We start from the raw sequence: 113,205 nt of genomic DNA on the forward strand, positions 1-113,205 counted from the left end.
GTGCTTTTCAGCCTGGTGGCGTTTTCGTCCATGGCGCAGCAGCCTGCCCCGCCGCGCGCCCTGCCAGTGGAAGATGATGTGCCGAAGGCCATTCCTGTGAGCCCGCCGAAGGCACAGCCTGTGCCGGATGCGCCGCCAAAGACCAAGGGGCCAGATGATGACATGTTCGACTTTGCCACCCTGGCCTATGACCGCCAGGAGTGGGCCATGGCTTCGCAGTCCTATGCGAAGTACCTGCAGCAGTACCCCAGCGGCAGGCAGGTGCCCGACGCACTGTACCGAATTGGTGAGTGCTACATGAAGCAGAACCAGCTCAAGCAGGCCGCGGGCTATTACGAGGAAGTCGTGAACCGCTATCCGGACAGCGAGGGTGCCCCCTCCTCCGCCTATCGCCTCGGGGCGATGATGTTCAACGATTCCAAGTTTGCTGACTCGGCCAAGTTTTTCGGTTTTGCCGAAACCAAAACCAAGATCGCCGCCGTTCGGCTGGCCGCCGCCTACAACAAAGGCCGCGCCTATGAAATGCTCGGAGACAAGGCCAAGCAGGCCGCCGCCCTGAGCAGTGTGATCGCGGTGAAAACGGACAATCCCTACCGGGAAACTTCGCTGCTCACGCTCGGCAGCCTCTACCTCGGACAGGACAAAAAAGCCGAGGCGCTGCCCATCTTTGACGAGCTCGTGAAGACCAGCTCCGACCGCTCCATCATCGCCGAGGCCAGCATTCGTGCGGCGGTGCTCTATGCCGAGCTGCAGAAGCCGGAGGAATCCATCGCGATGTTTGAGAAGGCGCTGCGCATGCCGGAAACGAGCGAGCAAAACCGGGGCATTTCCCTCGTGGGCATCATTCAGGCACTCTACGCCAAGGGCGATTACGACGGCGTGATCGACTACTACAACAAGAACTCTGAGGTCCTGCCACAGGGAGCTTCACGTGCGAAGATGCTGCTGCTGGTCGCCCACGCCTACCGCATGCGGAAGAGCTACGCCCGCGCCGTCGAAGTTTACCTGCTCATCGAGCAGTACCATCCCGACACCGAGGAAGCCTTCAGCGCGGGATACTGGAAGCTGTACTGCTTCTACCTGCTCAATGACAAAGATCTGGGCGAGTTCGCCACGGCCTTCATCACACGTCAGGCGCCAAAGCACCCGGATCATGAATACCTTTCCCTGGCACGTCTGATCCGCGCTGACTTTTACTTCAACAAAGGCGACTACCAGCAGGCGGCGCTGAGCTACAATGAGGTCAGGCTCGACAAACTGCCTGAAAAGCTGCGGCCGGGCACGCTTTTCAACATGGGCTGGGCCCAGGGTGAGGCCGGACGCCATCAGGAGGCCGTCGGCACCTTCACCCGTTTCATCAACGAAAATCCCGGGCACGAATTCCTCCCCAAGGCCTATGCCCGTCGTGGCCTCGCGAACCGTGATGCCCGCGATCTGCCGAAGGCCAAGGCTGACTTTGAACACGTCACCAAAGAATTCCCCAAATCTGACGCCTGCGAACTTTCCTGGCTGCAGCTCGGCTTCATCGCGATGGAGCAGAAGGATCCGAAGGCCACCATCACCGCCTTTGAAATGCTGCTGAAAAAATTCCCCACCACCACCGCCGCCGCACAGGCCTACTACGGCATCGGCCGGGGGAACTTTGACCAGAAGATCTACGACAAGGCTGTTCCCGCCCTGCGCCGTTCCATTGAACTCGACAGCAAAGGCTACCTCGAAAAGTCCAGCCAGCTGATCATCCTCTGCGACTACGCACGTCAGAATGCTGACAATCTGGCCAAGACCATCGACAGCTACCTGCAGGCCAAGCCCGAAGGCGTGGTGCCCCCGAACATTTTGAAATGGCTCGGTCTCAAGCTCTACAGCGGGGACGACTACAAGCGGGCCGCCCGCTTCCTGGAACTCGCCGTCACGCCGCAAAATCCGGAAAACACCGAGCCCGTCGTGTGGAACTACCTCGGCATGGCGCAGCTGAACAACCAGAAGTATGACGCCAGCATTCAGGCGACGGACAACTTCCTCAAATCAGAACCCGACAGCGCCACGCGCTCACGTGCATTGTTGACCAAAGGCCGCGCCCAGCTCGGCAAAGGACTCTTTGATGAGGCTGACAAGGTGGCCCAGGATGCACTTCAGGTCGTCAAAGACGGCAGGCTTCAGGCCGAACTCCTCATTCTTGAAGGCGACATCTATGCCGCCCAGGGCGACAAGCTCGCAGCGGAAGGCCAGAAGGATGCCGCCGTGGCCAAATGGAAGGACGCCGCTGCCAAGTATGCCGTGCCCAGCCAGTTCTTTGACGATCCGGATGTCACGCCCAGCGCGCTCTACAAAGCTGCGCAAGTGCTGCAGAAAGCTGGAGACGCCGCCAAAGCCAAGCAGATGCTGCAGCAGCTTCAGCAGCGTTATCCGAAGTATCAGCCGAAGTGAGGAATCGGGGAACTCGTGAGGCGAGCGGTGTTGGTGATCAAGACCGCTTGTTGCGATCCCAGCTTTCACCCTGACCGCGTCTGCCGCCGCCTCCATCGCCAAAATTTCGCGGTGGGCGCTCCTCCTTCGGCCGTGCCTCGATCACCCGTAGCGGGCGTCCGCCGACATCCTTGCCATTCAGCGCATTGATCGCCGTGAGCGCTTCGGTTTCCACCGGCATCTCCACGAACCCAAAGCCGCGTGAGCGACCGGTCTCACGGTCTTTGACGAGACGGGCGCTGGAGACATTGCCGAAGGGGGCAAACTCGCTCTGCAGATCCTCATCCGTCAGGGTGTAGGGAAGATTGCTCACATAGAGGTTCATCGCATCAGGTATTGAAGACGAGCCATGGAGCACGTTTCAGAGAACAGGTCATGGCGTGAACCCGATTTTCCGTGTCTGCATCCATCGAGGGGCGCACACGGGGGTGAAGGTACGCGCTGGGCGGAGGGGTGTCAAACCGTCCCTGCACCGCCCCAGGGGCCGGTGGGGAAAGTTTCAGTTGCGGAGAATCCCTGAATTCGTATCCGAGTTCCTCGTCCCCATATCAACACGCGCACCATGAAATACATTCTCACCCTCGTCGCCTCTCTCAGCCTGCTGGCTGGCGTTTCCTCTGCCGCCGAGCCGCTGAACACCGTCTGCCCCATCTCCGGCAAGCCAGCGAGCCCGGCCATCACCAGCACCTATTCGAAGACTGTGGCCGTCTGCTGCAACCGCTGCAAAGCCCAGTTTACCGCCGCTCCCAAGGGCTACCTCAACAACATCCTCGTTGCCACCGCCGGCCAGTGCCCGCTGAGCAAAAAGAAATCCGATCCTTCCATCACCGTGACCTACACCCGCCAGGTCGCCTTCGCCGATGCCGCCAGCAAGTCCGCCTTCGACGCCGCACCTGACAAACACATCAAGGAAGTGCGTCAGTAATCGACCTTCCATTCCTCAAAGCGGAGCTGCGGCATGCGGCTCCGCTTTTTTTGTGAGATGAGTGTGGCGATAGTCCGCCTGCCCGTGAGCGTATGACAACATCTTGAAAGCCCAAGCCGCCACATCCACCGTCGATGCCCTGCGCGATCTTTTCGACGTGCTGCCGGACGTGCAGGCATGGATCAAGGATGCGAAACGCCGCTACCTTTGGGTGAACCATACTTTCCTGCTGAACTATGGCATGCACCAACTGGACGAAGTGCTCGGCAAAACGGATGATGATCTCTCGCCCGCGCACCTCGCGGCGCATTTCCGCGCAGGTGATGAAGCAGTGCTGGCCGGGCAGACGGTGCAGGGCCGCCTGGAACTTGTCGGTCGCTTTGATCATACGGCGGCCTGGTGCTTCACCACGAAGCGGCCTGTCTGCAATGCCCGGGGGCGCATCGTCGGCACGGCAGGCATCACGCGTGCGCTGGATGCCGCGCAGATTGATCAGCGCAGCGACATCCGACTCGGCGTGGTCATCGCACTCATGACCCGCCGGCTCGGTGAATCGGTGACGAATGCCGACATGGCACGCACTGCGGGCATGTCGGCACGCGCCTTTGAGCGCAGCTTTGTGCGCGAGTATGGCCTGCCACCGCAGCAGTATTTGAAACGCCTGCGCATTCAGACGGCCTGCCGTCTGCTGGTCGACACGCGCGAGTCCATTGCCGCCGTCAGTCTGCGCTGCGGCTTTGCCGACCAGAGTCACCTCACCCGCGCATTTCGCCGCGTGACGGGGCTCACCCCGGGCGCCTACCGTGACAAATACGCCGCCGCGAATATTCCACGCCCTGCCGCTTCTGTTCTATCCACGCGCCAAGCGAAGCGATAGCATGCGAGCACCATGAAGCTCCAACCAGGCACCACCGTCATCAAAAACGGTCAGCTCGTCGATGGCACGGGCAGGCCAGCCGTTCCCAATGCAGCGGTGATCATCACCGAAGGCGTCATCACTTACGCCGGGCCTGCCGCAGATGCCCCGCCTGCTCCTGACGCGCGTGTCATCGACGCCCAAGGCGGCACGATCATGCCGGGGCTCATCGAGGCGCACATCCACCTGACCTACTTCAATGTCTCGGAGCTGCAGGACCTCGACATCAAATTTCCCGTCGAGTACGTCACGCTGCAATCCGCCGTGAATGCCAAGACCGCGCTGGAATGTGGCTACACGGCGGCACGAAGCGGCGGCTGTCTGCACAACATCGATGTGTGGATGAACAAGGCCATCGAAGAGGAAATGATCCCCGGCCCGCGCCTCAGCACCAGCGGTCGCGAGATCTGCGGGGCAGGCGGCTTGATGGACTGGAATCCTGACTACCGCCGCATTGGCATGGAGGGCATTGTCTTCATCGTGAACGGTCCTGAGCAGGCGCGCACTGCCGTGCGCAAACTCGTCAAAGACGGGATCGAGTGGGTCAAAACTTATCCCACGGGTGATGCGGCCTCTCCCGACATCAACGACCATCACACGCTGTGCATGACCTTGGATGAAATGCACGCCGTCGTGGCCACGGCGCACAATCACGGCCTCAAAGTCACCGGCCACTGCCGCGCCACCGAGGGCATCCGCAATGCGCTCAAAGCCGGATACGACGCCATCGAGCACGGCACCTTCATGGATGACGAATGCCTCGACCTGCTGCTCAAGCGCAACGTGCCGATGTGCCCCGGCCTTGGCTTTGAGCTTTTCAGTGTGCAGCGCGGCAAGGAATTCGGCCTGTCTCAGCGGGTGCTGGACGGTCATCAGGAAACGCTGGAGGCCGGTGCTGAAAGCTGCCGCAAAGTCCTCAAGGCTGGTGGCACCATGGGCCTTGGTGGTGACTACGGCTTTGCCTGGACGCCCCACGGCACCTATGCGCAGGAACTGACGTTCTTTGTGAATTACGTCGGCTTCTCCCCGCTCGACACGATCAAGTGCGCCACGCTCGGCGGTGCAAAGATGATGGGGCGCGACAAGGAGATCGGCACTCTCGAAGCAGGCAAGCTGGCCGATGTCCTCGTGGTCAAAGGTGACGTGCTCAAGGACATCTCCATCCTTGAGAACCGCTACAACCTTCTTGCCGTCATGCAGGGTGGCGTGGTGAAAGCGGGAACGCTCGTAAAGCCTGCGAGTTTCTGATGCACCGTTCCGTTCCATCGTCATGAAGCCAACCCTTCTCCTCGCCGCCCTCCTCTCCGTCCCCGCTTTTGCCGCCGAGTTCAAGGTGGAACAGAAAGAAGACTCCGTCCTGCACTTCAGCACCGGTGGCAAAGCCATCTGCGATTACCAGATGGAAGCGGGCGATGTCCCCGAGGGCGTGGCCGCCGTTTTCAAACACGGCGCGCATCTGCACCCGGTCTATTCCCCCAGCGGCAAGCTCGTCACCGGCAATCACCCCGAAGACCACCGCTGGCATCGCGGCATCTGGATGGCCTGGACCAAGACGGAGTTCGGCGATTCTCACCCCGACTTCTGGAACCAGGGCAAAGGCGAAGGCAAAAACAAAAGTGGCGATCAAATCCTCGCCGAAGTGCGCTTCTCGAAACTGGAAAAAAGCTGGGTCGGTCCTGACGGCGGTGGCTTCATCAGCCAGCATCTGTTTCTCGATCACAGCCACGCGCCTGATCAAAAGGTGCTCAATGAAACGTGGGAGGTCGCGGTGGCGCAGAAGGAACTCGACGGCAGACCCGCCAACATCATTGATCTCACCAGCACGCAGACCTGTGCGGGAGCGCTGCCGCTGAAGCTGCCGAAGTACCACTACGGCGGTCTCGGGGTGCGCGGCAATCTCGCCTGGAATCAGGTCGATGCCGTGACGATGCTGACCAGCGAAGGCCATGACCGTGCCAAAGGTGACTCCACCAAGGGCAGATGGGTTCACATCGGCGGTCAGGTGGATGGCGCCCCCACTGGCATGGTGATCCTGATTCATCCCTCGAACTTTCGTTTCCCTCAGCCGCTGCGCCTCAATCCCAAGAACCCGCAGCTTTGCATCGCTCCATCGCAGGACGGCGACTGGTCCATCGAGCCGGGCAAGCCGTATGTCTCCAAATATCGCATCCTCGTCTTTGATGGCGCTCCAGATGCCAAATGGATCGAGACCCAATGGGCCGCCTATTCTTCTAATACCAAATAAACTTTCCCCATGCTCACCCGCCTCCTCGCTTTAGTTTTTTTTGCGTCTGCACTTGGTCAATCTCAGGGAGCCGATGCGCTCTTTGATAAATCCAACCTCGCCGCGTGGTGCATCGTGCCGTTTGATGCGGGGAAACGCGGTCCGGAAGAACGCGCGGCGATGCTGGAGAAAATGGGCGTGAAGAAATTCGTCTATGACTACCGCAAGGAACACATCCCGCAGTGGGATGAGGAGCTGAACGCGCTGAAGAAGCATCACATTGAGCTCATGGGCTGGTGGTTCCCGACGGTGCTGAACGACGAGGCGAAGCAGACGCTGGAACTTTTCAAACGCCATGGCGTGCATCCGCAGCTCTGGGTGAATGGCAACGGTGGCGCGATCCAGGTCAAAGACGAAGCGGATCAGCAGGCCCGCGTGACGAAGGAGGTCGCACGACTGGAGCCGATCTGCGAGGCCGCCGCTCCGCTGGGCTGCCAGGTGACGCTCTACAACCATGGCGCGTGGTATGGCGAGCCGGAGAATGCCATCGCCATCGTGGAGGCGCTGAAGGCCAAGGGCATCAAGAACGTGGGCATCGTGTACAATCTGCATCATGGCCATGGCCATCTGGATCGTCTGGCCAAAGTACTGCCGCGCATGCTGCCGCATCTGCTGTGCTTCAATCTCAACGGCATGGACATCAACGGCGAGGCCAAGGGGCGCAAGATCCTGCCGCTCGGGGTTGGCACTGAAGATGTGAAGGTGCTGCGCATCGTGCGAGCGAGCGGTTACAGCGGGCCCATCGGCATTTTGAACCACACCAACGAAGATGCTGAAGGCCGCCTGCTCGACAACCTTGCTGGTCTCGCCTGGCTGGTGCCACAGCTTGATGACAATCCGCCTGGACCGAAGCCGAAGTATCGCACCTGGAGCGACAAGCCAGCCGCCACCAGCTTCATCCTTAAACCTGCCATGACCGGCGAGGGCGTGCCCTCTCTGAGCAAGGAATTCGGCGAGGCGCTGAAGGGCAGCTACTTTGAGCAGGACAACGAGGCCTTCCGCACGCTGCCGATCACCCTTGAGTGCCGCGCCAAGCTGACTGGCAAAGATCACTACAACATTCTCATCGCCTCAGACGCCAAATCCTCGGCCACGCATTGGGAGCTCTACACGCATGCCAAGCGCGGCACGCTGGCGCTTTTCATGCCAGGACGCGGGGGTGATTTTGACTCAAAAGTCGATGTCTGCGATGGTCAGTGGCACGACTTCCTCGTCAGCATCGATGAAAAGAGCGTCGTGTTTTGGATCGACGGCAAACAGGCTTTCGAAAAACCGGTGCAACCGATCAAGGGCACGCCAGCAGCCGGAGGCATCGCGTTTGGCAGCCTGGTCGACGGCAGCATCGGCTGTGACGGGCTGATTGACGATGTGCGCATCGCGCGCGGCGTGATGAAGCCACGCAAAGGCACTGCGCCGCGCCTGCGCATGGACAACACGATCGGCATCTGGGACTTCGATCATCTCGACGCCCTCATGCCACCCAAGGCTCCGCCGCCTGCCGCCTTCAAGCCCGACCTCAAGCCGCTCCATCCTGAGGACAACGTGCACTGGCAGGAGTTTGTGAATCGCGAGCGCGTCTTCGACTTCTACGGCAAGCAGGCGCTGCAGTTCATGAAGCAGAAACCCCTGCCCGAACTGATCCCGCAATTCCCCGGCCTCGATGGCGGCCAGCAGGGCCACTGGGGCAATCAGAACGACCAGGTGACGTGGAAGGACGGCCGCTTTGCGAAGAGCGACTTTGGCTCGGTGTTCAGCTGTGTTTTCAAAGGCGCAGGACTGACGATTCCGAAGGCGGTGTGTGTGCGCTACGACGAGAAAGCCGCCGTGTTCAACCCGGAGACGCTGTCATTCCCCGTCGTTTGGACAGGCGGCTTCATCAGACTCAATGACAACCGCCACGGTTTCATGGGCGGGGCAATGATGGATGGCAAAAAAATCGGGCAATGGGAAACGCCGAAACTACCTGCTCATCAATATCACGGCTTCTATCGACACGGGGGAAAAGTCATTTTTTCCTATTCCATCAATGGCAAAGAAAGCCTCGATGCGGGCCGTGATCATTCTGACACCGATCTGAAACCGTTCACCAAAGGCGGCCCCGCCCAATGGCCCAAGTGGATCGAAACGAAAGGCAAGCTCGGCACGCAAAAGCCCTTCGCCACCGACACCATCGAGCTGCCCTTCGAGAATCCCTATGGCGCGCTGTTCTTCATCACCGCGCATGACTTCTTCAGCGATGGTACCGCGGCCATCGCCACGATGACAGGTGAAGTCTGGCTGGTGAAAGGTATTGATGAGAAGCTCGAAAAGGTGCGCTGGAAACGTTTCGCCACCGGATTGAATCAGCCGCTGGGCATGAAGATCGTGAAGGACAAGATCTACGTCCTCGGCCGCGATCAGATCACCTGCCTGCAGGATCTCAATGGCGACGATGAAGCGGACTTCTACGAGTGCGTGACGAATGCGATGCAGACCTCGCCGGGTGGGCATGATTTCATCGTCGGCCTCGAAACTGACAAAGAAGGCCGCTGGTATTTTGCCTCCGGCAATCAGGGCGTGTGCCGCATCACCGGTCGCGATCAACTCGAAGTTCTCGGCACCGGTTTCCGCAATCCCGATGGTCTCGGCATCTCGCCGGATGGCCGGTTCCTCACGACCAGCGGACAGGAAGGCGACTGGACCCCCGCTTCCTCCATCTTTCAGATCGAGATGGACCACAATCTGGGTGCGCACTTCGGTGCCGGCGGCCCGAAGAACGGCCAGCCGCCCGAGCCCGTGCTGATGTACATGCCACGTGGCGAGGACAACAGCGCCAGCAGCCAGGCCTTCATCACGGGCGACAAGTGGGCCTCACTCAAAGGCGATGGCAATTTCGTTCACCTCTCCTCCGGCGGCGGCAGCGCGTGGCTCGTGATGCGGCAGAATGTCAAAGGCCGCTGGCAGGCAGCCTCCGTGAAGATCAGCGGCAACTTCGACTCCGGTCCGCAGTGCGCGCGCTTCAATCCCAATGACGGCCACCTCTACGTGAACGGCATGCAGGGCTGGGGCAGCTACACGCCGAAGGACGGCTGCTTCCAGCGCGTGCGCTTCACGGGTGGTGAAAAGCCGGTGCCGATCGGTTTCGAAGCCCGCGACAACGGTGTGCTGCTGCGCTTTAACCAGCCGGTGAAAGACGCGGATGCCGCCACCTGCTTCGCCCAGTGCTGGAACTACCGCTATGGCCCGCAGTACGGCTCGCCCGAGTATTCCGTGAAGTATGCCGACACCCCTGGGCATGATCCGCTGGAAGTCCGCAGCGTGCAGAAGCTCGATGGCGGCAAGACGCTCTTCCTCGAAATCCCGCAGATCGTCACGGCGAGTCAGATTCATCTGCATGTGAGCACCGGGCATGACCTCTTCCTCACCGCCCACGCCTTGGCCGAACCCTTCACCGAATTTCCCGGCTACGCCAAAATCGCGAAGACGAATCACGCCTCGCAGATCGGCCTCGAAGCACCGAAGTCTGCCAAGCCCAACCCATGGGCCAAAGGCGAGGGTGGTCGCGAACTCATCATCGAAGCCGCGCTGGGCCTGCAATACGTGCAGAAGCAGCTCACCGCCAAAGCCGGTGAAAAACTCACCATCGTCTTCAAGAACCCTGACGTGGTGCCGCACAACTGGATGCTCGCCAAGCCGGGGACGCTGCAGAAAATTGGCAACCTTGCCAACCTCATGATCACCGATCCGCAGGGTCTGGCGAAACACTACGTGCCGGATTCCGACGACGTGCTCGCCTACACGGACATGACGAATCCCAAGGAGCAGTTCATCATCCACATCACCGCTCCGAAGGAGAAGGGCGACTACCCCTATCTATGCACCTTCCCCGGCCACTGGATGGTGATGAACGGGGTGCTGAAGGTGGAGTGACCGGCATAAAAAAGGAGGCCGTTCTGACGAACGGCCTCCGGATAAGTTAGAGCTCTGAATGACTTCAGGCAGCCGCCACAGCCGTCTGCCCCTGCACACCAAGGCCTTCGACGCCGAGTTCGATGACATCGCCAGCCTTCATGAAGACAGGATCGGGCTTGAAGCCGAGGCCGACTCCAGGAGGGGTGCCAGTGGTGATGACGTCTCCGGGCAGCAGGCTCATGAACTGGCTCAGGTAGCTCACCAGCTTCTGCACGCCAAAGATCATCTGCGCGGTGCTGCTGTTTTGAATGGTCTTGCCATTCAGCTTGAGCCAGAGTTTCAGATTCTGCGGGTCCGGGATTTCATCGCTCGTGGCGAGGAAGGGTCCGAGGGGCGCGAAGGTGTCGCAGCTCTTGCCCTTCACCCACTGGCCACCGCGCTCGAGCTGCCATTCGCGCTCGCTGTAGTCATTGTGCACGCAGTAGCCGGCCACATGGCTCATCGCATTCTCTTCGGAAACGTAGCTGGCCTTTTTGCCGATGACGAAGGCGAGCTCGACTTCCCAGTCGGTCTTCTTGGAGTTGCGCGGGATGACCACATTGTCATTCGGACCGACAATGGCGCTCGTCGCCTTGAAAAACACAATCGGCTCCGCCGGAATTGGCATGCCGCTTTCCTTGGCGTGGTCCACATAGTTCAGGCCGATGCAGATGATCTTGCTCGGGCGTGCGATGCAGGGACCGAGGCGGGTGTCAGCACTCACCGTCGGTGCAGAGGCCGCGTTGGCCTTGGCCCAGGCGGCGAGACGTTCCAAACCATCGCCTCCGAAGAATTTTTCATCGTAGTCGCTGCCAAAGGCGCTCGCGTCGATACGGCGGCCATCTTCCAGCTGCAGGCCGGGTTTTTCTTCTCCAGGGTTTCCAAAGCGGATCAGTTTCATGGTGGGTTTTTAGTTGGTGTGATCTTGTTGTTTCAGCGGGTCGCCTTCGTGATTCGTGTAACGGCCGATGAGCGGATACTGCTCCAGCTCCGCCACGGTTCCGGTGACGGGGAAGCTTTCGCGGCCGACCCAGTAAACAGCTGCGGCAGCGATGTCTTCCGGCATCAGCAGGCGGCCCATCGGGACAGCGTAGGCAGGCAGTCGGTCCGGCCAGCCTTCGCCGAGTCCGTCGCCGAGTTTCACCTGATATTCGTTCTCCGTGAGCGTCCAGCCCACATTGAGCTGGTTCACACGCACGCGGTCGGTGCCGAGGGCGTCGGCCAGATTGCGGGTCATCGTCATGAGCGCGCCTTTGGACATCGAGTAGGCCAGCAGATTCGCCTGACCGCAGTGGGCCAGCACGGAACCGATGTTCAGCACCACGCCCCGGTTCTTCTTCAATTCAGGCAGCAGCGCGCGGATCAAGAGCATCGGCGCACGCGCATTCACGGCGATGATGCGATCAAACATGGCCGCATCCGTCTCGCCAATTTTGGCGCGGTTGGTCAGCGCCGCGTTGTTCACGAGAGCATCCACCTTGCCGAAAGCGGCAATCGCGTCGGCAGCCAGTTTGGCCGGATACGCGGCATCCGCGAGATCCCCCTGGCAGAAGGCCGCCTTGTCCTTGCCGAGTTCCTGGCACAAGGCCTCGCCGCGCGCCGCATCGCGGCCATGGAGGATGACTTTGGCGCCTTCGGCGACGAAGCGCCGCGCCATGAATTCGCCGATGCCGGTGGTGCTGCCGGTGATGAGGATGACCTGGTCTTGAAGTCGCATGTTCGTCGGGGTGATTTTGGTGAGCTGTTTTCTATGGCGAGCACGAGCTGGTGCTCAAGGCTGCAACTCCAACATTTTAGGATTCGTCGTTGAACGGATGGGCAGGTGAGCTGGAGAAAGATGCCTCACTTCTCCAACGCCCAGGCGATGCCGTTCAGCAAGAAGCGCCGGAAGGCGGGCAGCTTGAAGTCATCCCAATGCCCCAGCGAGGTGTAAAAGATGCGGGCCTTCTTCTCGCCATACCTGTGAGTCCACGCGACGGGCTCCGTTGCCATGCCGGGGAGTGTTCCCATGAGCAGAGGTGTGGTCCCTTTCTGCAGCGGTGTGTTTTTGTACAGACCACCATGGCCGACCAGTTCGGCAACGGTGACTCCCTTGAGAATGGGATGCGACTCCGCACCCGGCACCAAAGTGATGGTGGCGGCGTCTTTGCCATAGTGGCCGGTGTAGTTGCCGCCCAGCACCTGGGGGTCAAAATCCTGCCAAATCGCCAGCCCCGCCTTGGGCGCGGGCTCCTTGGGGCGCAGGGCAAAGCAATGGCTGGCGGTGCGGATGCCCACCAGCGGCTTGCCAGCGGCCAGATGGGCGCGCACGGCATCGATTACTTCCGTCGGGGGAGTGCGGCGCCGTACACTGATGAGGAGAAGATCCGCATCCCGCATGGCCTCCACGAATCCTGGGAACTGGTTCTTGTCCGTCGCGTCCGCCTGAATGAGGGTGACGCGATAAGGTGCGGCCTTCAGTTCTTTGGCCGCAAACTCCGGCAGGGTCTCCCAAGTGTGGTACTCCTCCTCGCCAATCATGATGACGATGTGAGGTGGTTCCGCTGCCTGCAGCTGCCATCCGAGAACGGCTGTGAAGAAAAGCAGCGCGCGAAAGACCAAGGATAAGTTCATAGGATTGGAAGTCTGTTCAGGGTTTCGATGCTGCTTGAAGTGTCGCCTTGGCCACCGCCCAGTTCTGGTTTGGCAGAGCCTCCCACACGCGCAGATGGCGGAAGCTGGCCTCGGTGCCGGCCCCCAGCATGATGCTGTGCTTGGCGACGCTGATGAGCGGATTGCTCAAGGTGGTGCTCTTGCCGTCCAGCGTGCCCACGACTTCGTCGCCTTTGATTTCCAGCACGACCGTATGCCATTCGTTGAGTTTGATAGGGGTCAGCACGCGGCTCACCGGCCCTTTGTCTCGTTGTTTGGTGGCGGGATTGATGCGGTCAGCATCATACGGGGTCAAAAACAGACCGCCCGGGCCGATGCTGAGGGAGATCACATAATCCTTCACATCCGTCGCCTTCACAAACAACGAACGATACTTGCGCCCCTCATCAGGCACGTCGTTCAACCGCACCTCGCATTGAATGATGGCATCGGCGAACTGGAACCCAAACGAGGCTGTTGCCGGATGGTTGGCACCGGGGCTTTCGACGCCGGTAAAGCAGCCATCGGCCAGTTTCCAATACCCCGATTTGCCACCAGCAGTCCCGGCATTGTAGCGCCAGCCGGTAAAGCCGCTGGCGAAGCCCTTGGGTTTGCCAACCACCGGCGCAAGAGGTGGCGTGAAGTCTTCGCTGACCAGCAGTTTGCCACGCGTGGTCATGAGCGTTTTTGGCAGTTCATCAGCGGCCAGGGCAACGCAGGTCCAGGCGCATAACAAAAGAGTGAGGGGGGCTTTCATGGGGATGGTTATCGGCTGAGGTTGGTCAAGACTTCCAGCGCTTTGGTCTCAAAAAGTTTCTGCCACTCAGGTGCGACCAGCGTGTCGCAGTCCTCCTGAGCGTAGCCGGGATTGAGGCGCTGTTCCACGGTGGGGGTGTACCAGATGTAGCCGTTGGTGTAGCCGGAGACATGGGTGTTCGCATCCTTCGCGGCTTTCTTGATGTTCAGGCCCACCTGCACCGTGACCTCACCGGGAAAAGTCACCCATTTGAAATCGCCGACTCGCAGGCCGCAGACCTCAGCATCGAGCGTTTGGTCACCTGCCGCCTGGGTCTGTTTGAGGTGCATTTTCAGCAGCGCCAAGTTCGCGTTCAGCCGTGTGAGCCGCTCCATGATTTCGATGTTGGCGAGGTAGTTTTCCACCAGCAGTCGGTTGTCCGCATCGAGCTGAGAGATGGCCTTCCGATCGAGGGCCTGATCGTGCAGATAGCTCTGTGAGTAGTGCGAGGGCGTGTCCGGCCAGAGTCTGTGCTGGAGCAGCAGCGGCAGGAAGGTTTTGAAGTTGATGTTCGTGGGCTTGAGCGCCGCGACGAGTTTTTTCTGCTCCGCCTCGATGTTGCTGATGCGTGCGGTGTAATCCGCCGCGCGTGGCACGGCGATGGTGGCATTGCTTATTTTGAGAACGCCATCGCCTTTGGTTTCGATCTTTCGTACTGCGGCCAGAACGGTCGCACCGAGCATTGAGCCGAGTGGCTCCGCATCCGGAGTGCGCGTGACTTCCTTGTAGCGCACGGGATTGATGTCTCCACCGCAGCCCTGCACAAAGAAGGCCATCGCGCCGCCGCCGAGTGCTTCTTCGATAACCTTGGAGGCAAAGCCCGGATAATCGGCGGAGCAGCCCTTGCTCGGCGGATTCATGATGGGATGACAGGCGAACTGATAGAGCACGGCCAGCGGTGTGCCATCGGCACGATCAAGCCGCAGCAGCCCGACCTGAGGATCGATCGGTCCCACGCTCGCGACATCCTCATCTCGCGGCATCGAGTAAGCACGGCGCATGTCCACAGTGCTGCCATCCTTCATCTTGAGCCGGCGGTTTTCGCTGATGCGCGTCTCCGAGCCCACGCCACAGCCCGCTTTCACGGGGACGAGATTCTTTGCCGCCTCCTTCACCGCCTGAATGACGAGTGGTTCAAGATCGCCACGCACGATGCCATGGCAGTGGCTGGCATTGACCACGATATTGGCGGGCGGAATGCCCAGCCCCTGCAAGCCATTGCGCACGGTGGCCATGAAACCATTGCCGACGCGCCCAATGCCACCCACCGCCACGGCATCCAGCGTGATCAGCACCGCCGTGGTGCCGCCGCTTTTCAACACGAGCGCCTTGGCGAAGCACGGATCATTCACCAGCGGAACGGTGCGGTCTGTGATGTCAACTTTGGCGATACCGGCGAGCATTTCGGCCCTGGCAGTGGCCACAATGGCAAGAAGGAAAAGGCAGATGGTTCTCATGGTTCGTTATTTCTGCAGGGTCCACACCACCGCATTGAGCAGCAGCCGCCGCACATCCGCGCTGCGCATGTCTTCGGGCGCACCGAGGCTGGTGTAGAAAATGCGGGCCTTGGCAGCACCGTAGCTGCGTGTCCACGCGACCGGCTGCGGAGGTGTGGTGGCTCCGGCCTGCGCAGTGCCGATGAGAATCGGCGTGGCATCTGCGGCCAGCGGCAGCACTTGATACAGCGACTGATATCCGCGGATGTTCGCCACATTCACGCCATCCAGCAGCGGCGTCTTGACTCCATCAGGCACACTGACGCTGTAAGGCAGGCCCTTGGTTTCATAGCCGGTGTTTTCACCACCGAGAACCTCATGCGTGAACTCCGGCCAGGGAGCGAGACTCGCATCCACGACCTCCTTGGGCATGGGAAGAAAGGCGTGGTTCGCCGTGCGGATGCCCAGCAGCGGCTTGCCTGCAGCGAGGTGCGCACGGATGGCGGCCATCTGCTCCTGCGGCGGAAAACGGCGGCGTGAGAAAAGCACCAGCAGATCCGCATCCTTCAGCGCCTCGACGAGTCCGGCAAAGTGATGCATCTGCGGCTTGTCCCCATCAATGACCGTGACGTGATGCCCCAGCGGCCGGAGTTCCTTCTCCGCGAATTCACGCATCGTCCTCGGCGCTTCGTAGTTGTTGGGGTCTTCCACCGTCATGATGACGATGTTCGCGGCGGGCGCGGCGCAGGTGAGCAGAGCGAAACAGAGCAGGATAGATTTCATGGTGATCAATGAGCATCCCAAAAACGCTTTGGCATGATGAGATTCAGCAGAACAATTTGTGTCATGACATGTTCACGGCGTCACCGTGACCGAATAATCCGCCTCACGCGGAGGCACGTCAAAACGCAGCGCGTCAGCACCCTCGAGCTTGCATGGCGTCGCGGGAATGACTGTGCCCTGCGTATTTTTGATGCTCACGTTTGGCAGCTTCCATGCTGGCGGCAGCGCCATTTCAACCGTGAGCGGCTGATCGTAGAGGGAGGCATCGGTGGCGCAGGTGAGTTTGAAACTGAGCTGCTGCGCGTCTGATTTGATCAAGGTGAGCTTCGCGGCATCCCGCTCGGTCAGGTATTTGTAGATGTCTGCCATGCCTGCGATCCAGAGATCAGCATGATGTTGTCTGGCGATGTCCATGGCCGCACGGAAGTTCTCCTCGGTGCTGCTGAGGCCCGCACCAATGTAGTGGTAGTGAATGCGGCACCAGAGGCCGCGCTGGAGGTGCTGCTGCAGAATCCGTCGAAAATTTTCGACACGATTGCCATAGCTGTCGTCCATGCCCGTGCTGTTTTCTGAGGCATCGAAATGGTGATACTTGTCGAGGTAGTAGCGCAGGGAGCGCGTGGTCTCCCAGCGCGTGCCGCCGCCAAGGTTCAAAGCGGTGAGCCTGCTCCTGCCGGGTGTCATCTGCCAAATTGCCTGAGCGGCCTCGCCAATCTCGGCCTCCATGTCCACATCACCCAATCCACCCCGGTGATGCGCCGAGTGGTTGGCGAGTTCGTGCTTGCCTTGCTTTGCCAGCGCTTCCCAAGCCGCACGCTGCTGGTTAAATTCGGAAACGCGACGGCTGCCCGGTTCGGAGGCGCCGGGATTGACCATGAAGGTGCCGCGAAAGCCATAGCTGTCGAGAATGGGCACCGCTTTGCTGAGATGCGTGGGGTGTGAGTCGTCAAAGCGGATGCTCAAGGCCGCATCCCGGCCATCGTGCCATTTCGCGATGTGCATCTTCACGCCGCTGATGGGATCTTGAATGGTCCGGTCTTTCTCCGTTGTGGGCTTCGTCCAGCCGCCAGAAGGCGGGATTGCCTCAACGACGCAGCTCGTCACGCCCGCAGGCAGCGGGACGAGGAGCTTGAACCACTCGATGCCACTGCGACGAACCAGCAAAGCGTTTCCTCCGGGATCGCGCACCACCACATCAGCAGCGGGCCAGGCCTTGGGGCCGCTGTTGGGCAGATCGATGCGGATCGTTTGCGGCGCTGCCTCCGAATTCGGAGCCACGCTGATCTGCAGCTTGAATGGCGCGGCAAGCACAGCGGTGATGGCGGCCTGACTGGCGGGATCAGCGGGCGCGACCTTCACGCCGCCCAGATCTGGCGATTGAGCATGAAGGGCGGCCGCCAGCAGGCTCAAGACAAGAGCAGCGAGTGCTTTCATGAGATGTTCACTTCAGTTTTTCAAACAGCTCCTCCAAGCCCGCGACGATCTTCGTCGAGGCGTCAACTTCGAGGCAGGCTGACCGCGCACGCCACGTTTCGTAACCCCCGAGCTGATGCTGTTCCGGCGTGGGCAGATAGCCGTGGTAGGCGTTGGCGAGCGACACCGTGAAAGTCTGCGGATGACGCTTCTTCATTCCGAGGCCGATCTCCACAAAGACTTCCGCAGGGATGGCCGAGACACGCAGCTCTCCAATTTTGAGGACTTGCAGCGGGGCCGAGACTTCCTTGGGGAAATCCGCCAGCAGAACCGTTTCACGCGCATACACCTGCTCCATCGTCTCCATGCGGGGGAAGAGCTTCGACTGCTTTGTCACCGCCCGCGCTTTCTCCACTTCCTCCTGCGAGGGGATGCGCAGGCCCAGCGTGATCTCCTTCTGCGCGACGCCCAGCGGCACCCAGTCCTGATACTTCAGCGTTTTGCACGCACCTGCCACGGCCTGCGCCACATCATTGGCCACGATCTTGATGCGGCCATACGGCCCCTCTTTGGCCTGACCGCCACGGAAGTCGATGTTGTTAATGTCCCCGCTCGTCCCGTTCGACATGATGCCCACAAAGGGCGGGTCCTGACGATCCGCGCCGATCAGTTCACCGACGCGGTTCGCAAACACACCGTAATAATCCGCCGAGATATGCCCGGGTCCCACCCCGCCCACATAATGCAGCGAGTAGTTGGCATACAGGGCAATGGGTTTCCCCTCTGCTGATTGCACGCTGATGAAACTAACTTGCGGATCGGTGGGACCAGCGGGCTCAAGCAGGTTGGGGTTGTTGATGCCAGGATTCGTCTTCACCTGATCGGTGGTGACCCCGTGCGGCGTAGGAGGAATGCCGCCAGGCTTCATTTTCCAGCGGCGGTTGTACACATGCTGCGGCACATCGACGCCGCCCCATGCGATTTTGGCAGGCGCCAGATTGTTCAGTGCGCAGCGCACGCCATCGGCAATGCGCCTGGCGAGAAAACGCTGATACAGCGGGTTTGGCTCGCTCTGGCCCACGGCCTGCGCGGTGCCGCAGGAGTGCGAATGCGTGGCGGACATGAGCATGTTTTCCAGCGGCAAACCGGTCGCTTCGTTCACCATCTTCTTCGCATCATCAAAAATGCCACGGCCAATGACACAGCTGTCCGCCACCACCAGCACGAGCTTCGTTTGCCCATCATCCAGCGCCAGGCAGCGTGCGTGCAGTTCATCGTGGATGAACACGGCCTTGCCATCTTGAAAGCCTCCATTGATCGAGCTGCCAAGCTCCGGGGTGATGTTGCTCGTGGCGGCTCCGGCTTTGAAAACACGGGCGGGATCAGCCGCGTGGGCAGCCTGTAACATGACGCAAAGGGCGAGGAGCAATGATCTCATTCTCCCAATACGCACGCAAAACCCGGCCTCAATCGCTCAACTCCTGCGTCTTCATGTCCGGCGCCCACCAGATGACGATGATGCCCAGTGCGTAGATGGACGCACAGATCGCACCGACGCGTGCATAGTCACCGCCCAGCGCGGTGAAAAGAAAGCCCGCTGCCAGCACCCCCGCCGCCGTGCCAAAGCGGCCCGAATTGTACGCCAGACCGCTGCCCGTGGCGCGAACACGCGTGGGAAACAGCTCCGGCAAATAGAGGGCCAGCCAGCCAAAGAACAGCGTGGCGACAAAACCCTGGGCGCAGACAATGGGATGAAACGAAGGCTGCAGCGGAGCCGTCAGCTGAAACATCGCGAGGGTGATGCTCACCGTGGCGAGGCTGATCAGGCAGTAGCTCAGCCTTCGCCCCAGCCAGATCGCGCACTGCCCGCCCATCAAGCTACCCAGCGTGGCGCCCAGCGCCCACCAGCCTTGAGTGGCGGCCTTGTAGTCGCCTTGCGCAGCACCGGCGATCTTGTCAGCCCAGGGAATCATCCACTTGCTGGCCGACCATGCGCCGACCATCGGGACGGAGCTCAATACAACGCCCACGAGAGTGAGGCGGAGCAACCCGGGCTGAAACAATTCACGCAAGGGAGTCACTGGGCTCTTGGCCATGCCACGCGATGCGAGCCACTTCGGCGATTCGGGCAAAGACAGGAGAACGAAGACACCCAGCAGCGCAGGCAGGCCCGCAAACTGAAACACCCAGCGCCAGGAATCCGGCGTGATGTGCCACTGTCGCGCCACCTGGGAGAGCGCCAGGACGCCGAAGTTCAGTCCGGCCATCATCGCGCCTGAAACCAGCGGGCGTGAGGCGCTGGACCAGCACTCCGAGACGAGCGCGATGCCATTCGGCCACAAGCCGCCGACTCCCAGCCCCACCAGAAAGCGCAGCGCCAGCATCTGCTCCTGCGTCTGCGCATAGGCACCCAGCGCGGCAAAGAGGGAGTAAAACAAGATGGATACACCCATCGCCCGCGTGCGCCCCACACGATCGCCAAAGCTGCCGAGTGTGATGCCACCGATGGCTGCACCGAGCATCAGTGCCGCGGTGAAGCGTGCGAACCACGCGCCTCCAAGCTCTGCCGTGAACCCAGCCCCCAGCAGGCTTTTAGACACCGAGAGCGATGCCACCGGCATCAGGCCGAGTTCCACTCCGTCAAAGACAAGTGCCAGAAAAACGGCGACCAGTACCAGATAGCGTTGGGCGGGACTCATGGTTCTAGAATGGCCTGGATTACCGCGCTGTTGTCCGCTTCGCCATAACCGAGCGCCTCCGCTTTTTCGAGCAACCGCCGATGAGTTTCGCTCAGCGGCAACGGCAGTTTGCTGGCAGCCTGCATGAGACGCACATCCTTCAGATGCTGCGAGAGTTTGGCCTGCGGCGTGAAGTCCTGCGTGATCATCTTCTCGCCTTTGGTGTCCATGATGCGGGAGTAGGCCATGCTGCGGCGCAGCACATCCAGTGTTTGCGTGAGGTCAAGGTCCAGTTGCTGCGCAAATGCGAGTCCTTCCGCCAACGCGGCGCGATTCAGACCAAGCACGAGATTTGTCACCAGCTTCATCTTCGCGCCGCTCCCGCAAGGCCCCACATGGATCACCTCGCGTGCAAATGATGCGAACCAATCACGACAGCGCTCGAACACGGCCGCATCCCCTCCAACCATGACCAGCACGTCCTGCTGCAACAACTGCGCGCTGCTGCCGGAGACCGTCGCATCGAGATAATGCACGCCACGCGCCAGCAGCTCCGCTCCTATCGCCGCCATTTCACGCGGATCTCCGGTGGTGGTATCCATGATGATCTGCCCCGGCCTCAAAGTGGCTGCTCCGAGCACGGCGCGGACGACGTCGGAGTTTGGCAGGCAAAGGAAAACCCCATCGCAGGATTCAAACACATCGCTGGCAGCCGGGGCATTCACACAGCGGGCAGCATCCGCATCCCAGCCCAGCCCCGCCCCGGTCATCTTCATCACGGCACCGCCCATCAGGCCCATGCCGATGATGCCAAGAGAATTAACCTTCGATTCACTCATGAAAGACCAAAGAGCTGCCTCGCAGTGCCCGAAAGGATTTTTTGCTCATCTGCGACAGGAAGTTTCAGGGAACGCAGGGGCTCGATCATTTTCTTCGGCTCCACCCAGGGATGATCGCTGGAGACAAGCTTCTCTTTAATGATCGAGCCATAGAACTGCACCCCCAGCGCATCGGGGGTGCCGGGAGCCCCTCGCTTCACCACAGGGTTGTCCGGATGCCGTGTGGGCTGGCGCATTTCCAGCCGGAGATTTGAATCGAAACGCTGTCGAAAGCGGATACCGTTGTCGCCTTCGTCTCATCAAAGTAATCCGCCGCATGGGCGGTCAGTGCACCGCCCATCAGCACCAGGCTGACGATGCTGATGGACGTGAACTGATTCATGCGCGTTTAGCCGTCGATGTTCCAGCCGTCGCGATACTCCTTCTTCATGAAGGCGTTCGCTTCGGGCGTGTCCGGGCTGGTGCCGGTTTTGCCATCGTACTGGATCTTCTTGCCAGTGCGGTAGGCTACGAGGCCGAGCAGCATCATCTCGATCATGTTGGCGCTGTAGCCAAAGTTGCAGGCGGTGGGCTTGCTCGGATCGCGGCATGCATCAAACCACTGCTTCTGGAAGTGGCCGAGGTCAGGCAGCATGTCCTCCTTCTTGCGCGGCTTGTAGTAGCTCATGTCGGCGTCGTTGCCGTAGGGCAGGATGAGACGTGAATCGAAGTCGGCGATGAGGAAACCCTTCGTGCCTTTGAACATGGCACCATGGCCGATCTGCGTCAGGTCGATGTGCTTCTTCGGCGAGCTCGGCATCGCGCCACCCTGATACCAGGCGACCGTGATGGGGCCGCGCCAGTCGTTTGCGGGGAGTTCGAAATGCGATTCGCACTTCACCGGCGTCACGTCGGAGTTGTAAGCGTCGCCCTTGGCTTCGGCGGAAGTGGGCAGGCCGCCGTCCACGGCGTTCCAGAGCAGATCCATGGTGTGGCTGCCCATGTCGCCGATTTGCCCGGCGCCGAAGTCCCAGAACATGTTCCAGGAAAGGCAGTTCGCACCGGCTCCCCCGGAGAAGTAAGCGGGATTGTAAGGATGGAACGGCGATGGGCCGAGCCACAGATCGTAATGGAATCCTTTTGGCGGCTCACCTTCCTCAGGGAAGTAGCCGGGCTTGGGGATCTGGCGGTTGCCCCAGGCGTAGGCGGCTTTCAGTTCACCGATGGCCCCGTCGCGGATGAGTTCGCGCACGCGGTTGAAATTTGGGTTCGCATGCCGCTGCATGCCCACCTGCGTGGCCAGCTTGTCCTTCTTGGTCTCCCAGGTCGCGCGCACCGTGCGCGCTTCATTCACTGTGATGGCCAGCGGCTTCTCGCAGTAGCAGTGCAGGTTGCGCTTCAGCGCCCAGTTGGCGATGAAGGCGTGCGTGTGGTCCGGCGTGCAGACGACGACGGCATCGAGCCCCTTGTGATCAAGGCACTTGCGCCAGTCGATGTAGGTCGTGGCATTCGGAAAACGCTTCAGCGCATCGGGAAAACGCGCCTCATTGATGTCACACAGCGCGACGACATTTTCCTCTGCGATGGAGTCGTAATGCGCGAGACCTCGGCCCCAGACACCGATGAGGGCGACATTGAGTTTGTTGCTGGCGGCGTTCTGGCCAAACAGCGGACGGGTGATCATGCTCCCGGCGACGAGACCGGCAGCACCGACGAAACGGCGACGTGAGAGAGGCGTGGGTTGGGTGCTCATGGCACGGCATGAAACGACGTGTGGCGTCGTTCTCAAGCAGCAAGGTTGGTCGATTCCCGCTTTTCCCCGGCCAGACCGGCGGGGAAAAACGATGCTTGCTTATCAGCCGCCAATTTCAGAAAATCAGATAACAACCTAAAAGCCATGGATATTCCTACCGCAGCCAAAACCCTGTTGGAGCACAAGGGCCGGGACATCTGGACCATCCCGCAAACGGCCACGGTCTATCAGGCCATTCAGATGATGTCTGAGAAAAACATCGGCGCCCTGCCAGTGGTGGAAGGCACCAATCTGGTCGGCATCATTTCAGAGCGCGACTACATGAGCAAAGTGGCGCTCCACGGCAAATCCTCCAAGAAAACGCCGGTCAGCGAGATCATGACGCGAGATCCGGTGACCGTGGGGCCTGATCAAACCGTCTCCACCTGCATGGAGATCATCACGGAGCACCGCATCCGCCACCTGCCCGTGCTGGATGGCGAGGAACTGCTCGGCATTGTTTCCATTGGTGATCTCGTGAAATGGATCATCGCCACCCAGCGCATGACGATTGAGCAGTTGAACGCCTACATCTCAGGCGGCTACTCCGCCTGAGCGCATCACACCAAGGTGTTCGGCCTGTTCCAGCGAATCCTGCCCAGCAGCAGATCGCCTTTGAATCCATGCTTGGGCAGCATGCCGCCGTCGGTCACCCACGATTCATGCGGTGAGATGTTGGTGGTCTGGAAATTGCCCATCAGCGGCACTTCATTCGGCGCATTCACCCCGTCGCCTTCCAATGGCAGCACGATGCGCTCCGTGTCGCGGATGAGACGCAGCGTTTTCAGATCCACCTGGGCCATGAAGAGCGGCGCGCGCCAGCGCATCACCTTCACATTGCTGGCGTCTTTGCGGGTATAAACCAGATGCAGCGCCTCGCTGTGTGGCAGCCAGTGCTGCTGCGTGGTGCTCATTTCCAGCGGTGTGCCATCATCCCAGCACCATGGCTGCTTTTCTTCGAAGTCGAGTCCGTCATCACTCGCGGCGACATAACCGCGATTGTCCTCCGCACGCAGCGTCGTGTAAAACTTCCCGCGATACCGCACGAGGGATGGCTCCAGCAGTCCGCGACCTGCGGCGTGTTTGATCTCGCGCCCCACCTTTTGAATGGCCAGCGTCTCGCCATCAAACGAGCAGCGTACCCCGGCGGCGGAGCGGCTGGTCTGCTGTGCGCCAAAAGACATCACGAACGCAATGCTGCCGTCTTCCAGCACCTCACGCTGGCCGCAGTTGTTTGTGTAAATATTCGCGCCGCGCGGGTCATCCCAGAGCAGACGTTTGCGCTCCGACCACCGGCCGTCCTTATAAACCGCATACACTGGGCAGCGTGCCGGCTGATTGCGGTCAAACTTCGGACCTTTGTAAAAGACGTTGTGGCCCATGGCCAAAACGGTGCCGGTTTTCGCATGGTACTGCGGCACCACATCGCACACGCCCTCTTCGCCTCGACCGTCCGTCGTCGGCACACGGCCCAGCGGTGGCACGGGCTGCGGTTCCGACCACGTCTGGCCCAGATCACGCGATTCCATCCAATGCACGGGCAGAAAGAAGTCTGAGCCACGGATCTCCTGCATCGTCATGAACACCACCGGCCCGTCCTTCCCCGGCACCAGGCAGGGCCGTGGATGAAACCACGAAGGACCGCTGCCGTTACGCCCACGCTTGAGCGTGATTTTTTCCACCGAGGCAATCAGCGGAGACGCTGACTGCCCGGAGGCCAGATTGGCGGCCAGCAGGCCCGCCGTGCTTTGTTGAAGGAAACGACGGCGGTTCATGGTGGCGCAGGCGCTGAGTTATTTCGCTTTAGGCTTCGCCGGCAGACCCTGGCCGGGCTTGGGGTCGAGATTGGCCGTCATGTCTTCATCCGTCACGGTCGAGGCCACGCCATCCGCAGGAATCTTGGCCTTCGCCGTCCAAAGGATCGCGTTCAGCACCAGCTTGCGCTGCTCGTTGTTCGCCCATCCCTTGTGGTAGTGGCCGCCGGTAAAGCCAAAGCCACGACCGCCATCGGCACGCTCGCAGGCCCAGGCCACATGCTGCTTCTCCTGCTTCTTCACGGACTCACGCACGGTTGGGTTGCCGCTGTGCGCACCATCCGGGCGGCTCATGGTGGATTCCGGAGCCACATCGCTCAGGATCGGAGTGACACCTTGCATGTTCGGGCGGAAGCGCATGAAGAAGTACCATTCGTCGTTCGTGCCGAAGGGTTTCACGCCGGAGCTGATCGGATGCGCAGGCAGTTCTTTGAAGTTGGCATCCCAGTGCGGGTTCACGCTCCAGTTGATCTCAAAGCAGCCGCCCATCCAGTCGATGAACTCCTTGCCGCCCTTTTCAATCGTCGGCTCCACCGCGTAATGCAGCGTCAGGAAACCGCAGCCGCGCTTCATCTCCTTGTCGAGCTGGGCCAGGCGATCGCCTTGCAGAGCCGGATGTCCGCCGCCGCCGTCGGAGTAGATGACGACCGTGTCAGCCTTGGAAAGCTCCTCCTGGGAGGGCCACTCGCCATTCAGGTGAAACTTGATGTCCACCTGGTCCGCCGCGCCCTGCTCCAGGCACTTCTTCAAAAGCTGGATGCCCGCATTGTGCTCATGCTGGCCTGGGCCGTGGGAGGGCTTGCCCGCGATCATGACGATGTTTTTTTTGTCCGCCGAAAACGCGGAGCCGAGAAGTGAAAAGGCCAGGAAGGCGGTGAGCAGATGCTTCATAGAGTGAGGTTGGACTGTGGAATGCAAACGCCCCGAGCGCACGCAGCATTTCAACCAGCCGCGACGAACTTCGACAGCCGCCCCGAGTTCTGGCACGCCTTCCGCTAATCTTTCTCCTCCGCCCGACCGCATGCCCATCTCCAAGAGCCGCCCGCAGACCAATGTTTTCTATGCCTTTGCCTTCGTGGGCGTGGTCATGGCGGTCTTCACCGTGGGCTACCGGGTGGCGGGGTGGTCGTGGAGTGATGCCTTCTACATGGTCGTCATCACCGCCTTCAGCGTCGGCTATGGCGAGGTGGCGCCTATCACTGACCCGTGGCTTCGCATGTGGACGGTCATGCTGATTCTCTTTGGCTGCACCGGCATCATTTTCGTCACAGGTACGCTGGTGCAGTGGCTGACGGAGGCGCAGATTCAACGAGCTTTGGGAGGCAAACGCATGGAAAACGAAATCGAAAAACTGACCAACCACGCCATCATCTGCGGCTACGGCCGCATCGGCCGCATGATCGCCAGCCAGTTGCAGGCTGGTGGCATCCCCTTTGTCATTGTCGATCAAGCGACGGACCGCGTGGCCGAGGTGCGGGAGGCAGGCTTCCTCACGCTGCAAGGCGAAGCCACCGACGAAGCCGTGCTGAAACACGCCGGCATCAGCCGTGCCCGGGTGCTGGCCACCGTGCTGCCCAATGACGCAGCCAATGTCTTCATCACCCTCAGCGCGCGGAATATGAATCCCACGATTCAGATTATTGCACGCGGTGAGGTGCCCTCCACCGAGCGCAAGCTGCTGCAGGCAGGTGCCAACCGCGTCGTGCTGCCCGCGCACATCGGTGCGGACCGCATCGCCCACCTGATTCTGCACCCAAACACGCGCGACCTGATCGGCGGCCAGACCAAGGCCAGCATCGACTTTGACCACCACCTCACCGAACTCGGCCTCGACATGGAGGAGATCGAGATCCGTGCGGATTCGCCTTGGGTGCATAAGCGCATCTCCGAAGTCGAAACCGGCACCGCCGGGCGCATGCTCCCAGTGGCGATCCTGCGCAAGGAAGGTGCCACCGATCTGAACCCCAGCCCCTCCGCGATGCTCATGCCGGGTGACGCGCTGGTGGTGATGAAACGTGTGCTGCGGCGCTCCATGAGCTAGGACACTGCATTTTCCAGTCAAGCTGGCTCGCTGCCTGCGTCTGCACTGCGGACCATGCCCAAGCAACCCGACCGCATTTTCAAAGTCGCCATCATAGGTGGAGGGTTCGCTGGAGTTTACTGCGCGCGAGAACTTCTTCGACTGACTGAAGATGTGGCCAACATGACCCTGGGCATCATTGCCAGCGAGAACCACATGGTTTTCCAGCCGATGCTGCCAGAAGTCGCGGGCGGGTCACTCTCGCCGCAGCATGTGGTCAATCCCATCCGCATGATCTGCCGTGGTGCGGAGGTGCTGAAAGGCGAGGTCACGCACATTGATCTGGAAAACCGTATCATCACTCTGAACGGCGGCAACTTTACACCGCAGGTCACTGTCGGGTTTGAGCACCTCATGCTTGCCCCCGGCGCCGGGGTGGACCTCAGCCGCATTCCAGGCATGAGCGAGCATGCCTACCTCATGCGCACCGTCGGCGATGCGATGAAGCTGCGCGCCGCCATCATCAGCCGTCTGGAGGAGGCCAATCTCATCACCAACCCCAAGCTGCGCAAAGAACTGCTCTCCTTCGTCATCGTCGGCGGCGGTTACTCCGGGGTGGAAACTGCCGGGCAGATCCAGGATTTGATCCAAGGTGCACGCCGCTTCTATGAAAACATCGAGCCCGATGAACCCAGCGTCACGCTCATCCACAGCGGCGACCGCTTGCTGGGAATGCTGAGCGACAGCCTCGGCACCTACACCGGCAAATGCCTCACTGAGATGGGTGTGAAGATCATCTTCAAAAGCCGCGTGCGCGCCGTCACGGCACGCACTGTGCAGCTGGGGGATGGCGTCTCTCTTTCCGCCACACTCGTGGTCTGCACGGTGGGCAATGCGCCGCATCCACAAATCAAGGCCTTGGGCGCCAGCGGCAGGCTCCCCGTCGAGAAGGGCAAGGTCGTGGTCGAAGCCACGGGACAGGTCAAAGGCCTCGCCAACGTGTGGTCGGCAGGAGATTGCGCCATGTTTCCCAAAGCGGACGGCGGCAACTGCCCCGAGACCGCGCAGTTTGCCATGCGTCAGGGGGTGCTTGTAGCCAAAAACATCGCCGCCAGCATGGTCGGACGCGCCCTGAAACCGTTTCGCTTCACCGGCCTCGGTGAACTTGCCACCATCGGCCATCGCAAGGCAGTCGCTCAGGTCTTTGGCATGCGCTTCTCCGGCATCATCGCCTGGTTCATGTGGCGCAGCATCTACCTCATGAAGCTCCCAGGCTTTGACCGCAAGCTGCGCGTCATGGCGGAGTGGACTTTCGAACTGTTCTTCCCGCGAGACATCAACCTGCTCACCCCCAGCTTCTCCTCACCCCTCGGTGAAATGCACCTCGAACCCGGGGACTCCCTCTTCCATGCCGGCGAGCCTGCCCAGTCCTTGTACGCTGTCAAAAAAGGAAACGTCAACATCACCGATGCCCAGGGCCAGATCGTCAAAGCCGCCGGACCTGGCGAGCACTTCGGCGAACGCGCTTTGCTGAGTGATGGCATCTGGCGTTTCGATGCCACTGCCACCGAATCCAGCGAACTCGTCGCCATTGATGGCCAGACCTTCAAGACCCTCGCCCAAAGCATCGGCTCGCTGGACGCCCTCTTCCGTGGCACGGCGCAGCAGTACCATCTGCCGGAGGAAATTCAGAACACGGTGGACATGATTCCAGAAGCGACACGCAAAGCCTGCGCCGCCGATGTCATGACGCGCAACATCGCCTCCCTCGATGCCAGCGTGACCGTGCAAGATGCCGTGGCGGAGTTTCAGGCCCATCCGCACAGCACCTATCCGGTGACCGCGGATGGCTGTGTCATCGGCCTGCTGCGTCGCTCCGTTGCCTATGAGTGGCTGAAAAACCACGGCCTCACCTGCGTGGACAAGTTGCAGACCCTGCCCCTGACCAAGCCCTTCTGCGTCACTGCGGACACCCCCGTGCCCGTCCTCGTCGGCACCCTGATGCGCAGCGGGGTCAGCAAGGCGGTCGTTGTCGATGAGGAGAAACGCCTCCTGGGTATGATCACCTTGTTTGATCTGCTCAAGGGCGCTGAGAACGTGTGAGGGCACCCCGCCACGCAAGGATCCCGCAAAGTCCAAAGCCAAACGCATTCAGCGTCCCATGGATCGCCCACATCTGGGGCATCGTCAGCGCGTAGTTCGGAATCAAATAGCGGATGCCAAAACTGAGCGCGAGGACCATGGCAACGACGAGCGATGCGCCTGAAATCACAAAGCCCAGGCGCGACCATATCGTGTGCTGTTTCTTCAAGCCTCGTCGGATTTGGGAAGCGGCGACGCCGAGCGCTCCCATCACCAGAATCGCCACGCCCAGCGGCTCCACGAGCTTCAACACCCCAAAGTGGGTGCAAGTGATGCCTGCGGCCACCAGCGGCACTCCAAGCAAGATCGCCACACACGAAAACCTTGTCCAGCATCCCGGATTTACCTTCGCATGCAAACCTGCCATCAACGGTAACGTGAATCCCGCATGATGGAAATGCGCGGCTGTCAGAAGAACGATCAGCGGATCAAAACCCCATGGCGTCCAGCTGGCCCGATGTGCAACGAGCCATGCAGCACCGATGGCGGGGAAGATGCGTGCGCATAAAAGCGGCAGTTCCGCAGGATCCTCCAGCGTCTCTTTTCTGCAATTTCGGATCGCTTCAAACGCCGCCACCGAACGAATCAGCAGCCATGGAATGACATAGACAGCCGAATTTGCGATGAAACTGACAGCCATCAAAAGAGCACATCCGAGTTCCACTTCTGGTCGCCATGCCTGATGGGATTCAGCATCCCAAAAACGTCTCGACAGCGGCATCAGGAACATCGCTGAAAACAACAGCAGGATCACCACCCAGTAGCTGTCTGCGGGAAGGTGCTTGAGCATCCATAGCTGCGCAGCCCATGCCAGCAGTCCGGCCAGCCATTCGTATTTGAGCCTGTTCGGCGCTTTTTTCATAGGCTGGTCATCCTCGCCTGCGAATCCCGCACAAACCGGCACTGCCACCAGCGCGCCAAAGGAAAGCCAAGCCATGCCATCCAATGGCGCGGATGTGAAAAGGCGCGAATCACATACCACACAGTGCCATCGGGTCGGTGCTCGATGATGAACTGCTCCTCGCCGCACTCCGCGTGCTCCGGCAGGGTGCCATAGACAAAGCCATGCGTGTGCGCCGAATCGCAGCGCCGTAATATCCGGCAGGGGTTCACCCACCACAGGCCGCCGATGCGCGCCACCATCGCCACAATCTGCCCGACCTTCTGGCCTTTGGCTTCCAGGCGGCTGACTTCCGCCCAAGTGGGAAACATGACCCACGCATCCAGAGCCTCGCATGCGGTCCTATAAACCTCTTCACCGCTGCCCAGCCGCACCTCATGCTCGTCGGCAATGAATCCGTCCACCAGTGGCGGCGTGTAGCTCAAAGGCTCATCTCTCCAAGAATTCAGAAGTCCTCGCAGTCGTTCGGTGGCTGGTCGTCGTAGGCTGAGCATCGTGGCAGCACGCTGCCATCTCCCTGGGCTCGAACGAAATGGAAAGCATAAAAAAGTGCGCCGCCAGTTTTCACAGCTTTCGAATCTTTTGCATGTTTCGATACTTTCGGCCATCCATCCGCATGCCCCCACCCATCCGCGCCGTGATCTTCGACTTCGACGGCCTCATCGTTGACACTGAAAGCACCGGTTATCACACCTGGAGAGAAATCTTCGACCAGCACGGCCACGAGTTGCCCGTGGAGCGCTACGCCCAGGCCGTCGGCACCGATTTCCTCACCGGCATCTACGATCCCAAGCGCGATCTCGAACAGCTTACCGGCCGTGACTTTGACTGGGATGCGGTTGAGGTGCAGCGCAAGACCCACGAAAATGAACTGCGCAAGCACCTGCAACTGCTCCCCGGTGTCGCCGACCGTCTGCAAGAAGCCGCCTCCCTTGGCCTGCTCATCGCCATCGCCAGCAGCAGCCCCCGCGTGTGGATCAACTCATGGATGGACCAGCTCGGACTGCACGATCATTTCCACCACATCTCCACCGTCGATGACACCGGCAAGGTGAAGCCCGACCCCAGCCTTTTCCTCCATGCCGCCGAAAATCTCGGTGTCGCACCCGAGGAGGCCGTCATTTTCGAAGACTCCCTCAACGGCCTCCGCGCCGCCATCGCTGCCGGCATCCGCTGCATCGTCGCCCCGGGGCCCATGACACGGCACCTGGACTTCACCGGAGCGTGGCGGCGGGTGGAATCGCTGGCGGAAGTTTCGCTGCACGAACTGATATGAGCAGGTGTGAAAGCGATTTGGGGGCGCACAGATAAAACCCAAAGCGAGGAAGAATGCGAGGCGAGGGCCATAAATCTGGTGGCATTCGACGAAGACCCCTCCTTGGTGCTGAACGCCCATGACGCCGCTCCCGCTCGCCGACCGCTATTCACGTTTCCGCGACGCCGTGTTTTCCGGCGTGGCCGAGACGCTGCCCGGTTTTGCCGAGCCCATGACGGAGATGGAACTGCAAAGCCTGTGGTTCTCCGGCTCCTTTGGTTGTGAGTTCACCACCACGGATGGCAAGGCCGTGCGCATCGCTGATTTTGGGGTCTGGAATTCTGGCGCGGGCCCGGACTTCAATGGCTGCGCCATCGTGATCGATGGTCAAACGCTGCGTGGTGACATCGAGCTCGATCCTGATGCCCGCGACTGGGAACGGCACGCGCACGGCGCCAACGAGAACTTCAACCGCGTCATCCTGCACCTCTTTCTGCACGCGCCGGAGGAGCGATTCTACACTCGTAACAGCGCGCACCACGCTGTGCCACAAGTGCTGCTGCAAGCCGGCATGCTGCCGGAAGGCATCAAGCCCAAGAGCAACCTCGCTCAAGCAAGACTGGGCCGTTGCGCCGTGCCCCTGCGCGACATGGGGTCCTCACAGGTGCAGTCCATCATCGAATCCGCCGCCCAGCATCGCCTTGAGCTCAAATCCAAGCGTCTGCACCGCAGCGTGGCCGCTCAAGGCCGCGAGCAGGCGATCTATCAGGCGCTGGCGCAGACTCTGGGCTATCGCAAAAACCAGCAGCCCTTCGCCATTCTTTCCCAGCGGCTGCCCTTGAAGAAAATCACCCAGCTCGATGCCGCCAAGCGCGAGGCCTGGCTTTTCGGCGTCTCCGGTTTCCTCGAAAGCGTGCGCAGCGACGACACCGAGCCCGCCACGCGCAACTACCTGCGCGAGCTCTGGAGCGAATGGTGGAAGCTGCGCAGCGGTGTGGAGCGCTGGCTGGACGACCGCCAGCTCCTGCGCTGGAAGCTCAACGCCATACGCCCCGGCAACCACCCGCAGCGCCGTCTTGGCGCCCTCGCCGCGATGCTGCGTTCCTGGTCGTCCATCGTCACCCCGCTTGCCGATGCCACACGCTGGAGCCAGGCCGCTTGGCGCGAGTCCCTGCTCGCCCTCACGCATGACTTCTGGGCCAGCCACTACACTCTCCTCTCAGAAACGGCGGAGCGACCCGTCGCCCTGATCGGGGAAACTCGCGTGCAGGAGATGCTCGCCAACGTCGCCTACCCGCTGCTGGTGCCGGAGCGCACCCGCCTCTGGGCCGAATACCTCGAACTCCCCGCCCTGCTGGACAATCAAAAGGTGCGCCGCGCCGTGCTGCGGCTCTTTGGTGAGGACCCGCGCAGCCGTGATTTCACCAAGAAACTGCACCAGCAGCAGGGCCTGCTGCAGATTTATGAAGACTTCTGTCTCGAAGACGGCTCCGCCTGCGCCGGCTGCCCCTTTCCGGAAAGATTGAAGGAGTGGAGCTGAAACCGACGTTTTCGCGCCCAGCCATGCGTCCGCTTCTTTTTCTCGCCCTCTCCTCGTCGTTCGCTCTCGCCGCAGATCTGCCTGATCCCGCCGTCATCACGGCGGCCATGAAGAAGGCCGTCACCTACGCCCACACCCATCTCGCACGCGAAGGCGGCTATGCCTCCTCCTATGACAAGGAAGGCAAGATCGGCGAAGTCGAGCACGCCAAATCATCCACGATCATCTCCATCCAGCCGCCGGGCACCACGACGATGGGCCTGGTGATGCTGCGCGCCTATCAGGCCACCGGCGATGACCTTTTCCTCACTGCAGCCAAAGATGCCGCCAAGGCACTGCTCAAATGCCAGCTCGCCTCCGGTGGCTGGGACAGCGACTTCGATTTCGATCCTGAGAAGGCCAAAAAATACCACCTGCGCAGCGACCTCGACGCCGGAGACAAGGAGCCCGGCAAACGCCGCAACAACACCACGCTTGACGATAACAAGACCGAGTCCGCGCTGCTCTTCCTCCTCGAAATGGTCCATGAGCCCGCCTGCAAAGACGATGCCGAATTGAAGCGCTGCACCAAGTTCGCCTTCGACGCCCTGCTCGCCGCCCAGGCCCCCATCGGCGCCTGGCCGCAGCAGTTCTCCGGCCCGGCGGACCCGACCGCTCCGGTGCTCAAAGCCAGCTATCCCGAAACATGGAGCCGCACCTTTCCCGCCATCAAATACACCAGCTTCTACACGCTGAACGATGACAACCTGCAGCAGATCGCCCGGGTGCTGTTCCGTGCCTACGATCTCGAAAAGGACGAGCGCTACCTCACCGCCCTCAAGAAACTTGGCGAGTTCTTCCTGCTGGCCCAAATGCCCGAACCGCAGCCCGTCTGGGCCCAGCAGTATGACCGCGACATGCACCCCGTCTGGGCGCGCAAATTCGAGCCACCATCCGTCACCGGCAACGAAAGCCTCGGTGCCATGGAAGTACTCCATCAGCTCTGGGTCGTCACGGGAGATGACAAATACCTCAAGCCCATCCAGCCCGCCCTCGCCTGGTTTGAACGCTCAAAACTCCCCGACGGCACCCACGCACGCTTTTACGAACTGCACACCAACAAGCCCCTCTTCTTCGTCAAGGACACCTACGTCCTGACCTATGACGACAGCAACATGCCCACGCATTACTCCTTTAAAGTCAGCCAGCAGAGCAATCTCGACAACTTCAAGAAGCAGCTCGCCAAAAGCCGCGAAGAACTTCAAACCAACCGCGCCGGTCCACAAACGCCCAAGGAATGGGCCAGCCGCGCCAAAGCTGCCAGCTCCAAAGCCAAAAAAGCCGCTGAATCTCTCGACAGCGAAGGCAGCTGGATGAAGAACGATGAAATCGATTGCGCTGAATTCGTCAAACACATGAACGCCATGACGAATTACTTGGAGGCGCGAAAGAAGAGCGGGGAGTAGCCAGCCAGATGGTTGTCACCGCCTGGCCACCACAAACGCGCTCATCACCAGTCCGATAATCACACCCGCCGCCGCGATCAGCCAGAAGTTCGTCGGCGTGTCGGCCACATCCGCCCGCACATACATGCTGAACAGGCCCGTCAGCGCGGTGAGCGGCAGAAACAGGGCCGCCATCACATTCAGGCGATGCGAGGTGTTCGCCATGATCTTCGCGCTTTGCGCCTGCGCCTCGGCCTGTTTCGCCACCGTGAAGTTCAGGCCAAACTGCGCGTCCTGCAGCAGCAGCTCCGCCGTGCGCTCCACGCTTGCCCCCTGATCTCGCAGATTGATCACGTCGCGGTCTGCTTTCACAAACTCACGCGCCTGCTGCAGTGCACGATGCAGGCCGCGCGAGCTGCGCAGCACCGGGGCGATGGCTTCCAGCACCTTGTGGTACTCGACGGCGGTCTGTGCAGCGTGCTCCTGCTTGTCCAGTTCATCCAGCCGCGCCACATAGGCTGTCAGATGGTTTTGCAGCGCCAGGCTGCCGCCGCTTTCCGGGCTGGATTTCCAGCTGCCATCCGGCTGCCGCCAGAACAACGCCGGCCGCCGGTCAAGCTCATCGGGTCCGGGCAGTTGATGAAGGATGATGAGCAGGTGCTCCTCCTCATAGATCGCACGCTGCGTCCCGGCCTCACGCCCCACCCGGTTGCGAATGGCCTCCGGGATGGTGGTCCAAAGTTTCGGAATGATTTGAATGTCTGGTTTCATGATTGGGAATATTTTTAATCCCGCCACCATGAGAGCAGACCCCGCTCGTGGAGGCGATGACAAAAAGCGGCCAAGATTTCAGGCTCCGAGAAGTCCCCTTCTTGCCCCCGCGCGAATCACGGCCTAGCTTCCGCGCTCATCCCATCATGACCCACGCCGTCCTCAGCCTCCTCAAAGAAAGCCGTCACCCCATGCGCATCGACCTTATCGGGGTCGCGGGTTCAGGCATGAGCGGGCTGGCGCTCCTGCTGCTGGGTCTCGGACACAAGGTCAGCGGTTCCGACAAGGCGACAACGGTGGAGACGGACCGCCTGCAAAAGCTCGGCCTGCAGTTCTTCCACGGCCACACGGAAAAAGAAGTCGAAGACTGCGACATGGTCATCTACTCCAGCGCCATCAAGCCCGGCAATGTGGCTTATGAAGCGGCCTACAAGCAGGGCATTCCGCTCATCCGCCGCGCCGAGGCGCTGGCCGCCGTGATGGCCAACAAGAAAGGCGTCGTCGTCTGCGGCACGCATGGCAAAACAACCACCTCCGCCCTCACCGCGCATGTGCTGCGCCAGGGCGGTCTGAAACCGAGCCACTACGTCGGTGCGGAAATCCCCATCCTTGGCTCCAACGCGCACTGGGACACCGAGGGCGAGCTCTTTGTGGCCGAAGGGGATGAAAGCGATGGCACGCTGGTCAATTTCCACCCCGAGCACGCCATCGTGCTGAACATCGAGCCTGAGCATCTCGATTTCTATGACGGCATCGAGGCCATCAAGACCGTCTTCCGCCAGGTCCTCAGCCAGACACGCACCCACTGGGTGTACTGCGCCGAAGATCCCGTGGCCAGTGAAGTCTGTGCCGGGCCCCAGGGCGTGAGCTATGGCTGGAGCCGCGACCACGATTTCTCGGCCAACATCCTCTCGATGAAGCCGGATCATTCCGAGTTCGAGGTGTATCAAAAAGATCAGCTGCTCGGCACGGCCACGCTCGGCATTCCCGGTAAGCACAACGTCAGCAACGCGCTCGCGGCCATCGCCCTCGCCACCCGATGCGGCGTCACTTTTGAGGCCATCCAGCGCGCGCTGCGCACCTTCCGGGGTGCCAAGCGCCGTTTCGAAATCCGCCACAGCGGCGAGCGATTCACTGTCGTGGACGACTACGGTCATCACCCCAGCGAGATCGCCGCCACTCTGGCCACCGCCAAAGGCCTGAACGCGAAACGCATCGTGTGCCTCTTCCAACCCCATCGCTACAGCCGCACGCAGCTCTTGAAAAAGGAGTTCGGCGCCAGCTTTGACGATGTGGATGAGCTGTTCGTGACCGACGTCTACCCCGCCAGCGAAAAGCCCCTTCCAGGCGTCAGCGGCGAGACCATTCTCGAAGAGGTGAAGCTGCAAAACGATCACACCAAGACCGGCAGCACACCCACCATGCCCATCGCGCGCGACAAGGTGGGCAACGCCCTCCGCCCAGGTGATCTGCTCATCACCCTCGGCGCAGGCAATGTGCATGAAGTCGGCCGCGGCATCGCCCGCGACCTGCCCGTGCTCGAAAAACTCTGCGCCATCTTGGACGCCAACGGCGGCGGTGTGGCACGTCTGTACGAGCCCATGAACCGCCACACGACCTGGCTCATCGGCGGCCCCGCGCAGTACTGGATCGAGCCCCGCAACGAGGCCTCCTTCGCCGAAGTGGTGCGCTACCTGCGCTCCGCCTCGATCCCCATCCGCGTCATCGGCCGTGGCTCCAACCTGCTCGTCAAAGACGGCGGCATCCGCGGCGCAGTGATTCACACCAAAGGCGACTTTGAAAACGTGACCGTGAATGGCGACCTCATCACCGCCGGAGCCGGAGCACGGCTCAAAAAGATCGCCAGCGCCGCCCGCAATGCCGGCCTGGGCGGCTTTGAATGGATGGAAGGCATCCCAGGCAATCTCGGTGGTGCCATCCGCATGAACGCCGGTGCGATGGGCTCCGAAACCTTCGACCAAATCGTCAGCGTGCGCTTCATCGACACCGACGGCAGCATCAAAGAAAAGCCCCTGGCCGAGATCACCCACCACTACCGCAGCGCGCCCGAATTTGAAGAGCGCTACGTCGTCTCCGCCGTGTTCAAAGGCACCCCTGCCCCGCAGGCCGAGATCGACACCAAGCTCGCCGCCTCCCACCAAAAACGCCGCACCTCCCAGCCCGTCGGTGCCAGCGCCGGCTGCACCTTCAAGAATCCCGAACTCTGCGGCGCAGGCAAACTCATCGACGATCTCGCCCTGAAAGGCCGCAGTGTTGGCAAGGCCGTCGTCAGCGACGTCCACGCCAATTTCATCGTCAACCAAGGCGGCGCCACCGCCCGCGAAGTCCTCGACCTCGTGGCCCAGATCAAAGACACCGCCATGCACGAACGCGGCGTCACTCTGGAGATGGAAGTGAAAGTTATCGGCGAAGACCAGCCCCTGCCTCTCTGACAACAGTCTGACAACTCAGACGCTTTTTTCAGTGTCCAATCCCTGAGAATCGGTGTTCAGTTCCCGCTTGTTCCGTCTGCGGGCGGTCTTTTGACATGCAGAAACTCGCCTTCATTCTCTTTCTCCTCGGCCTGTTCGTGACCGGACTGCTCGGCACGGAAACCCGGCTGCTCTTCTTTTGGCCGGGATGTCTGCTGCTGGGCCTGGCAGGCTTGACCGCCGTCCTGCGCTGGAAGCTGCGCGTGAGTTTTCAGCCGAGTGACTGGTGTTTGCTCACCGTGCTCATGCTCGCAGGCTACGTGGGCTGGCGGGCGTGGGTCTCACCCGTGGAGGTGTATGCGCGGGAGGATGCGGCCGTGCTGCTGGCGGGTTTCGTGGCCTACTTGTTGACGGTGACCGCCGTCAGCGACTCGAAATGGCGTCTTGCCATTGTCTCTGTTCTGCTGGTGCTGGTGGCGGGAAATCTGACCGCCGGCTGGCTGAATTTCAAAGGGCGCTGGGACTTCCATCTGGTGCCGTATTTCTCACGGTCCTTTCCTCCCGGACGCATCGGCGGCTTCTTCAACAACCCCAATCACCTCGCCGCGTTCCTGTCCTTCACGGCCTTCCTTTCGGCAGGGGTGATGCTGTTTGCGCGCATCCATATTGCCTCGCGGTTGCTGCTGGGTTTTGCCATTCTTTCGATGCTCGCAGGAGTGGCCCTCACCGCCAGCCGGGCGGCAATGCTGGGACTCGGCGTCGGCGGTGGAGTGTTTGTGCTGCTCACGCTGTGGATTGTATGGCGGACCAAGCGGTCGCTCTTCAAATGGCTGATCATCGCCCTGCTGCTGGTGGGCGGTGCTGCGGGCGGCGCGCTCTACAAGGTTAATGAGGAATCCATGGTCAGACGGCAGCTGACGAGCCCGCTGGGCGAGGACATGCGCGTGAACATCTGGCGCGCCGCGCTGGCACAAAATGCCGAGTCACCGTTGACTGGCGTGGGATCACGCATGTTTTACGAAGGCAGCATCACGCATCGGGATCCGGATTCTTCGCCGCACATGGGAGATGCGCTCTTTGCCCACAACGAATACCTGCAGACGCTGGCGGATTACGGCTGGGCCGGGCTCGCGCTGGTGCTGCTGGTGGTGCTGGCACACTTGCTGAACGGCCTGCGTTTCCTGCGCTGGTTCACCCTGGAAAAGTTTCCGGCCACCGGCATGCTCGGCAGCAATGCGCTGGCGCTCACCCTCGGCGGCATCACCGCACTGCTGGCCACTCTGGTGCAGGCGGTGTTTGAATTTCAGGGGCATATCCCGATCACGGCCCTGATCGGTGCCATCCTCCTCGGACTGCTCGCCAATCCCGGGATCGAGAGCGAAGTATTCAAAGCCCGCCGCATCCGGGGGCTGCGCTTCCTCATGAAAATCGCCATGCTCGCAGCCTCCGCCGCGCTGCTGGCTGCCGCGGCGATCTTCGGCACGGCAGATGGCTATGCGGCCTATGCCCGAGTCCAAATCCGTCGTGGCGAAACCGGGAACGCCCTGGGTCATTTCGCTCGTGCAGTGCTCCTGGACCCACGCAACGCTGTGCTGGCCTATCAGCACGGGGTGGCCTTGATGGACTCGATCCATTCCAAGATGACCAAGGATGCCTACCTCCGCACGGTGGACGCCTCGCTGAAAGAACTCACCCGGGCGACGACGCTCAATCCCTACAATTACCTCTACCAGCTCGCCCTGGCGGATGCCCTGGATGCCGCAGGCAAAAACGACGCCGCGTTTCAGGCCATCCAGCGGGCGCTGACCCTCGCCCCGCTCTACGAGGAGCCCCGCCTGGCCCTGGGCATGCACTATCACCGCATGAAACGCTATCAGGAGGCTGAATTTGCCTACCTCTGGGCCGGAAAAGCGAAGGCGCTGAACCCCGAAGGCACCACCAACTGGCTGGACAGCTACCGCGAACTCCTGCGCCAGACCGCCCTGGAGGCCGATCAGGCACGGGCCGCCCTGATCCAGCAGCAAGGACGCTGAGATGTGCATTGCCCTCACGCCGAATTCCGTTACTGTCGCACCCCTCATGGCACTCGCAAAAATCACCCAAGTTACCGGCAGCGGCGTTTACGTTCCTGGCTCGGACATCGACACTGACCGCATCATCCCGGCACGCTTCATGAAATGCGTGACCTTTGACGGACTCGGCGAATTCGCCTTTTACGACGTGCGTTTCGACAAAGACGGCAAGCCCACCGGCCACCCCCTTGACGATCCTCGCTTCAAAGGCGCCAACATCCTGCTCTCCGGCACCAATTTCGGCTGCGGCAGCTCCCGTGAGCACGCCCCCCAGGCCCTCTATCGCTTCGGCATCCGTGCCGTGATCGCCGAAAGCTTCGCGGAAATCTTCTTCGGCAACTGCACCACGCTGGGCATCCCCTGCGTGTGCGCGAGCGCTGCAGACATCCGTGTGCTGGCCAATGAGATCGAGCGCAACCCGAAGCTCGAAGTCACCATCGACGTCGCCGCCGGCAAGGTGTTCTTCGAAGACCAGGAATTCGCCATCACCCTGCCAGGGACGGCGCTCGAAGCGCTGACCACCGGCAAGTGGGACCCCATCGCCGAACTTCTTGAGAACAAGGACGCCGTGCATGCCCGCATCACGGCACTGGGTTTTGCCTGAGCTTGTCCCCTCTTCACCGCCTGACGCATGGCCGCTACTCAAACAGCCGCGACGGATCATTCGTCGCTGATCGTCCGCATTTCCTCGGCTTTGCGTCCGGCCACCTCTCCGGACACGATCCACGTGATCGGGCATCGTAATCCCGATACGGACGCCATTTGCTCCGCCATCGGCTACGCAGCCTTTTTGCGGGATGTCCGCGGCATGAAGGCGGAGGCCGCCTGCTGCGGCGAGCTGAGCGTGCGCACCAACTGGGTGCTGCAAACCGCAGGCGTTCCCGGCCCCAAGCTCCTGCTCGATGTCCGGCCCACCGCCGCCTCCATCTGTCGGCGTGATGTCTTCACCGCCAGTCCGAGCCAGACCTTCCTCTCCGTGTATCGGATGATGATGGATCACAACTTCCGCAGCATCCCCATCGTCGATGACGAAGGCCGCCTGCTCGGCATGCCAGCCATTCAGGAGCTCGCGCAGCTCTTTCTGCCGGCGCAGACAAACGACAAAACGGACCAGGCCAATCGTGAAGTCCGCAGCAGCCTGCTGAACATTGTCAATGCTCTCGACGGCATCCTTGGCGGTGCCGCCGCCGATCTGGAAACAATTCAGGATTTCGTTCTCGTCGTCGCAGCATCCAGCCTGGAGACCACGTACAAACGCACCCAGCAGTTCCCGGCAAACCGCCTTGTGATGATCACGGGCGACCGCCCGGAGATTCACGAACTGGCGATCAAGATGAATGCGCGCTGCCTCATCATCACCGGCAAGTTCAAAGCCACCTCCAGCATTCTGACACGGGCCGCACAGCAGGGTGTCGCCATCATTTATTCCCCCTACGACACCGCCAGCACCTCACAGTTGCTGCGTTTCTCGCGCCCCATCGGCGAGGCGCTGACGCATGAGTTTCTTTCCTTTGGCTCACGCACGCCGATCCGTGAAATCGTCCCTGCAGCGCAGCATTCCAGCCAGCCGCTGTTTCCGGTGGTGGATGAAGAAACACAGAAGCTGCTGGGCGTCTTTTCCAAGTCGGATCTCATTGACCTGCCGCGCATGAAGCTCGTGCTGGTGGATCACAATGAATTTGCCCAGGCCGTGGCCGGTGCCGATGAGGCTGAAATCATCGAGGTGATCGACCATCACCGCCTCAGCGGCAATCTGCGCACCAAGGAGCCGATCCGTTTCATCAATGAGCCTGTGGGCAGCAGCTGCACCATCGTGGGCATCATGTACCGCATGCGGGATGCCGCTCCAGACAAGGCCACGGCGATCTGCCTCTGCGCCGGCATCATCTCCGACACACTGCACCTCACCAGCCCGACGACGACGAACACGGACAAGGAGATCCTGGAGTGGCTCAGCGGCATCGGCGGCATCGACAGCGCGCAGTTCGTCAAAGACTTCTTCGCCGCCGGCTCCATGCTGCGCGAGAACACCCCTGACCGCGCGCTGGAAAGCGACCGCAAAGTCTTCGAGGAAAACGGCTGGCACATCAGCATCTCCCAGATCGAAGAGCTCGGCCTCGACGAATTCTGGAAGCGCGAAGCCGACCTCCAAGGCGCGCTGCAGTCCCTGCTCACCAAGCACAATCTCCACTTCGCCTGCCTCATGGTCACCGACATCACCCGCCACCACAGCGTCCTGCTGGTGGCCGGAGACCAGCGCGTCATCGACGCCATCGACTACCCGCAGGCCAAGGAGCACGTCTACGACATGGCCGGCGTCGTGAGCCGCAAAAAACAGCTCTTCCCGTACATGAGCCACGTGGTGACGAAGCTGGCGGCACCGTGAGGTGTGGCTGACGTGATCGGAATGTTACCCCTCACCCAGCCTCTCCCCGAAGTTTGTCTTTAAACAACATCGACGTTCGGGGCGGGGAGAGGAGATACGCGTTAGACCATTATGAAAGCGAGTCGGAGCCACAACGCATCCCCCTCTCCCCGCCCCTGAGTGCGCCGCACCAAGATGAACTTCGGGGAGAGGCCGGGTGAGGGGCCGCCCAAAGCATCCTTGACGCCCTCTTGCACCTTATGATGTAGTCCCCCATGCTCACGCGACTCGAAAAAATTCATTATGAGATCACCGGAGAACGCCTCCACCTCATCGAGTTCGCCCGCAAACTCCGCCAAGACGCAACCGACCCTGAAGCTCTTCTTTGGGCCTGCCTGCGGAACCGCCGCGTGAATAAACGCAAGTTCCGCCGCCAGCACCCGCGGGTGCCTTATGTCCTTGATTTCTACTGCGCGGATTTGAAGCTCGCAATCGAACTGGATGGCGGACAGCACAACACCACCGAAGGAAAGCAGCACGACAAAGCCAGAGAAGCATTTTTGCGATCCCAAGGCATCGAGACATTGCGGTTCACGAATGACGAAATGATGCAGAATACCGACGGCGTCATGAACGTGATCTGGGATCGAACCTCCTTCACTCCTTAAAACTCCCCGTCTTCAAAAACCGGTTCACCGCCCTGAAAACCGCGGGCTGCAGGATGATCGTGGCATGATTCGTCGGCAGCAGCACATGGTCCGCCTCGCCCTCTCCGTGCGAGCTGGCAATCGTCACCACACCATCCGATTCCGCACCCAGCAGGCGTCGGAAAATCGGCAGAGTATCCTTGTTTCCCATGATGACACCCGTCTCAGGCGGCAGCGACCCCAGCGTGTTCGGCGTGCTGGCGGCATCCGTACCCAGCTCCGCTGACACCGGCCCCAGCAGCCAGCGTACCCAGCGCCACTGGCCCAGTTCATCAATGATCTGGCTGCCCTGGTTCGGCGGTGCCAGCAGCACCGCACGACCCAGCGGAAACGCCGGATCACGCTGCGCCGCCCAAGCCCGAAACACAATGCCCCCGAGCGAATGCGTCACAAAATGCACTCTAGAGCCCTCCTCGATCTCCAGCCGCTCCAGCGCCGGATTGATATATTTCTGCACCGCATCCGCAATGGAACTGCGGTGAGAGGGATAGCCGATGCTCTTCACCCGATACCCGCAAAACTTCAACCACAGTCCCACCAGCCACATGCTGCGCCGCGAACGGCCGAGTCCGTGTATGAGGACGACGGTGGGGGTGGGAGTGCTTGATTGACCGTTCTTCATGGCATTCGGCTGCGGAGTTCATTCCACCATTCATCAGGATCACGCCGAATGTCAGCCACTCCGATGATGACAACACCCCGCGATTCTGGGACATAAAACAAGGCGATTTTACGCCGCCTTATCATGAGACGCCGAACTGGAAACCTCCAGCTTGGAGCCATGCGTGGAAATTGAGTCAGCAAAGCTGAGGCTGTTTCGACCTGAGTCAGCAATTCCACACCCTTTCCTTCTTGGAAGTCTTCGGCTTCGTCAAAGAAACGCTGCATGTCGGCCTCGGCAGCCCACGTCCAGACGATCTCTCGTTTCATGCACGAGAAGCCAGGATACGAGCTTTGACATCACTCCAAGGGGACACTTGATCGGGATGCTGCTGATATTCCTGCCAACGCTGTTCTACAAATTCGGCCAACGCAGGATTGTCATCCGGCGCGTCGTCCATGACATCCTTCCAAAGCTCGGCCATGAGAGTCATTTTGTCCTCGTCGGGCAACTGCGCGAGTCCTGGAAAACGTTCGACGATCATGACTGGAAACTATAATGCCGATGCCGTCGAGTCAATCCCCGACGGTGGCGCACAACAAAGCTACGTTGGACTGCCCAGCCTCAGTGATTAAACAAGAACGCCGGTGAATTGATCAGCGCCCAGGCCAGATCCTGCGCAGCCGTCAGCCGCTTGTTGCCGAGCTGACTCTGGCTCAGCCCAGCGTCACGCCGAAGCTGCACCAGCTTGGGATCGAGCACGATCGGCTTCTGGCTGTCGGTGTGCTTGGTTTCCAGCGCCACGAGCTGCGCATCCACCGGCAGCGGCCTGCGGGCATTGGCGAGCACCTTCTTCTGCGTCTGGTAATCCTTGAACTGATTGAGGAAGTGCTGGGTCAGCAGTGTCTTTTGTTCGGGCTTGCGCGCCGCAGCAGGAGTCTTCAACGCGGCGGCGACAGCAGCCGGTGTGCCAAAGCGGACCGTGGGGCTGGTGCTGACCCACAGGCGGAAACGGCCCGGATTGTATTTGCCGTTCTGAAAGTTGGAGGTCATCACGATGCTGAACTGCGAGCCGCCGTCATGGGCGATGGGCTTGGCAAATTCAAAGATGGCCTCATGGCGGAAACCACCCTGAGGGCTCACAGCCCAGCCGCGATCACGATTGCCTTTCTTGAGAGCTTCGGTGACGGCAAAGTTGGTCTGCTCGAAGTCAGCCTTCGGATTTTTCAGCAACTGCTCTTCACCACCGCGCTTGTTGCGCTTGGCGTCCATCGGGTCCGTGCGAACGGTGAATTCGCCGAGCACAAAGTTGCCATCGGGCGCGAGGCCGGGGCCGTTGCTGGGCAGGCGGTCATCAGGCAGCATCTCCAGCTTGATGGCCGTGATGTTGGTCAGCGTCGTTTTGCCGATGAGCATGTAGTTGCCGGCGGTTTCACGGCCTGCGGGCAGCGCGGTGGCAAAGAGGCTGCCATCCGGCTGCACTTCGAGTTTCTCCACGCCTGCGGCACGCTGCACCTTGATGTTGTCAAACGGCTGCCATTCTGTGGTGAGGTCCAGGTAGTTTTCCCACGCAGGCTGATTCGCAGCGGCGGTGTCCTGCACGGTCTTCACCTTGGCTTCAGCAGCGGTGATCGCAGCCTTGCGTGCAGCTTCTTTTTTGGCGATCTCAGGAGCCATCCTGACCTTGTAGGCTTCGAGTTCTTTCTTCGCGGCATCAATGGCGGCAAGACGCTCCTGCTCGGCTTTGGCAATGATTGGCTTCTGCTCTGCCTCCTTGGCCTGCAGCGCAGCGGCGAGCTGCTTGTTCTCTGGATCAAGCTCCTGCATGGAGGCCAGGACGGCGTTGATTTCCTTCTCGCTTGCATGGCTGTTGAGGATGCGCAGGAAGATGGCATCCACGAGCTGGCGGTCGTCTTTGATCTCGCTGGTGAGTTTGGCAATCGCATTGCCCGGGTCGCTGATGGCATCGCCCACCGTCGGGCCGCTCATCAGGGCCATGACCGGTCCGAGATTCACCTCATTGCTGCGTTCGCACTCGCACACGGACTCGCGAGCGGGTTTGCCGAAGTTGGCCAGGAAGCCGTCCTGCAGCTTGACCTGCCCATCCGCCAAAGCGGCAGCGCGAGTGCCTTTCGGCATGCCCGGGATGTTCGGCATGCTGCCGGTCACGGCAAAGACGGAGTCAAACAGCACCTCGGCAGGCAGGCGGCGCGCCTTGGCGTGGCTGTAGTTCGTCTTGTCGTCCTCGTTCCACTTGTTGGTGGCCAGGCTCAGATTGTACGTGCGGCTGTTGGCGATGATCTTCATCAGGTGCCGCACGTTGAAGCCGCTCTGCACAAATTCGTTCGTCAGGTATTGCAGCAGCTCAGGATTGCTTGGCGGATTGCCAGCACGGATGTCGTCCAGCGGTTCGATCACGCCCGTGCCGGTGAGGTAGCCCCAGATACGGTTGGCATAGCTCATGGCAAAGTAGTCGTTCTGCGGGCTGGTCATCCAGGTGGCAAACTGCTCACGGCGTGTGCTTGCAGTCTTGCTGACGAGTTCCGTTTCGAACGGCACCTGCGGCGCGACGGGCTTGTTGGTGCGCAGATGCAACACGTCTCCATCCTTTTTGTCAGAGACGATTTCAAACAGCGGCTTCGCGCCTTCAACAGCCGTACCGCCGATGGTCTGCCCCTTCGCGGCAGGATCGCCCTTGAGGTCGATCTGCGCGAAGTAGGATGCCGTTTCATAGTACTGGTCCATCGTCCAGCGTTCGAAGGGATGGTCGTGGCACTTGTTGCAGTTGAAGCGAGTCGCCAGGAAGAGGTGCGTGGTGTTCTCGCTGATCTCCTCGGCCGTGCGCACCGTCTTGAAGTAAGCCGCAGGCGGGTTGTCCTTGTTCGAACCCGTGGCGGTGATGATACGATACGCGAAGCGGTCATACGGCGTGTTGTCCGCCACCTGCTGTTTGATCCAGGTGCGCAGACCACCGGCACCTTCCGCACCGAGGAATTTCGCGTTCACCTGCAGCATGTCGGCCCACTTGTTGGCCCAATGCTCGACGAAATCAGGATTGCCGATGAGCTTGTCCACCACCTCGCTGCGTTTGGTGCGGGTGTCACGCTTGTCAGCCAGGAAGGCGTTCACCTCCTCAGGCTTCGGCGGCAGGCCCGTGAGATCCAGATGGATGCGGCGCAGGAAGTCCTCGTCACTGCACAGGCCGCTCGGTTCGATCTTCATGCGCTGCCATTTTTGCGCCACGAGTTCGTCGATCTTGTTCCACTTCTCCGGCTCCTTCCAGGCAAAGCCCGTGCGATCGCCCATCACCGTGATGGTGGTGGCCGCGTAGGCACCTTCAAAGCGGGCGAGGATCGGTGCCTCGCCACGGCGCAGGCTCGTCATGAGCCCCTTCTTGTCGGCTTCGATCACATCGCCATTGCCGCTTTCCAGGAAGGCTTCAGCCGTGACATCTTTGACATAGCCATCCGCATAGCGCGCGATGACGCGCAGCTGCTGGCGGCCGCCGATGCGCTCGATGACCGGATTCTTCGGCGAGAGTTCGATGCTGGTCACGCGTGGCGTCTTCAGGTCCAGCTTCGCGCCCTGGCCGATCCACGCTTTCAGAGACTCATAGTAAAGTTCTCCCGGCACGGTGAGCTGGCCCCCTTCATGCGGCACGCTGCCGCTGGCCTTCAGCAGCATCAGCGAATGCTCCGGCGAGGCGACGTTCGCACGGCGGCTGGAAAGGTCATCCGCAAAGGCGAGCACATCATAGACGGGGTCATAACCGCGCAGCGAGAGCTTGAAGCCCGCCTTGCCTTCCTTCGCGCCGTGGCAGGTGCCTTGATTGCAACCCAGCTTCGACATGATGGGCATCACATCGCGTACGTAGTCGGGTTTGAGCGCCACGTTCATGCCGCTCACGTTCACCGGAATGTTGGCGGTCTTGCCGAGGAAGGAGATCTTCACGTTGGTCGCTCCATCCTTGTCCGGACGCACCATGCCCCGCGTGTTCACGTCCACGACTTCAGCGTTTTCAGAAGTGATCTTGGCCATGCGTGTCACGTCGGCACGCGTGCCGTCGCTCATGCGCGCGGTGACCAGAAGCTGCGCGTATTCGGTGGGCTTGCCGATTTTGATCGTGGTGGGTTCCACGTCAATGGAGGCAACCGTCGGGCCCGTGTGCAGTGTCTCGATCTTGTTGTCCTTCTCGATCACCACACGCACGCTGTCATCCACGATCACATCCGTGGCTGCCAGCACCTGCCCCTTCACCAACGGCACCGACACAAACTCCCGGGCGATGGCGCCGGTGGCCGCATCGATCAGACGAATCTGCCCGTCCTGACCTGCCACAGCAACCCTCTTGCCATCGGGGCTGAAGGTCACGCTGAAGATGCCGCAGGGAACCGCCGTGCTGCTGAGCTGCTTCACGTCCTTGGTGACCCAGGCATCCAGTTCCGGGCCCTTGCCGTTCACCGTTTCGACGAGCTTCTTCACCGCCTCAGGCATCGTGCTGTCGTAGTCGCTGGAGTAGATGTTCACCGCGCCCACGCCTTCATTGGAGGAGCCCACCGCGATACGCTTGCCATCCGGTGCGAAATCCACGCCAAAGATGCGCCCCTGCATCGCGGGGAATTTGCGGATGAGGTTCGCGTTGTCACCAATGACACGCTTCGTGATGCGCTCCATGCGGTAGATCGCAGGCACGCCATCCGTGCCGCCGATGAGCACTTCATTGCGCAGCGGATGCCGCGCCAGCACCTGCACACCGCCTTTGAGTGCGCCGGGAGTGATGGAAGTCACATTGTCCACAAACCGCTGCGTGGCCACTTCAGTGAGCTTCACGCTCATGTCACGGCCGCAGGAAACCACATGCTTGCCATCCACGCCCCACACAGTGTCCAGCACCCAGTCGCTGTGGCCGCCCATGAAGAGCGTTTCTTTGCCGGTGGCCACCTCGATGGCACGCACCGCGTTGTCACCGCAGCCGAACGCGAGATATTTGCCATCCGGCGACCAGCTCGCACCATACAGCGTGTCAAACGTCAGTGACTTGGAGAGCTCCAGTTTCTTCGCCGCCACGTCCCAGATCTGGATTTCCCCCATGCGTGCCGGGCTGCCGCCAGTGAGCGCGATCTTCTTCCCATCCGGCGACCACGCCAGCTTCTGAATGCGTTCCGCAAGTCCCACAAGGCGTGCCACGATGCCGCTGCCATCTGCCTTGTGCACCAGAACCTCATGATAACCCGCCACCGCGATCATGCTGCCGTCCGGCGAGTAATCGATCGATGTGATGGCCGGGGCCTTCACATACACCGGAGGATGGGCCATGTCGTATTCCGCTTTGGCCGAGGCGGGCGTGTCATCCTTCGCACCTTCAGCGATCCAGCGTTCGATCAAGGCGATCTGAGTTTCATGCAGCGGGTCCGCCTTCTGCGGCATCTCCACCTTGCCCTTTTCGTCCGGTTTGATGAGCTTCAGCAGGTTGGATTCGGCAGGTTTGCCGGGCACCACCGCGTGGCCTTCCTCGCCCCCTTTGAGCAGCGCCACGAACTCCGTCATGATGTAGTCGCCCTTTTTCTTCGCCGGCTGATGGCAGCCATTGCACTGCGCCTGAAAGATCGGGCGGATGTGCTTGTAGAAAGAGACCGGCTTGTTCGGGTCGATGCCCTCCTCCTTCTTCGGCGGTGCGGCATGCACAGCGGCGGCGAGGAAGAGTGCAGGAATGAGGAGACGTGTCTTCATGGGTTGGCAGGCGTTTTTTGACAAAATCAGGGCAGCCCAGCACAACGCCGGTCCAATGAGTCGTCTTGCGCCCCGCCCGCCCCACGGCGGAATCGTCCATGCTCAGAGCGGAGAATGACCGGGCAGTTGCCTCGGCGGGAAGTCTCCGCATGGTGGAGGGCTCCGATGCTCCCCGAATCTCTCAGCACCCGACTCAGCCGCAGCGTCTCGGCGGATTTTTTCCGTCCGCTCGCCCGGCCCTCTGCGCCGGTGTATGTGGATTGCGCAGACCGGCTGATCGAGGAGGCCGGTGAAGCAGGGCGGCTCTCACAGCGCGAAACCAACGAAATCATCCGCGAAGTCATCGCCCGCCATCCTCTCTCTCTGCTCTCCGAGGATGAAGGTGCCGCCCTGCGCGATGCGCGGCAGCGTGCCGGCCAGTTTTTCAACCGCCTCATCGCCGCCGGCTGGCTGGAAGATCAGACCCTCGGCCTGCATGAGCGCTGGGCCGTCATCACCCCCGGCCTGCGCCCCCTCCTGCGCATGCTGCGGGATCTAGCCGAGGATCGCGTCGCGGAGCTCAAAACCTTCGCCGACACCCTGCGCGGCCTCTGCCAGACGCTGGAGGAGCGCGGCGTGCTCGATCCCGTGCTCCAGCAGCCCGATCAGCTCCGCTCCACTGTCACCGATCTCTCCCAGCGTCTCGAACGAGCCATCGAGCAGCTCCATGCCGTGGAAAAAATCGTCACCAGCTTCGAGCAGCGTCAGCGCCAGAGCGCCACGGCAGCCGACACGTTGAGTCTCCTTTACGAAGAGTTCGGCCAGGGCCAGCACATGGTCTGCTACGATGCCCTGCGTCGCGGAGGGCTGCTCATGCGCATCGAACAAGCCCGCAGCTATGGGTACGATAGCTCCGAATCCTACGACCTCGCCGTCTCCCTGCTCACGCGCCTGGACCGCGATCTCGGCGGACTGAAGCGCCGCGCCGAAGCCATCGACCTACGCATGGCCGCCTTCAACCGCCTCAGCCAGCAGCGCTACCGCTACCAGACTGAGCTGCGCGGCCGCCGCCCCGAGATCATCAAAGCCTACTGCGACGCCATCAACACCGCCCACGCCGGCGGTCGCTTCTCCGAACTTGGCGCCAGGCCAGCCGACTTCGCCCCGCGCTGTGTCGAGACCCGCTTCTTCTTCGGCACCGAATCCCTCTACAAACCCCGCCGCACCAAAGCCCACGTCGATCTCACCTTCGGCCAAAGCGGTGCCGTCAAACAAAGCGAAGACGACGTCCTCGCCGCATGGAAAGAGCGCCAGCGCCTCGCCCTCACGCCCCAGCGTGCCGCGAGACTCGTCGCGAAACTCCTCCCAACGAAAAAAGACAGCACCAGCACCGAAGACATCCACCTCGAAACCACCGACGACCTGCTCGACCTCCTCGCTGTGGTTGCTTACGAGCACGCCCCCGCCCTCGCCGGCAAGCGCGTCCGCTGGAGCGTGGACGGCCTTCGCCGCCGCAACGGCCTGGAGCCGCATATTCTGGAACACGACACCCACGCCGGACATCGCATTGAGCGATTTGCCATCACAAGAGAGGGTTGAGCTGTTCTCCAAGCTCCTCCATCATCCGCGCCCCATGTCCTCCTCCACCTCCGATCCTCTCTGGCCCCGCTCCTTCTGGAGTGATGTGCCGGATGCTGACCGAGCCGCGCTGCGTGAGGTGCTGGCAGAGCTGCTGGGTCGTGGCGTCCTGCTTGGAGACGAGGGCAGCGGGCGCGAGCTTTACCTGCTGGCCCGCGATCATTATCGCACCCACATCGAGGACTACCTCGCCCCTCTGGCGCTGGAGCTGATTGTCGATGAAGACCATTCGCTGCTGCAGGCCCGCCCGCGCACGGAGTCCTGCCTGCTGCTCGCTCGTTTTGACAAGGACGAGACCTTGGTGCTCCTCGCGCTGTGGCGCTTGTACGATGACGAAATCAGCACCGGCAGCCAGGAGGCCGTCATCGTCACCGTGGATCAGCTCTGGGCAGCGCTAAAAGTGTACTTCGACAAGGTCGCCACCCCGGAAAAATCCCAGATCGAGTCCTGCCTCGTACGCCTGCGCCGCCACCGTCTCGTTCGCACGCTCAAGCCCGAGGGCATGACCCAGGCCGGAGAAATGCAGATCGAGATCCTGCCCAGCCTCTCCCGTGTGATCCCCTTTGATGACATTGCCGCATGGCAGGCACGCGCAGAAACATTTCAGCCGCCCAAAGACGGCAGCGCCACTGAGGAGGTGCTCGCATGAGCCAGTCGCGCATCACCCTGAGCCGCATTCTCGCGGTCAACTGGTACGGCTACCGTCAGATCGTCGATGTTTCCGGCCTCTCGCTCATCACGGGTGCCAACGGCAGCGGCAAAAGCGCCCTGCTCGACCTCATTCAGTTTGTCATGCTGGGCGAACAGCAGAGCAAGTTCAACAAAGCCGCCGCAGGTGCGGGCAGCGGGCGCAGTCTGCGCGGCTACTGCCTCTGCGACACCAACACCACCGGCCGTGATGGCAATGAGCGCTACCTGCGCCCCAGCAGCGTCACCCTCGCCGCACTGGAGTTCACCTGGCCTCTGCAACCTGGCGAAGAAGAACCGCGGCGCGAGACCTGGGGTGCGCGCATCGAGTACGAAAGCCCCACCGCCAAGCCCTCAACCATCTGGTTCTGCGCTGGCCGCCGCCTCGCCTGGCAGGATTTCCTCAACAGCGAAGCCGGACCCCAGGCGATGCAGTTCCTGCAAGAGGACGAGTTCCGCACCCGCGTGAAACGCGAGCTCGACGGCGACGTGTGGGACCGCCAGAAAGCCTACCTCGATGAGATGGCCATGCGCAGCCACCTCGGCTTCGATCCCGAGCAGATGGGCAAGACCCTTCCGCGCGCGATGGCCTTTGAGCCGGAGAGCAACTTCGAAAAATTCGTGCGCGAGTTCCTCCTCGAACCCGGCATGCCGGATGTGAAAGCCGTGAAAGCCAGCGTGGATGCCCACCGCCGTGCCCAGGAACGGCTGGAGAAAATGCACGATCAGCTCGAGCGTCTGAAACGCATCTCCACGCATCATCAGGACTGGATCAACTCCAAGCGCGAATCCGCCCTCTACACGCACCTCAGCGATGCCTTGAAGCACGAGGAAGCGCTGGAAAATCTCCAGCGCAGCCGTGCCGAGCTCGACGAAAAACAAGCAGACTACGAGGACAATCGCAAAACGCACGAGCAGACGCTCGAAGAGCGCGACCGCCTGCGCCGCTCGGTCGAGGCCGCCCGCGCCGCCCTCGGTGACAAAGCCGTGCGCATGGAGGAAAACGACCGCCGCCGACGCGAAGTCTCCAAAGAGATCACGCGCCTCGAAGCAGCCGCCTCAAGTCTGCATGACCAGATCCGCTCGCATCTGCGCCACTGGCAAGACTGGACGCTTCATGCCGCCCGTCTGGGCCTGCAAGACACCAACGACGCCTCCGCCGCCATCTCCGGCATGCAGAGCAAGGACGAGAGCAAAGCCCTCACTGCCGCGCGTGATTCCTCCCATGCCTTCATCAAGCTCCGCGACGAAGCCATGGAGCAGCTCCGCCCCGTCGAGGCTCGTCTGGCTGAGCACGAAATGCGCAAGTCCGCGCTGCACAAAGACCTCACGCAGCTCCGCGAAGGCCAGGCATCCCCTTCTCCTCTTCTCAACGCTCTGCTGTCTCGTGGCCAGAAAGCCGTCGCACTGGGCCGTGTCGTGGAAGTGAAACCCACGGCTGAAAAATGGTGGCCGCTGCTTGAGACCGTGCTCGGCACAAACCGCCGCGCCGTCATTCCCGATGACTTCCGCGCCGCCTGGGATCAGGCGCAGCAGACACTCAGCCCGAACGAGCTTCTCATCCATCCCGAGGAGGCCGCCAAAACCACCGCCAAGGTCGAGAAAGGTTCCCTTCGTGAGATGCTGGAAACCCAGCACCCCGTGGCTGGCAAAGTACTCGATCACCTCCTCGGCGGCATCGTCGCCGTGAACAAAGCCTCGCAGCTCGACAAGCACGAACGCGCCTTGTCACTCGACGGCTGGCTGAAAGACCCGCCACGCCGCGTGCGCCTCACGCCGGAAAAAGAACTCACCCTCGGCGAAGAAGGCCTGCGCCGCCTGCGTGACATCCGTGAAAACGAACTCCGCGAAACCGACGCCGTCATTGAAGAAGTGCGCCAGGATCGCGATGACCTCCGCGCCTTCGTCAATCGCGGCATGGAGTGGCGTCTCGATCGCTTCAGCGTGCCCGATGGCGCGGACGAAGTGCCACTGCTGCCTAAATTCCGCAAAGAACTCGGCGAGCTTCAGGCCACCTGGGATCTGCTGGCCACGCCGGACAACGTGAAGGCCATGGAAAACCTCCGCGTGGAAAACGCCTCGCTGGAAGGCATTCACGAGCGCATCGGCAGCCTCAAGTCCGCCATCACCGCCTTCGAACTCGACAAGGCCCGTCTCGAAGAATCCATCAGCGAAGACATCTTCCAGGAGGAGCAGACCCGCATCGCCCGTCAGGCCTCGCGCACTCTCGTTCGTGGTTCATCAGACGATGAAATCAACACGCGCATCAATGCCGAGCGCCAGAAATCCACCTCCTGGCGCAAATCCATCGAGATGGCCGCCGCACTGGCCATCCAGCTCGACACGCATGCCCTGGAAGCCCGCCGCCTGCGCGATGTGCAGCGCCAGGAACTCGTCTCCGCTCACGCCGATCTCAGCGATGCCCTCGATGCTGAAGCCGAGGACAACGAGGCCTACGACAAGCGCCGCGAAGATCTCGAAACCCACGAACTGGAGCGCTACAAGACCGCCGCGCTCGAAGCCAAACGCGAGTGGGAGGACCGCCTGCAGCACCAGGTTCTCGATGTGCTTCGTGAAAAACTCAGCGAAGCCGACCGCACCAAGCGCGAACTGAACCGCGCCATGGACCACGAGATCGGCGGCTGGCGCTACCAGCTTACCAGCCGTGCCGACAAGGCGCACACCGCCATCTGGACCCTCGTCGAAAAAGGCCTGCCCAGCGGCTCCGAAATGGAGCTCTTCAACGCCGCCGGCCGCGAAGACATCGAACGCGCCAAGAACGAGCTCATGGCCGCCATCGACGCTGCCGACAATCCCGAAGACAAGCGCCACCAGCGCGCCTTGGACTACCGTTACTACCACCACTGGGACATCGAGGCCAAACCCGCCGGTCGGGGCGATGCCGCCGCCATCAGCTTGAACAAAAGCGCCAAGAAGCAAAGCGGTGGCGAAAACCAGGCCCCCTTCTTCGTCGCCACCCTCGCCGCCTTCCGCCGCGTCTATGACCTCGGCCGCCGTGACGATCCGCAAAACCTCGGCCTCGTTGTCATGGATGAAGCCTTTAGCAAGCTCAGCGGCGACCGCATCGACGACTGCCTCGCCATGGCCCGGAACTTCGGCCTCCAGCTCATCATGGCCTTCCCCGAGGACCGCCTGCCCACCATGTTCCAGCATGCCGACACCGTCGTGCAATGCCGCGTGGAGCGCACCTACGATGAAACCAGCGAGCAGATCCAAAACATCGAAAACTGGGTCGTTCGCGTCGAAGGCGCACGTCTTGCAGAACTGATGGAATGAAATGGCTCGCCCAGTTGCACAAGGACTGGATGGCCGCCAGAAAACGGCGCGTGACAGCATCGGTGCAGCCGTTTCGTCGCGATTGGGAACAGCTGCTTGAAGATGCCGGCATCCGTTCAGCGGAAGATCAACAAGCCGCCCTGCGCGAGGCCCGGCAGCTTGCCAAATTTCAACTGCCCCCTCGCAAGCGAAACCCACGCTTCATCGACAAGATCATCGTCCCATTGGAATCGGAAGCCTGGCTGCACCAACAGTTCGGCACCCAACCCGGCGCAGCCACACAGCAGCACGCTCTTGAGATAGTGACGGCATGGTCACTCAAAACACATCCACTCATACCCGAAGCATGGAGTGAACTATGCCTCCGGTTGGAGTCCTCATTCAACATCCCAGGAGTTCTCGAACCCTTCCGCTGGCTGGAGCCAATCCGCGTGAATGAACTGCTGACCCTGCTCTTCCAAATCACCAGCCGCGAATGGCCCGCCGGCACGCTGATTCGTGATGCAAGCACACATCTCGGTTACGACTCCAAACATCTCGAATCCCGGCAAAGCTACCTCGAACGCGCCTTGGAAACACTCTTCGGACGCGAGACACCGCTGGAAGCAGTCGGGATTCAAACCAGCAACAGCACCCTGCATTACTGCGGCCCGCTGGTTCTGCATTTCGCCGACCACTCCAAGCCGCTTGATCTGCGCTACGAGGCAGCTCTTTCCGTCGCGGAACTCGAACAAACCACGCACATCACCACCACCGCCCGGCGCCTCCTCACGGTCGAGAACCGCAAAACGACCTTCCTCCAGCTCGCGCGTGCGGATGAGCACCGCAGCACCCTGATCGTCGCCACCTCCTTTCCCACGCAGGCGGTGAAGCTCCTGCTGCAAAAACTGCCACCCTCTCTACCCCACCACCATTTCGGCGACACCGACCCCAGCGGCTGGGACATCCTGCGCAAACTGCGCGAAATTCGCAGCGCTTCCGTGCAACCTTTCCACATGTCATGGCGGCCTTCCGCCCAGGCAGCACCTCTGACCCAGCGCGACCTCCAGATCATCGACCGCCTTCTCACAGACGCTCGCATGGCAGACTGCCATGCTTCTTTGCGCGCCATGCAAAAATCCGGCACCAGAGGCGGCTTCGAGCAGGAAGCCCTCGGACGTCCATCATTAAATGAATGGCCGTTTTATGCAGTCATGTGACTGCAACGCCAGTTGACCCGGAGCCTCTGAGGGCAGACGCTCTGCCATCATGGCAGCCCACCCCGACCGCACCCACACTATCGCCGTTTTCTGCGACTTCGAAAACCTGGCCATCGGCGTGAAGGACGCGCAGTATGACAAGTTTGACATGAGCAAGGTCCTCGACCGACTCCTGCTGAAAGGCAGCACTGTCGTCAAGAAAGCCTACTGCGACTGGGACCGCTACAAAAGCTTCAAGGCCGCCATGCACGAGGCCTCCTTTGAACTCATCGAAATCCCCCACGTTCGCCAGAGCGGCAAAAACTCGGCAGACATCCGCATGGTCGTGGATGCGCTCGATCTCTGCTACACCAAGCCCCACGTGGACACCTTTGCCATCGTCAGCGGCGACTCCGATTTCTCACCGCTGGTGAGCAAGCTGCGCGAGAACAACAAGACCGTCATCGGCGTCGGTGTGAAGCAGAGCACCAGCGGCCTTTTCATCGACAACTGCGACGAATTCATCTTCTACGACGACCTCGTGCGCGAAGAAGAAAAGACCAAGAAGCGCCTCGCCCGCGCCAAGCCCGCCCCTGCTGCTGCCAAACCAGCCGCCACCACCACCCAGGAACGCAAACCCGGCGGCGATCCCGAAAAGGCGATCCAGCTCGTCGTGGAAACCGTCGAAGCCATGCTCGGACGCAGCGGCAGCGACACCGTCTGGGCCGGCCCTGTGAAACAAGCCATACGCCGTCGCCAGCCGCAGTTCGATGAACGCTTCTACGGCTTCAGCACCTTCAGCGCCCTGCTGGAAGCAGCCGCAGATCGCGGCCTCATGAAGCTCGAGAAAAACGAAAACGGCTACCGCATCAAAGTCTCAGCCTCCGAAGAATAGTACGATGGGCACTCTTGCCCGTCGATCAGCGCCACCGCAATCCATGAGCGTCGCCGCACCTCACTGTGCACTTTTCTCAAACGCCTCCGCCTTGTTCTCCAACAGCGCCAGCGCTTCGCCCGCCAGATAAAGCGATCCCGCAATCAGCACCCGCCCCTCCAGGTTCACCGTCTTCAAAGCATCAGCGACTCGCGCATGCGTGGTCACAGCTCGGGCCTCAAGTCCCAGCCCATCCCACATCTCCCGCAGCGCCTCCGGAGTCAGCGCACGCGGCGACTCAAATCCCGTGAAATGCCAGCAAGCCGCGATGGGTGCCAGCTCACGCAGTACCGCAGCGGTGTCCTTGCCTGCCACAGCACCAAAAATGATATCCGCCTTCTCGTTCGGAAACTGCTCCCTCCAGGTTTGCGCCAGCACACGCGCAGCATCAATGTTATGCGCGCCGTCAATAATGCAGCCGCCCGCTTTTTGAAATCGCGCAGGCCATTGCACCTCGCGCAGCCCACGCCTGGTCACCTCCGCATCGAAATCAAATCCGGCAGCTCTCAATGCCGCCACAGCCATGGACGCATTCCACCGCTGATGCGGACCCGCGAGTCCCGTTTCCCCAGTCCAAGGCGTTTCGACAATTATGAGAGGCGCTTCACGCTCGGCAGCCGTGCGCTTGATCACATCCAGCACCTCAGCATCCTGCGTCATCGTCACCACCGGCACCCCCGGCTTGATGATGCCCGCCTTTTCCGCAGCAATCTTCGCCAGCGTGTCACCCAGCATGTCCATGTGATCCCATCCGATCGGAGTAATGACACTCACCGCAGGTGTTACCGCATTCGTCGCATCCAGCCGCCCGCCAAGGCCCGTCTCAAGAACCACCCACGGATTGCCACGCTGCGCAAACCACTCCAGGGCCAGGGCCAGCGTGAGCTCAAAAAACGTCGGGTGCGGCTCCCACCCCGCCACGCGCTCTCTCAGGCGGCGGATGCCTCCCGCGATTTCCTCCGGCGTGATCATCCGCTCCGCATCACGAATCCGCTCACCAAAGTGAATCAAGTGCGGCGACGTGAAAAGCCCCGCATTGATACCAGCCTCCCGCAAAATCGAATGCATGAAAGCACACGTCGAGCCCTTGCCATTCGTACCGGCCACGTGGATGAACCGCTGCCCCGCCGCAGGCAGCCCCAGTTCCCGCAGCAGCCGCTGCACATTGTCCAGCCCCAGCTTGATGCCGTAGAACTGCGTGCTGTAGAGCCATTCGATTTCTTGTTTCGCCGTGTCGTTGATCATTCCTGGGGCGCACGGTGCCTGCGCCGCAGCAGGGGTGCAAGCTGCCAAGAAACAAGATCCGCAGATGGGTTTCCCATTTCCCACCCGTCACTCTCGGCTATCATGCCCTTGAATGTCTTTGACTCCCGCTTCTGATTCCTCGACCTGGATTAAACGCTTCTGGTGGCTGCTGGCCGCCGTCTTCATCGCGCGCATCGGCGTGATGCTGCTTTTTGTGCATGGGGCGGATCTCGCGGGAGACGAGGCCTACTACTGGGACTGGGGCCGCAGGCCGGACTGGTGCTACTACAGCAAGCCGCCCATGATCGGCTGGATGATGGGCATCATCGGCGCGCTCACGGGCAATGCCGAGTGGGGCATCCGCTTTGCGGCACTGCTGCTGGGCACCGCCACACTGGTCATCATCCACCGCATCGCTCTGGTGCTGTTTGATGCACGCACGGCCTTTCTTGCCTCCGTGCTCGTGCTTCTGACCATTGCCAATGCCGGGCTGAACCTCCTGTTCACCATTGATGCTCCCCTTCTCCTGTGCTGGACGCTCGGCCTGCTGCTGTTCTGGTATGCCGCGCAAAAACCAGCGTGCAACACCCGCTGGCTGGCCCTCGCTCTCGTCATCGGCGTCGGCACCCTGAGCAAGCAGATGATGCTCGCCTTCCCGGCGCTCATGCTTCTCTTCGCCGCTGTTTCCCGTGAAGATCGCGCGCTGCTGCGCAATCCCCGCATGTGGCTCGCCATCCTCTGCGGCATGGCCTTCATCATTCCTGTGCTGCAGTGGAATCAGAACCATGCCTGGATCACCCTGGAGCATACCAAGCATCATTTTGACGGGGAGACTCGCAGCTTTGGCAAATGGATCGGCCGTACGTTGGAAAACGTCGGCCTGCAGGCGCTCATCTACACACCGGTGACGTTTGTCGCGTTGGTGGCCGCCATGATCGCGGCGGTAAAACAGCGGAAAAATCTCTCGCGTCCGCTGCTGTTCCTCATGCTCGCCTCAGCTCCCGCGCTGGCCTGTTTTGCCCTGCTCTCGTTACGTCAGCGCATCAATCCAAACTGGCCTGCCGCCTTCTTTGTGCCCGCGTTCATTTTGGCGGCGGCATGGCTGCGGGGAGTCACTCCTTTCAAACTGCATCCCGGCTGGGAGCGCTGGTCCCTGCGGGTCGGCGGTGCCTTGGTCCTCATCGTGCATCTCGCTCTCGTCATCATCTTCACCACCGAGCTGAAAGGCATCGACAAGCTCGCCAGCCTGCGCGGCTGGAATGAAGCAGGCATCGAGGCCCAGAAGTTCCTCGATCAGGTGCCAAGACCCAAGAACACCTTCGTCATGGCCCTCGGCCATCGCTACCACGCCGCGGAGATGGCCTTCTACATGCCCTCGCATCCGCGTCTTTATCGCTGGGAGCCCAGCGACTCGGTGCAGTCCCAGTATGAAATCTGGCCCGGACCCGAAGAACGCATCGGCGACGATGCCCTGATTCTCGAACCCGGCCCCGTTCCAGCCCTTTTGCAAAACGCCCTCTTCACCAACGCCTTCGAAAAACTCGAATTCCGTGGCAGCATCCGCGTCCCGCTGGGGAAGGAAGTGCGCGAGTTCAGTGTCTATCTCGGACACCATCTGAAAAGCTGGAAGCCGGTGCCCACAAAATGAACGCCTGGGATCTCAGCCTGCTGCATCAAATCAACACCGCGTGGTCTCATCCGGTGCTCGACTGGCTGATGCCCGCCCTCTCCGCCATCGAGGCCTGGCTGCCGCTCATCATCGCTGCCGTGCTCCTCACCGCATGGCGTGGCGGCAAACGCGCTCGCATCATGCTGCTCTGTCTCGGCATCGCCATCGGCCTCGGCGACGGCGTGATCTCCAACACCCTGAAAAAATCCATCGGCCGCGTGCGCCCCCGCGATGCCAGACCCGAGGTCATCGTGCGCGATCTCGGCACCGCATCACCCGCCTTCATGCGTTTGTTCGAAAAACCCGTGGTCAAACCCAGCGAGCCGAGCGGCGCCACCACTGGCAAATCCTTTCCCTCCAGCCACACCGTCAACATGTTCGCTGCCGCCACGGTCATCGCCTGCTTCTACCGCCGCGCCGGTCTGTTCATGTATCTGCTGGCAGCAGCCGTCGGCTATTCACGCGTTTACTGCGGCGCCCACTGGCCCGGCGACATCCCGCCCTCGATGGCCATCGGTGTCTTGGTCGGCCTGGGCGTGGTGGCCGTGGCCAGACGGGCGCTGGCTCAGGGCTTGGAAAAGCAGGGATAGCAGCTGAAATTCCCTCTTCAGTCTTTTACAACGGCCATTCGATTTCCGTCTCGCCATGCATGATTTCGGCGAGCACCGGCACATCCAAAAAATGTTCCAGCACCATGCGGTTGCTGATGCTCGCAGCATCGCGCTCTCCCTGGACGTAGTTCAAAATGATGCCGGCACACGTGAGGCCGCGGGCCTGGATGTTGCGCACGGTCAGAATCGTGTGGTTGAGGCAGCCGAGCTTGTTGTTCACCACCACGATCACCGGCAGCGCCAGCCGCTGCGCAAAATCGGCCATCGTCGAAAACTCATTGAGCGGCACCTCCCACCCCCCGGCTCCCTCAACGAGGACGTGTTCGTGCCGCTGCGCCAGTCCCTGAAAGCCAGCAATCACCTCGTTCAGTTCAACGCGCCGATTTTCCATCAATGCAGCGGCGTAGGGTGCGGCAGGCACCTTGAACCACACCGGATTGACGTCCTCGACGCTCAGCCCTTCGCTGCCCGCATTCGCCAGATGAATCGCATCATCACGCGACCCACACACAAAAGGCTTGAATCCGGCCACGGTTTTCCCGCTGCGCTTCAAAGCTTCGAGCAGCAGACAGGTGACGTAAGTCTTGCCTGCGTCCGTGTCGGTTCCGGTGATAAAATAGTGGCTCACTTTACTCTTTGTTTGCGATCTCCCATGCCTGCTTGAGCAACCACCCGCCAAAAGCGATGGCAAGAAATGCCCCAATCAGTCCTGAAACTGTGCCAAAAGCCATGGCTATCACACCACATCCGATGATGATGCAGGCTCCCACAGCCAAGGCCGGTTCGAACTGGTTTTTCATTCCGGGACAATTTTAGCCGATCTGCGCAAGCACTGCCGACGCAATCTTGTCCGCCTGCGCTTCGAGGTATTCCACATCCCGTCCTTCAACCAGCAGACGGATGAGCGATTCCGTACCCGAGTAGCGCAGCAGCACACGGCCGTAGTCACCAAGCTTCTTTTCCGTCTCCTTGATGATCTTGTCAGCCTCGACAAGCTGCTCGATGGGTGGCTTCGTGCGCACGCGCAGGTTGCGCGAGCACTGCGGGAATTTTTTGAGGCACTTGCGCAGCTCGCTCAGCGGCTCGCCCGTTTCCTTCATGATGCGCAGGATCTGCAGACCCGCGACCAGGCCGTCCCCGGTCGTGGCCCAGTCGCCAAAGATGATGTGGCCGCTCTGCTCGCCGCCGAAGTTCAGTCCGCGTGCGCGCATTTCTTCGAGCACATAGCGATCACCCACACCCGTGCGGATGACACGCCCGCCGAGACGCGAAACCAAGTCGTCCAGCCCGTAGTTGCTCATCACCGTGACGGCCAGCGTGTTCTGCTTCAGCGTGCCTTTGCGCAGCATGGATTCGGCGGCGATCGCCATGAGCTCGTCACCATCGAGGGCGATGGCTTCCTCATCGCACAGCGCGCTCCGGTCCGCATCGCCATCATGCGCGATGCCTGCCTGCGCCTGGCACTGGCGCACGATGCGCTCGATCTCATCCGCGTGCGTGCAGCCGCATGCTTCGTTGATGTTAAAGCCATCCGGTTCGGAGTGGTACACCTGCACGTCTGCCCCGAGCTGCTCCAAAGCAAGCGCGCTGGTGAATGACGAAGCGCCATGCGCGTTGTCCAGCGCGACACGCATGCCATCGAGGCGGACACCCCCCATCGAGGCAACCGCATGCGCCACGTAACGGTCCACGCCGTCCGCCAGCTTGGTGATGCGGCCAATGCCCCGGCCTTCCGGACGTGGCGTGTCTTCATTGCCAAGCACCAACCGCTCAATCGCGATCTCCGTCTTGTCATTGAGCTTGTGGCCGTCCCCGTGCACGAATTTGATGCCGTTGTCCTTGAAAGGATTGTGAGAGGCCGAAACGATCACCCCAAAGTTCGCGCCGAGCTGGGAGCTGAGCATGGCCACCGCCGGCGTGGGCACCTGCCCCACCAGGATGACATCCACCCCTGCGGAATTCAGACCCGCCGCCAGCGCGGACTCCAGCATTTCGCCAGATGCACGCGTATCGCGTCCCAGCACGGCTTTGGGGCGTTCACCGCCCTCCGGTTTGCCGCCGAGCACGACGGCAGCTGCCTGCGCGAGGCGCATGACAAACTCAGGGGTCATTGGGTGACGATTGGCCACGGCACGGACGCCGTCGGTGCCGAAGAACTGGCGCTTTTCAGACATAGGACGGCGCTTCTAGCGCAGGACTTCCAGAGTGTCAAAGCCCGGCGCTGCCACTCGCGGCCGTCCCTGGCACGCGCGCAGGCGGAATCGATGCATTCGGCGGGGAAAGCATGGGCTCCAGTTCTGAGGGGAGCTGCACCGGCGCTGGAATCACCGGCGTGAGCTGCGAAGGCGCGGGTGAAGTCGGCACGGGAATCCTCGCGGGCGGCGGCATCGAATAAGACGGCATGTTGCGGGCGTCCTGCGCCTTGATCATGAACCAGAACAAAAAGGCCAGCACCAGGGAGATGATCTTCTCCCGCCAGTTGCGCATGATCAATTCTTTAAGCTGATTTCCCCAGTTCATGACTGCCCTCCGTTGCGGATTCTGATCCTGCCGCTGCACCTTCGTTGAGAATTTCATTGATGCGCTGGCGCAGTTTCATCGGCTCCAGATCATGCTCCAGCCTGCCCTGAAAACACAGCGAGAGCGCCCCGGTCTCCTCGGAGACGACCAGCGCGATCGCGTCCGTCTCCTCCGAGATGCCCATGCCGGCCCGATGTCGCAGGCCGATGGCACGGTCCTGAATATCACGCTGACTCACCGGAAAAACACAGCCTGCGGCTGAGATGCGGCCCTGGTCAATGATGGCACCGCCATCATGCAGCGATGTCTTGGGCTGGAAAATCGTGGTGACCAGTTCATTCGAAATGACCGCATCCAGTTCCACGCCCGACTCCGCATAGGGTTTGAGATCAATGCCGCGCTTCAGCGCAAACAGCGCCCCGCAGCGGCGTGACGACAGCTGCTGCATCGCCTCCATGAGCACATCCAGCACCTCGGGATCCGGCCGGTTGAAGGAAAAAATACGGCTGCTCCCCAGCTCCGCCAGCACTCGGCGCAGCTCCGGCTGAAAGATAATGACCAGCGCGATCGCCAGGAAGACCGAGAAACGTTGCAGCAGGCTGCTGATGACGGACAGCTCCAGCAGCAGCGAGATCAAGGCCAGGCTCAGCAGCAGCACCAGCAGCCCCGTCAGAATGCGTGCGCCACGCGTGGCACGGAAAAACAGATACCCATGATACGCCAGGGCGGCGAGGATCAAAATCTCCACGCCGTCGCGCCAGTGCTCTGTCAGAAAGTTCCACATGCCGTTCGCTCCGTCCTGCTCTGTGAAACTATCGCACGGGGTGATTTGTTTCTCAAAAGAAGAATCGTTTTGGCCTGTGATTCACGGCGGCTAGGATGCACCCCGCATGCCACGCACCAGCCCCAGCGCCGCCCCCACGCCAAAACAGAGCGATCTGTTTGGCGCGCCTGTGGTTGAGACGCCCGCTCCACAGGCGGCCGTGCCAATTGCCCGCGTGCAGCTGGAAGGTGCCGCCGCCATGGAGCTCGACTACGCCATTCCGGAGAACCTTGCAGGCGGGATCGTCGTCGGCTCGCGCGTCATGGTCCCCCTGCAAAACCGGCGGATGAATGCCGTGGTGCTCGAACTGCTGAATGAGTCACCTCATCGCGGCCGGCTCAAGGAGATCTCCTCCATCGTGGCCAAGCGGCCCATGTTCACCCCCGGACTGCTCAAACTTGCACGCTGGATCGCGGAGTACTACCTCGTCTCCGTCCACACCGTGCTGCGCACCATGCTCCCGCAGGCGGTGCGGGACAAACCGGGCAGCTTCGTGATGGACAGCCATCTCAAACTGCTGCGCGAACCTGCTCCGGACGAATTCGAAAAGCTCCGGCACAAGGCGCCCATGCAGGCGCGCGTGCTCGACATCCTGCGCAGTTGCAAAGGCGAAGCCACTCTCAGTCAGATCCGCAAGGACGTACCCCGCGCCGCCTCCATTCTCACCCCCCTGATCAAGGCAGGCTGGATCACCCGCAGCGAAGTCCGCGTGGAACGCGATCCGTTCCACGACGAGGCCTTCCTGCCCAGCCAGGCGCTGACATTCACCGAGGAACAGCAGGCTGCCTACACCCGCGTCGCCGCAGCCATCGACTCCACCGAGCAGACCAAGCCCATCCTGCTGCATGGCATCACCGGCAGCGGCAAGACCGAAGTCTATCTCCAGGCCATCGCCCGTGTGCTGGAGCGTGGCGGCACCGCACTCGTCCTGGTGCCGGAAATCGCGCTGACTCCTCAGACCATCGAACGCTTCAAGGCCCGCTTCTCCGATCGCAGCGATCGCATCGCCGTCCTTCACAGCCATCTGAGCGACGGCGAACGCCACGACGAGTGGTACAAGATTCACGAAGACCGGGCCGACATCGTGATCGGTGCCCGCAGCGCGATTTTTGCCCCACTGGAACGCCTCGGCATCATCATCGTGGACGAGGAGCACGAGCCTTCATTCAAGCAGGACGAAAAGCCCCGCTACCATGCACGGGATGTCGCCGTGGTACGTGGCAGCATCGAAAAATGCGTCGTTCTTCTCGGCAGCGCCACGCCGAGCCTTGAATCCTTCGAAAATGCCACGAGCGGCAAGTACGAGTTGTTGAAGATGCTCCAGCGGACAGACGGGCGCACACTCCCGCTGATCCGCATCGTCGATATGCGCATGGAACGGCGCAAAGGCACCGGCACCAGCGTGGCGAATACCGGCATCCTCTCTGAAAAGCTCCGCGCTGCGATCACCGCACGCCTGGAGAAAAAGGAGCAGACCATCCTGTTTCTGAACCGTCGTGGTTTCAACACCTCCCTCGCCTGTCTGGCCTGTGGTGAGACCGTACAGTGCCAGGATTGCAGCATCCCCATGACCCTGCACAAGCATGAGAACCGCCTCGTCTGTCACGTCTGCGGTTCGCGGCGGCTGCCGCCCTCGAAATGCCCCTCCTGCCAGGAGCCGGGCCTCAAATTCGCCGGTTATGGCACGGAACGCGTCGAAACCGTGGTGCGCGAAGTCTTCCCTCACGCTCGCATCGCCCGTGTGGATACGGACACCATCCAGCGCAAAAACCAGCTCCGCGATCTCCTCCGCGATTTCCGCGCTCAGAAACTCGATCTCATCATCGGCACCCAGATGATCGCCAAGGGCCTCGATTTCCCCAATGTCACGCTCGTCGGAGTCCTGAATGCCGATCTCGCCCTCAATCTGCCAGATTTCCGCGCGGCGGAGCGCACCCTTCAGCTACTCGTTCAGGTCGCCGGCCGCGCCGGACGTGGCGAGGTCAAAGGAGAGGTCGTGGTACAAACCCACGCGCCGCACAGCCCGGCGGTGCAGTTTTCCCGTCACAACGACTTCGAGGGCTTCGCCCAGCAGGAATTGGAGCAGCGCCGCGCCTTTCATTACCCGCCGTACACCCACGTGGTCATTCTTGCGAGCCGGGGAAAACACCAGGCCATGGCCGAATTTGCCCTGCAAACGCTGCACAAGCGCCTCCTGGAGAGCCTCTCAGAAGACGTTCTCATGGGTGAGCCCGCCCCCTGTGCCATGGCGAAGGCGCACGGGCAGTTTCGTTACCAGCTCCTGCTCCGGGCGGCCAAAATCCGCCCCCTCTGCCGCCACATCCAGCAGGTCCTGCAGGCCACCACCCTCCCCCAGGACGTCATTGTGACGTGGGATGTCGATCCCGTGTCACTTTTGTAAATTATCCTTTGTCGATTCGAAGAATCGAAGGGAACGTTGACATCAAGCGTCCCGATTCAATATTGCCCCCCTACATGACGACAGAGAAACGCACCTCCTGCCTCCGCCTCGGATGTCTAGCCATCCTGGCCTTTGCGCTTTCTGCCTGTTCGAGCACGACGAAAGGTCCGGGCGGCCAGATCTCCAAGGTGAAGTACTACCACCTGATGCCGTTCTTCACGCCACAGACGACGAACCCGACCATTCTGTTTGAGCGCCAGCACTTCATTTACGGCGCGGTGACAAAAAAGGACATCGTGGACCGCTTCGGCCACTACTACGCGTTTTTCTGGAAGACCACGGACCGCACCGGTCCGGTAACGATCAAGTTCGAATACCAGCAGGCGAAGTCAGGCCTCAGCAAACGTGTTCAAGAGCAGGTCGTCGAAGATATTCATCGCAGCAACGTTTCCAAATTCCAGGTCGTCGGCCCAGAATACCAAAAAAGTGGCCGGGTAATCGCATGGCGCATTAGCATTTTGCGCGGCAAGGAAGAGCTGGTCAGCCAGCAATCCGCGCTCTGGAACTAACTCTGCAACGCATGACTCCTCCCACTCATATTCTTGTTGGCACCATCGGCCGAGTTTTCTGGATGAGGGTGGACGGACGAGGCACCTTTCAAAACAGCCTGCAGGCCAAGAAGGCTCTCCAGCGCGTGGTTTCTCAGGGCATGCGCAATCTCGTCGTCGATCTCGAGCGCTGCCCCATGATGGACTCCACCTTTCTCGGCATGCTGACCGGTGCCGCCCTGAATCTCCGCGAATCCGGCGGCGGCTCTTTGAGCGTCGTAAACGCCAACCAGCGCAATCTCCAGCTGCTCACCAGCCTCGGCTTGGACCACATCTTGGAGCTGGACCGTGACGGCAAGCTCTGGGAAGCCGAACGCAAGGAAGCCTGCGACGCTCTGCAGCACTGCGGCGAATCCACCGCCGAATGCAAAGAAGTGCAGACCCAGCACGTGCTCTCCGCTCATCAGGCCCTGGCTGATGTCAGCGACGCCAACGAAAGCCGTTTTCACGATGTGATCGAATTTTTGGAAAAAGAGCTGGAGGCTGGCACATCTGCTGTTCCTGCCTAGGTGCCCCCCGGATGAGCCGGGCCGCCTCCCACACCCATGATCATCGCTCTTCTCGTCCTGATCGTACTGCTGATGACGGCGGGACTGGTAATGCTGGCAAAAATCGCACGTCAGCAAAAGCACGCCATCGTGGCGCTCCGGGCCGAGGAAGAGGCCATCGTGGCCGAAGAACGCCGCATGTTTCACTACCTGCACGATCTCGGCGAGGCCATCTGGCGCGATGACCAGCAGGCCTCCATGTACCGCTTGATTGTTGAGGGAGCCATCCGGGTGACCCAGAGCACCGGCGGCGCCCTCTACCTCTACGATGAAGCTTCGCAGCAGCTCGTGCCACGGTATTACTCCGACTTTTGCGCCCCGCTCATCAGCCTGCCAGAGCGCGTGCGGCAGCAGATGAAGGAGAATTCAGCCACTCTCCTCAGCACCTTGCGCATGCATGCAGAAACCGTGAAGTCAGGCCTGCTCGGCGGTGTTTTCATGCAGCAGGAAACCGAATTGCTGCCAGATCTCGGCAAGGATAAACGCCTTGGCCAGCACTTGGTGCCCTCCCAGCAGCATGTCACCGCCATGATCGGCCCCCTCAGCTTTGGGGTTCGCAGGCTCGGTGTTCTGGCCGTCACCTCTCCCAAAGAAGGTCGCAGCTACAACGCCAACGACTTCGAGGTCTTCAATTCGCTCATTGAGCAGTCTGCCTTCGCCCTGGCCAATGCCATGTCTCATCAGGAGGCGGCCAAGAACCGCATGGATCAGCAGGAACTCCAAAACGCCAGCCAGATCCAAAAGGTGCTCCTGCCAGATCGCGACCCCCAGGTCCCGGGCTTCATCATCGCCGGCAAAAACATCCCCGCCCGCACCCTCAGCGGTGACTATTTTGATTATTTCAATCTGCCCGACGGTCGGTTTGGTGCCGTCATTGCCGATGTTTCAGGCAAAGGCCTCGGTGCCGCCATGATCACGGTCATGTGCCGCACCCTCATGCGCGCCAATGCCTCCGGCTCCGCCTCCCCCAGCACCGTCCTCGCCGCCGTCAATCGCCAGATCGCCCCTGACATCCGCGAGGACATGTTCATCACCATGTCCTACGTCGTGGTCGAGCAGGACGGCTCCAACCTCACCCTCTCGCGCGCAGGTCACAATGCCGCGCTGCTCTGGCGCAAAGCCACCGGCAAGGTCGAGACCATCCACCCCCCCGGCCTCGGCGTCGGCATTGACAAAGGCGCAGTCTTTGAGCGCGTCACCAAGGACACCACCTTCGAAATGCAGATCGGCGACTGCCTCCTGCTCTACACCGACGGCGTCAACGAGGCCATGGACCCCAAAGGCATCGAATTCGGCGAGGAGCGCGTGGAGGAAGAGCTCGCCAAACATGCCCCCAACGGCCCCAAAGCCGTCATCGGCGGCATCATTCTGGATTTGGAGCACTTTTTGAAGGGGCGGCGCTCCCATGACGACATCACCTTGATTGCTATCCAGAAGACGGCATAGTCGCGGCCCCCCAAATCACCGCGAAAACCTATGACCGAGCCGAGTCCCGATACGACCCAGCAAGCACCTGAAATCCCCAATCCTGAAGCCGCAGCTTCAGTGGAGGAGGCAGCACCGCTTGACCCCATCACCGCTCTGACCCAGGAAGCCGAGCGCTGGAAAGACATGGCCTACCGCAGCCAGGCGGAGCTGGACAACTTCCGCAAACGCTCCGCCCGTGAGGCCCAGGAAACCCGCGCCTACGCCAATGGCGATCTCCTGCGCGCCCTCTTCCCCATCCTCGATAATTTCGACATGGGTCTCGAGGCCGCCCGCGCTGAATCTGAGAAGTCCATGATTTTCATGGGCATGAGCATGGTCAGCCGTCAGTTGCAGGACTTCCTCCGTGAAAGCGGCGTGCAGGAAGTTGAAGCTCAGGGCAAAGTCTTTGACCCCAACCTTCACGAGGCCGTCGCCCAGGAAGCCAGCCCCAGCGTCCCCGAAGGCACCGTCATCCGCGTCACCCGTCGTGGCTACAAGCTCAAGGACCGCCTCCTGCGTGCCGCCAGCGTCATCGTTTCCAGTGGTCCAACGCCCCCTGCAGAGGCGTAACCCTCTTTCTACCCAGCTATGGCCGATAAACGCGATTATTACGAAGTCCTTGGCGTCTCCCGCGACGTCTCCGCCGAGGAGTTGAAGAAAGCCTACCGCAAGCTCGCGGTGAAGTTTCACCCCGACAAAAATCCGGACGACAAGTCGGCCGAAGGTAAATTCAAGGAAGTGGGCGAAGCCTACGACGTCCTCAGCGACGAACAAAAACGCGCGGCTTACGACCGCTACGGCCATGCTGCTTTCGCGGGTGGCATGGGCGGCCCGTCCGCCGGTGGTCACGATCCCTTCGACATTTTCCGTGAAGTCTTCGGCGGCGGCGGTGGCGGCGGCATTTTTGAGCAGTTCTTTGGCGGCGGCGGTGGTGGTGGCGGCGGTCGTCGTCGTGACGGCCCTCAACGCGGCAGCGACCTGCGCTACGGTATGGAAATCTCCCTCGAAGACGCCGCCCATGGCGTGGAGCGCGAGATCGAGTACGAGCGCAGCGCCTCATGCAAAACCTGCTCCGGCTCCGGCTCGGCCAGCGGCGGCGGTAAAAAAACCTGCCGCACCTGCGGCGGCGTCGGCCAGGTCATCAGTTCACGCGGCTTCTTCCAGATCCAGCAAACCTGCCCGGATTGCAGCGGCAGCGGCGAAATGATCAGCGATCCCTGCCGCACCTGCAGCGGCACCGGACGCTCCAAGGAACGCACCAAAGTCCGCGTCAAAGTGCCGGCAGGCATCGAGGACGGCTCCCGCCTCCGCTCCACCGGCAACGGGGATCTCGGCGTGAAAAACGGCCCTCCTGGCGATCTCTACATCGTCGTCCAGGTCAGAGCGCACGAGATCTTCGAGCGCGAAGGCAACGACCTCCACTGCGACATCCCGCTTTCCTTTGGCACCGCCGCTCTCGGTGGCGAACTCACCGTCCCCACCATGGAGGCCAAGGCTTCCGTCAAAGTGCCCGCCGGCACCCAAAACGGCACCACCTTCCGCCTCCGCGGCAAAGGCATGAAAATCCTCGGTGAAGACCGTTTCGGCGATCTCTACGTCCACGTCCAAATCGCCGTGCCGACCAAACTCAACGCCGAACAACGCGGCAAACTCGACGAATTCGCCAAATCCCTCGGTGAACAAACCTCCCCCCTGGAGGAAAGCTTCTTCGAGAAGGCGAAAAAATTCTTCCGTTAGCTGACTTGAGGATTAGACTCCGCCAATGACTGCCACACTGGATGCCCTCACTGCTGACGGACGTGTCGTGATCACGTTTCCCGAATCCGCCGTCCCCACCCAGGAACGGGAGAGCTTCATTTCCTTCCTCAAGGCCGAATGGACCGCACGCCAAAGCCGCTTCACGGAAAGAGATGCCAAAGCTCTGGCCGATGAAGTGGACACAGGCTGGTGGAGCAAAAACCGCGAGCGCATCCTGCGCAGCATTGGCGAGGAATGAGCCGGAGCGTCGTCATTGATGCAAACCGCATCTTTTCCGAACTGATCGCTGCGAATCACAACCTGCGGCGTGTTTTTGCCTCGCAGCCTGAGACAGAATTTTACTGTCCGAAGTATGTGTTGGTGGAGCTGTTCAAACACAAGGAGCGTATCGCCAAGGCCACTGGTTTGAACGAACCCGAGCTGCTGGCGCTTCTTCACACACTGCTGGAGCACATTCGTTTCTTTGATGAAGACGCTGTCAGTATCGGCAGTTGGACCGAAGCCTGGCGAATGTGCAGGGATGTGGACGAAAATGATGTGGCCTATGTCGCTCTGACCTTGGAACTCAACGGCGATTTGTGGACCAGCGACCGGGAGTTGGAAGTCGGCCTGCGCAAAAAGGGCTTCACAAAGTTTTACTCACCACCCCTCATTTAAACCATCCAAGGGACATGTGGCTTGCGACGACGCCATCCCTTCACATGATCGAATCAGCCCCCAAATCCATGACCACCCGCGACCTGCTGACCCTGACGAAATTCCGCCTTAGCGCGCTCGTCATCGTCACGACCTTCGTGGGTTTCTGGCTGCGTGCGCCCAAAGGCTTCGATTTCTGGCTGCTCTTTCACACCATCATCGGCAGCACCCTCGCTGCCTTCGGCGCGGCCGTGTTCAACCAGCTCATGGAAATCGAGCCCGACTCGCGCATGCAGCGCACGTTGGACCGCCCCCTGCCCTCCGGGCGCGTCAGCCCCTCGGCGGCATTCGGCATCGGCTGGCTCCTCAGCGCCTGGGCGCTCATCCATCTCACCATCCAGGTGAACATGGAGGCTGCGGCACTCACCGCGCTTACCCTCGCGGTATACCTCTTCATCTACACCCCGCTCAAGCGTCAAAGCGCCACCAACACCCTCGTCGGCGCGGTCTCCGGCGCTCTGCCACCCCTCATCGGCTGGGCGGGCGCCGCCGGCCCCCTGCCTGCAGGTACCGCTCCGCATTTCCGCTGGGAGCTCATGATCGAGCCCGGTGCCATCTACCTCTTCCTCCTGCTCTTCCTCTGGCAGCTTCCGCACTTCCTCGCCATCAACTGGATGTACCGCGACGAGTACCGCAAAGGCGGCTTCGTCATGCTCGCCAATGACGATGAACAGGGCGCGCGCACCTCGCAGCACGCCCTCGCCTACGCCGTGAGCACCGTGCTGCTCATGTTCTACCCCGTTTACGCCGGTGCCGCCTACGCCTGGTGGTTCCTCCCTCCGGCCCTGCTGCTCAGCGGCTGGCTCTGCGTTCTCGCCCTGCGCTTCAACCGCCAGCCGGAACGCGCCACGGCTCGCAAGCTTTTCTTCTGCACGCTGATGTACCTCCCGGGCATTCTGACCGTATCCATTCTCGCCTGGAAGCACGCGTAACCCCACCGCCATGAACGATTCCCCCCCCAAAGCCAAGCTCAGCCCCTGGACCATCTGGGTGCCCGTCATCATCGCCGTCCTCGGCCTCGTCGTCTTTTACAACTACCTCATCTACCGCTCACGCATCGACAATGACGTGAACCGCCCCGCGATCCTTGGCCGCCTCGAAAAAGACCTCGAACTCACCGAGCGCAGCGGCAAGACCGTCCATCTCGAAGACTTGAAGGGCAAGGTCCTCGTCATCTCCTGGGTCTTCACCCGCTGCCCCCGCGGCTGCGCTGCCGTCATCGCCAAGCTCAAGAACCTCCAGGCAGAATTCGCCAACGAGCCCGGCCTTCAGTTCGTCAGCTTCACCCTCGACGCCGACGACACCCCGGAAATGATGAAAAAATTCGCCGACGGCCTCGGCATCAAGGAAGACGCCAACTGGTGGTTCGTGAACGGCGAGAAAGACGCCGTCCGCAAGTTCATGACCAGCCAGGCCCAGTTCCGCCCCGTGCAGGACATGCCCGAGGCCGACCGCCTTTCCCCGGATGACAAATACATCCACGACCTCCGCGTCGCCGTCATCGACCACCTCGGTCACGTTCGCAGTCTGGCGGACATCCTGAATCCCGACCCCGAATTCGCCAAATTCTGGGACGAAAAGCTGCGCAAAGACCTGCACTACCTCCTCAACGAACAGAAAAAGACCCCCTACGTACCCGCAGCCTCGAAATAAGTCATGGACGTCACCGAACTCCCCAAGCTCTACACGATTTTCAACGGCTGCGCCCTGCTGCACATCATCCTCGGCCTGACGATGATCAAGCTCGGCCACAAGAAGCCGCACATCGTCAGCATGATCATCGCGCTGCTCTTCTCCACCGCCTTCCTCGGCTGCTACCTCTATTATCATTACCACGCAGGCCACGTGAAGTTCGCCGGCACCGGCCTCACCCGTCCGGTCTACTTCACCATCCTCTTCACGCATATCCCGCTGGCCATCCTCAGCCTCCCGATGATCATCATGACCGTCGTCCCTGCCCTGCGCAGCCGCTTCGACAAACACAAGCGCGTCGCCAAATGGACCGTCCCCGTCTGGCTCTACGTCTCGGTCACCGGCATCATCGTCTACCTGATGTGCTACGTCTGGTATGGCCCGCCCATCCGCGCATAACAGGTTGAGAAGCAGATGCCATGTGGGCGGAGTCACCGAAGCGGATCGGTGATAAGAAGGGCGTGCCGAAACGACCCTGAACACGGCCAGGCAAACTCTCCAAAGCGCCCGGCTCCAGAGGTGTCTGCAGCACGCCATCACCTCCTGGCGATGGGCGGCAGCTTATCCGCCAGCCGTGAACGCAGATCCTTCAGCACCTCCGCATGCTGCGGATCATGCACGAGGTTCGTGTACTCCTGCGGATCCTTGTCGTGATCATACAGCTCGATGCCGTTCCGGCCTTCATCCCACTCCGTGCAGCGCCAGCGCGCAGTGCGGATCGTGCGCCCCCAGAATTCAGCATTCGCACCTCGTCGCGCCTGCGTAAAAGCCTCCGCATGCACGGACGCCGCCGGGTCATTCAACAACGGGCGCAGACTCAGCCCTTGCACCTGTTTGGGCGCAGGCACTCCGCAGAGCTCACACAAGGTGGGATAGACATCCAGCAGTTCCACGAGGCCCTGGCTCTGCCGCCCGCCCGTCTTCATGCCGGGTGTGTGCAGGATGAAGGGCACGCGTGCGCATTCTTCAAACAGGCTGCGTTTGTGCCATAACCCATGCTCGCCCAGATGCCAGCCGTGATCGCTGGTGAAAAGAATGATCGTGTTGTCATCCAGCCCCATCTCCTTGATCGCGTCCAGCAATCGTCCTGCCTGCGCATCCACGTAGCTCAGGCAGGCCAGGTACGCGCGGATCGCGGCACGGCGTTGCTCGGGCGTGGCGGTCAGCGCATACCCCGGCACGGCTCCATTGCGCGCTGGCGCAGGGATGTCAGCCTCATCGTCAGCAGGCGCTTCAGGCAGCGTGATGCTCTCCGGCGGATACATGTCAAAATACTTCGCCGGAGCCACCAGCGGGAGGTGGGGCCGATGAAATCCGACCGCGAGAAAGAACGGTTTGTCTTTGTCGCGCCTCCCGAGCCATTCGATGGCCGTTTTGGCGAAGTTCCCATCCACCAGTTGATCATCATCACCCGGGATTTCCTGCCATCCAAGCCCCTGCTTCTTGCCAGTCTTCACCTTGACGCTGCTTTCCCGCTTCGGCGGGTACGGCAGCTCGCTTTTGAACGGCGTGCCAAAGTCCCACGCCTGCGGATCGTCCATGCTTTCAAGCCCGGTGGGCACTCCGAGATGGAAAATTTTACCGCAGCGCGCCGTGGCATAGCCGTTGTTGCGGAAGTGACGCGGCAGCGTCAGCACCTCGGGAATGTTCGTGTACAGATTGTCCTCGTTGTTCGTGACGCGCGTTGTGTTCGGTCGCAGGCCGCTCATCATCGAGGCGCGTGATGGATTGCAGTGCGGAAACTGGCAGTAAGCCCGGCTGAACAGCACGCTGCGCTTCGCCAGCGCATCAAGATTCGGCGTCTTCGCCTGCGGATGACCGTAGCAGCTCAGCGTCGCCGCCAGATCGTCCGCCATGAGCAGCAGTACGTTCGAACGCTTCGTTTCAGCAGAAACGTCCCATGCCGTGCACAGCAGGCATGAAAAAATCAGCAGCAGATGTTTCAAGGCGGGCTGGGGCAGGCGCATGCCTCGCTAAACGCTGCGCTGGCCCCCGCCTATCGGCCTACTTCAGCTCCTTGATCCGCACGTTGCGATACCACACACGCAGCGCCTCGTCCTGAAAAGCGATGTGACCCACGTTCGGCCTGTCAGCCATCTTGATGTCATCCAGGCTAGCATCGATGACCTGCTCCCCATTGAACACCACCTTCACACTCCGCCCTTTGACCGTGATCGTGTACCGGTTCCACTCCCCAGCAGGCTTCACCAAGTTCTTGGATGGGCCGATGCCACCCACGATTCCGCCGCAGTCATGATGCCCCGGTTTTTCGAGACCGTAGGTGTCGAGAATTTGCACCTCAAATCCCGTCTTCACCGGCTCCTTCATGTCGCCCACGCGCATGAACACCCCGCTGTTGCCCTTGGCGTTGATCTTGAATTCCAGGTCCAGCACGAAGTCGCCGTACAGTTTCTCGGTGGCGATGTAGGCATCATACCGCTGCCAGCCCTTCTCGCCCTCACGCGGGTGCAGCGAGACACTGCCATCAGCCTCCACGAGCCAGTTCCCCGTCGTTTTCCAGCCCGCGAGATCCTTGCCATTGAAGAGCGGGACAAAACCCGCCGCATCCGCCGCAGGGTGAAGATCTTCAGCGTGGAGAGAGGCAGCAAGGCAAAGGCAGGCAAAGAGGGAGGCAAGTTTCATGGTGGTCAGCTTCAAACGGTCCTTCTCAGCCGGATAAATCCCCGTTTGACATCACGGCATCCATTTGGAACATATCAACGTATCCTGATACGTTGATCCGTTCCATTTCACCCTAACCTGAACCCACGACACCCACACCTCATGTCCGACTATAAAGTAAAAGACATCGCCCTCGCCGACTTCGGCCGCAAAGAACTCGACATCGCCGAGAGCGAAATGCCCGGCCTCATGGCCACCCGCGAGAAATACGGCCCCAAGAAGCCCCTCGCAGGCGTCCGCATCACCGGCTCCCTGCACATGACCATCCAGACCGGCGTGCTCATTGAGACCCTGAAGGAACTCGGTGCGGATGTCCGCTGGGCCTCCTGCAACATCTTCTCCACTCAGGATCACGCCGCCGCTGGCATCGCCGCCACCGGCACCCCTGTCTTCGCCTGGAAGGGCGAGACCCTCGAAGAATACTGGTGGTGCACCTGGAAGGCCATCATCTTCCCAGGAGACAAAGGCCCGCAGCTCATCGTCGACGACGGTGGCGACGTCACCCTCCTCATCCACAAAGGCTATGAGATGGAAAACGGCGACAAGTGGGTCGACACTCCTTCCGACAACCACGAAGTGAAGGTCATCAAGGACCTCCTCAAGGACATCGCCAAGAACCAGCCCGGCATTTTCCACACGATCGTCAAGGACCTGAAGGGCGTCTCCGAAGAGACCACCACCGGCGTGCATCGCCTCTATGAAATGGCCAAGGCGGGCAAGCTGCTCTTCCCCGCCATCAACGTGAACGACAGCGTCACCAAGTCCAAGTTCGACAACCTCTACGGCTGCCGCGAATCCCTCCTCGACGGCATCAAGCGTGCCACCGACGTCATGATCGCCGGCAAAGTCGGCGTCGTTTGCGGCTACGGCGACGTGGGCAAAGGCTGCGCCGCCGCTCTCCGCGGCATGGGCGCCCAGGTCATCGTCACCGAAATCGACCCCGTCTGCGCCCTCCAGGCCGCCATGGAAGGCTACCGCGTGATGCCGATCGAAGACACCCTCGGCACCGGAGACATCTACGTCACCACCACCGGCAACAAGGACATCATCCGCCTTGAGCACATGGAGAAGATGAAGGACCAGGCCATCGTCTGCAACATCGGCCACTTCGACAACGAAATCCAGGTCGACAAGCTCAACGCCCGCACGGACGTCAAGCGTCTCAACATCAAGCCCCAGGTGGACAAGTACACCTTCCCGGCTGGCAACAGCATCTTCATGCTGGCTGAAGGCCGCCTTGTGAACCTCGGCTGCGCCACCGGCCATCCGAGCTTCGTGATGAGCAACAGCTTCACCAACCAGACCCTCGCTCAGATCGAACTCTGGGAAACCAAGGACACCCGCCCCGTCGGCGTGACCGTGCTTCCAAAGAAGCTCGACGAAGAAGTCGCCCGCCTCCACCTCGCCAAGATCGGTGTGAAGCTCACCGTCCTCTCCAAGGATCAGGCCGACTACATCGGCGTCCCCGTCGAAGGCCCCTACAAGACCGACCACTACCGCTACTAAAGTAGCCCAGTTGCGCCGCAGCTGGCGCAACAACAATTACCCCACCCCAAAACCCAAAGCGCGGACGGTCGAAAGGCCGGCCGCGTTTTGTTTTTCGGATCAATTCGCATGGCAATCTCACCATGGTGAAACAGTGAACCATTTGTTTTTGGCATCCCCCGTCGTAAAGATCCGCGCATGAGTCCAGACCATCTCTCCCAGGACAAACCTCGCCGCCGCATCCTGGCGTTGGATGGCGGCGGCATCCGCGGCGTTTTCACCATTGAGGTGCTTGCGCGCATGGAGGGAATGCTGCGGCAGCACACAGGTAAAAACGATCTGGTGCTGGCGGATCATTTTGACCTCATTTCCGGCACCAGCACGGGGGCTATCATTGCCACCTTCCTCTCTTGGGGAATGCCAGTGGACGCCATCCGCCACCTCTACTCCGAGCAGGCGCAGCGCATGTTCACGCGCGCGCCGTGGTGGCAGTTTCACCGGGGTAAATTTAGCGACATCAACATCGCGGACATGCTGCGCAGCATCTTTGTGGAGGAAGACGGCACGCCCGCGTTGCTCGGCACCTCGCGCCTGAAGACCCTGCTGCTGATCGTGATGCGAAACGCCACCACCAGCTCCGCCTGGCCGCTTTCGAACAACCCCAACGCCCTCTACAACCAGCGCATCAACGCGGACGGCAGCCCCAGCGAGGAGTGCAATCTGAACCTGCCGCTCTGGCAGCTCGTGCGTGCCAGCACGGCTGCGCCCGTCTATTTCCCGCCGGAGAAGATCACCCTCGGCAAGCAGCACTTCGAGTTCTTGGACGGTGGCATCACCGCCTACAACAACCCCGCGCTCATCGCTTACCTGATGGCCACGCAGCCCTGCTACCGCGTGGGCTGGCCCACCGGGGTGGACCGCCTGCACCTCGTCTCCATTGGCACCGGTCAGATCCGTTCACGCTTGAACGCATTCCTGCGCCGCATTCTGGGAAATCTAAGCTTTGCCGCCACCGTGCCATCCGGCCTCATGGACTCCATCTCACGCGAGCAGGACATGCTCTGCCGCACCCTCGGCCGCACGCTCCACGGCGCCCCGATCGACAGCGAGGCCACCGAGATCCACGGTCTGGATCAGTTCAGCTACGTACGCTACAACCGTGAGTTCAGTGGTGCAGAAGTGCTCGCCGCTGAAAAAGCCCACGGCGGCGGCTTCAGCCTCGACAACCTCCGTATGATCCGCTTCCTCACCGAGGAAGGTCAGAAATTCGGCGAGCAGGTGCAGCTCGGTCATATTCTCTGACCGCACCCCTCCCCGCTGGCAGAGCACCCAGGTCAGCGGGTCATCTGCACGATCTTCTGCACCAGCTCCTGCACCTGCGCCCGGGACTGCTTCACAGGGCGCAGCTCGCCGGCGGCATTCAGCTTCAGCCCGGAGAGGGCTTCGCCCAGCTCTGCGAGAACGGGATAAAGCTCAGGCTTGGCGCGGTGCAGCAGCAGACCTTCCACGTTTGCGTTTGTGTCATCGAGATGCGGCTCATGCGTCATGTCCGGTTCTTCCAGATTGCTGTCCCAGCGGAAGAGGCGGTCCGTGAGCGGCTCGCCAGAGGCGCAGTCCCACAGCATGGTCCAGTTGAGCGAGCCGTTCGGCGGCTCCCAATGCAGGCTGCGGGTTAGCAGTGTGGAGCGGTCTGGCGAAAGCATCGCCGCCTCCAGTTGGTCAGCCGCATGCTCTTCGGTGAAGAAGGCAGATTCATCCAGCGGCTTCGCCAGCGGTTTGCCTGAGGCCAGGTCAAAGACCTGATACTCAAAATGCCGTGTGAGCGCCACCACGGCGTCTCCCCGGCCCACCGCCCGCAGGTCTGCCACCAGGCCGCGCAGCGTCTGCTGGTGCGCGCCGTGCTCGGGATCCAGCACGATGTCGCTGCCCATTCCGTTGGCCACCAGCCGGGCTTTGCCATCCTGCAGCACAAAGGCGCTCACCACGCCATCGGCCCTGTCCACGCTGATGCCCGTGGGCTCCTCCTGCGCGCGCACGTTCAAGATCTTGGTGTTCATGCTGCCTTGAAAGACGGTCTCCGGCTCCCCGGTCAGCTTGCGGCTCACATTCACCTGGGTGTCCTCTTCCTCAGTGTAGGCGCTCAGGCGGGCGCGGGGCTCGGCCTTGCCGGCCAGCGCTTGCGCCGGCACCTTGATGGCATGGTGAAACTTGTCACCTGCCTGCAGCATCACACCGCCTTCCGTGCTCGCCTGAATGCTATCCACAGGCTGCTCAAACTTCAGCACGGGCACGCCTGCACCTTGCAGATTGCCAGGCGCTGGCGTGAACCACACCTCCGCATCGTCAGAAGCCGTCACAAAGGTTTCTTCCGTGCCCGGCAGGAGCTGCATGGCGCGTACCGCCGCATGGTGCGGCACCACAGCCACCTGATTTGTGTAAGCCTCATCCTCCGGATTTTGCGGTCGTGTGATGCTCAGCCAGTACGCGTCCCCGCGTGATGAACCCGCCAGGAAGGTGCAGCTCCTTCCTTGCTCATTCTGCTTCTCCGGCGTGAATGACACCGCCGTGAAAACAGCACCCTGATAGTTCGGGTGCCGCCCCGTGGCCACCAGGGTCTCGCCCACCTGCCTGCCGCGACGGAAGTCCCAAATTTGCAGATACTCCGGCTGTCGCCAGCGCTCCACCCCCACGGCCAGCCAGGTGCCGTCCGGAGAAAAGACCATTCGATTGATGTTGCCCACCCAGAAGTCCGCCTCCGCATCGGCCTTGATCCAGTCGCACAGCGGTTTCCCCGCCGCATCCCACACCCGGAAATGGTGCAGTCCTGCGCCGGCATGATTCGACCCCTCATCCGACTCCACATCCTCGCACCACGATACGGCGACCAAGCCGTTAGGCCCTTTGACCACACGGTCAAATTTTCCCGGCTCTTTGTTCTCCGGGTTGGGAGGCGGTGGCGTTACAAAGGCGGGCACTGCGATTTTTTCTTCCTCCTTGGCCGGAGGGGCAGGGGGCGCAGGCACGGCTCCCACCTCCTCACAGATCCACACATCCCGCTGCTGCATGAAGGTCAGCAGGCGGCGTGCAGAGGTGGCATGCGCATGCTCACGCACTGCCCGTGACAGATACGCCAGACCCTCCAGCGCCGTACGCCGCTCCTTCAGCCGGGCGCTTCCCTCACGAAAATAAGCGATGCCCAGTGTGTCTGACAGCTCATGGGATTTCGCCGTCACCTGGTCGCGCTGCGCCTTGGCTTCATTCGCATTGCGCACCGCCAGCACCCCTGCGATCAGCGCCGCCACCGCCAGCCCGCTTACCGCTGTCAGCCAGCGGCGCAGCACCTTGGCGCGCTGCTTCTGTTTTTCGATCTGGTAGGCCTTGTCACGCGCCGTCAGCACTCCCAAGGGAACGCCCAGCACACCGGCCACGATTTTCAGCAGCATCAGGTTTTGCTGCCGCATGTACACATTCACCTGCTCGTTCGCCGCCTTGTCCGGCATCCTGGCGGCCTTCAGCACATCCCGATACGCCGCAGGCGAGGTCCACCCCTGCCCGCCATCATGCAGTCGAAAATCCGCTGCGATGGGCTCCGCCAGTTTTTCAATGAGCTGGCCGTTCTCATCGATCGCGTGCCGCAGCGGTCTCGGAAAGCACTCGCGCTCCATGTTGGTGGCCATGGTCGGCTCGCCATACAGGATGGCTGCCAGGATGCGGTCCTGTTTGCCCAGTTGTTTAAAGCGCAGAATTTCATCCGCCACAAACGTGCTCCGCACGGCGTTTGGCGAGCACAGCACCACCAGGAAGCGGGAGTTCTGCAGCGCCGCTTCGATGGGTGTGGAAAGGCTCGCATCCGCCGGCAGTTCCTCCTCGTCGCGGAACACCGGGAAGATGCGTTCCGGGATCACATCGCCGCGCTGGTTCTTCGTTCCTACCAAATCCGCAGGCACCTCGTAAGTCTCCAGCGTCTGGTGCAGCCAGGTGGCCCATTGGCGGCCTGGCTCCTTGTTGTCCGCATGCCGGTAGCTGATGAAGCACCAGTACTCGCGTTTGAGGCGGTCATTCGCTGTCTCGGCAGACAGGTCTGTTCTTGATGAAGATGCTGGATCAGGCATGAGATGTAAAAAAGGGATGCTGTGCGGACCTCAACGCTTGCTGGAGCTCATGGCATGGCGCCATTCGCGCAGCTCGTCCTGCAGGATGTCCTCGCTGCGCACCACCGCACTGCGGATGGTGGATTCCGTTTCCAGCCCTTCGAGAGCAGAGCGTATGCCGCGCAGGGCTCGCACCATCTGCGGGTAGCGTTGCTTGCGCCGTCCTGCGTCCAACGCGTGGTGCAGGCTGGCCGCCACCCCCGCCGTCAGCGGCAGGGCGATCGGTAGAAATCCCACGGCCAGCCAGGTCATGAAGTGGTATTCCAGCTCCCACCCATCGGGTGCATGCCAGATCTTGCTCAGCTTGTTGAGCACAGAGCTTAGCACAAAGGGCGGCGCCAGTTTTGCACACCAGTCTCCCAGCTTGCCCGTAAAGCTCCACCACCACAGCGTCCCGGGGCTCATCTCGGTGTAGTGGCGTATCTGCCCGTCCGGGTGTGTCTCACTCAGCCGGGTGGAAAGGTAGTGGTCACGCTGCGCCTTCGTGCTCGCGCGCGTGTGATCTGACTGCACCAGCAGCCCCGCACTCAGGGCAAAGCGGTGCCACTCCTCATCACGCCAGGCTGTCGCAGGGTGCAGCGGGTCCACCAGCGGCACGCTCGCACGCAGGCCGCGCACCAGCTCACAGGCAAAGCGGCAGCGTATCCACCGGTCCCGCACGTGGCGGCGGCGCAGGCGGTAGTTCATCCATAAGGCCATGCTCACCAGACCCAGCTCTGTCAGTGAAATGGCCCATTTGTACTTCTCCCACAGCGCCTCCTTGTCCATCACCTTGAAAGTGACCAGCGCCGCCAGGATCGCCGCGACCCCATGAATAAGGATGATGCGCACCAGCGACGGCCGCAGCTTTTTCGCCTCGCTCATCGCAATCTCGTCCAGACGTCGCTGCAGTTCGTTCGATGTCGCAGCCTCCTGTCCACTGACATCCTCGCTGGCCTTCGCGATGTCATTGAGTTCGTCTAAAATCGCATCTCGTTCGATGGCTTCATCAAAGCCCTCGTCCTTCGTGGCTGATCCGTCCAGCGGCAGAATGTGCAGCACCGGAATGCCCATGGCACGCGCTTGGGCCACCACCTCGGCCGTGCCGCCGAGTCCCCGCGCCGGCTTGCCATCCCACACCGCGATGAGCACATCCACCGCATCCAGCATGACCATGGACTGGTTGAAATAGCACTCGGGGCGAGTTGTCTCTCCCTCGACTACGCGCAGGGAATCCCTGCCCGGCAGCATCGCTGCACGGTCGATCTGGGCCTTGGAGCGCGCCCACGCAGCCGGCGTCGAAAAATCTTTCTCAAACTCGCCTGCCACCAGCGGGAGCAGCACGTGCACGGGCAGGTGCAGTTCACGTGCCACCTCAAGGCAGACCACGTCAGTGCCTTCAGCGGCGCTCGCATACAGCTCGATCTCGCCTCCGGTCTCTGCCGCGCGCTGCTGTAGATTTTTCAAAGCGGCAGCCAGGGCGGGGCGGACCGCCTCCTCCGAAAAGTGGGCACGATGTCCGCAAAAGCCAGCCAGATAACGAGTTCTCAGCATACGGTCACAGGAAGCAATCTCCAGGCAGCTTGGCAAGCCCGACCCGTCAGTTTCTCACCTGCCATGAATTTTTATCCTGCAGAATCAATCAGCGCTGCGCACAATTCTCGGCCATGATGATGACGCCCGATCACAAGCTGGCACCGGGTCAGGGTATTCGTTTCATTGCCCGTGACTGGCAATGAGGCTCATTCAATCAGCCACTAGGCAGCGGCAAATTCACCGCACGTCCCTTAAATCAGCCGTGGGTCTTGCGGCCCGCAGGAAGGGGCTTGGGCTTTTCCTTCTTCGGCTTTTTGACTTCCTTTTTGTGAGCGTTGTTGCCTTTGGCCATAATGGTGAGCGTGTTGTTGGGTGCGTAGAGACTGTGGCTGAACTGAATGCATCTTGCAACCCGTGGCTGGCACATTTTGGATTCTGCTGTCAGGAAAGGGGAGATGCCATCGTTGTGTAATGACCGCCGCGATCATCGTCACAACGCTGAGCCAGATTCTCAGCGCCCCCGCCTGGAGCTTCTCTTCACGCCTCGCCAGTTTTCCTGCCACCCAGACCCCACACCTGCGCATAGTGATGTGCCAGGCGCAGCTTCTGGGCCGCTTTCACCGAAATGACGAAGGGGTACAGCGCCGGCTCACCGAGGCTGTGTGAGATCTCGTTAAGCACCGTGGAGAGGCACATCCACCGCTGCAGCCACGCGAGAAATTCACCATCCTCAGCAGGCATGGCAGGCAGCACCGCCGGGAGCGTTCCCGACTCCACCGGCAGGATGACGAGCGGCAGCGCGATGAACTGCACCTGGATGCCCAGGCTCTCACAGGTCTCCAGTCCGTCGATGATCTGCAAATAATGCGCCCAGGTCTCCGCCCAGTCCTCCCACGGATGCGAACAGGCATACGCGGAGATGTAGTTCTGCCCCCAGTCGGCAGGCGCACCGTCTTTGTAATAAGTGCTGAGCGCCGCCGCGTAGTCAGTCCACTCATCCCCGAAACGTTCACGAAACGCCAGCCGCAGCGGATCATCCCATGCCAGTTCCGACAAATTCCGCTGCCACAAGTAGTGCGCACTCTCATGGCGGAAGTGTCCCAGCAAAGTGCGGCTGTTTTCCCCGAGCTGCTGCCGGTTGAACTGCCGGTAGCTGTCATCTGCCTCCTCCAGGTTCACCGTGATCACCCCATTGAGATGGCCCGTCGTCACCGTGGGATTGGCCAGCGTGCTCACGATGTCAAAAGCCAGCCCGTTCTTGGGATCTTCCTTTTTCGAAGGCAGGCCTATCCCCAGGCGCAGCAGCGTGTAAATCAGCCGCCGTTTCGCCATCTCCATGCGCGCCCACAGCATGTGGTTCCGGTCCGCGCTCAGATCGGGGATCGTGCGGTTCATCCGGCACGCCACACAGAGCACCGCCGTGGCGCTGGCCGGCAGCAGCCAGTTGCAGACATTGTGCTTCACGCCGTTCAGACAGCGCTTCATCGTGCTGCCAGGCCGCACACGTTGCATCGCCCCCCGTTGCGGATCATAACCCACATCGCTGCTGCACTTCAGACAGCGCGAGCTGCCGAAGAAAAGCACATTGCCGCACTCACAGGTGAATCGTTGCATGACGTGGGTGTCTCCTCGACGCGGACCGGGCATTTGTCATGCGCTCGTTCACACGGCTGCTCGTCCCTTCAGCGGCGCCCTTGCATCCTTCGCCTTCGGATTCATCGCCGTGATGCTGTTCAGGAAACTGATCGTGACACTGTCTCCGTCAAACTGGCACGTCACCCTGTCGCTGTGCGGTGTCTCATAGTAGCGCCACTGCATCACCAGCGTTTGGTCATCCGTCCACGCCGCGCTCGCGGCGATCTTGGAAGGCAGGGGCTTCTTCGGCATCCCGCCGGAGATCAGACGCGGCGGCGTTCCTGGGAAGGCCGCTTCGCCACGCTGCCAGGACTCAAGCCCGCAGGTGATCGCATGGTCATCGGCGGAAAAGCTGCAGACCCCGTCGCCAAAGCTGAATGCCGCGGTGTTGAGGCCCAGTGCATTGGCCTCCAGCTTGAATTTCTTGCTGATCGCCGCCGGTGAAGTTTTGCTGCCCTGCTGCGGCGCCAGTGCCAGGGTCTTGAGCCTGCCCAGATCAGCCACCTGGGGTGATTTCGCATCGATCGCAGGCAGCAGATGCTTCCACACCAGATCCAGCTGGCCCTGCATGTTTTTGTTCTCGCTCGTCATCACGATCACCGCATCCTGCTCCGGCAAAACAATCGTGAACTGCCCAAAAGCGCCATCGCCACGGAAGGCCGTGCCCTGGCAGCGCCAGAACTGGTAGCCATAGCCCTGCAGCCAGTCGTTCTGCGCCTTGGGCCGGTCCTTCTTGTCTCCGCCCGGCTGCTGAATGTGAAAGCGCGTCGCCTCTTCAATCCACGCGACGGGCAGCAGTTGCCTGCCGTTCCACTGGCCCTTTTGCAGCAGGAACTGACCAAACTTCGCCAGCCCCTCCGTCTGAATGCTCAGCCCCCAGCCGCCCGTGTTGACGCCATGCGGACACGTCTCCCATTTCATGCCCTTGATCCCCAGCGGCGCAAACAAGCGCGGCGTCAGGTAGTCCAGCACCGTTTGATGCGTCACCCGCTGCACGATGGCCGAGCACATGTACGTCGCCGCGCTGTTGTACATGAACTGCGTCCCCGGCTTGTGCGCGATGTTCTGCGCCAGAAACGTCCGCGCCCAGTTCTCTTCTTTGACCATCACGCCCGTCGGCTCCTTCTCATTGCCGGTGGACATCGTCAGCAGATCCTTCACCCGCATCGCCGCCAGGTTCTCGCTGATCGTCGCCGGCAGGTCATCCGCAAAAAACGACACCACCTTGTCCTCCACGCTCAGCTTCCCTTCGGCCACCGCAAAGCCCACCGCCGTGGAGGTGAAGCTCTTGCTCATCGAGTACATCGTGTGCACGAATTCCGGCCCATACGGCTTCCACCACCCTTCCGCAATCACCTTGCCATGCCGCAGCATCATGAAGCTGTGCAGTTCAAACTTCTCCCGCTCGATGGCGTCAATGAAATCAAGAATGCCTGTGGCGGTGACACCCTGCTCCTCCGGCACGCTGCGTGCGAGCTGGAGCGTTGTCTCCTCGGAGAAAGCCCGCGGAATCCACAGGCTGAAGGGTGCAAGGCTGGCGGTGCGAAGAAAGGTGCGGCGTGAGGTGGTCATGCGGAGAGATTACAATGAGTCCCGCATGAATGGCACCCAATTATTGAGGCTCGCGAAATAGGCTGGCATTGCTTGTGCGTTTCATGGCGCAGGACTTCCAGCGCTGTTTGGGCCGGGTCTTTCGCAGGAAAATCCTTTGCTTCACACCAGCCCTTGCCATTCTGCACGCTTCCATCCCGCATGCATCCGGACATCTCCCCCATCGCCGCAGATCTTGGCATCGCGCCAGAGCATCTCATTCTGCACGGCCGACACATGGCCAAAGTCAGCCTCAAGGCCCTGCACAACAAGCCGCAGCGCGGAAAACTGATCCTCGTCTCCGCCATCACCCCCACACCGGCGGGCGAGGGTAAAACCACCGTCTCCATCGGTCTCTCGCAAGGTTTGAAGAAGATCGGGCAAAGCGTGGCCCTGGCACTGCGCCAGCCTTCCATGGGCCCGGTGTTCGGCCGTAAAGGCGGCGCCACTGGCGGCGGTAAAAGCACCGTGCTGCCCGCGCATTCCATCAATCTGCACTTCACCGGCGACTTCCACGCCATCACCTGCGCGCACAACCTGCTCTCCGCCGTGATCGACAACCAGCTCTTCCTCGGTGAAACGCGGCTCTCTCCGGACCGCGTGCTGTGGAAACGTGTCATGGACATGAACGACCGTGCGCTGCGCATCGTGCGCACCGCCGTCGGCAAACCCACGGAACGCGTCACCGGTTTCGACATCACCGCCGCCTCCGAGATCATGGCCATCATGTGCCTCGCCGAGTCCCTGCCGGATCTGCGCCATCGTCTCGAACGCATCGTCGTCGGCTTCACCGCCGAGGGAGATCCCGTCTATGCCAAAGAATTTCGCGTCACCGGCGCCATGATGGCTCTGCTGCGCGAGGCGCTTCCTCCCAATCTGGTGCAGAGCGTCGAAGGCGTGCCCGCCTTCCTCCACGGCGGCCCCTTTGCCAACATCGCCCACGGCTGCAATTCCGTGCTCGCCACCCGCATGGCCCTCGCCCATGCCGACTTCGCCGTCACCGAGGCCGGATTCGCCTTCGATCTCGGCGGGGAAAAATTCATGCACATCAAGTGCCGTCAAAGCGGTCTCGCGCCTGCCGCCATTGTCATCGTCGCCACCGTGCGTGCGCTCAAGATGCACGGCGGAGCCGCCTTGGACCAGCTCACGCAGACCGACACCGCCGCCCTGAGCCGCGGGCTGGAAAATCTCGCAGCACACCTCGACAGCGCCGCGCAGTTCCAGCGCCCCGTCATCGTCGCGGTCAATCAGTTCACCAACGACCACCCGGACGAACTCGCCCTGGTGCATGAGTTCTGCCAGTCACGCGGCGTCCCCAGTGCCACGGCCAATGTCTTTGGCGAAGGCGGGGCAGGTGCCGTCGAGCTCGCCGAAAAAGTCCTCGCAGCTCTGACTCCGGAAGTCCCGCAGCTCCCCTTCCTCTACCAGCCAGAAGACAGCGTCGAAACCAAGCTCACCGCCATCGCCACCAAGATCTACGGCGCAGACGGCGTGCTGCTCACCGAGGAAGCGCGGGCCAAGCTGGCGCTGTTTGCCCGCAGCGGCTTCGATAAACTGCCCCTCTGCATGGCCAAGACCCAGGACTCCCTCTCCGATGATGCGAAAAAGCGCGGACGCCCGCGCGGCTTCACCATCACCGTGCGCGATTTCGAAATCGCCAACGGCGCCGGATTCCTCGTCGCCCTGACAGGAACCATGATGCGCATGCCCGCCCTGCCGAAGATCCCCGCCGCCGAGCGCATCCAGGTCACCGATGACGGCATCATGAGCGGCATTTAGCGATGTCTTGCCGTCACGGGGCGCACGCTCTAGCTTGCACTGCGCATGATTTTGGCCCGCACGTTCATCATTGGTTTTCCGTTGCTCATTGCGGCAGTGGCTGCATGGGCGGTGCATGTGTCCAAACTCAGCCGCACCGGTCGTACCGGCGGTGTGGTTGTCATGCTGTCGCAGAAGGAGCCGGCCCTGAATCCTTTTCTCCCCGCGACGGAGATTGAGCGCGAGATCACAGATCTCGTGCATGAGCCCCTGATCCGTCTGGGCCCAGACGGCACCTTGCAGCCCGGACTGGCGGAGTTCTGGCGCTGGACGCAGGACGTGACCTGCTGGTTTGCGGATGAAGCGACCGCCAAACGCGCGCAGGAGCTGCTTCAAGCCCAGATCGGTGAAAAAAACCGCTGGGCCGAGTGGCATCTCAGCTCCGCCCGCGTCCTGCAAAACCGGCTGTTGCTGAGCTTCTCCGAGCCCAACTCCGCAGGTGTCCGTCAGGCATTCGAAGTCGTCGCCGGGCTGGATCTCAAGCCCGTCGTATTCTGGCGCATCGAGCGCCGCACCCCGCTGCGCAAGTCATGGGACCTCTTCATGGCAGGCTCCTCGCAGGCGGGCCTGATCCAGCACGTCTGGTTCGATGGGGCAAACGCCTGTGAGATCGTCGTGGCGGGGGATTCGCACCGGCTGCTCGAAGACCTGCACCGTTTCCTGGACATCAGCAGCGAAGAACCGGCGGCCATCAGTCCGCTCGCCGAAGTCGGTGCCTTGAGCGAGCCCGTGCTCGATCTCGACATCCGCCCCGGCCAGCTCTGGCATGATGGCAAACCCGCGACGGCAGAAGATGCCAAAGCGACTCTCGAATTCCTGCGCGCCAATGACTGGCCGCTGCCGAATCGTGAAGCCCTCAGCAACATCCAGACACTGGAGTCGCAGAACAACGGCTCCCGTTTGCACGTGTCCTTCCGCCGCCGTCAGGGCACCGCCCTCTGCGTCTTCGTCAATCTGCCCGTCCTGCCCGCTGAGTGGCTGCGTGCTCATCCGGCAGCGCAGGATTCTGATTTCACGCACCAGTCACCGCCAGGGGCGGGCACCCACCGCATCGCTTCGCGCGACACCCGTTCGCTTCTGCTCAAGCCTGTGCATGAGGACAAATCGGTGCCGGGATTCTTGTTCAATTTCTCCGCCTCACCGTTGGTGACGCAGATTGGCATGCGCACTCAGACCGTGGATCTGGTATGGCCTGCGGCCGATCGCACACAGTTGGAACAGCTGCGCTTCACCCCGCCGCGGCAGCGCCTGGTCGTGCTTTGGAACACCCGCCATGAAATTCTGCAGCATGAGCGCTGCCGTGAGGCGCTGGCCCTGGCCACGGACACGGATGAACTCATTCGTGCGCTGCCAGGGCGGCTCGGCCACGTGGATGCCAGCTTGTTCGCTCCCGGCCTCTGGTTCAGCACGAGCGCCAAGAGCCAGCCGTTTCAGTTGGAGCAGGCGCGGCAGATCCTCACCAAGGCAGGCTGGACGCACGATGACAAAGGCGTCGCACGCACGGCAGGGCATCCGTTTCAGTTCACGCTGCTCGTGCCCGGTGGCGACACTCTGCACACACGCACGGCAGACCTGCTCGTGGCCCAGTGGCGCCGGCTTGGAGTGGAGGTGAAGATCGAGCACGCCCCGGACGCACAATCTCTCTCCCAGCGCCTGCATGAGCACCGCTTTGATGCCGTTCTGCTCGACCAGCGCTTCGAGGTTTCCTGGGACCAGCTGCCCTGGTGGCACTCCGCGCAGGCCAAAACGGGCGGCAGCAATTTCTGCGGCATTGCTGATCCGCAGATCGATCTCATCCTCGAAGCGCTCTCCGCTGAATTCGATCCCGCGCAGGTGCCTAAGCGCGTGCGGGAGCTGGAATCCAGGCTGCTTCCGCTTCATCCCATGCTCACCTTGTTCACCACCCATGACGAAGCTGCTGCCATGCCCACCCTCCATGCACAGGGTTCCACGGGCGGTCCGGTCTCCGGCTGGACCCTGCAAAATCTCATGCTCCCACCCAAGCACGCGCAGCCAGCTCCGGCAATCAAGCTCCAGCTGCGCTCCCGTGATGAAGAGCCGGAGGTGCAGCGGCCCAAACCACCGGCCAGCCCCATCAGCAAACTCCAAATGCGTCTTCCGGAATGATCAGTCTGCAGTCCTTCTCACTGCCGCCACGGTGGCTGCCATTGCGCCTCCTGCCCGGCGGCATGATCGCCGCAGGTGCAGTGTTGCTCTTGAGACGTCACACTTCGGCGGCCCCCTCTGCAGACATCTGGGCGCGCTGCGGCTCCAGTCTGGTCATGCTCGCCATCGCGCTGCCGCTGGCGCTCTGCATCGGAGTCTTCGTCGGGCTGCTCGCCCGGCAGATGGGTCCGCGCATGGAGCGCTTCATCGCGCTGCTGGGCCGTGCGCTCGCGTTTGTGCCCGTCGTGGTCCTGGTCTGGGGCTTCATCGGCGGCTGGATCGGTCGCATGGGCTGGCCGGTCGAGTCGCTGATGCCAGCCCAGTTCCCGGATGGTCAGGACTCCCGGCAGGTGCTGCTCGCACATGCCCTCTGGGAATATCTGGCCCCGTCCTTGATCCTGGCTCTGCCTCTGTGCGGTGAAATGATCCACGCGGTCATCATGGAAGGCAGGGCCGTTTTGGATCTCGATTTCTCACTGCGCGCTCGTGGCGTCCCCAAATCATCGCGGCTCTGGCTCCATCATCTCAGTCAGTTGCTGCCACTGCTGCGGGTGCACCTGCAGGCGCTGTGCCTCGTCGCGCCGGTTTATCTCATCGTCATCGAAGACGCGCTTCACTTCATGGGCTGGGGAGGCAGGATGGCCCAAAGCCTCCGTGCCGCTGACGCCCCCGGCATCGCCCTCGGATTCGCCAGCGCCGGAGCCATGCTGGCGCTCCTGGGCACCTGTCTGCACCTGCTGCCGGGCAGGCTGAAATCCGCCGACGGCTTCGTGGCCACGCTCGCTTGGCAGCCTTGGCTGCTCTGGGCGCTTGGCATCCTGGCCCTGCTTCCTGCGTCCTTCTTCTCATGGGCCATTCTCTGGACGGCCATGCTCCTTTCCGGCAGCGCCAGCTGGCATCAGGCATGGAACCGCATCGAGGCCAAGCTGCCCATAGACGCCGCCCGCGTCTGCGGCGCTACGGACTCCATGATCTGGCGCAGTCACATCGCGTTCATCCTCTTTCGCATGCTCACAGCCTGGCTGTGCACCGTGCTTGCACACACCCTGCTGGGCATGGCCGCCGCCTGCGCCCTGCTGCCCCGGTTGATCGATGCGTTGAGCGCACCGCTTGCCAACATCTACCGCCCCCTGGCCATCGCCTCGGCGCAGTCCGCCATGCAGACGCTGGTAGATCCCACCGCGCTGCTCCAGTCCGGCGCTTGCATCGCTCTTGCCGCCTTGTGTTTGATCCAAGTCAGCCGCATCCTGCAACCTCGACTCTCCTGAGCCCATGTCCGCCGAAGCCACTTCTCCCAAAGATGCCCCGCTGCTCTGCATCCGCGATCTGCAGATCGAATTCAGCCGCCATGACGCCGCGCCCACCAAAGCCGTCAAAGGCATCAGCCTTGAGCTCAAACGCGGTGAATCCATCGCCCTCGTCGGTGAAAGCGGCAGCGGCAAAAGCGCCACCGCACTCTCCTTCGCCCGCCTCCTCCCCGAGCCGCCCGCCAAAATCACCGCACGGCAGATGACGCTCAACGGCCACGAAATCCTCGAGATGAACGAGCGCGAGCTTCGCGCCATCCGTGGCAAAGAAATCGCCTACATCTTCCAGGAGCCCACCACCTCGCTCAATCCCGTCCTCACCATCCGCACCCAGATCGGCGAGGCCCTCGCCCTGCATCGCCCCGATGTCTCCAAGGCCGGACGCGATGACGAAATCGTCAAGTGGCTCGACAAAGTCGGCATCGTCGATTCCCGCAAGCGTCTCCACGCCTACCCGCACGAACTCAGCGGCGGCATGCAGCAGCGCGTCATGATCGCCATGGCCCTCTGCACCCAGCCCCAGCTCCTCATCGCCGACGAGCCCACCACCGCGCTCGACGTCACCATTCAAAAACAGATCATGGACCTCCTCGCCCAGCTCCGCCGGGATCTCGACATGTCCATCATTCTCATCACCCACAATCTCGGCATCATCCGCAGCGTCGTGGACCGCGTCGCCGTCATGTTCCGTGGCGAGATCGTCGAAACCGGCCCCGTCGATGAAGTCCTGCGCAATCCGCAGCACCCCTACACCAAGGCCCTCCTTGCCTGCGTCCCTCGCATGGGCCCCAAACAGCCCCGCCTCAAGGCCATCGACTACACCGCATTGGACGCGTAATCGCGTCATACCGCTAGAGCAACACTGGCTTGAGCTCCCGGAGGGAGCAAAGAAATTAGCCGGTGGTGAAGCGAGGCTTGGCGAGCGAGAACCACCGGACCTGTCACACGCACCGCCTCTTCTCAAGGACGCATGCCGGAGGTATGCGAGAAGTTTCCAACAGCCCAGGACTCACGAAAACTCCTCTCGCATATCTCCGGCAGCAGTAGCCTTCCCACAGGGCTGGCGCGGTCTCCAGACATCATCTCTGCGGTCTTCTAAACTCTGCGTTGTAAAATCAGGCCTCACAATCCCCATTGCACCCCACCATAGGCCCATGGTAGCCTCCCGCCATGAAAGCCTGGCTCATCCTCCTTGCGATGACGGCACCCCTTGGCGCCCAGGTGGTCCTGCCCACCACCGGCAAGAAGTTTGACACCCGCACCATCAATGGCAGCGGCGGCACCACCGGAGTCAGTGTCAACAACACCGCGCCGCCCACCAAGACCCGGCTCACCTCCTACTTCATCCTCGGCGAGCCCCGCCAGTGGAAGAGCACCGATGGCAAATCCCTGCTCGGCACCATCATCATCTTTGAAGATGCCGTGATCGAATTCGAAGCCGCCACTCCCGCCGCCGCCCGCGAAGCCGCAGGCAAAGCTACGCCTCCCAAACTGCCCGAAAAGCCCACCCTCATCCGCGAGGGCAAAATTCGCCTCCTGGTCAGCCAAAAACCCGTCGAGGTGCCCCTCGCACGTCTCAGCGAAGCGGATCGCAAGTACGTCGAAGATCTGAACGCCCGGCTCCCCAAGTGATCCCTTTTATGAAACACACCACCACCCTGATCCTCCTCACGGCAGCTCTGCTCCCCGCATGCAGCGTTCTGACCGACAAATCACCCCCCAAAACCGAGCGTGAAATGCAGGAAGAAGCCCGCCGCACCCACACCGTCCCCGACAACATCCGCGACCCCCGCCCCGAAATGCCCCCCATGGGCCCCCTCTCCATGCCCATGCGCTAGAAAGTGGGATGAGTGTGGCGACAGCCCGCTCGTCCGCCAGCGTGCCCATCCCCCCATCACTCCGCACACCCAGCGCAGGGTAGGGAGGCTTGTCCCCAAGCCTCCGCCGAACGTCTCGTGAATCCATCTCGCCTGTCAGCTCCGCCCCCCTGTGTCAGGTAAGAAACGCCTCCCCATTTGCAAAGCGGCCGCTTTCCCCCATCTTGGCCGCCCTTTATGCCCGAACTCGACAAGACCTACACACCCGCGGAAGTCGAAGCCCGCTGGTATCAGCGCTGGCTGGATGACAAATGCTTTGAAGCCGACCCCGCTCGCGTGAGCGAGACCCGCCCGGCCTACTCCATCGTCATCCCCCCGCCCAACGTCACGGGCATCCTCACCCTCGGCCACGTCCTGAACAACACCATTCAGGACATCCTCGCCCGCCGCGCCCGCATGCTCGGGAAAGAAGTCCTCTGGCTCCCCGGCACCGACCACGCTGGCATCGCCACCCAGAACGTCGTCGAAAAGACCCTCAAAAAACAGGGCGTCATCAAGCACCGCGATGACCTCGGCCGCGAAGGCCTCGTCGCCAAAATCTGGGAGTGGAAGGAAAAGCACGGCGGCATCATCATCGAGCAGCTCAAAAAACTCGGTGCCTCCTGCGACTGGAGCCGCGAGCGCTTCACCTTCGACGACGACTACAACGCCTGCGTCATGCGCGTGTTCGTCGATCTCTACAAAAAGGGCCTCATCTACCGTGGCAAGCGCATGGTCAACTGGTGCCCCTCCTCCCTCACCGCCCTCAGCGATGAAGAGGTCGTCATGAAGCCCCAGAACGCCATCATGTACCACTTCAAAGTCGAAGTGGTCGAAGAACCCGGCACCTGGCTCACCATCGCCACCACCCGCCCCGAAGTCATCCCTGGCGACACCGCCATCGCCGTGAATCCGAAGGACGAGCGCTACACCCATCTCATCGGCAAGCACGTCCGCCGCCCGCTGCCCCTCGAGAATCAAGAACTCCTCCCCATTATCGCCGACGAGCACGTCGATTTCACCTTCGGCACCGGCGTCCTCAAAGTCACCCCCGCGCACGACAAAGCCGACTTCGAAATCGGCCAGCGCCACAAGCTTCCCGTCATCGACGTCATGCACCCCAATGGCGTGCTCAATGACCTCGCCGGCAAAGACCTAGCCGGCATGGAGCGCTTCGCCGCCCGCAAACGCGCCGCCGAGCTCCTCACTGAAATCGGCAGCCTCGTCAAAGAAGAGCCCTATCAAAACAACCTCGGCTTCTCCGAGCGTGCCGATGTCCCCATCGAGTCACGCCTCAGCGAACAGTGGTTCCTGAAGTATCCGAGCGTCAAAGAATCCCAGGAAGTCGTCGCCAGCGGCGAAATGAAATTCCACCCCGACCGCTGGGCCAAAACCTACGACCACTGGATGACCGGCCTCCAAGACTGGTGCATCAGCCGCCAGGTCTGGTGGGGCCACCGCATTCCCGTGTGGAGCAAGCAGCATTCTGGCTGGACGAATGAATGCAATAGCGACCACGCAAAGGTTTGTGCAATCGCTGCACAGCGGAAGGATTTCATCGTTCAAAAAATTGATCCTGATCTGATTGGGCCCGACAATCTCGACAAACCAGTCGTCATCTACGTGGCTGTTGCTCCTGACGAGTCGAGCGATTCCGATCAAGCCAATTACATCAAGGAAATTGAAGCCCTCGGCTTCACCCAAGACCCCGACGTCCTCGACACCTGGTTCTCCTCCTGGCTCTGGCCCTTCGCCACCATGGGCTGGACCGGCAACAAAGAACAGGACTCCACCAATCCAACACTCCGCGCCTTCTACCCCACCACCGATCTCGTCACCGGCCCAGACATCATCTTCTTCTGGGTCGCCCGCATGATCATGGCCGGCTACGAATGGATGGGCGAACTCCCCTTCAAAAACGTCTATTTCACCGGCATCATCCGCGACAAGCAGGGGCGCAAAATGTCCAAGTCCCTCGGCAATTCCCCCGATCCTCTGGAGCTCATCGCCACCTACAGCGCCGATGCCCTCCGCTTCGGCATCATGCGCAGTGCCCCGCTGGGCCAGGACATCGCCTTCGATGAAAAGAACGTCGAACTCGGCCGCAACTTCTGCACCAAGCTCTGGAACGCCGCACGCTTCCGCCAGATGCAGGGCGGCACCACCGAGACCGAGATCAGCGCCGCCCTTCTCAGCAGCGACGACAAGTGGATCCTCCTCCGCCTCAACACCGCCATCGCAGAGGTCACCACGGCCCTCGAAGAGTACCGCTTCAGCGATGCCACCGCCACGCTCTACCGCTTCTTCTGGAGCGAGTACTGCGACTGGTACATTGAGGCCTCCAAGGCCGTGCTGCAAGGCACCGATGAAGCACGCAAAGCCAACACCTTGGCCGTCATCGACTTCGTTCTCAGCCATACCCTGCGCCTCTTCCATCCCTTTATGCCCTTCATCACCGAAGAGCTCTGGCACGGCATGGGCTTCAACACCGACCTCCCCGCAGACCAGGGCGGCAAAACCATCATGGTCGCCAAGTGGCCCAAGCCTCTGGACGCGGACGAACTCGCCTACTTCGGCATCCTCCCCGAAGACGAAAAAACCGCGAACGACAAATACGAAGCCGTCAATCTCGGCCGCGGCTTGAAGAGCACCTTCAACATCAACAAGCGCGTCCGCTTCGTCCTCAAGCCAAATCAAGAGCTTCCCGCTCACGAAATCGAAGTCCTCCGCATCCTCCTCAACGCCGAGCCTCTCGATGTCGATGCCTCCTTCGCTCCCACCCAAGGCACCCCCAGCGCCCTCACCCCGCTCGGCACCCTCTACCTCCCCCTCGACGGCCTCATCGACGTCGAAGCCGAGCGCGCCCGCATCGGCAAAGAAGTCGCCAAAGTCGAATCCGAGCTGGAGAAAGTCACCGCCAAGCTCGCCGACGAAAAATTCACCTCCAAAGTCCCGCAAAAAGTGCTCGATGAGCACCAGCAGCGCAAAACCGACTGGCAGGAGAAACTCGCCAAGCTCAAAGAAATGATGTCCGCCCTCGGCTGACCAGAGTAAGTAGTTCGGGCTGTAGAGAACTAGAGCAGATGAACCCATGACGTTCATCTGCCGAGGAGGGCTTCAAAGGCGTCAGCAAAGGGGGCCGCACACTCCGGGTGCGGCTTTGGGCAGTCGAGCCCGCTAAGAACTGCCCATACTGGGCAGTATTCGCACCTGCGACAGCCTCCAACCCTCAATTCCTCCTCAAGCCGCCACAAGCCCAGTGCCCTTGGAGCGCGGAATTCATTCCGCAGCACTCCGTCAGCATCCAGCGCTCTTCCCTGCGCCCGTGCGAAGGCCCGCCGCCCTGTCCTCGTCCCATCCCGCCCACCACCGCAAAGAAGCAGAAGGCACGCCATGAAGCCAGCCGTCAGCTTCTCAAGCACCGCTCAAAAACCAACCATCACTTCCCGGCATCCCCGGCATCAAACTTTTAAACTTGTCGGCACATCGCCTGCGCCGCCATGATCCAGCGCCTCTCTCCACCCAAACACACACACCTCCATGCTCAAACTCCTGCACCTCTCCTTCCTGCCAAAGTCTGCCTCCTTCGGCCTGCTCATCCTCCGCCTCTCAGTCGGCCTCTCCATGCTCCTCCTTCACGGCCGCGGAAAACTGATGAACTTCTCCGCTACGGCCGCAAAATTCCCTGCGCTTTTTGGCCTGTCCTCCAGTGTAAACGCAAGCCTCGCCGTCTTCGCAGAAGTCGTTTGCTCCGCGCTTCTCATCCTCGGCCTCTTCACCCGTTTCGCATCTCTCATGCTGGCCATCACCATGAGCACCGCCTTCTTCATAGTGCATAAAATGGCGCTCACAGGTGAGCACAGCGGCGAGCTCGCCCTCGTCTACCTCTTCGCCTACGTCACCCTCCTCTTCACCGGCGCCGGCAAGTTCTCCGTGGACCGCGCATAAAAGCTCTGGCCCGTAGGATGGGCGTGGCGACAGCCCGCCCGTCCACCAGCGCGTAGCAACAACCCTCCCCGCTCGCGCCACCCAGCGCCGGTAGGGAACCGCTGCTGCGGGTCCCAAATTTCGGGTCTGCAGCATCGCAGGCTCCAAAAAAGGTCCGCCGTCCATAAAGCAATGAAAAGCATGCCGATCACCTGGCATGAAGCTCCGCCGCCACCCATCTTTTCTTGCATTCCCTGGCAGGCGGTGAACCGTCACCATCTTATGGCAAAAGTGACTCTCGGCCTGGTGCAAAGCCGGGCCTTCTCAAGCAAGGAAGAAAGCGTGCAGCAGCATGAACGTCTCATTCGTGATGCCGCGGCCCGTGGCGCGCAGATCATCTGCCTGCAGGAGCTCTTCAACACCCCCTACTTCTGCATCACGCAGGACACCGAACTCTTCAATCTCGCCGAAGCCGTCCCCGGCCCCACCACCGACAAGCTCGCCCCTCTCGCCAAAGAACTCAGCGTCGTCATCATCGTCCCCCTCTTCGAAAAACGCGGCCCCGGCCTCTACCACAACACCGCCGCCGTTATCGACGCCGACGGCACCGTTCTCGGCAAGTACCGCAAGATGCACATCCCCCAGGACCCCGGCTTCGAAGAAAAATTCTACTTCACCCCCGGAGACCTCGGCTACCGCGTCTGGGACACTAAATTTGGCCGTATCGGCGTCCTCATCTGCTGGGACCAGTGGTACCCGGAGGCCGCACGCCTCACCGCGCTCATGGGCGCGGAGATCCTCTTCTACCCCACCGCCATCGGCTGGCTCCCCAGCGAAAAAGCAGAACTCGGCAAGGCCCAGCACTGCGCCTGGGAGACTGTCCAGCGTGGTCATGCCGTGGCCAACGGCTGTTACCTCGCCGCCGTCAACCGCGTCGGCACCGAGCAGCAGAGCGAATTCTGGGGCCAGAGCTTTGTTGCAAATCCGTATGGAGAAATCGTTGCAAAGGCCTCCGTGAGCGATGAAGAGATTTTGATCGTGCCGTGTGACCTTTCTGCGGTGGAAGATTTCCGCCGCATCTGGCCTTTTTTCCGTGATCGCCGCATTGACACCTACGCTCCCCTGACCAAACGCTATATCGATGAGTAAAGCCTCCTATCCCCAAAACTACCGTCTGCCCGCCGAATTCGAGCCGCAGGAGGCAATCTGGCTGTCCTGGCCTTCCAACAAGGAAAGCTGCCCCAAGACTTACCACAAGTTGCAGGACAAGTTCGGCGAGATCGCCAGCGTCATCTCCCGCTACGAGCGCGTGCGCATCAATGCCCCGATGCTCAGCCACATGAACATCCGCCTCAGCATCGCCGACAACGAGGGCGATCTCAGCCAGGTCGATCTTTACGAGAACAACACCAACGACGTCTGGTGCCGTGACCACGGCCCCATCTTCATCAAGCACAACGAAACCGGCCAGGTCGCCATCACCGACTGGGAATTCAACGCCTGGGGCGGCAAGTTCCCGCCATGGGACCTCGACAACGCCATCCCCGAAAAAGCGGCCGCCGCTCTCAAGATGGAGCGTTTCACCTCCAAGATGATCCTTGAAGGCGGTGCCATCGAAACCAACGGCAAAGGCACCCTCCTCACCACCGAGGCCGTCCTGCTCAATCCCAACCGCCATGGCGGCAAGCCCGGCAACAAGGCCGAGGTCGAAAAAGAACTCAAGGCCATGCTCGGTGTCAAAGACATCGTCTGGTTCAAGAAAGGCATCGAAGGCGACGACACCGACGGCCACATCGACGACATCGTCCGCTTCATCCGTGAAGACGCCGTCATCTGCATGGTCGAGCCCCGTGATTCCGACCCGAACCACAAGGTGCTCAAGGAAATCCGCGAGCGTCTTGACGACGTCAGAGCTCCCGATGGCGGCAAGCTCGAGATCATCGAAATCGAAATGCCGCAGGCCATCGAAATGAAGGACTGGCGCCTCAGCCGTCTCCCGGCCAGCTACGCGAACTTCATGATCATGAACAACGCCGTGCTCGTCCCGCTCTTCGGTCACAAGAAGAAGGACGCCGCTGCTGAAGACAAGATCTCCGAATGCTTCCCCGGCCGCGAAATCATCTCCATGATGGCCAAGGATCTCGTCACTGAAGGTGGCGCCTTCCATTGCATCGGCATGCATCAGCCGAAGTAAGCCGCCTGGTCCGCAAAATCTTGAATATTCAGCGCCCTAAATCAGTGGCGCTGAATATTCATACTGAATAAATAGACCCTAAATAAAGCGACTTCTCCTTACAAAGACTTACTTGGAGGTCGTTTTCGGTCTGGTACGTTCGTGGTTCTATGTCGGCTCCACGAAATCATGCTCTCTTCATGTTCTGTCGGGTGACAGCTTCACTGTCGGCGCTGTTGTTCCTCGCGGCCTGCGCACTGCCTGCGGACGCTTTTAAAAATTACTCGGCGGCCACCAAGGTCAGCCAGTGGAACAGCATGCTGGATGCCCTCGGTGGCGGCAGTGTGAAACGTGCGGAAAGCGCAGGCGATGCTCCGCTCTTCAACGGTGCCGTGTCCATGAATGTGCCCACGCACTCGGGCTCCATCAATGACATCTCCCGCTTGTTTGCCGGCATGGACTCGTCCTACAGCCAGACCGCCGCCGTCACCGCGCACAAGCAGCGCATGGACAGCCTCTGGGCCGCCCACCAAAACCTCCGCCGCGGCCCCTTGCAGTCCTGGGCCAGTGAAGAGATCGGCGACATCAGGAATGCAAACGCCATGTTCTACCCCTTCAGCGGGCCGGACTTCCTGTTTGCCAGCGCCCTGTTTCCCTCGGCAGAGACTTACGTGCTCTGCGGTCTGGAGCCTGCCGAACCCCTCCCTCGCCTGAGCGATCTGTCCCAGTCCGAAATCGACTCTGGCCTCACCGGTCTTCACAACGCCGTCGCCAACATCATGCAAAACGGCTACTTCATCACCACCGAGATGCGCAGCAATCTGCAGGCCACCCGGTTTCGCGGCGTTCTGCCGCTGCTCATGGCCTTCATGTCGCGGACCGGTCACACAGTAGATTCCGTCGACACCGTTCGTCTGGATGGCGCGGGCAATGTCACGCTCTCTGGTTCCTCAGGAAACACCGGCCTCATGATTCGCTGCCGCAGCGGCTTGGGGGCCTCCAAGAGGGTCTTCTACTTCCGCCAGGACCTCTCCAATGGTGGCGTCACCGCCAGCGGCCCGTTTCTGACCTTCGTTTCGCGTCTGGGCCGCGTCCCTGCCTTCTTGAAAAGCGCCTCCTACCTCATGCATGAAAGCGGCTTCTCCAACATCCGCGACTACCTCCTGCGCCACAGCAGCGCCATCGTGCAGGATCCCTCCGGCATCCCTTTCCGTGACTTCGGTCGCTACGGCTGGAATCTCTGGCTCTACGGCAACTATCGCGGCACCTTGGAGATCTTCTCCGGCCACCAGCAGCCGGATTTGGTCACCGCCTACTCCTCCGGAAGATACCCTGTGAAGCCCTTGAATTTCGGCATCGGCTACCTCATGAACCCCCAAATGACCAGCCTCATGGTGGGTCGCCCGACCCGCTGAAGCCGGAAAGGCAGACTTTTGGTTGACGTCAGTCTCTCCTCGGCTAGTATCGCGCCCCAATTTTTCCCCAGAACTCATCATGGCTACCATCTGTCAAATCACCGGCGTCGGCGTTACTCGCGGCCACCACATCCATCGCAGCGGTAAAGCCAAGAAAGAAGGCGGTATCGGTCGTCACATCACCAAGCGTGTGAAGCGCGTCATCCTCCCGAACCTTCGCAAAAAGCGCATCTTCGTTCCTGAGCTCAACAAGTTCATCGACGTCAAGCTCAGTGCCCGCGCCCTCAAGACCATCGACAAAAACGGCGCTTACAACGTCCTCAAAGGTGCCGGCCTGATCTAATCAGCCACCGTTCATTTTCCCCCACGGGCGGATCTGGCAGCAGATCCGCCCTTTTTCGTGCCCCCGCGTAGGATGGGTATGGCGACAGCCCGTGCATCCTTCGAAGCACGCAGTGCGAAGAATGGACCCGTCTGTGAGCGCGTGACAAACGCCAATGCCGCCAATCCTCCCCAGCCTCAGGTGGCGGGGGCTAGTGATGCCCGGAAATCGTGCTGCTCCCCGGAATCCCCGCCCCTGAAACCACGCCCGAATGCGGCTGGTCAAAGAGCACCGGCAGGTGGTTGTTCAGGTCCGTGTACCCCAGCGTCGGACTCCAGCTCACGTTTGGGAAACCATAGAAGTTAAGTCCATGCCCCTGCGGCACATACACGCCACCACTGCCCGCGCCAATGTGGGAGTTGCTGGGGCTCCAGCCACGATTCCGATACATCCCGTGTCCATGATAGCCCCCGCCATAATACGCTCCCATCTGCCCTAGCCCCAGCACGGGTGCCAGGCTCTGCATATAGCCGCCATTCGGCTGCTGCACATACACCACCGGCTGTTGCGCCGCATACTTGGCCTGCGCGGCGATCATGGCCTCGGCCATCTTCGTTTCGCGCTCGCGTTTGGCCAGCTCGGCCGCCTTGCGTGCCTCGGCCTGCCCTTTCTCATACGCATCCGCTTTGAAGGCGTCATACCCCAGCGCATTGCGCATCGGTTCGGACAGATCCGAAAACAACACTTTTGCCACCCCCTTGCTATGGGAAAACAACACCCCATCCGGGTCACGTTTCATGATCTTGCACCGTTCATAGGTTTTCCCTTGAGCAGTTTCAATCGTGGTTGGCTCTCCTGCACTTGCACAAACCGCGAATCCCAATTGAAGCGTGACAATCAGAAGTGAGAACGTTTTCATAACCGTTGTGGATTTGACTCCAAAACGCCACTTTTGCCAGCTCTTTTAATGCTTCACATAGACGAAGCAAATCTCTCAACGGTGGTGATGCATGCCACCGAATCCAAAGCCCCCTCCGCCGATCCCGATGTGAATCCCATGCCCCAGATTCCATTGGCCGCTGATCGTTGGGCCATAGCAGCCCCCATAAGACCCTCCGTAGCTCGGGTATCCCCCGTACGAGTAGCCGCTGTAATACGGGTAGCTCCCATACGAGTAGCCGCCGTAATATGGGTAGCTCCCATACGAGTAGCCGCCGTAGGGGTAGCCGTAACCGTATCCAGAAGAGTACCCGCTGCCCGAGTACCCATACGGATAGCCAAAGCGCGAGTAGCTGCTCCCACTGTAGGACCGCCCACCCACCGCTGGACCCGTGATCGGCGTCCCCACCCACGAAGGAGATGGAGCGCCCGCGGTCGATGCTGACGTGGCCGCAAGCTGGCTCGCAGTCGCCAGATAGCTCGCCTCAGCCATCTTCGCCTCCATCAGTCGTTCCTGCATCGCGATCTCCCGCTGCTTCTGCCGCTCCTGCTCCGCTTTACGCAGCGCAGCCTGCTCCTTCTGATACTCGGCCTCCGCCTTCGGATCGTAGCGGAATTCACTCCTCAGATTCTCAGGCAGCTCTGCGAAGAGGATTTTAGCCGCGCCATTCTTGTGCGAGAAGCTCACCCCGTCCGGGTAGATGTGCAGCACCCGGCACTCGTAGAAAGACCTGCCGTCACGCGTCGTGATGGTGCCATAGCTCTTTGGAGCAGCGCTGGCCGGAAGCACACTGAGCAGCAGGGCGGCAAACAGAACAGATCGTTTCATGAGAGACCTCCAAAAAGGTGATGTCCAATACGACAACGAAGGCAGGGCCGCCGTTGCATCTAATTAAACGTCAAAACTCCAAAAACATTCAGCCGAGGTCCTAGACCATCGGGCAGCTCAGCCAAAACGTGGTCGTGTTGTTCTCCGACGCCACACCCAGCTGGATGTTCATCTGATGGCTCAGCATCGCGGCAATCGTCAGCCCCAGGCCGAGGTGATTGCTGTTCTTCGAACCATGGAACGGACGGAAAACCTCCTGAATCTTCTCCGGAGCGATCTGGGATCCAGTGTTGCTCACCAGGATGTCCACCCGGCGCTGTTCAGCCGGGGTGATCGTGCCAGGGCCGCAGATCTTCAGCGCACAGCGGCCACCACCCTTGGCGGCGGCTTCAGCGGCGTTTTTCAGCAGCTCGGTCAGGATGTCTTTGAACTTCGTCGGATCCACCAGAATCGGCGGCAGGCCGGCCTGCACATCAGCCTCGAGCTGTACGCCCTCCTTTTGAAACGGCTCCATCACCGCGCCCTCGATGACAGGGAGGTATTCATTCAGACCGAGTGACTGCGCGGTGATCTTCGCACAGCCGCCGGCGGAGCGAATGCGCTCGCTCAGATTGGTCACCCCCAGGGACGCCTCACGGATGTGCTGCATGTTTTCGCTCACCCCGGGATCCAGGTCGTCCGTCATCAAAATCAAACTGCTGAAGCCCTGGATCACTGCCAGCAGGTTGTTCAGCTTGTGCGTCAGCCCTCTCAGCAGTTCCTGGTGAAAGCCTTCGCTATGTTCAAGGCCGAGATTGAGGGTTGTAGGGAAATAAAACTGCATGACAAGAAGTTACTGGGACAGACCGAAGTAATGCAGTCGGGCGGCGGCGGTGTAAACGCGAATTTGGCGACTTCTTCTGGGCGGGTGTGACTAAAAACTGGCATCCCCTCCGGCATCACGCCAATGTGCCTTCATGGCACTCCTCGAAGTACGACACCTCACCAAGCGCTGGCCCACCGGGCGGCTCGCTTTGGATGACGTCGGCTTCGAAGTCCGCGAAGGCGAGATCCTCGGCCTCCTCGGCCACAATGGCGCCGGCAAAAGCACCATCATGGGCATCACCCTCGGCATGGTGCGTCCGGACATGGGAGAGGTCCGCATCGGCGGCCGCAGTGTGCAGCAAAATCGCGCCGCCGCCCTCCAGCAGATCGGTGCCATCTACGAGGCCGCCGTCTTTTACGATTACCTCAGCGGCTGGCAAAACCTCCGCGTCCTCTGCTCCCTCTCCGGCTGGTGGGACGAGGCCGAGGTGAAGCGCGTCGTGCAGATGGTCAATCTCACCCGCGCCATCCAGCAAAAAACCGCCACCTACAGCCACGGCATGCGCCAGCGCCTCGCCCTCGCCCAGGCCCTCCTCCCACAGCCCAGGATCCTCCTCCTCGACGAACCCACCGACGGCCTCGATCCCGAAGGCATCCGCGAGTTCCGCGAGCTCATCCTCCACCTCCGCAAGCACCACGGCATGACCATCATGCTCAACTCCCACCTTCTCGGCGAAGTCGAGCAGATGTGCGACCGCTGTGTCATCCTCAAGGACGGCAAAAAAGTCTTCGAAGGCCCTGTGCCGCAGCAGGAAAAATCCCGCCGCATGTTCCAGCTCGAAACCAGCGACATCGGCCTCGCCCGCGAAGTGCTCGATCGCAGCGGTGCCACCATGGACAAGCACGGCATCGTCGAAGTCCCGCTCAACATGGAGCCGCATGAGCTCGTCACCGCGCTCGTGAATGGCAAAGTACAGGTCCATACCTGGCAGCCCCACCGCCGCACCCTCGAAGACCTCTACATGGGCCTCTCCTCCAAATCATGACGCTCTTCCTCCAGCAGTGGTATGGCGAGCTCCTGAAGCTCTTCGCACGTCGCCGCACCTACATCGGTTTTGGTGCCTTCATCGCGCTCGAGATCCTGATCCTCATCCTCATCAAAAAATTCGGCATGGGGCCGATCCAGAAAGCCATCGTCGGTTCGGGCCAGAGCTTCGAGTACTACTTTTCGGCGCTCACCGTGGCCAGCACCATCATGGGCTTCTCCATCTTCCTCCTAGGTGCCTTGTTCCTCACCCTCGTTGCAGGCGACATCGTCGCCAAGGAAGGGGAGGATGGCCACATGCGCCTGCTGCTCGCACGGCCCGTCAGCCGCTTCCGCCTGCTGCTTCTCAAGTACCTCACCTGCAGCGCCTACGCATTCTTTCTGGTGCAGTTCTTCGCATGGACGTCATTCCTTCTCGGCCTCATCCTGCGCGGCTGGGGCGGCGGTTACTTCGCCATTGTGCCTGAAGTCTCCGTCGTCGCGTTCTATGACTGGGGCCCCGGCTTGCAGCGCTATGCCCAGAGTTCACTCTATCTCGGCCTCAGCATGACGGTGGTCAGCAGCATCGCGTTTTTTCTCTCCTGCTTCCGCATCAAGCCCGCCGCCGCCACCATCGGCGCTTTGACTTACATCCTGGTGGACTTCATCATGCGCAACAGCGGCTTCATGGACAACTACCAGCATCTGCTGGTCACCAAGCACATGGCCGCCTGGGGGCGCATCCTCGCCGAAAACATCGACTGGCCGCTTGTCTGGCGTGGCTACGCCGTCATCTTCGCCGTAAACGTGACACTCTTTACCCTGGGCTACGCCGTATTTGAATCCAGAGACTTAAAATCATGAACGTCATCAACAACATCCGCCAGCTTCGTTCCTGGAGTACCATCAACAAAGGTGTCCGCTGCGTCTTCGTCCCCACCATGGGCGCCATGCACGATGGCCACGCCGCTCTCATCCGCACCGCACGTGAGATCGCCGGCCCGAACGGCAATGTCGCCGTCAGCATCTTCATCAATCCCCTGCAGTTCGGCCCCGGTGAAGACTTCAGCAAATACCCGCGCACCCTCATCGAGGATCTCAGCCTCTGCCGCGACAACGGTGCGGACATGATCTTCGCGCCGAAGGCCGAGGAGCTTTTTCTCCCGGATCGCAGCATCGTCCTGCACGAGACCAGCCTCTCACAGCACCTTTGCGGTGCCAGCCGCCCCGGCCATTTCGAAGGCGTCTGCACCATCGTCGCCAAGCTCTTCAATCTCGTTCAGTGCGACGACGCCGTTTTTGGCAAAAAAGACTACCAGCAGTTCGCCATCATCCGTCGTCTCGTGCGCGACCTCGATTTCAATGTCGTGCTGCATGGCGTCGAGACCGTGCGTGAACCCGACGGCCTCGCCATGAGCAGCCGCAACCGCTATCTGACCCCCGAGGAACGCACCGAAGCCCCCGCAATCCGCACCGCGCTCCTCGCCGCACGGGATGCCTGGAAAAACGGCGCGCATGACCCCGATGTCCTGCGCCGTCTCATCACCCAGATGATTCAGGAGAAGGCCCCGTCAAGCCGCATCGACTACATCGCCGTCGCGGATGCCAGCACCCTGGAGCCCGTCTCGGCCACCACCGAGCTCGTCGTCATTGCCGTCGCCGCCTACTTCGGCACCACCCGTCTCATCGACAACATCGAGCTGAAGTAGTGCGGGCAATCCTGCCCGCTCAATCGCCCTGTCATCCAAATGTCCGAACTCCCATCCAGTCACAACGCCGAAGGCCGCAAAGACGAATTCGGTGCCTGGATTCACCGCACCGACTATCGCAACCGCCATTCCGACTTCGGCTGGGAGATCGCCGACTATGGCTACAGCCGCCGCAGCATGGGCCTCGCCTCATTGCGCCCCATGCAGTGGCAAAATTACCTCGACTTCATGGTCGCCGCCCGCAACCAGGCCGTCGTCACCGCCGACGGCCTCCGCAACGCCCGCCGCCTGTTGTAGCAGACCCCTTGAGATCCGGTCACAGGGCGGACGAAGAACGCCGCCTGCCCCAAAAGTCATGCCCAATGCCCTCCGGCATCCCTATGCCTAGGCCGCCCGCTTCTGCTTCTTCTTGGCCTTCAGGTTCAGCATCTCCACCATCATCGAAAAGCCCATGGCAAAATAAATGTAGCCCTTCGGAATTTCGAAATGAAGCCCTTCGCCAATCAAGGCCGTGCCGATGAGAATCAGAAAGCTCAGCGCCAGCATCTTCACCGTGGGGTGGCGTGTCACGAACTCACCCACCGCTCTGGCAAACACCATCATGAAGCCCACGGAGATCAGCACCGCCGTCACCATGATGGAAATGTGCTTCACCATCCCCACCGCCGTGATCACCGAATCGAGCGAAAACACAATGTCCAGCAGCGCAATCTGCACCATCACCGCGCCAAACGCCGCCCCTTTGCCCACGCTCTGGCGCACCTCGCCCTCAGGGTCGCCTTCAAGTTTTTCATGGATCTCATGCGTGCTCTTGTAGATCAGGAACAGGCCGCCAAAGATCAGCACCAGATCCTTCCCGGTGATCGAATGCTCCAGCACCGTAAACAACGGTGCCGTCAGCGACATCACCCACGTGATCGACATCAGCAGCAGGATGCGTGTCAGCATCGCCAGCCCCAGGCCGATGAAACGTCCGCGCGGCCGGTCCGCCGCCGGCAGCTTGTCCACCAGGATCGAGATGAACACAATGTTGTCGATCCCCAGCACAATCTCCAGCAAGCACAGCGTCAGCACCGCGATCCACGCCTCCGGATTCGCAACCCAGGAAAAGTCGAGCACATTCAAATTGGCGGTTACAGCAGCAGCAGCGTTGGCAATCATCGGGCCGCGACCCTAGCGGAAAATACCGCATCGGCAAACTCCACGATGAATTTGCTGCGGCGCGCAGGCCCTACCTCATGCAGTAAAAAATTTCCAATGTCGAAAACCCGTTCATAGGTACGCCCATGCCGCCCGCCAGCCTCGCAGATCTAGAAGAACGCCTTAGCCGCCCGACACCCGCCGTGATCGAGATGATGAGCCAGCTCCCTGGCGACATCCTCATCCTGGGTGCCGCAGGCAAGATGGGCCCCTCCCTCGCCCGCATGGCCAAACGCGCCAGCAATGAAGCAGGCACCCCGCGCCGCATCATCGCCGTCTCACGCTTCAGCTCGCCCGGTGCCGCCGAGGAATTCCAGCAGCATGGCATCGATGTCATCACCACCGACCTCCTCTCTGCCAACGCCGTCGCCTACCTCCCGCATGCCCCCAACGTCATCTACATGGCCGGCATGAAATTCGGCTCCACCGGCCAGGAATCCATGACCTGGGCCATGAACGCCTGGCTCCCCGGTCTCGTGTGCGAGCGCTACCACCGCAGCCGCATCGCCGCCTTTTCCACCGGCAATGTCTATGGACTCGTCCCCGTGGGGAGCGGCGGCAGCCGTGAGGAAGACGCCCTCAATCCCAAGGGCGAATACGCCATGAGCTGCCTCGGCCGCGAGCGCATCTTCGAATACTTCAGCCAGACCCACGGCACCCCCGTCTCCCTCATCCGCCTCAACTACGCCTGCGACCTCCGCTACGGCGTCATGGTGGACATCGCCCGCCAGGTCTGGAATGGCCAGCCCGTGGACGTCACCATGGGCTATTTCAACACCATCTGGCAGGGCGATGCCAACGCCCTCTCCCTCCTCAGCCTCGCCAAGGCCCACAGCCCCGCCTGGGTCGTCAACCTCACCGGCACCGCCACCCTCAGCGTCCGCGCAGTCGCCCACACCTTCGGCAGGCTCTTCGGCAAACCCGTCCAGATCACCGGCACCGAAGCCCCCGACGCCCTCCTCAGCAATCCCTGCCGCAGCTCCGTCGATCTCGGCATCCCCCTCGTCCGCGACGAAGAACTCACCGAATGGGTCGCCCACTGGATCTCCACCGGCGGCGAATCCCTCGGCAAACCCACCCACTTCGAATCCCGCGACGGGAAGTTTTGAGGGCGAGACGTCCAGAGTTCACCACTTGAATTTTCACCCAATCACGTCATTCTTTATCCCTGTCGTTGACTGCCACGCACCTCACACCAGCACTGATTCTTCGAGAATTGGGCAAGCTGAACGTGACGGACATGGAAGGCGTACTGCACAAGCTCCAGATGCTGGCTGCGACCAAGAAAGGCGCTCTCAAGGCCGACGAGGCAAAGCTCCTGGAAGCCATCAATGCCACGCTGCCCACAGATCAACGCACGATCTACCGTCGCCTCTCGACCAAGCGCAAGAATGGCTCGCTTACCCCCGCCGAGCATCGTGAGTTGCTGCGACTTTCCGATTTGGTGGAAACGCTGCATGCGCGTCGAATGCAAAGTCTGGTCAGATTGGCCGCCCTGCGCAAGACCACAGTGCCCGAACTGATGGGACGACTGGGGCTGGAATCTCTACCCGCTCATGTCTGAGCATGTCAGCGCGGCACTACGCCGGCTCGTCCGCACCCGCGCACAGGGGCGTTGCGAATATTGCATGACGCCAGAGGCCTATGCACCTGAGTCATTTTCAGTGGAGCACATACTTCCGCGCAGCAGACGTGGCGCATCCACTGCCGAAAACCTCGCACTCTCCTGCCAGGGCTGTAACAATCACAAGTTCACCCGTACTCGTGCCCTCGATCCAGTGACCGAACTAACTGTGGCACTTTACCATCCTCGCCAGCATGCATGGCAAGACCACTTCGTCTGGCTGCCAGATGCACGGCGGCTGCTTGGTATTTCTCCCACTGGACGAGCAACGGTGGAAATGCTGCGCCTGAATCGTCCTGGTTTGATGGGATTGCGCGAAGCTTTGATCGCCCTCGGCGTTCATCCGTAATTTGTCCGTGCCCCAGCGCCCCCTCTACTCCGCCGCCCCCGGCCTCAGCCAGTACAGCACGCTCATCCTCACCGCGATCCCATTCTCCACCTGCTGGTTGATCAGGCACCTCTCATAGTTCATCCCCGCATCCGTGATCTCCACCCCGCGGTTCACCGGCCCCGGATGCATCAGGTGCAGCCCGCGCTCGCGCAGCACTTTCACCCGTTCATCCGTCAGCCCGTAGTTGCGGTGGTACTCCGCTGAGCTCGGAATCAGCGGCTCGTCCAGGCGCTCCCCCTGCACACGCAGCAGATAGATCACATCCGGCTTCCATTCAAAGGCATCCGTCCAGTTGCCAAACTGCGGAATCTCCTGCGGCACCTCGCGCGGCATCATCGACCCCGGGGCCAGATACGCCACCTCCATGCCGAGGCGGCGGAAGATCAGGCTCGTGCTGCGTGCCACACGGGAGTGCTGGATGTCGCCCACAATCAAAACCCGGCAGCCGCTCAGGTTTTTGTGAATCTCCCTCAGCGTAAACGCATCCAGCAGCGCCTGCGTGGGGTGTGCGTGCCAGCCGTCCCCGGCATTGATGACGCTCGCGCGCGTGTTCTTGGCGATCAGATTCGGCGTCCCCGCCTGCTTGTGGCGCACCACGATGTAGTCCACCCGCATGGCCTCCAGCGTCTCCACCGTGTCCAGCACGGACTCCCCCTTCACCACACTGCTCGACTCAATGTCAAAGTGCGTCACATCTGCGGACAAGCGGCTCGCGGCCACTTCAAAGCTGGAGCGCGTGCGCGTGGAGGGCTCGTAAAACAGCGTCAGCATCGTCTGCCCCTTCAGCGTGGGCACCTTCTTCACGCTGCGTTTGAAGAGATCCTTGAACGGCCCGGCGTTGTCGAGCACGAAGGCGATTTCCTCATCCGTGAGCGAGGCGATGTCGAGGAGGTCTTTGCGCGGGGTCATCTCGTTGAAGCTTGGGTTTGCACGGTGCAGGCGTCCTCGCCGTCCACTTCGGTAAAGTGCACCGCCACCCGCTCTCCGGGTGCCAGCGTGACCTTGAGGGCGGAGAAATCCGGCTGCACAGGAAATTCACGGCCGCAGCGGTCCACCAGCACGGCCAGCTGCACCCGTTTGGGGCGGCCAAAATTGAGCAGTTCATCCAGCGCCGCACGCACGCTGCGGCCGGTGTAGATCACCTCATCACAGAGCACCACATTGAGGTCGTCGATGTCGAAGGCGATGTCCGAGCCCTCCAGCTTCGGCACCATCTGAAAGGTGCTCAGGTCATCGCGATACTGCGTGATGTCGATCGTGCCCAGAAAGACCTTCACGCCGCCAGTTTTTTCGATCTCGGCCGCAATGCGTTTCGCCAGCGGCACCCCGCGGGTGAAAACACCCACCAGCGCGATGCTCTCCGCACCAGGATTCGCCTTCAGGATGCTTTGCGCCAAAGCCTGCACCCCTGCGGCCATCTGGGCCTGTGTGAGTAGCGTACGTTCATTGCCGGGCATGGTGGAAAAAGGGTGCGCGGACAGTCCGGCGATTCACCGTCTTGTCAAATCGGGGGATCACAGCAACCGCACAGAAGTTTCGCACCGGCACGCGCCTCCAGGGTTGCAAAGCAGGCGCGTCTTTGATTTGATACGCTCATGCAAAGACTCCCCCGTGCCATTTTGATGCTGGCCCTGACCACCCTGCTTGCCAGCTGTGACATTCTCCGCGAGAACAAATTGCTGATCACCACGCACGTGCAGACGGACCAGCTGGAACATCAAAGCGAGCTTATGCCAGTCACCATCGCAGGCGAGCAGATGATCTTCAAAAAAGTCCCCGAGTTCAGCCAGCGCAGCATCTCCGGCTTTGAACCCTTCGAAGCAGACAACAACGATGGCTACGGCGTGGTGCTCCAGCTCGATACCAAGGGCCGCACCGCCCTCGATCTCGCCTCCCGTCAGTACATTGGCATGACCTTCCTGACCATGGTCAACGGCCTGCCCATCGACTTGATCGAGATCGACAAGCCGATCACCGACGGTCGTTTCACCATCTGGCGCGGTCTCTCGAAGCAGACGGTTGATGAAATGGACAAGTTTTATCCCCGCATCAAATACATGAAATCCTCCTCTCGCTGGATGGATGACATGCTGCCGTCCACCTCCAAGGAAAAATTGAATTCCCGCAGAGATGCCAGGGCCTTGGAGGCCGCCGAAAAAGCCGCTGCACTTGACAAGGAACGCGGCATCCTCCCCAAGGTGCCCAAGACCAAGGATATCCCGCTCGAAGGCTACAAACTCCCCGGCACCTGATGTTACGTCTCGCGCTGTCATTCTCACTGCTCGCCCTGCTCACGGGCTTCTTGCCCGCGCAGCAGCTGCAGCTGCCTACGGCCAACCACGCCCTGTTTGGCTCACCTGCGGAGTTCTTCCAGTTCGTCGACCGCGACTTCGATGGCGCCAAGACCACCCCTTGGGAGGGCGGCCAGTTTGGCTTCGTCCGTGATCCCCGCCACATCGGAGGCCGCATCGCCTATGCCCGCTTTCACGAAGGCCTCGACATTAAACCCCTGCAGCGTGATGCCAAAAGCAATCCCCAGGACGAAGTCGGAGCCATTGCCGATGGCGTTGTGGCTTACGTGGCCGCCTCGTCCGGCCTGAGCAACTACGGCCGCTACATCGTGGTCCAGCACAACTGGGGCGGCAGCCCGTTTTTCTCCCTCTACGCCCATCTTGCCTCCGCACAGGTCAGCGCCGGGCAGAAGGTCAAGGCGGGCACTACTCTGGGCATTCTCGGCTACACCGGCAGCGGCATCGACCAGCGCCGCGCTCACCTCCATGTGGAGCTGAACCTCTTTCTATCCAGCCGCTTTGAGTCCTGGCACAATGCGAATTTCCCAACCCCAAACCATCATGGTTTGTACAACGGCCTGAATCTCATCGGGCTCGATCTCCAGTCGCTCTACCTCGCGCAGCAGAAAAATCCCAGCCTCACCGCCGCCAGTGCCGTGCGCGCCACAGAAAGCAGCTACCGCGTGGCCGTCCCAGGAGATGCCGAGATGGAGATCCTCAAAAACTACCCCTGGCTGCTCGACGGTCCCCGTCCTTCAGGCAAACCCGCTAGCTGGGAGGTCACCTTCAGCCGCTGGGGCCTGCCGCTCGCCGTGAAAGCCTCCTCATCACCCGTTGCAGCCCCTTACGTCACCTGGGTCAAAGACGCCGGCATTCCCCACTTCACTCACACCCGCGGCTGCGTCACCGGCAGCGGCAGCACCGGCAGGCTCACCACCGAAGGCCTCCGCTTTGTGAAGCTGGTCTGCGGCTGGTTTTAGTCTGGACAAATCATGGCCCTTCCTTTCTTGTGGAGCCTGCCATGAATGATTCCATTAATCCATATGCTCCGCCGCAGTCGGATATTCTTCCTGCGAGCAACCCCGATGAAATCCAACAGCTCGCTTCGCCATGGCGCCGGCTGGGTGCCAGCATTCTGGATTCCCTGATCCTGATGGTGATAGCCCTGCCCATCATGTATTTCAGTGGTTATTTCTCCCGCATCATGGAGCAGGCAGGAAAGCCAAGCTATTTGACCATGGAGCAGCTGGTATGGGCAGTCGTGGGCCTTGGCATCATGCTCGCTATCAACTGGAATCATCTGGGTCGCGGCCAGACCATCGGCAAGGGCATCATGAATCTGCGCATCGTGCGGAAAACCGGCATGCCGGCGGAACGCTCTCATATCATCCTCAAGCGCATCCTGCCCCTCCAGCTCATCGCTCAGGTGCCCTTTCTTGGAGGACTTTTTCTCTTCGTGGACACTGTTTGCATCTTCCGTTCCAAGCACAACACGCTCCATGACGACATCGCTGACACCAAGGTCATCGATCTCCGTCAGCTCCCTGCCGTTTAATCCGGCTCACGGCTTCACTTCCGGCTCCGGCACATAAAACCGGCCCATGTGCTCCAGAATCTTCGCCCGCAGTTCATCCCCGTCGATCGGGCCGTTGTGGCGAAAAATCACCTCTCCTCCCGGCGCCACCACCAGCGTGTGCGGGATCGGTCCTGGCCACTCCGGATCCAGCGCCTTGATCAGCCCATCCTGGCTCGCTTCGCTGAAAACATAAGCGTTGCCCTTGCGCCCCTCCGCCTTGAGCGAAGCCTTCAGCTTGTCCGGCACCACCGCGTTGTGCTTCTCCAGAAACGTCTTCACCTCTCCCATGTCCTTGGGATCGTCCATGCTGATGCTGATGAACTCAAACTCACGCAGGCCAAATTTGCGCGACGTCGCCACCAGCTGCGGAAACTCCTCCACAC

The 113,205-nt window shown here is 61.2% G+C and carries 101 protein-coding genes; 59 read left to right on the plus strand and 42 right to left on the minus strand.

Annotated elements, in window-relative coordinates:
• The coding region (locus tag ACILSL_RS11110; protein WP_395732097.1) for a tetratricopeptide repeat protein at window positions 1–2,427 on the plus strand (2,427 nt) is incomplete at its 5' end.
• Between the two features lie 37 nt (window positions 2,428–2,464).
• Here ACILSL_RS11110 and ACILSL_RS11115 read toward each other — a convergent pair.
• The gene (locus ACILSL_RS11115; RefSeq protein ID WP_395732098.1) at window positions 2,465–2,779 is read right to left on the minus strand and encodes an RNA recognition motif domain-containing protein; all 315 of its coding nucleotides are present in this window, start codon (window positions 2,777–2,779) and stop codon (window positions 2,465–2,467) included.
• A gap of 249 nt (window positions 2,780–3,028) precedes the next feature.
• Here ACILSL_RS11115 and ACILSL_RS11120 point away from each other — a divergent pair, with 249 nt between their 5' ends.
• The 5 genes from ACILSL_RS11120 to ACILSL_RS11140 all read left to right on the plus strand — a co-directional run bounded on the left by ACILSL_RS11120 (window position 3,029) and on the right by ACILSL_RS11140 (window position 10,500).
• On the plus strand, window positions 3,029–3,391 hold the full coding sequence (locus tag ACILSL_RS11120; RefSeq protein ID WP_395732099.1) for a hypothetical protein: 363 nt from the start codon (window positions 3,029–3,031) through the stop codon (window positions 3,389–3,391).
• A gap of 103 nt (window positions 3,392–3,494) precedes the next feature.
• On the plus strand, window positions 3,495–4,268 hold the full coding sequence (locus tag ACILSL_RS11125) for a helix-turn-helix domain-containing protein (protein ID WP_395732100.1): 774 nt from the start codon (window positions 3,495–3,497) through the stop codon (window positions 4,266–4,268).
• A 12-nt stretch (window positions 4,269–4,280) separates the two neighbouring features.
• Window positions 4,281–5,555 (plus strand): amidohydrolase family protein, encoded by a 1,275-nt coding sequence (locus ACILSL_RS11130; RefSeq protein WP_395732101.1) that lies wholly within the window; start codon window positions 4,281–4,283, stop codon window positions 5,553–5,555.
• A gap of 22 nt (window positions 5,556–5,577) precedes the next feature.
• Window positions 5,578–6,552 (plus strand): PmoA family protein, encoded by a 975-nt coding sequence (locus ACILSL_RS11135; protein WP_395732102.1) that lies wholly within the window; start codon window positions 5,578–5,580, stop codon window positions 6,550–6,552.
• A gap of 9 nt (window positions 6,553–6,561) precedes the next feature.
• On the plus strand, window positions 6,562–10,500 hold the full coding sequence (locus ACILSL_RS11140) for a LamG-like jellyroll fold domain-containing protein (protein WP_395732103.1): 3,939 nt from the start codon (window positions 6,562–6,564) through the stop codon (window positions 10,498–10,500).
• A 64-nt stretch (window positions 10,501–10,564) separates the two neighbouring features.
• On the opposite strand, the gene ACILSL_RS11145 is transcribed toward ACILSL_RS11140, so the two are convergent.
• The 13 genes from ACILSL_RS11145 to ACILSL_RS11205 all read right to left on the minus strand — a co-directional run bounded on the left by ACILSL_RS11145 (window position 10,565) and on the right by ACILSL_RS11205 (window position 22,829).
• Window positions 10,565–11,422: a fumarylacetoacetate hydrolase family protein gene (locus tag ACILSL_RS11145; RefSeq protein ID WP_395732104.1), complete on the minus strand. Its 858-nt coding sequence runs from the start codon at window positions 11,420–11,422 to the stop codon at window positions 10,565–10,567.
• 9 nt (window positions 11,423–11,431) lie between these two features.
• Entirely contained in the window at window positions 11,432–12,238 is an 807-nt protein-coding gene (locus ACILSL_RS11150; RefSeq protein ID WP_395732105.1) for an SDR family NAD(P)-dependent oxidoreductase, read from the minus strand.
• A 125-nt stretch (window positions 12,239–12,363) separates the two neighbouring features.
• On the minus strand, window positions 12,364–13,134 hold the full coding sequence (locus tag ACILSL_RS11155) for a ThuA domain-containing protein (protein ID WP_395732106.1): 771 nt from the start codon (window positions 13,132–13,134) through the stop codon (window positions 12,364–12,366).
• Window positions 13,135–13,150: 16 nt separating this feature from the next.
• Window positions 13,151–13,909, minus strand: a complete 759-nt coding sequence (locus ACILSL_RS11160) for a hypothetical protein (RefSeq protein WP_395732107.1) — start codon at window positions 13,907–13,909, stop codon at window positions 13,151–13,153.
• Between the two features lie 8 nt (window positions 13,910–13,917).
• On the minus strand, window positions 13,918–15,405 hold the full coding sequence (locus ACILSL_RS11165) for a hypothetical protein (RefSeq protein ID WP_395732108.1): 1,488 nt from the start codon (window positions 15,403–15,405) through the stop codon (window positions 13,918–13,920).
• 6 nt (window positions 15,406–15,411) lie between these two features.
• Window positions 15,412–16,167 (minus strand): ThuA domain-containing protein, encoded by a 756-nt coding sequence (locus ACILSL_RS11170; protein ID WP_395732109.1) that lies wholly within the window; start codon window positions 16,165–16,167, stop codon window positions 15,412–15,414.
• Between the two features lie 72 nt (window positions 16,168–16,239).
• Complete coding sequence (locus ACILSL_RS11175; protein ID WP_395732110.1) at window positions 16,240–17,601, minus strand: polysaccharide deacetylase family protein; 1,362 nt, start codon at window positions 17,599–17,601, stop codon at window positions 16,240–16,242.
• Between the two features lie 7 nt (window positions 17,602–17,608).
• Window positions 17,609–18,988: a hypothetical protein gene (locus ACILSL_RS11180; RefSeq protein ID WP_395732111.1), complete on the minus strand. Its 1,380-nt coding sequence runs from the start codon at window positions 18,986–18,988 to the stop codon at window positions 17,609–17,611.
• A gap of 58 nt (window positions 18,989–19,046) precedes the next feature.
• Window positions 19,047–20,279 carry an MFS transporter gene (locus tag ACILSL_RS11185; protein WP_395732112.1) on the minus strand — a complete coding sequence of 411 codons (1,233 nt, stop codon included), beginning with the start codon at window positions 20,277–20,279 and terminating at the stop codon, window positions 19,047–19,049.
• Window positions 20,276–21,097, minus strand: coding sequence for an NAD(P)-dependent oxidoreductase (locus ACILSL_RS11190; protein ID WP_395732113.1), 822 nt, complete (start codon window positions 21,095–21,097; stop codon window positions 20,276–20,278). The genes ACILSL_RS11185 and ACILSL_RS11190 overlap by 4 nt, the downstream gene beginning before the upstream one ends.
• Window positions 21,094–21,333, minus strand: coding sequence for a hypothetical protein (locus ACILSL_RS11195; protein WP_395732114.1), 240 nt, complete (start codon window positions 21,331–21,333; stop codon window positions 21,094–21,096). Before ACILSL_RS11195 ends, ACILSL_RS11190 begins: the two co-directional genes overlap by 4 nt.
• Complete coding sequence (locus tag ACILSL_RS11200) at window positions 21,294–21,479, minus strand: hypothetical protein (RefSeq protein WP_395732115.1); 186 nt, start codon at window positions 21,477–21,479, stop codon at window positions 21,294–21,296. The genes ACILSL_RS11195 and ACILSL_RS11200 overlap by 40 nt, the downstream gene beginning before the upstream one ends.
• A gap of 6 nt (window positions 21,480–21,485) precedes the next feature.
• Window positions 21,486–22,829, minus strand: coding sequence for a Gfo/Idh/MocA family protein (locus ACILSL_RS11205; RefSeq protein ID WP_395732116.1), 1,344 nt, complete (start codon window positions 22,827–22,829; stop codon window positions 21,486–21,488).
• A gap of 144 nt (window positions 22,830–22,973) precedes the next feature.
• Here ACILSL_RS11205 and ACILSL_RS11210 point away from each other — a divergent pair, with 144 nt between their 5' ends.
• On the plus strand, window positions 22,974–23,423 hold the full coding sequence (locus ACILSL_RS11210) for a CBS domain-containing protein (protein ID WP_395732117.1): 450 nt from the start codon (window positions 22,974–22,976) through the stop codon (window positions 23,421–23,423).
• A gap of 5 nt (window positions 23,424–23,428) precedes the next feature.
• On the opposite strand, the gene ACILSL_RS11215 is transcribed toward ACILSL_RS11210, so the two are convergent.
• Entirely contained in the window at window positions 23,429–24,643 is a 1,215-nt protein-coding gene (locus ACILSL_RS11215; protein WP_395732118.1) for an exo-alpha-sialidase, read from the minus strand.
• Window positions 24,644–24,661: 18 nt separating this feature from the next.
• The gene (locus ACILSL_RS11220) at window positions 24,662–25,573 is read right to left on the minus strand and encodes a ThuA domain-containing protein (protein ID WP_395732119.1); all 912 of its coding nucleotides are present in this window, start codon (window positions 25,571–25,573) and stop codon (window positions 24,662–24,664) included.
• Between the two features lie 130 nt (window positions 25,574–25,703).
• Between ACILSL_RS11220 and ACILSL_RS11225 the strand changes: the two genes are divergently transcribed.
• Window positions 25,704–26,723: a potassium channel family protein gene (locus ACILSL_RS11225; protein WP_395732120.1), complete on the plus strand. Its 1,020-nt coding sequence runs from the start codon at window positions 25,704–25,706 to the stop codon at window positions 26,721–26,723.
• A 54-nt stretch (window positions 26,724–26,777) separates the two neighbouring features.
• Window positions 26,778–28,805 carry an FAD-dependent oxidoreductase gene (locus tag ACILSL_RS11230; protein WP_395732121.1) on the plus strand — a complete coding sequence of 676 codons (2,028 nt, stop codon included), beginning with the start codon at window positions 26,778–26,780 and terminating at the stop codon, window positions 28,803–28,805.
• Here ACILSL_RS11230 and ACILSL_RS11235 read toward each other — a convergent pair.
• Both ACILSL_RS11235 and ACILSL_RS11240 read right to left on the minus strand, forming a co-directional pair.
• The gene (locus tag ACILSL_RS11235; protein WP_395732122.1) at window positions 28,783–29,781 is read right to left on the minus strand and encodes a YndJ family transporter; all 999 of its coding nucleotides are present in this window, start codon (window positions 29,779–29,781) and stop codon (window positions 28,783–28,785) included. The genes ACILSL_RS11230 and ACILSL_RS11235 overlap by 23 nt on opposite strands.
• Entirely contained in the window at window positions 29,703–30,170 is a 468-nt protein-coding gene (locus tag ACILSL_RS11240; protein WP_395732123.1) for a DUF1990 family protein, read from the minus strand. Before ACILSL_RS11240 ends, ACILSL_RS11235 begins: the two co-directional genes overlap by 79 nt.
• Before the next feature lie 191 nt (window positions 30,171–30,361).
• On the opposite strand from ACILSL_RS11240, the gene ACILSL_RS11245 reads away from it, so the two are divergent.
• The 3 genes from ACILSL_RS11245 (at window position 30,362) to ACILSL_RS11255 (ending at window position 33,985) form a co-directional block, all read left to right on the plus strand.
• Window positions 30,362–31,021, plus strand: coding sequence for an HAD family hydrolase (locus ACILSL_RS11245; RefSeq protein WP_395732124.1), 660 nt, complete (start codon window positions 30,362–30,364; stop codon window positions 31,019–31,021).
• A 118-nt stretch (window positions 31,022–31,139) separates the two neighbouring features.
• The gene (locus ACILSL_RS11250) at window positions 31,140–32,540 is read left to right on the plus strand and encodes a DUF2851 family protein (RefSeq protein WP_395732125.1); all 1,401 of its coding nucleotides are present in this window, start codon (window positions 31,140–31,142) and stop codon (window positions 32,538–32,540) included.
• A 23-nt stretch (window positions 32,541–32,563) separates the two neighbouring features.
• Window positions 32,564–33,985 carry a pectate lyase gene (locus ACILSL_RS11255; RefSeq protein ID WP_395732126.1) on the plus strand — a complete coding sequence of 474 codons (1,422 nt, stop codon included), beginning with the start codon at window positions 32,564–32,566 and terminating at the stop codon, window positions 33,983–33,985.
• A gap of 15 nt (window positions 33,986–34,000) precedes the next feature.
• Here ACILSL_RS11255 and ACILSL_RS11260 read toward each other — a convergent pair whose 3' ends face one another.
• Entirely contained in the window at window positions 34,001–34,735 is a 735-nt protein-coding gene (locus tag ACILSL_RS11260; RefSeq protein ID WP_395732127.1) for a CorA family divalent cation transporter, read from the minus strand.
• A gap of 146 nt (window positions 34,736–34,881) precedes the next feature.
• On the opposite strand from ACILSL_RS11260, the gene murC reads away from it, so the two are divergent.
• The 5 genes from murC to ACILSL_RS11285 all read left to right on the plus strand — a co-directional run bounded on the left by murC (window position 34,882) and on the right by ACILSL_RS11285 (window position 42,272).
• Window positions 34,882–37,188: a UDP-N-acetylmuramate--L-alanine ligase gene (murC, locus tag ACILSL_RS11265; RefSeq protein WP_395732128.1), complete on the plus strand. Its 2,307-nt coding sequence runs from the start codon at window positions 34,882–34,884 to the stop codon at window positions 37,186–37,188.
• 95 nt (window positions 37,189–37,283) lie between these two features.
• Complete coding sequence (locus ACILSL_RS11270; protein WP_395732129.1) at window positions 37,284–39,200, plus strand: O-antigen ligase family protein; 1,917 nt, start codon at window positions 37,284–37,286, stop codon at window positions 39,198–39,200.
• Between the two features lie 46 nt (window positions 39,201–39,246).
• Window positions 39,247–39,843: a 3-isopropylmalate dehydratase small subunit gene (gene leuD / locus ACILSL_RS11275; protein ID WP_395732130.1), complete on the plus strand. Its 597-nt coding sequence runs from the start codon at window positions 39,247–39,249 to the stop codon at window positions 39,841–39,843.
• Between the two features lie 27 nt (window positions 39,844–39,870).
• Window positions 39,871–41,625 carry a putative manganese-dependent inorganic diphosphatase gene (locus ACILSL_RS11280; RefSeq protein WP_395732131.1) on the plus strand — a complete coding sequence of 585 codons (1,755 nt, stop codon included), beginning with the start codon at window positions 39,871–39,873 and terminating at the stop codon, window positions 41,623–41,625.
• A gap of 254 nt (window positions 41,626–41,879) precedes the next feature.
• The gene (locus ACILSL_RS11285) at window positions 41,880–42,272 is read left to right on the plus strand and encodes an endonuclease domain-containing protein (protein ID WP_395732132.1); all 393 of its coding nucleotides are present in this window, start codon (window positions 41,880–41,882) and stop codon (window positions 42,270–42,272) included.
• Here the strand turns inward: ACILSL_RS11285 and ACILSL_RS11290 are convergent.
• The 4 genes from ACILSL_RS11290 to ACILSL_RS11305 form a co-directional block, all read right to left on the minus strand.
• Window positions 42,262–42,933 carry an esterase/lipase family protein gene (locus ACILSL_RS11290; protein ID WP_395732133.1) on the minus strand — a complete coding sequence of 224 codons (672 nt, stop codon included), beginning with the start codon at window positions 42,931–42,933 and terminating at the stop codon, window positions 42,262–42,264. The genes ACILSL_RS11285 and ACILSL_RS11290 overlap by 11 nt on opposite strands.
• Window positions 42,930–43,241 carry a type II toxin-antitoxin system RelE/ParE family toxin gene (locus tag ACILSL_RS11295; RefSeq protein WP_395732134.1) on the minus strand — a complete coding sequence of 104 codons (312 nt, stop codon included), beginning with the start codon at window positions 43,239–43,241 and terminating at the stop codon, window positions 42,930–42,932. Before ACILSL_RS11295 ends, ACILSL_RS11290 begins: the two co-directional genes overlap by 4 nt.
• Window positions 43,238–43,456, minus strand: a complete 219-nt coding sequence (locus ACILSL_RS11300) for an addiction module protein (protein WP_395732135.1) — start codon at window positions 43,454–43,456, stop codon at window positions 43,238–43,240. The genes ACILSL_RS11295 and ACILSL_RS11300 overlap by 4 nt, the downstream gene beginning before the upstream one ends.
• 80 nt (window positions 43,457–43,536) lie before the next feature.
• Window positions 43,537–48,642, minus strand: coding sequence for a DUF1549 domain-containing protein (locus tag ACILSL_RS11305; protein ID WP_395732136.1), 5,106 nt, complete (start codon window positions 48,640–48,642; stop codon window positions 43,537–43,539).
• A gap of 165 nt (window positions 48,643–48,807) precedes the next feature.
• Between ACILSL_RS11305 and ACILSL_RS11310 the strand changes: the two genes are divergently transcribed.
• Genes ACILSL_RS11310 through ACILSL_RS11330 form a run of 5 tightly spaced genes read left to right on the plus strand, consistent with a single transcriptional unit; the run spans window position 48,808 to window position 56,316 of the window.
• Window positions 48,808–50,220, plus strand: a complete 1,413-nt coding sequence (locus ACILSL_RS11310) for a Wadjet anti-phage system protein JetA family protein (RefSeq protein WP_395732137.1) — start codon at window positions 48,808–48,810, stop codon at window positions 50,218–50,220.
• A 34-nt stretch (window positions 50,221–50,254) separates the two neighbouring features.
• The gene (locus ACILSL_RS11315; protein ID WP_395732138.1) at window positions 50,255–50,908 is read left to right on the plus strand and encodes a DUF4194 domain-containing protein; all 654 of its coding nucleotides are present in this window, start codon (window positions 50,255–50,257) and stop codon (window positions 50,906–50,908) included.
• Window positions 50,905–54,243: an SbcC/MukB-like Walker B domain-containing protein gene (locus tag ACILSL_RS11320; RefSeq protein ID WP_395732139.1), complete on the plus strand. Its 3,339-nt coding sequence runs from the start codon at window positions 50,905–50,907 to the stop codon at window positions 54,241–54,243. The genes ACILSL_RS11315 and ACILSL_RS11320 overlap by 4 nt, the downstream gene beginning before the upstream one ends.
• On the plus strand, window positions 54,240–55,442 hold the full coding sequence (locus ACILSL_RS11325) for a Wadjet anti-phage system protein JetD domain-containing protein (RefSeq protein WP_395732140.1): 1,203 nt from the start codon (window positions 54,240–54,242) through the stop codon (window positions 55,440–55,442). Before ACILSL_RS11320 ends, ACILSL_RS11325 begins: the two co-directional genes overlap by 4 nt.
• A 49-nt stretch (window positions 55,443–55,491) precedes the next feature.
• Window positions 55,492–56,316 carry an NYN domain-containing protein gene (locus ACILSL_RS11330; RefSeq protein ID WP_395732141.1) on the plus strand — a complete coding sequence of 275 codons (825 nt, stop codon included), beginning with the start codon at window positions 55,492–55,494 and terminating at the stop codon, window positions 56,314–56,316.
• Between the two features lie 60 nt (window positions 56,317–56,376).
• Here ACILSL_RS11330 and ACILSL_RS11335 read toward each other — a convergent pair whose 3' ends face one another.
• The gene (locus ACILSL_RS11335) at window positions 56,377–57,600 is read right to left on the minus strand and encodes a bifunctional folylpolyglutamate synthase/dihydrofolate synthase (RefSeq protein WP_395732142.1); all 1,224 of its coding nucleotides are present in this window, start codon (window positions 57,598–57,600) and stop codon (window positions 56,377–56,379) included.
• A 112-nt stretch (window positions 57,601–57,712) separates the two neighbouring features.
• Between ACILSL_RS11335 and ACILSL_RS11340 the strand changes: the two genes are divergently transcribed.
• Both ACILSL_RS11340 and ACILSL_RS11345 read left to right on the plus strand, forming a co-directional pair.
• The gene (locus tag ACILSL_RS11340) at window positions 57,713–59,248 is read left to right on the plus strand and encodes an ArnT family glycosyltransferase (protein ID WP_395732143.1); all 1,536 of its coding nucleotides are present in this window, start codon (window positions 57,713–57,715) and stop codon (window positions 59,246–59,248) included.
• Complete coding sequence (locus ACILSL_RS11345) at window positions 59,245–59,859, plus strand: phosphatase PAP2 family protein (protein ID WP_395732144.1); 615 nt, start codon at window positions 59,245–59,247, stop codon at window positions 59,857–59,859. The genes ACILSL_RS11340 and ACILSL_RS11345 overlap by 4 nt, the downstream gene beginning before the upstream one ends.
• A gap of 25 nt (window positions 59,860–59,884) precedes the next feature.
• On the opposite strand, the gene bioD is transcribed toward ACILSL_RS11345, so the two are convergent.
• The 5 genes from bioD to cdaA are packed head-to-tail and all read right to left on the minus strand — an operon-like array spanning window position 59,885 to window position 63,184.
• Window positions 59,885–60,508: a dethiobiotin synthase gene (gene bioD, locus ACILSL_RS11350; RefSeq protein WP_395732145.1), complete on the minus strand. Its 624-nt coding sequence runs from the start codon at window positions 60,506–60,508 to the stop codon at window positions 59,885–59,887.
• A gap of 1 nt (window position 60,509) precedes the next feature.
• Window positions 60,510–60,680: a hypothetical protein gene (locus tag ACILSL_RS11355; protein ID WP_395732146.1), complete on the minus strand. Its 171-nt coding sequence runs from the start codon at window positions 60,678–60,680 to the stop codon at window positions 60,510–60,512.
• Between the two features lie 12 nt (window positions 60,681–60,692).
• Entirely contained in the window at window positions 60,693–62,054 is a 1,362-nt protein-coding gene (gene glmM, locus ACILSL_RS11360; protein ID WP_395732147.1) for a phosphoglucosamine mutase, read from the minus strand.
• A 34-nt stretch (window positions 62,055–62,088) separates the two neighbouring features.
• The gene (locus ACILSL_RS11365) at window positions 62,089–62,400 is read right to left on the minus strand and encodes a hypothetical protein (protein ID WP_395732148.1); all 312 of its coding nucleotides are present in this window, start codon (window positions 62,398–62,400) and stop codon (window positions 62,089–62,091) included.
• Complete coding sequence (gene cdaA / locus ACILSL_RS11370) at window positions 62,378–63,184, minus strand: diadenylate cyclase CdaA (RefSeq protein WP_395732149.1); 807 nt, start codon at window positions 63,182–63,184, stop codon at window positions 62,378–62,380. The genes ACILSL_RS11365 and cdaA overlap by 23 nt, the downstream gene beginning before the upstream one ends.
• Window positions 63,185–63,290: 106 nt before the next feature.
• Between cdaA and priA the strand changes: the two genes are divergently transcribed.
• The 11 genes from priA (at window position 63,291) to ACILSL_RS11425 (ending at window position 72,792) form a co-directional block, all read left to right on the plus strand.
• A complete protein-coding gene (priA, locus tag ACILSL_RS11375; RefSeq protein WP_395732150.1) occupies window positions 63,291–65,624 on the plus strand; it encodes a primosomal protein N' in 2,334 nt (777 codons plus the stop codon).
• 74 nt (window positions 65,625–65,698) lie between these two features.
• Window positions 65,699–66,193, plus strand: a complete 495-nt coding sequence (locus tag ACILSL_RS11380) for a hypothetical protein (RefSeq protein WP_395732151.1) — start codon at window positions 65,699–65,701, stop codon at window positions 66,191–66,193.
• An 11-nt stretch (window positions 66,194–66,204) separates the two neighbouring features.
• On the plus strand, window positions 66,205–66,741 hold the full coding sequence (locus ACILSL_RS11385; RefSeq protein ID WP_395732152.1) for an STAS domain-containing protein: 537 nt from the start codon (window positions 66,205–66,207) through the stop codon (window positions 66,739–66,741).
• Between the two features lie 36 nt (window positions 66,742–66,777).
• Entirely contained in the window at window positions 66,778–68,226 is a 1,449-nt protein-coding gene (locus ACILSL_RS11390) for a GAF domain-containing SpoIIE family protein phosphatase (RefSeq protein WP_395732153.1), read from the plus strand.
• A 30-nt stretch (window positions 68,227–68,256) separates the two neighbouring features.
• On the plus strand, window positions 68,257–68,817 hold the full coding sequence (locus ACILSL_RS11395) for a nucleotide exchange factor GrpE (protein WP_395732154.1): 561 nt from the start codon (window positions 68,257–68,259) through the stop codon (window positions 68,815–68,817).
• An 18-nt stretch (window positions 68,818–68,835) separates the two neighbouring features.
• Window positions 68,836–69,984, plus strand: coding sequence for a molecular chaperone DnaJ (gene dnaJ, locus ACILSL_RS11400; protein WP_395732155.1), 1,149 nt, complete (start codon window positions 68,836–68,838; stop codon window positions 69,982–69,984).
• A 25-nt stretch (window positions 69,985–70,009) separates the two neighbouring features.
• Window positions 70,010–70,243 (plus strand): hypothetical protein, encoded by a 234-nt coding sequence (locus tag ACILSL_RS11405; RefSeq protein WP_395732156.1) that lies wholly within the window; start codon window positions 70,010–70,012, stop codon window positions 70,241–70,243.
• A complete protein-coding gene (locus ACILSL_RS11410; RefSeq protein ID WP_395732157.1) occupies window positions 70,240–70,662 on the plus strand; it encodes a PIN domain-containing protein in 423 nt (140 codons plus the stop codon). The genes ACILSL_RS11405 and ACILSL_RS11410 overlap by 4 nt, the downstream gene beginning before the upstream one ends.
• Window positions 70,663–70,706: 44 nt before the next feature.
• Complete coding sequence (gene cyoE, locus ACILSL_RS11415; RefSeq protein ID WP_395732158.1) at window positions 70,707–71,633, plus strand: heme o synthase; 927 nt, start codon at window positions 70,707–70,709, stop codon at window positions 71,631–71,633.
• Window positions 71,634–71,643: 10 nt separating this feature from the next.
• Entirely contained in the window at window positions 71,644–72,354 is a 711-nt protein-coding gene (locus tag ACILSL_RS11420; protein ID WP_395732159.1) for an SCO family protein, read from the plus strand.
• Between the two features lie 3 nt (window positions 72,355–72,357).
• Window positions 72,358–72,792, plus strand: coding sequence for a DUF420 domain-containing protein (locus ACILSL_RS11425; protein ID WP_395732160.1), 435 nt, complete (start codon window positions 72,358–72,360; stop codon window positions 72,790–72,792).
• Window positions 72,793–72,929: 137 nt separating this feature from the next.
• Here the strand turns inward: ACILSL_RS11425 and ACILSL_RS11430 are convergent, their stop codons facing one another.
• Together ACILSL_RS11430 and ACILSL_RS11435 are read right to left on the minus strand one after the other, a co-directional pair.
• On the minus strand, window positions 72,930–74,360 hold the full coding sequence (locus ACILSL_RS11430) for a sulfatase (protein WP_395732161.1): 1,431 nt from the start codon (window positions 74,358–74,360) through the stop codon (window positions 72,930–72,932).
• 37 nt (window positions 74,361–74,397) lie between these two features.
• Entirely contained in the window at window positions 74,398–75,036 is a 639-nt protein-coding gene (locus ACILSL_RS11435) for a DUF1080 domain-containing protein (RefSeq protein ID WP_395732162.1), read from the minus strand.
• Between the two features lie 141 nt (window positions 75,037–75,177).
• Between ACILSL_RS11435 and ahcY the strand changes: the two genes are divergently transcribed.
• Window positions 75,178–76,581 carry an adenosylhomocysteinase gene (gene ahcY / locus ACILSL_RS11440; RefSeq protein ID WP_395732163.1) on the plus strand — a complete coding sequence of 468 codons (1,404 nt, stop codon included), beginning with the start codon at window positions 75,178–75,180 and terminating at the stop codon, window positions 76,579–76,581.
• A gap of 177 nt (window positions 76,582–76,758) precedes the next feature.
• The gene (locus ACILSL_RS11445) at window positions 76,759–77,862 is read left to right on the plus strand and encodes a patatin-like phospholipase family protein (protein WP_395732164.1); all 1,104 of its coding nucleotides are present in this window, start codon (window positions 76,759–76,761) and stop codon (window positions 77,860–77,862) included.
• Between the two features lie 32 nt (window positions 77,863–77,894).
• On the opposite strand, the gene ACILSL_RS11450 is transcribed toward ACILSL_RS11445, so the two are convergent.
• From ACILSL_RS11450 to ACILSL_RS11465, 4 genes are all read right to left on the minus strand, one after another.
• Window positions 77,895–80,672, minus strand: coding sequence for a TIR domain-containing protein (locus ACILSL_RS11450; protein WP_395732165.1), 2,778 nt, complete (start codon window positions 80,670–80,672; stop codon window positions 77,895–77,897).
• 30 nt (window positions 80,673–80,702) lie between these two features.
• On the minus strand, window positions 80,703–82,244 hold the full coding sequence (locus ACILSL_RS11455; protein WP_395732166.1) for a hypothetical protein: 1,542 nt from the start codon (window positions 82,242–82,244) through the stop codon (window positions 80,703–80,705).
• Between the two features lie 519 nt (window positions 82,245–82,763).
• The gene (locus ACILSL_RS11460; RefSeq protein ID WP_395732167.1) at window positions 82,764–83,840 is read right to left on the minus strand and encodes a putative zinc-binding metallopeptidase; all 1,077 of its coding nucleotides are present in this window, start codon (window positions 83,838–83,840) and stop codon (window positions 82,764–82,766) included.
• Between the two features lie 48 nt (window positions 83,841–83,888).
• Complete coding sequence (locus tag ACILSL_RS11465; protein WP_395732168.1) at window positions 83,889–85,433, minus strand: serine hydrolase domain-containing protein; 1,545 nt, start codon at window positions 85,431–85,433, stop codon at window positions 83,889–83,891.
• Between the two features lie 180 nt (window positions 85,434–85,613).
• Here ACILSL_RS11465 and ACILSL_RS11470 point away from each other — a divergent pair, with 180 nt between their 5' ends.
• The 12 genes from ACILSL_RS11470 to rpmB all read left to right on the plus strand — a co-directional run bounded on the left by ACILSL_RS11470 (window position 85,614) and on the right by rpmB (window position 100,456).
• A complete protein-coding gene (locus ACILSL_RS11470; RefSeq protein WP_395732169.1) occupies window positions 85,614–87,230 on the plus strand; it encodes a formate--tetrahydrofolate ligase in 1,617 nt (538 codons plus the stop codon).
• Window positions 87,231–87,275: 45 nt separating this feature from the next.
• The gene (locus tag ACILSL_RS11475; RefSeq protein ID WP_395732170.1) at window positions 87,276–89,396 is read left to right on the plus strand and encodes an ABC transporter substrate-binding protein; all 2,121 of its coding nucleotides are present in this window, start codon (window positions 87,276–87,278) and stop codon (window positions 89,394–89,396) included.
• Complete coding sequence (locus tag ACILSL_RS11480) at window positions 89,393–90,703, plus strand: hypothetical protein (RefSeq protein WP_395732171.1); 1,311 nt, start codon at window positions 89,393–89,395, stop codon at window positions 90,701–90,703. Before ACILSL_RS11475 ends, ACILSL_RS11480 begins: the two co-directional genes overlap by 4 nt.
• A 4-nt stretch (window positions 90,704–90,707) precedes the next feature.
• Entirely contained in the window at window positions 90,708–91,580 is an 873-nt protein-coding gene (locus ACILSL_RS11485) for an ABC transporter ATP-binding protein (protein ID WP_395732172.1), read from the plus strand.
• Window positions 91,581–91,912: 332 nt separating this feature from the next.
• Complete coding sequence (locus tag ACILSL_RS11490; RefSeq protein ID WP_395732173.1) at window positions 91,913–92,374, plus strand: hypothetical protein; 462 nt, start codon at window positions 91,913–91,915, stop codon at window positions 92,372–92,374.
• 8 nt (window positions 92,375–92,382) lie between these two features.
• Entirely contained in the window at window positions 92,383–92,580 is a 198-nt protein-coding gene (locus ACILSL_RS11495) for a hypothetical protein (RefSeq protein ID WP_395732174.1), read from the plus strand.
• A gap of 216 nt (window positions 92,581–92,796) precedes the next feature.
• Window positions 92,797–95,643 (plus strand): valine--tRNA ligase, encoded by a 2,847-nt coding sequence (locus tag ACILSL_RS11500; protein WP_395732175.1) that lies wholly within the window; start codon window positions 92,797–92,799, stop codon window positions 95,641–95,643.
• Between the two features lie 495 nt (window positions 95,644–96,138).
• Window positions 96,139–96,546 (plus strand): DoxX family protein, encoded by a 408-nt coding sequence (locus tag ACILSL_RS11505; protein ID WP_395732176.1) that lies wholly within the window; start codon window positions 96,139–96,141, stop codon window positions 96,544–96,546.
• 261 nt (window positions 96,547–96,807) lie between these two features.
• Entirely contained in the window at window positions 96,808–97,674 is an 867-nt protein-coding gene (locus ACILSL_RS11510) for a carbon-nitrogen hydrolase (protein ID WP_395732177.1), read from the plus strand.
• Window positions 97,667–98,719 carry an agmatine/peptidylarginine deiminase gene (locus ACILSL_RS11515; protein ID WP_395732178.1) on the plus strand — a complete coding sequence of 351 codons (1,053 nt, stop codon included), beginning with the start codon at window positions 97,667–97,669 and terminating at the stop codon, window positions 98,717–98,719. The genes ACILSL_RS11510 and ACILSL_RS11515 overlap by 8 nt, the downstream gene beginning before the upstream one ends.
• A 191-nt stretch (window positions 98,720–98,910) precedes the next feature.
• Window positions 98,911–100,113 carry a hypothetical protein gene (locus tag ACILSL_RS11520; RefSeq protein ID WP_395732179.1) on the plus strand — a complete coding sequence of 401 codons (1,203 nt, stop codon included), beginning with the start codon at window positions 98,911–98,913 and terminating at the stop codon, window positions 100,111–100,113.
• A 79-nt stretch (window positions 100,114–100,192) separates the two neighbouring features.
• Window positions 100,193–100,456 (plus strand): 50S ribosomal protein L28, encoded by a 264-nt coding sequence (gene rpmB, locus ACILSL_RS11525; RefSeq protein WP_395732180.1) that lies wholly within the window; start codon window positions 100,193–100,195, stop codon window positions 100,454–100,456.
• A 190-nt stretch (window positions 100,457–100,646) separates the two neighbouring features.
• Here rpmB and ACILSL_RS11530 read toward each other — a convergent pair whose 3' ends face one another.
• The 3 genes from ACILSL_RS11530 to ACILSL_RS11540 form a co-directional block, all read right to left on the minus strand.
• The gene (locus ACILSL_RS11530; protein ID WP_395732181.1) at window positions 100,647–101,234 is read right to left on the minus strand and encodes a hypothetical protein; all 588 of its coding nucleotides are present in this window, start codon (window positions 101,232–101,234) and stop codon (window positions 100,647–100,649) included.
• A 195-nt stretch (window positions 101,235–101,429) separates the two neighbouring features.
• Window positions 101,430–102,203 carry a hypothetical protein gene (locus ACILSL_RS11535; RefSeq protein ID WP_395732182.1) on the minus strand — a complete coding sequence of 258 codons (774 nt, stop codon included), beginning with the start codon at window positions 102,201–102,203 and terminating at the stop codon, window positions 101,430–101,432.
• A gap of 100 nt (window positions 102,204–102,303) precedes the next feature.
• Entirely contained in the window at window positions 102,304–103,026 is a 723-nt protein-coding gene (locus ACILSL_RS11540) for a sensor histidine kinase (RefSeq protein WP_395732183.1), read from the minus strand.
• A 133-nt stretch (window positions 103,027–103,159) separates the two neighbouring features.
• Between ACILSL_RS11540 and ACILSL_RS11545 the strand changes: the two genes are divergently transcribed.
• The 4 genes from ACILSL_RS11545 to ACILSL_RS11560 are packed head-to-tail and all read left to right on the plus strand — an operon-like array spanning window position 103,160 to window position 106,037.
• The gene (locus ACILSL_RS11545) at window positions 103,160–104,053 is read left to right on the plus strand and encodes an ABC transporter ATP-binding protein (protein WP_395732184.1); all 894 of its coding nucleotides are present in this window, start codon (window positions 103,160–103,162) and stop codon (window positions 104,051–104,053) included.
• Window positions 104,050–104,895: an ABC transporter permease gene (locus ACILSL_RS11550; RefSeq protein ID WP_395732185.1), complete on the plus strand. Its 846-nt coding sequence runs from the start codon at window positions 104,050–104,052 to the stop codon at window positions 104,893–104,895. Before ACILSL_RS11545 ends, ACILSL_RS11550 begins: the two co-directional genes overlap by 4 nt.
• On the plus strand, window positions 104,892–105,740 hold the full coding sequence (gene panC / locus ACILSL_RS11555) for a pantoate--beta-alanine ligase (protein ID WP_395732186.1): 849 nt from the start codon (window positions 104,892–104,894) through the stop codon (window positions 105,738–105,740). The genes ACILSL_RS11550 and panC overlap by 4 nt, the downstream gene beginning before the upstream one ends.
• Before the next feature lie 39 nt (window positions 105,741–105,779).
• Window positions 105,780–106,037 carry a hypothetical protein gene (locus tag ACILSL_RS11560; RefSeq protein WP_395732187.1) on the plus strand — a complete coding sequence of 86 codons (258 nt, stop codon included), beginning with the start codon at window positions 105,780–105,782 and terminating at the stop codon, window positions 106,035–106,037.
• 87 nt (window positions 106,038–106,124) lie between these two features.
• Here ACILSL_RS11560 and ACILSL_RS11565 read toward each other — a convergent pair whose 3' ends face one another.
• Complete coding sequence (locus tag ACILSL_RS11565; RefSeq protein ID WP_395732188.1) at window positions 106,125–106,901, minus strand: TerC family protein; 777 nt, start codon at window positions 106,899–106,901, stop codon at window positions 106,125–106,127.
• Between the two features lie 125 nt (window positions 106,902–107,026).
• Here ACILSL_RS11565 and ACILSL_RS11570 point away from each other — a divergent pair, with 125 nt between their 5' ends.
• From ACILSL_RS11570 to ACILSL_RS11580, 3 genes are all read left to right on the plus strand, one after another.
• Window positions 107,027–108,049: an NAD-dependent epimerase/dehydratase family protein gene (locus ACILSL_RS11570; RefSeq protein ID WP_395732189.1), complete on the plus strand. Its 1,023-nt coding sequence runs from the start codon at window positions 107,027–107,029 to the stop codon at window positions 108,047–108,049.
• A 65-nt stretch (window positions 108,050–108,114) separates the two neighbouring features.
• Window positions 108,115–108,504 (plus strand): STAS/SEC14 domain-containing protein, encoded by a 390-nt coding sequence (locus ACILSL_RS11575; RefSeq protein WP_395732190.1) that lies wholly within the window; start codon window positions 108,115–108,117, stop codon window positions 108,502–108,504.
• Complete coding sequence (locus ACILSL_RS11580; RefSeq protein ID WP_395732191.1) at window positions 108,497–108,913, plus strand: HNH endonuclease; 417 nt, start codon at window positions 108,497–108,499, stop codon at window positions 108,911–108,913. Before ACILSL_RS11575 ends, ACILSL_RS11580 begins: the two co-directional genes overlap by 8 nt.
• A 24-nt stretch (window positions 108,914–108,937) precedes the next feature.
• Here ACILSL_RS11580 and ACILSL_RS11585 read toward each other — a convergent pair whose 3' ends face one another.
• Together ACILSL_RS11585 and pyrR are read right to left on the minus strand one after the other, a co-directional pair.
• Window positions 108,938–109,864, minus strand: coding sequence for an aspartate carbamoyltransferase catalytic subunit (locus ACILSL_RS11585; RefSeq protein WP_395732192.1), 927 nt, complete (start codon window positions 109,862–109,864; stop codon window positions 108,938–108,940).
• A complete protein-coding gene (gene pyrR, locus ACILSL_RS11590; RefSeq protein WP_395732193.1) occupies window positions 109,861–110,412 on the minus strand; it encodes a bifunctional pyr operon transcriptional regulator/uracil phosphoribosyltransferase PyrR in 552 nt (183 codons plus the stop codon). The genes ACILSL_RS11585 and pyrR overlap by 4 nt, the downstream gene beginning before the upstream one ends.
• Window positions 110,413–110,550: 138 nt before the next feature.
• Between pyrR and ACILSL_RS11595 the strand changes: the two genes are divergently transcribed.
• The 3 genes from ACILSL_RS11595 to ACILSL_RS11605 are packed head-to-tail and all read left to right on the plus strand — an operon-like array spanning window position 110,551 to window position 112,801.
• On the plus strand, window positions 110,551–111,207 hold the full coding sequence (locus ACILSL_RS11595) for a hypothetical protein (RefSeq protein WP_395732194.1): 657 nt from the start codon (window positions 110,551–110,553) through the stop codon (window positions 111,205–111,207).
• Window positions 111,207–112,226 carry a murein hydrolase activator EnvC family protein gene (locus tag ACILSL_RS11600; protein WP_395732195.1) on the plus strand — a complete coding sequence of 340 codons (1,020 nt, stop codon included), beginning with the start codon at window positions 111,207–111,209 and terminating at the stop codon, window positions 112,224–112,226. Before ACILSL_RS11595 ends, ACILSL_RS11600 begins: the two co-directional genes overlap by 1 nt.
• Before the next feature lie 41 nt (window positions 112,227–112,267).
• Entirely contained in the window at window positions 112,268–112,801 is a 534-nt protein-coding gene (locus ACILSL_RS11605) for an RDD family protein (protein ID WP_395732196.1), read from the plus strand.
• Between the two features lie 6 nt (window positions 112,802–112,807).
• Here the strand turns inward: ACILSL_RS11605 and ACILSL_RS11610 are convergent.
• The coding region (locus tag ACILSL_RS11610; protein ID WP_395732197.1) for a TlpA family protein disulfide reductase at window positions 112,808–113,205 on the minus strand (398 nt) is incomplete at its 5' end.

The organism is Prosthecobacter sp. (assembly GCF_044222345.1).
In the GTDB taxonomy this organism is placed as follows: domain Bacteria; phylum Verrucomicrobiota; class Verrucomicrobiia; order Verrucomicrobiales; family Verrucomicrobiaceae; genus Prosthecobacter.

Bases quoted from the DNA above. Each gene is read 5' to 3' on its own strand.
- ACILSL_RS11315 (WP_395732138.1), top strand. From the start codon at position 50,255: ATGTCCTCCTCCACCTCCGATCCTCTCTGGCCCCGCTCCTTCTGGAGT.
- ACILSL_RS11250 (WP_395732125.1), top strand. From the start codon at position 31,140: ATGACGCCGCTCCCGCTCGCCGACCGCTATTCACGTTTCCGCGACGCC.
- ACILSL_RS11200 (WP_395732115.1), bottom strand. From the start codon at position 21,479: ATGAATCAGTTCACGTCCATCAGCATCGTCAGCCTGGTGCTGATGGGC.
- pyrR (WP_395732193.1), bottom strand. From the start codon at position 110,412: ATGCCCGGCAATGAACGTACGCTACTCACACAGGCCCAGATGGCCGCA.
- ACILSL_RS11540 (WP_395732183.1), bottom strand. From the start codon at position 103,026: ATGCAGTTTTATTTCCCTACAACCCTCAATCTCGGCCTTGAACATAGC.
- ACILSL_RS11330 (WP_395732141.1), top strand. From the start codon at position 55,492: ATGGCAGCCCACCCCGACCGCACCCACACTATCGCCGTTTTCTGCGAC.
- ACILSL_RS11230 (WP_395732121.1), top strand. From the start codon at position 26,778: ATGCCCAAGCAACCCGACCGCATTTTCAAAGTCGCCATCATAGGTGGA.
- ahcY (WP_395732163.1), top strand. From the start codon at position 75,178: ATGTCCGACTATAAAGTAAAAGACATCGCCCTCGCCGACTTCGGCCGC.
- ACILSL_RS11355 (WP_395732146.1), bottom strand. From the start codon at position 60,680: ATGAAAAACCAGTTCGAACCGGCCTTGGCTGTGGGAGCCTGCATCATC.
- ACILSL_RS11145 (WP_395732104.1), bottom strand. From the start codon at position 11,422: ATGAAACTGATCCGCTTTGGAAACCCTGGAGAAGAAAAACCCGGCCTG.
- ACILSL_RS11365 (WP_395732148.1), bottom strand. From the start codon at position 62,400: ATGAACTGGGGAAATCAGCTTAAAGAATTGATCATGCGCAACTGGCGG.
- ACILSL_RS11380 (WP_395732151.1), top strand. From the start codon at position 65,699: ATGACGACAGAGAAACGCACCTCCTGCCTCCGCCTCGGATGTCTAGCC.
- ACILSL_RS11255 (WP_395732126.1), top strand. From the start codon at position 32,564: ATGCGTCCGCTTCTTTTTCTCGCCCTCTCCTCGTCGTTCGCTCTCGCC.
- ACILSL_RS11585 (WP_395732192.1), bottom strand. From the start codon at position 109,864: ATGACCCCGCGCAAAGACCTCCTCGACATCGCCTCGCTCACGGATGAG.
- ACILSL_RS11260 (WP_395732127.1), bottom strand. From the start codon at position 34,735: ATGAAACCAGACATTCAAATCATTCCGAAACTTTGGACCACCATCCCG.
- dnaJ (WP_395732155.1), top strand. From the start codon at position 68,836: ATGGCCGATAAACGCGATTATTACGAAGTCCTTGGCGTCTCCCGCGAC.
- ACILSL_RS11285 (WP_395732132.1), top strand. From the start codon at position 41,880: ATGCTCACGCGACTCGAAAAAATTCATTATGAGATCACCGGAGAACGC.
- priA (WP_395732150.1), top strand. From the start codon at position 63,291: ATGCCACGCACCAGCCCCAGCGCCGCCCCCACGCCAAAACAGAGCGAT.
- ACILSL_RS11545 (WP_395732184.1), top strand. From the start codon at position 103,160: ATGGCACTCCTCGAAGTACGACACCTCACCAAGCGCTGGCCCACCGGG.
- ACILSL_RS11535 (WP_395732182.1), bottom strand. From the start codon at position 102,203: ATGAAACGATCTGTTCTGTTTGCCGCCCTGCTGCTCAGTGTGCTTCCG.
- ACILSL_RS11225 (WP_395732120.1), top strand. From the start codon at position 25,704: ATGCCCATCTCCAAGAGCCGCCCGCAGACCAATGTTTTCTATGCCTTT.
- ACILSL_RS11190 (WP_395732113.1), bottom strand. From the start codon at position 21,097: ATGAGTGAATCGAAGGTTAATTCTCTTGGCATCATCGGCATGGGCCTG.
- ACILSL_RS11565 (WP_395732188.1), bottom strand. From the start codon at position 106,901: ATGATTGCCAACGCTGCTGCTGCTGTAACCGCCAATTTGAATGTGCTC.
- ACILSL_RS11210 (WP_395732117.1), top strand. From the start codon at position 22,974: ATGGATATTCCTACCGCAGCCAAAACCCTGTTGGAGCACAAGGGCCGG.
- ACILSL_RS11515 (WP_395732178.1), top strand. From the start codon at position 97,667: ATGAGTAAAGCCTCCTATCCCCAAAACTACCGTCTGCCCGCCGAATTC.
- ACILSL_RS11455 (WP_395732166.1), bottom strand. From the start codon at position 82,244: ATGCTGAGAACTCGTTATCTGGCTGGCTTTTGCGGACATCGTGCCCAC.
- ACILSL_RS11295 (WP_395732134.1), bottom strand. From the start codon at position 43,241: ATGAAACGAGAGATCGTCTGGACGTGGGCTGCCGAGGCCGACATGCAG.
- ACILSL_RS11215 (WP_395732118.1), bottom strand. From the start codon at position 24,643: ATGAACCGCCGTCGTTTCCTTCAACAAAGCACGGCGGGCCTGCTGGCC.
- ACILSL_RS11405 (WP_395732156.1), top strand. From the start codon at position 70,010: ATGACTGCCACACTGGATGCCCTCACTGCTGACGGACGTGTCGTGATC.
- ACILSL_RS11420 (WP_395732159.1), top strand. From the start codon at position 71,644: ATGAACGATTCCCCCCCCAAAGCCAAGCTCAGCCCCTGGACCATCTGG.
- ACILSL_RS11290 (WP_395732133.1), bottom strand. From the start codon at position 42,933: ATGAAGAACGGTCAATCAAGCACTCCCACCCCCACCGTCGTCCTCATA.
- ACILSL_RS11135 (WP_395732102.1), top strand. From the start codon at position 5,578: ATGAAGCCAACCCTTCTCCTCGCCGCCCTCCTCTCCGTCCCCGCTTTT.
- ACILSL_RS11505 (WP_395732176.1), top strand. From the start codon at position 96,139: ATGCTCAAACTCCTGCACCTCTCCTTCCTGCCAAAGTCTGCCTCCTTC.
- ACILSL_RS11320 (WP_395732139.1), top strand. From the start codon at position 50,905: ATGAGCCAGTCGCGCATCACCCTGAGCCGCATTCTCGCGGTCAACTGG.
- ACILSL_RS11280 (WP_395732131.1), top strand. From the start codon at position 39,871: ATGGCCGCTACTCAAACAGCCGCGACGGATCATTCGTCGCTGATCGTC.
- ACILSL_RS11220 (WP_395732119.1), bottom strand. From the start codon at position 25,573: ATGAAGCATCTGCTCACCGCCTTCCTGGCCTTTTCACTTCTCGGCTCC.
- glmM (WP_395732147.1), bottom strand. From the start codon at position 62,054: ATGTCTGAAAAGCGCCAGTTCTTCGGCACCGACGGCGTCCGTGCCGTG.
- ACILSL_RS11195 (WP_395732114.1), bottom strand. From the start codon at position 21,333: ATGCGCCAGCCCACACGGCATCCGGACAACCCTGTGGTGAAGCGAGGG.
- cyoE (WP_395732158.1), top strand. From the start codon at position 70,707: ATGATCGAATCAGCCCCCAAATCCATGACCACCCGCGACCTGCTGACC.
- ACILSL_RS11560 (WP_395732187.1), top strand. From the start codon at position 105,780: ATGTCCGAACTCCCATCCAGTCACAACGCCGAAGGCCGCAAAGACGAA.
- ACILSL_RS11495 (WP_395732174.1), top strand. From the start codon at position 92,383: ATGAAACACACCACCACCCTGATCCTCCTCACGGCAGCTCTGCTCCCC.
- ACILSL_RS11140 (WP_395732103.1), top strand. From the start codon at position 6,562: ATGCTCACCCGCCTCCTCGCTTTAGTTTTTTTTGCGTCTGCACTTGGT.
- ACILSL_RS11490 (WP_395732173.1), top strand. From the start codon at position 91,913: ATGAAAGCCTGGCTCATCCTCCTTGCGATGACGGCACCCCTTGGCGCC.
- ACILSL_RS11335 (WP_395732142.1), bottom strand. From the start codon at position 57,600: ATGATCAACGACACGGCGAAACAAGAAATCGAATGGCTCTACAGCACG.
- ACILSL_RS11270 (WP_395732129.1), top strand. From the start codon at position 37,284: ATGCAGAAACTCGCCTTCATTCTCTTTCTCCTCGGCCTGTTCGTGACC.
- ACILSL_RS11595 (WP_395732194.1), top strand. From the start codon at position 110,551: ATGCAAAGACTCCCCCGTGCCATTTTGATGCTGGCCCTGACCACCCTG.
- ACILSL_RS11340 (WP_395732143.1), top strand. From the start codon at position 57,713: ATGTCTTTGACTCCCGCTTCTGATTCCTCGACCTGGATTAAACGCTTC.
- ACILSL_RS11205 (WP_395732116.1), bottom strand. From the start codon at position 22,829: ATGAGCACCCAACCCACGCCTCTCTCACGTCGCCGTTTCGTCGGTGCT.
- ACILSL_RS11425 (WP_395732160.1), top strand. From the start codon at position 72,358: ATGGACGTCACCGAACTCCCCAAGCTCTACACGATTTTCAACGGCTGC.
- ACILSL_RS11235 (WP_395732122.1), bottom strand. From the start codon at position 29,781: ATGGCTTGGCTTTCCTTTGGCGCGCTGGTGGCAGTGCCGGTTTGTGCG.
- ACILSL_RS11450 (WP_395732165.1), bottom strand. From the start codon at position 80,672: ATGCCTGATCCAGCATCTTCATCAAGAACAGACCTGTCTGCCGAGACA.
- ACILSL_RS11310 (WP_395732137.1), top strand. From the start codon at position 48,808: ATGCTCCCCGAATCTCTCAGCACCCGACTCAGCCGCAGCGTCTCGGCG.
- ACILSL_RS11130 (WP_395732101.1), top strand. From the start codon at position 4,281: ATGAAGCTCCAACCAGGCACCACCGTCATCAAAAACGGTCAGCTCGTC.
- ACILSL_RS11160 (WP_395732107.1), bottom strand. From the start codon at position 13,909: ATGAAAGCCCCCCTCACTCTTTTGTTATGCGCCTGGACCTGCGTTGCC.
- ACILSL_RS11180 (WP_395732111.1), bottom strand. From the start codon at position 18,988: ATGTTACAGGCTGCCCACGCGGCTGATCCCGCCCGTGTTTTCAAAGCC.
- ACILSL_RS11300 (WP_395732135.1), bottom strand. From the start codon at position 43,456: ATGATCGTCGAACGTTTTCCAGGACTCGCGCAGTTGCCCGACGAGGAC.
- rpmB (WP_395732180.1), top strand. From the start codon at position 100,193: ATGGCTACCATCTGTCAAATCACCGGCGTCGGCGTTACTCGCGGCCAC.
- ACILSL_RS11510 (WP_395732177.1), top strand. From the start codon at position 96,808: ATGGCAAAAGTGACTCTCGGCCTGGTGCAAAGCCGGGCCTTCTCAAGC.
- ACILSL_RS11530 (WP_395732181.1), bottom strand. From the start codon at position 101,234: ATGAAACGTGACCCGGATGGGGTGTTGTTTTCCCATAGCAAGGGGGTG.
- ACILSL_RS11460 (WP_395732167.1), bottom strand. From the start codon at position 83,840: ATGCAACGATTCACCTGTGAGTGCGGCAATGTGCTTTTCTTCGGCAGC.
- ACILSL_RS11395 (WP_395732154.1), top strand. From the start codon at position 68,257: ATGACCGAGCCGAGTCCCGATACGACCCAGCAAGCACCTGAAATCCCC.
- panC (WP_395732186.1), top strand. From the start codon at position 104,892: ATGAACGTCATCAACAACATCCGCCAGCTTCGTTCCTGGAGTACCATC.
- ACILSL_RS11580 (WP_395732191.1), top strand. From the start codon at position 108,497: ATGTCTGAGCATGTCAGCGCGGCACTACGCCGGCTCGTCCGCACCCGC.
- ACILSL_RS11175 (WP_395732110.1), bottom strand. From the start codon at position 17,601: ATGAAAGCACTCGCTGCTCTTGTCTTGAGCCTGCTGGCGGCCGCCCTT.
- murC (WP_395732128.1), top strand. From the start codon at position 34,882: ATGACCCACGCCGTCCTCAGCCTCCTCAAAGAAAGCCGTCACCCCATG.
- ACILSL_RS11165 (WP_395732108.1), bottom strand. From the start codon at position 15,405: ATGAGAACCATCTGCCTTTTCCTTCTTGCCATTGTGGCCACTGCCAGG.
- ACILSL_RS11485 (WP_395732172.1), top strand. From the start codon at position 90,708: ATGTCCGCCGAAGCCACTTCTCCCAAAGATGCCCCGCTGCTCTGCATC.
- cdaA (WP_395732149.1), bottom strand. From the start codon at position 63,184: ATGTGGAACTTTCTGACAGAGCACTGGCGCGACGGCGTGGAGATTTTG.
- ACILSL_RS11385 (WP_395732152.1), top strand. From the start codon at position 66,205: ATGACTCCTCCCACTCATATTCTTGTTGGCACCATCGGCCGAGTTTTC.
- ACILSL_RS11470 (WP_395732169.1), top strand. From the start codon at position 85,614: ATGCATCCGGACATCTCCCCCATCGCCGCAGATCTTGGCATCGCGCCA.
- ACILSL_RS11445 (WP_395732164.1), top strand. From the start codon at position 76,759: ATGAGTCCAGACCATCTCTCCCAGGACAAACCTCGCCGCCGCATCCTG.
- ACILSL_RS11170 (WP_395732109.1), bottom strand. From the start codon at position 16,167: ATGAAATCTATCCTGCTCTGTTTCGCTCTGCTCACCTGCGCCGCGCCC.
- ACILSL_RS11185 (WP_395732112.1), bottom strand. From the start codon at position 20,279: ATGAGTCCCGCCCAACGCTATCTGGTACTGGTCGCCGTTTTTCTGGCA.
- leuD (WP_395732130.1), top strand. From the start codon at position 39,247: ATGGCACTCGCAAAAATCACCCAAGTTACCGGCAGCGGCGTTTACGTT.
- ACILSL_RS11120 (WP_395732099.1), top strand. From the start codon at position 3,029: ATGAAATACATTCTCACCCTCGTCGCCTCTCTCAGCCTGCTGGCTGGC.
- ACILSL_RS11390 (WP_395732153.1), top strand. From the start codon at position 66,778: ATGATCATCGCTCTTCTCGTCCTGATCGTACTGCTGATGACGGCGGGA.
- ACILSL_RS11150 (WP_395732105.1), bottom strand. From the start codon at position 12,238: ATGCGACTTCAAGACCAGGTCATCCTCATCACCGGCAGCACCACCGGC.
- ACILSL_RS11410 (WP_395732157.1), top strand. From the start codon at position 70,240: ATGAGCCGGAGCGTCGTCATTGATGCAAACCGCATCTTTTCCGAACTG.
- ACILSL_RS11570 (WP_395732189.1), top strand. From the start codon at position 107,027: ATGCCGCCCGCCAGCCTCGCAGATCTAGAAGAACGCCTTAGCCGCCCG.
- ACILSL_RS11305 (WP_395732136.1), bottom strand. From the start codon at position 48,642: ATGAAGACACGTCTCCTCATTCCTGCACTCTTCCTCGCCGCCGCTGTG.
- ACILSL_RS11480 (WP_395732171.1), top strand. From the start codon at position 89,393: ATGATCAGTCTGCAGTCCTTCTCACTGCCGCCACGGTGGCTGCCATTG.
- ACILSL_RS11155 (WP_395732106.1), bottom strand. From the start codon at position 13,134: ATGAACTTATCCTTGGTCTTTCGCGCGCTGCTTTTCTTCACAGCCGTT.
- ACILSL_RS11605 (WP_395732196.1), top strand. From the start codon at position 112,268: ATGAATGATTCCATTAATCCATATGCTCCGCCGCAGTCGGATATTCTT.
- ACILSL_RS11500 (WP_395732175.1), top strand. From the start codon at position 92,797: ATGCCCGAACTCGACAAGACCTACACACCCGCGGAAGTCGAAGCCCGC.
- ACILSL_RS11345 (WP_395732144.1), top strand. From the start codon at position 59,245: ATGAACGCCTGGGATCTCAGCCTGCTGCATCAAATCAACACCGCGTGG.
- ACILSL_RS11550 (WP_395732185.1), top strand. From the start codon at position 104,050: ATGACGCTCTTCCTCCAGCAGTGGTATGGCGAGCTCCTGAAGCTCTTC.
- ACILSL_RS11475 (WP_395732170.1), top strand. From the start codon at position 87,276: ATGATTTTGGCCCGCACGTTCATCATTGGTTTTCCGTTGCTCATTGCG.
- ACILSL_RS11430 (WP_395732161.1), bottom strand. From the start codon at position 74,360: ATGCGCCTGCCCCAGCCCGCCTTGAAACATCTGCTGCTGATTTTTTCA.
- ACILSL_RS11465 (WP_395732168.1), bottom strand. From the start codon at position 85,433: ATGACCACCTCACGCCGCACCTTTCTTCGCACCGCCAGCCTTGCACCC.
- ACILSL_RS11600 (WP_395732195.1), top strand. From the start codon at position 111,207: ATGTTACGTCTCGCGCTGTCATTCTCACTGCTCGCCCTGCTCACGGGC.
- ACILSL_RS11325 (WP_395732140.1), top strand. From the start codon at position 54,240: ATGAAATGGCTCGCCCAGTTGCACAAGGACTGGATGGCCGCCAGAAAA.
- ACILSL_RS11435 (WP_395732162.1), bottom strand. From the start codon at position 75,036: ATGAAACTTGCCTCCCTCTTTGCCTGCCTTTGCCTTGCTGCCTCTCTC.
- ACILSL_RS11245 (WP_395732124.1), top strand. From the start codon at position 30,362: ATGCCCCCACCCATCCGCGCCGTGATCTTCGACTTCGACGGCCTCATC.